The sequence below is a fragment of the Pseudomonas sp. TH04 genome (assembly GCF_016651355.1).
GTDB classification, from domain to species: domain Bacteria; phylum Pseudomonadota; class Gammaproteobacteria; order Pseudomonadales; family Pseudomonadaceae; genus Aquipseudomonas; species Aquipseudomonas fluorescens.
On sequence record NZ_JAEKEA010000001.1, the window covers coordinates 5,661,612 to 5,773,748 of the forward strand.

109 protein-coding genes, 8 tRNA genes, 1 pseudogene and 1 riboswitch (1 of these 119 cut by a window edge) are annotated in these 112,137 nt (G+C 60.3%); of the genes and pseudogenes, 77 read left to right on the forward strand and 41 right to left on the reverse strand.

Annotated elements, in window-relative coordinates; genetic code table 11:
• Positions 1–86: 86 nt before the first annotated feature.
• The 5 genes from JFT85_RS25520 to JFT85_RS25540 form a co-directional block, all read right to left on the reverse strand.
• A complete protein-coding gene (locus JFT85_RS25520; protein WP_169875123.1) occupies positions 87–1,034 on the reverse strand; it encodes a hypothetical protein in 948 nt (315 codons plus the stop codon).
• 435 nt (positions 1,035–1,469) lie between these two features.
• Complete coding sequence (locus JFT85_RS25525) at positions 1,470–1,802, reverse strand: DUF6124 family protein (protein WP_069550992.1); 333 nt, start codon at positions 1,800–1,802, stop codon at positions 1,470–1,472.
• Positions 1,803–2,128: 326 nt separating this feature from the next.
• On the reverse strand, positions 2,129–3,379 hold the full coding sequence (locus JFT85_RS25530) for a flavin-containing monooxygenase (RefSeq protein ID WP_073638963.1): 1,251 nt from the start codon (positions 3,377–3,379) through the stop codon (positions 2,129–2,131).
• 79 nt (positions 3,380–3,458) lie between these two features.
• Positions 3,459–3,899, reverse strand: a complete 441-nt coding sequence (locus tag JFT85_RS25535) for a type II 3-dehydroquinate dehydratase (RefSeq protein WP_069550990.1) — start codon at positions 3,897–3,899, stop codon at positions 3,459–3,461.
• Positions 3,900–4,019: 120 nt separating this feature from the next.
• Entirely contained in the window at positions 4,020–4,442 is a 423-nt protein-coding gene (locus tag JFT85_RS25540; RefSeq protein ID WP_053257146.1) for a RidA family protein, read from the reverse strand.
• A gap of 194 nt (positions 4,443–4,636) precedes the next feature.
• On the opposite strand from JFT85_RS25540, the gene JFT85_RS25545 reads away from it, so the two are divergent.
• The 7 genes from JFT85_RS25545 (at position 4,637) to argE (ending at position 11,830) form a co-directional block, all read left to right on the forward strand.
• Positions 4,637–5,611 (forward strand): LysR family transcriptional regulator, encoded by a 975-nt coding sequence (locus JFT85_RS25545; protein ID WP_169875125.1) that lies wholly within the window; start codon positions 4,637–4,639, stop codon positions 5,609–5,611.
• A 324-nt stretch (positions 5,612–5,935) separates the two neighbouring features.
• Positions 5,936–7,453: an amino acid ABC transporter permease/ATP-binding protein gene (locus tag JFT85_RS25550; protein WP_187602320.1), complete on the forward strand. Its 1,518-nt coding sequence runs from the start codon at positions 5,936–5,938 to the stop codon at positions 7,451–7,453.
• Between the two features lie 27 nt (positions 7,454–7,480).
• Complete coding sequence (locus JFT85_RS25555; protein WP_053257143.1) at positions 7,481–8,353, forward strand: phytanoyl-CoA dioxygenase family protein; 873 nt, start codon at positions 7,481–7,483, stop codon at positions 8,351–8,353.
• A 28-nt stretch (positions 8,354–8,381) separates the two neighbouring features.
• Entirely contained in the window at positions 8,382–9,212 is an 831-nt protein-coding gene (locus JFT85_RS25560; protein ID WP_053257142.1) for an ABC transporter substrate-binding protein, read from the forward strand.
• Positions 9,213–9,262: 50 nt separating this feature from the next.
• A complete protein-coding gene (locus JFT85_RS25565; protein WP_078827031.1) occupies positions 9,263–9,994 on the forward strand; it encodes a class II aldolase and adducin N-terminal domain-containing protein in 732 nt (243 codons plus the stop codon).
• A gap of 10 nt (positions 9,995–10,004) precedes the next feature.
• Complete coding sequence (locus JFT85_RS25570; protein ID WP_187602319.1) at positions 10,005–10,682, forward strand: DUF1028 domain-containing protein; 678 nt, start codon at positions 10,005–10,007, stop codon at positions 10,680–10,682.
• Positions 10,679–11,830 carry an acetylornithine deacetylase gene (argE, locus tag JFT85_RS25575; protein WP_187602318.1) on the forward strand — a complete coding sequence of 384 codons (1,152 nt, stop codon included), beginning with the start codon at positions 10,679–10,681 and terminating at the stop codon, positions 11,828–11,830. The genes JFT85_RS25570 and argE overlap by 4 nt, the downstream gene beginning before the upstream one ends.
• Positions 11,831–11,901: 71 nt before the next feature.
• On the opposite strand, the gene JFT85_RS25580 is transcribed toward argE, so the two are convergent.
• Entirely contained in the window at positions 11,902–13,140 is a 1,239-nt protein-coding gene (locus JFT85_RS25580; RefSeq protein ID WP_187602317.1) for an acyl-CoA dehydrogenase family protein, read from the reverse strand.
• Between the two features lie 272 nt (positions 13,141–13,412).
• Here JFT85_RS25580 and JFT85_RS25585 point away from each other — a divergent pair, with 272 nt between their 5' ends.
• The 4 genes from JFT85_RS25585 to JFT85_RS25600 all read left to right on the forward strand — a co-directional run bounded on the left by JFT85_RS25585 (position 13,413) and on the right by JFT85_RS25600 (position 16,236).
• Positions 13,413–14,336: an ABC transporter substrate-binding protein gene (locus JFT85_RS25585; RefSeq protein ID WP_201230650.1), complete on the forward strand. Its 924-nt coding sequence runs from the start codon at positions 13,413–13,415 to the stop codon at positions 14,334–14,336.
• Between the two features lie 137 nt (positions 14,337–14,473).
• Positions 14,474–14,776 carry a type II toxin-antitoxin system RelE/ParE family toxin gene (locus JFT85_RS25590; RefSeq protein ID WP_187602315.1) on the forward strand — a complete coding sequence of 101 codons (303 nt, stop codon included), beginning with the start codon at positions 14,474–14,476 and terminating at the stop codon, positions 14,774–14,776.
• Between the two features lies 1 nt (position 14,777).
• The gene (locus JFT85_RS25595) at positions 14,778–15,152 is read left to right on the forward strand and encodes an addiction module antidote protein (RefSeq protein WP_064453295.1); all 375 of its coding nucleotides are present in this window, start codon (positions 14,778–14,780) and stop codon (positions 15,150–15,152) included.
• 133 nt (positions 15,153–15,285) lie between these two features.
• Positions 15,286–16,236, forward strand: coding sequence for a DHH family phosphoesterase (locus JFT85_RS25600; RefSeq protein WP_053257135.1), 951 nt, complete (start codon positions 15,286–15,288; stop codon positions 16,234–16,236).
• Here the strand turns inward: JFT85_RS25600 and gudD are convergent.
• On the reverse strand, positions 16,205–17,539 hold the full coding sequence (gudD, locus tag JFT85_RS25605) for a glucarate dehydratase (RefSeq protein ID WP_201230656.1): 1,335 nt from the start codon (positions 17,537–17,539) through the stop codon (positions 16,205–16,207). The genes JFT85_RS25600 and gudD overlap by 32 nt on opposite strands.
• 19 nt (positions 17,540–17,558) lie before the next feature.
• Positions 17,559–18,920, reverse strand: coding sequence for an MFS transporter (locus JFT85_RS25610; RefSeq protein ID WP_187602313.1), 1,362 nt, complete (start codon positions 18,918–18,920; stop codon positions 17,559–17,561).
• Between the two features lie 338 nt (positions 18,921–19,258).
• On the opposite strand from JFT85_RS25610, the gene JFT85_RS25615 reads away from it, so the two are divergent.
• From JFT85_RS25615 to JFT85_RS25640, 6 genes are all read left to right on the forward strand, one after another.
• Positions 19,259–19,969 (forward strand): FadR/GntR family transcriptional regulator, encoded by a 711-nt coding sequence (locus tag JFT85_RS25615; RefSeq protein WP_053257132.1) that lies wholly within the window; start codon positions 19,259–19,261, stop codon positions 19,967–19,969.
• A 24-nt stretch (positions 19,970–19,993) separates the two neighbouring features.
• On the forward strand, positions 19,994–20,725 hold the full coding sequence (locus tag JFT85_RS25620) for a tRNA (adenine(22)-N(1))-methyltransferase (RefSeq protein WP_053257131.1): 732 nt from the start codon (positions 19,994–19,996) through the stop codon (positions 20,723–20,725).
• 219 nt (positions 20,726–20,944) lie between these two features.
• Positions 20,945–21,517 carry an ATP phosphoribosyltransferase regulatory subunit gene (locus JFT85_RS25625; RefSeq protein WP_073638954.1) on the forward strand — a complete coding sequence of 191 codons (573 nt, stop codon included), beginning with the start codon at positions 20,945–20,947 and terminating at the stop codon, positions 21,515–21,517.
• An 89-nt stretch (positions 21,518–21,606) separates the two neighbouring features.
• Positions 21,607–21,906 (forward strand): DUF3144 domain-containing protein, encoded by a 300-nt coding sequence (locus JFT85_RS25630; RefSeq protein WP_073638952.1) that lies wholly within the window; start codon positions 21,607–21,609, stop codon positions 21,904–21,906.
• Positions 21,907–23,501: 1,595 nt separating this feature from the next.
• The gene (locus tag JFT85_RS28825) at positions 23,502–24,194 is read left to right on the forward strand and encodes a methyl-accepting chemotaxis protein (protein ID WP_371850816.1); all 693 of its coding nucleotides are present in this window, start codon (positions 23,502–23,504) and stop codon (positions 24,192–24,194) included.
• Positions 24,195–24,356: 162 nt separating this feature from the next.
• Positions 24,357–24,983, forward strand: coding sequence for a glutathione S-transferase family protein (locus tag JFT85_RS25640; RefSeq protein WP_053257127.1), 627 nt, complete (start codon positions 24,357–24,359; stop codon positions 24,981–24,983).
• A 122-nt stretch (positions 24,984–25,105) separates the two neighbouring features.
• Here the strand turns inward: JFT85_RS25640 and JFT85_RS25645 are convergent, their stop codons facing one another.
• From JFT85_RS25645 to JFT85_RS25655, 3 genes are all read right to left on the reverse strand, one after another.
• The gene (locus tag JFT85_RS25645; RefSeq protein WP_078827027.1) at positions 25,106–26,059 is read right to left on the reverse strand and encodes a DUF6166 domain-containing protein; all 954 of its coding nucleotides are present in this window, start codon (positions 26,057–26,059) and stop codon (positions 25,106–25,108) included.
• A gap of 65 nt (positions 26,060–26,124) precedes the next feature.
• Positions 26,125–27,375, reverse strand: a complete 1,251-nt coding sequence (locus JFT85_RS25650; protein ID WP_187602311.1) for a hypothetical protein — start codon at positions 27,373–27,375, stop codon at positions 26,125–26,127.
• 118 nt (positions 27,376–27,493) lie between these two features.
• Positions 27,494–27,844, reverse strand: a complete 351-nt coding sequence (locus tag JFT85_RS25655; protein ID WP_053257124.1) for a hypothetical protein — start codon at positions 27,842–27,844, stop codon at positions 27,494–27,496.
• Between the two features lie 228 nt (positions 27,845–28,072).
• Between JFT85_RS25655 and JFT85_RS25660 the strand changes: the two genes are divergently transcribed.
• Positions 28,073–34,288, forward strand: a complete 6,216-nt coding sequence (locus tag JFT85_RS25660) for a membrane-targeted effector domain-containing toxin (protein ID WP_201230657.1) — start codon at positions 28,073–28,075, stop codon at positions 34,286–34,288.
• Between the two features lie 47 nt (positions 34,289–34,335).
• Here the strand turns inward: JFT85_RS25660 and JFT85_RS25665 are convergent, their stop codons facing one another.
• Complete coding sequence (locus JFT85_RS25665; RefSeq protein WP_053257122.1) at positions 34,336–34,791, reverse strand: VOC family protein; 456 nt, start codon at positions 34,789–34,791, stop codon at positions 34,336–34,338.
• A gap of 132 nt (positions 34,792–34,923) precedes the next feature.
• Here JFT85_RS25665 and JFT85_RS25670 point away from each other — a divergent pair, with 132 nt between their 5' ends.
• On the forward strand, positions 34,924–35,667 hold the full coding sequence (locus JFT85_RS25670; protein WP_201230658.1) for a BPL-N domain-containing protein: 744 nt from the start codon (positions 34,924–34,926) through the stop codon (positions 35,665–35,667).
• A gap of 60 nt (positions 35,668–35,727) precedes the next feature.
• Positions 35,728–36,186, forward strand: a complete 459-nt coding sequence (locus tag JFT85_RS25675) for a GNAT family N-acetyltransferase (RefSeq protein WP_053257120.1) — start codon at positions 35,728–35,730, stop codon at positions 36,184–36,186.
• A gap of 78 nt (positions 36,187–36,264) precedes the next feature.
• Here JFT85_RS25675 and JFT85_RS28525 read toward each other — a convergent pair whose 3' ends face one another.
• The 3 genes from JFT85_RS28525 to JFT85_RS25685 form a co-directional block, all read right to left on the reverse strand.
• Positions 36,265–36,483 (reverse strand): hypothetical protein, encoded by a 219-nt coding sequence (locus JFT85_RS28525; RefSeq protein WP_242486556.1) that lies wholly within the window; start codon positions 36,481–36,483, stop codon positions 36,265–36,267.
• Positions 36,484–36,578: 95 nt separating this feature from the next.
• Positions 36,579–37,448, reverse strand: a complete 870-nt coding sequence (locus JFT85_RS25680) for a GyrI-like domain-containing protein (RefSeq protein ID WP_201230659.1) — start codon at positions 37,446–37,448, stop codon at positions 36,579–36,581.
• Positions 37,449–37,571: 123 nt separating this feature from the next.
• Positions 37,572–38,117: a GNAT family N-acetyltransferase gene (locus tag JFT85_RS25685; protein WP_201230660.1), complete on the reverse strand. Its 546-nt coding sequence runs from the start codon at positions 38,115–38,117 to the stop codon at positions 37,572–37,574.
• 418 nt (positions 38,118–38,535) lie between these two features.
• Here JFT85_RS25685 and JFT85_RS25690 point away from each other — a divergent pair, with 418 nt between their 5' ends.
• Positions 38,536–39,750, forward strand: coding sequence for an aldose 1-epimerase family protein (locus JFT85_RS25690; protein ID WP_073638944.1), 1,215 nt, complete (start codon positions 38,536–38,538; stop codon positions 39,748–39,750).
• Between the two features lie 15 nt (positions 39,751–39,765).
• Here the strand turns inward: JFT85_RS25690 and JFT85_RS28830 are convergent.
• Positions 39,766–39,878 (reverse strand): annotated as a pseudogene (locus JFT85_RS28830) (magnesium chelatase subunit ChlI family protein); the annotation flags it as partial.
• Positions 39,879–40,093: 215 nt separating this feature from the next.
• Here JFT85_RS28830 and JFT85_RS25695 point away from each other — a divergent pair.
• The 3 genes from JFT85_RS25695 to JFT85_RS25705 all read left to right on the forward strand — a co-directional run bounded on the left by JFT85_RS25695 (position 40,094) and on the right by JFT85_RS25705 (position 41,777).
• Positions 40,094–40,813 (forward strand): SDR family NAD(P)-dependent oxidoreductase, encoded by a 720-nt coding sequence (locus JFT85_RS25695; RefSeq protein ID WP_053257117.1) that lies wholly within the window; start codon positions 40,094–40,096, stop codon positions 40,811–40,813.
• A gap of 342 nt (positions 40,814–41,155) precedes the next feature.
• Positions 41,156–41,389 (forward strand): hypothetical protein, encoded by a 234-nt coding sequence (locus JFT85_RS25700; protein ID WP_053257116.1) that lies wholly within the window; start codon positions 41,156–41,158, stop codon positions 41,387–41,389.
• Between the two features lie 88 nt (positions 41,390–41,477).
• Positions 41,478–41,777 carry a hypothetical protein gene (locus JFT85_RS25705; protein ID WP_053257115.1) on the forward strand — a complete coding sequence of 100 codons (300 nt, stop codon included), beginning with the start codon at positions 41,478–41,480 and terminating at the stop codon, positions 41,775–41,777.
• A gap of 39 nt (positions 41,778–41,816) precedes the next feature.
• Here JFT85_RS25705 and JFT85_RS25710 read toward each other — a convergent pair whose 3' ends face one another.
• Positions 41,817–42,056, reverse strand: a complete 240-nt coding sequence (locus JFT85_RS25710) for a DUF6124 family protein (RefSeq protein WP_053257114.1) — start codon at positions 42,054–42,056, stop codon at positions 41,817–41,819.
• 415 nt (positions 42,057–42,471) lie between these two features.
• Between JFT85_RS25710 and JFT85_RS25715 the strand changes: the two genes are divergently transcribed.
• Complete coding sequence (locus JFT85_RS25715) at positions 42,472–43,047, forward strand: nucleotidyltransferase family protein (protein WP_078827022.1); 576 nt, start codon at positions 42,472–42,474, stop codon at positions 43,045–43,047.
• Here JFT85_RS25715 and chrA read toward each other — a convergent pair.
• A complete protein-coding gene (gene chrA, locus JFT85_RS25720; RefSeq protein WP_201230662.1) occupies positions 43,034–44,245 on the reverse strand; it encodes a chromate efflux transporter in 1,212 nt (403 codons plus the stop codon). The genes JFT85_RS25715 and chrA overlap by 14 nt on opposite strands.
• Before the next feature lie 198 nt (positions 44,246–44,443).
• Here chrA and tspO point away from each other — a divergent pair, with 198 nt between their 5' ends.
• The 4 genes from tspO to JFT85_RS25740 are packed head-to-tail and all read left to right on the forward strand — an operon-like array spanning position 44,444 to position 46,598.
• Positions 44,444–44,884: a tryptophan-rich sensory protein TspO gene (gene tspO / locus JFT85_RS25725; RefSeq protein ID WP_053257111.1), complete on the forward strand. Its 441-nt coding sequence runs from the start codon at positions 44,444–44,446 to the stop codon at positions 44,882–44,884.
• Complete coding sequence (locus tag JFT85_RS25730; protein WP_201230664.1) at positions 44,884–45,822, forward strand: alpha/beta hydrolase; 939 nt, start codon at positions 44,884–44,886, stop codon at positions 45,820–45,822. Before tspO ends, JFT85_RS25730 begins: the two co-directional genes overlap by 1 nt.
• A 57-nt stretch (positions 45,823–45,879) precedes the next feature.
• The gene (locus JFT85_RS25735) at positions 45,880–46,104 is read left to right on the forward strand and encodes a hypothetical protein (RefSeq protein WP_053257109.1); all 225 of its coding nucleotides are present in this window, start codon (positions 45,880–45,882) and stop codon (positions 46,102–46,104) included.
• Positions 46,101–46,598, forward strand: a complete 498-nt coding sequence (locus tag JFT85_RS25740) for a GNAT family N-acetyltransferase (RefSeq protein WP_201230666.1) — start codon at positions 46,101–46,103, stop codon at positions 46,596–46,598. The genes JFT85_RS25735 and JFT85_RS25740 overlap by 4 nt, the downstream gene beginning before the upstream one ends.
• A 30-nt stretch (positions 46,599–46,628) precedes the next feature.
• Here the strand turns inward: JFT85_RS25740 and JFT85_RS25745 are convergent, their stop codons facing one another.
• The 4 genes from JFT85_RS25745 to JFT85_RS25760 all read right to left on the reverse strand — a co-directional run bounded on the left by JFT85_RS25745 (position 46,629) and on the right by JFT85_RS25760 (position 51,288).
• Positions 46,629–47,393 carry an ABC transporter ATP-binding protein gene (locus tag JFT85_RS25745; RefSeq protein WP_069550969.1) on the reverse strand — a complete coding sequence of 255 codons (765 nt, stop codon included), beginning with the start codon at positions 47,391–47,393 and terminating at the stop codon, positions 46,629–46,631.
• Entirely contained in the window at positions 47,390–48,394 is a 1,005-nt protein-coding gene (locus tag JFT85_RS25750) for a FecCD family ABC transporter permease (RefSeq protein ID WP_053257106.1), read from the reverse strand. The genes JFT85_RS25745 and JFT85_RS25750 overlap by 4 nt, the downstream gene beginning before the upstream one ends.
• The gene (locus JFT85_RS25755; RefSeq protein ID WP_069550968.1) at positions 48,391–49,401 is read right to left on the reverse strand and encodes an ABC transporter substrate-binding protein; all 1,011 of its coding nucleotides are present in this window, start codon (positions 49,399–49,401) and stop codon (positions 48,391–48,393) included. The genes JFT85_RS25750 and JFT85_RS25755 overlap by 4 nt, the downstream gene beginning before the upstream one ends.
• Positions 49,402–49,515: 114 nt before the next feature.
• Positions 49,516–49,709, reverse strand: a riboswitch (cobalamin riboswitch).
• Between the two features lie 187 nt (positions 49,710–49,896).
• Positions 49,897–51,288: an aldehyde dehydrogenase family protein gene (locus JFT85_RS25760; protein WP_201230668.1), complete on the reverse strand. Its 1,392-nt coding sequence runs from the start codon at positions 51,286–51,288 to the stop codon at positions 49,897–49,899.
• 103 nt (positions 51,289–51,391) lie between these two features.
• On the opposite strand from JFT85_RS25760, the gene ptrR reads away from it, so the two are divergent.
• Positions 51,392–52,264, forward strand: coding sequence for a putrescine utilization regulator PtrR (ptrR, locus tag JFT85_RS25765; protein WP_053257103.1), 873 nt, complete (start codon positions 51,392–51,394; stop codon positions 52,262–52,264).
• Positions 52,265–52,370: 106 nt separating this feature from the next.
• Here the strand turns inward: ptrR and JFT85_RS25770 are convergent, their stop codons facing one another.
• On the reverse strand, positions 52,371–52,580 hold the full coding sequence (locus JFT85_RS25770) for a hypothetical protein (RefSeq protein ID WP_053257102.1): 210 nt from the start codon (positions 52,578–52,580) through the stop codon (positions 52,371–52,373).
• Between the two features lie 112 nt (positions 52,581–52,692).
• Entirely contained in the window at positions 52,693–53,889 is a 1,197-nt protein-coding gene (locus JFT85_RS25775; RefSeq protein ID WP_053257101.1) for an amino acid aminotransferase, read from the reverse strand.
• A gap of 343 nt (positions 53,890–54,232) precedes the next feature.
• Between JFT85_RS25775 and uvrB the strand changes: the two genes are divergently transcribed.
• The 10 genes from uvrB to JFT85_RS25825 all read left to right on the forward strand — a co-directional run bounded on the left by uvrB (position 54,233) and on the right by JFT85_RS25825 (position 61,776).
• On the forward strand, positions 54,233–56,248 hold the full coding sequence (uvrB, locus tag JFT85_RS25780; protein ID WP_053257100.1) for an excinuclease ABC subunit UvrB: 2,016 nt from the start codon (positions 54,233–54,235) through the stop codon (positions 56,246–56,248).
• A gap of 217 nt (positions 56,249–56,465) precedes the next feature.
• Positions 56,466–57,947, forward strand: a complete 1,482-nt coding sequence (gene gltX / locus JFT85_RS25785; protein ID WP_053257099.1) for a glutamate--tRNA ligase — start codon at positions 56,466–56,468, stop codon at positions 57,945–57,947.
• Between the two features lie 147 nt (positions 57,948–58,094).
• Positions 58,095–58,170 (forward strand) — tRNA-Ala (locus tag JFT85_RS25790).
• A 78-nt stretch (positions 58,171–58,248) separates the two neighbouring features.
• Positions 58,249–58,324 (forward strand) — tRNA-Glu (locus tag JFT85_RS25795).
• A gap of 50 nt (positions 58,325–58,374) precedes the next feature.
• Positions 58,375–58,450 (forward strand) — tRNA-Ala (locus JFT85_RS25800).
• A gap of 79 nt (positions 58,451–58,529) precedes the next feature.
• Positions 58,530–58,605, forward strand: a tRNA-Glu gene (locus JFT85_RS25805).
• A gap of 292 nt (positions 58,606–58,897) precedes the next feature.
• Positions 58,898–59,437 carry a TetR/AcrR family transcriptional regulator gene (locus JFT85_RS25810; protein ID WP_053257098.1) on the forward strand — a complete coding sequence of 180 codons (540 nt, stop codon included), beginning with the start codon at positions 58,898–58,900 and terminating at the stop codon, positions 59,435–59,437.
• Between the two features lie 16 nt (positions 59,438–59,453).
• Positions 59,454–60,287 (forward strand): alpha/beta hydrolase, encoded by an 834-nt coding sequence (locus JFT85_RS25815; protein ID WP_201230937.1) that lies wholly within the window; start codon positions 59,454–59,456, stop codon positions 60,285–60,287.
• A 39-nt stretch (positions 60,288–60,326) separates the two neighbouring features.
• Positions 60,327–60,761, forward strand: a complete 435-nt coding sequence (locus JFT85_RS25820; RefSeq protein WP_053257097.1) for an acyl-CoA thioesterase — start codon at positions 60,327–60,329, stop codon at positions 60,759–60,761.
• Positions 60,762–60,816: 55 nt separating this feature from the next.
• Positions 60,817–61,776, forward strand: coding sequence for a tRNA dihydrouridine synthase (locus tag JFT85_RS25825; protein WP_053257096.1), 960 nt, complete (start codon positions 60,817–60,819; stop codon positions 61,774–61,776).
• Between the two features lie 50 nt (positions 61,777–61,826).
• Here JFT85_RS25825 and JFT85_RS25830 read toward each other — a convergent pair whose 3' ends face one another.
• Both JFT85_RS25830 and JFT85_RS25835 read right to left on the reverse strand, forming a co-directional pair.
• Positions 61,827–65,105 (reverse strand): EAL domain-containing protein, encoded by a 3,279-nt coding sequence (locus JFT85_RS25830; RefSeq protein WP_201230670.1) that lies wholly within the window; start codon positions 65,103–65,105, stop codon positions 61,827–61,829.
• 66 nt (positions 65,106–65,171) lie between these two features.
• The gene (locus tag JFT85_RS25835) at positions 65,172–66,062 is read right to left on the reverse strand and encodes a LysR family transcriptional regulator (protein ID WP_053257094.1); all 891 of its coding nucleotides are present in this window, start codon (positions 66,060–66,062) and stop codon (positions 65,172–65,174) included.
• 147 nt (positions 66,063–66,209) lie between these two features.
• Here JFT85_RS25835 and leuC point away from each other — a divergent pair, with 147 nt between their 5' ends.
• The 19 genes from leuC to JFT85_RS25930 all read left to right on the forward strand — a co-directional run bounded on the left by leuC (position 66,210) and on the right by JFT85_RS25930 (position 85,233).
• A complete protein-coding gene (gene leuC, locus JFT85_RS25840) occupies positions 66,210–67,628 on the forward strand; it encodes a 3-isopropylmalate dehydratase large subunit (protein ID WP_053257093.1) in 1,419 nt (472 codons plus the stop codon).
• A gap of 10 nt (positions 67,629–67,638) precedes the next feature.
• Positions 67,639–68,283 carry a 3-isopropylmalate dehydratase small subunit gene (gene leuD, locus JFT85_RS25845; protein WP_053257092.1) on the forward strand — a complete coding sequence of 215 codons (645 nt, stop codon included), beginning with the start codon at positions 67,639–67,641 and terminating at the stop codon, positions 68,281–68,283.
• Positions 68,284–68,430: 147 nt separating this feature from the next.
• Positions 68,431–69,195: a class I SAM-dependent methyltransferase gene (locus JFT85_RS25850; RefSeq protein WP_201230672.1), complete on the forward strand. Its 765-nt coding sequence runs from the start codon at positions 68,431–68,433 to the stop codon at positions 69,193–69,195.
• A 52-nt stretch (positions 69,196–69,247) separates the two neighbouring features.
• On the forward strand, positions 69,248–70,330 hold the full coding sequence (gene leuB / locus JFT85_RS25855) for a 3-isopropylmalate dehydrogenase (RefSeq protein WP_064453251.1): 1,083 nt from the start codon (positions 69,248–69,250) through the stop codon (positions 70,328–70,330).
• 64 nt (positions 70,331–70,394) lie between these two features.
• The gene (asd, locus tag JFT85_RS25860; protein WP_053257089.1) at positions 70,395–71,507 is read left to right on the forward strand and encodes an aspartate-semialdehyde dehydrogenase; all 1,113 of its coding nucleotides are present in this window, start codon (positions 70,395–70,397) and stop codon (positions 71,505–71,507) included.
• Between the two features lie 247 nt (positions 71,508–71,754).
• Entirely contained in the window at positions 71,755–72,765 is a 1,011-nt protein-coding gene (locus JFT85_RS25865) for an aspartate-semialdehyde dehydrogenase (protein WP_069550962.1), read from the forward strand.
• 161 nt (positions 72,766–72,926) lie between these two features.
• A complete protein-coding gene (locus tag JFT85_RS25870) occupies positions 72,927–75,542 on the forward strand; it encodes a FimV family protein (RefSeq protein WP_201230674.1) in 2,616 nt (871 codons plus the stop codon).
• A gap of 157 nt (positions 75,543–75,699) precedes the next feature.
• A complete protein-coding gene (truA, locus tag JFT85_RS25875) occupies positions 75,700–76,524 on the forward strand; it encodes a tRNA pseudouridine(38-40) synthase TruA (RefSeq protein WP_053257086.1) in 825 nt (274 codons plus the stop codon).
• A gap of 63 nt (positions 76,525–76,587) precedes the next feature.
• A complete protein-coding gene (locus JFT85_RS25880; RefSeq protein ID WP_053257085.1) occupies positions 76,588–77,220 on the forward strand; it encodes a phosphoribosylanthranilate isomerase in 633 nt (210 codons plus the stop codon).
• Positions 77,221–77,465: 245 nt separating this feature from the next.
• A complete protein-coding gene (gene accD / locus JFT85_RS25885) occupies positions 77,466–78,386 on the forward strand; it encodes an acetyl-CoA carboxylase, carboxyltransferase subunit beta (protein WP_053257084.1) in 921 nt (306 codons plus the stop codon).
• Positions 78,383–79,690, forward strand: a complete 1,308-nt coding sequence (folC, locus tag JFT85_RS25890; protein WP_201230675.1) for a bifunctional tetrahydrofolate synthase/dihydrofolate synthase — start codon at positions 78,383–78,385, stop codon at positions 79,688–79,690. Before accD ends, folC begins: the two co-directional genes overlap by 4 nt.
• A complete protein-coding gene (locus JFT85_RS25895; protein WP_053257082.1) occupies positions 79,674–80,330 on the forward strand; it encodes an SPOR domain-containing protein in 657 nt (218 codons plus the stop codon). The genes folC and JFT85_RS25895 overlap by 17 nt, the downstream gene beginning before the upstream one ends.
• A gap of 248 nt (positions 80,331–80,578) precedes the next feature.
• Positions 80,579–81,136 (forward strand): CvpA family protein, encoded by a 558-nt coding sequence (locus JFT85_RS25900; RefSeq protein WP_003212681.1) that lies wholly within the window; start codon positions 80,579–80,581, stop codon positions 81,134–81,136.
• A 41-nt stretch (positions 81,137–81,177) separates the two neighbouring features.
• Positions 81,178–82,683: an amidophosphoribosyltransferase gene (gene purF / locus JFT85_RS25905; protein WP_053257081.1), complete on the forward strand. Its 1,506-nt coding sequence runs from the start codon at positions 81,178–81,180 to the stop codon at positions 82,681–82,683.
• A gap of 65 nt (positions 82,684–82,748) precedes the next feature.
• Positions 82,749–83,960, forward strand: a complete 1,212-nt coding sequence (locus JFT85_RS25910) for an O-succinylhomoserine sulfhydrylase (RefSeq protein ID WP_053257080.1) — start codon at positions 82,749–82,751, stop codon at positions 83,958–83,960.
• A gap of 11 nt (positions 83,961–83,971) precedes the next feature.
• Positions 83,972–84,736, forward strand: coding sequence for an SDR family oxidoreductase (locus tag JFT85_RS25915; protein WP_069550959.1), 765 nt, complete (start codon positions 83,972–83,974; stop codon positions 84,734–84,736).
• A 107-nt stretch (positions 84,737–84,843) separates the two neighbouring features.
• Positions 84,844–84,919, forward strand: a tRNA-Val gene (locus tag JFT85_RS25920).
• Positions 84,920–84,974: 55 nt separating this feature from the next.
• Positions 84,975–85,051, forward strand: a tRNA-Asp gene (locus JFT85_RS25925).
• A 105-nt stretch (positions 85,052–85,156) separates the two neighbouring features.
• Positions 85,157–85,233, forward strand: a tRNA-Asp gene (locus JFT85_RS25930).
• A gap of 178 nt (positions 85,234–85,411) precedes the next feature.
• Here the strand turns inward: JFT85_RS25930 and JFT85_RS25935 are convergent.
• Entirely contained in the window at positions 85,412–86,695 is a 1,284-nt protein-coding gene (locus JFT85_RS25935) for an NAD(P)/FAD-dependent oxidoreductase (RefSeq protein ID WP_053257078.1), read from the reverse strand.
• 184 nt (positions 86,696–86,879) lie between these two features.
• On the opposite strand from JFT85_RS25935, the gene JFT85_RS25940 reads away from it, so the two are divergent.
• The 6 genes from JFT85_RS25940 to pcp all read left to right on the forward strand — a co-directional run bounded on the left by JFT85_RS25940 (position 86,880) and on the right by pcp (position 91,697).
• A tRNA-Val gene (locus tag JFT85_RS25940) sits at positions 86,880–86,956 on the forward strand.
• 469 nt (positions 86,957–87,425) lie between these two features.
• Positions 87,426–88,085 (forward strand): acyltransferase, encoded by a 660-nt coding sequence (locus JFT85_RS25945; RefSeq protein WP_081006390.1) that lies wholly within the window; start codon positions 87,426–87,428, stop codon positions 88,083–88,085.
• A gap of 632 nt (positions 88,086–88,717) precedes the next feature.
• Positions 88,718–89,143 carry a GNAT family N-acetyltransferase gene (locus JFT85_RS25950; RefSeq protein ID WP_053257077.1) on the forward strand — a complete coding sequence of 142 codons (426 nt, stop codon included), beginning with the start codon at positions 88,718–88,720 and terminating at the stop codon, positions 89,141–89,143.
• A 241-nt stretch (positions 89,144–89,384) separates the two neighbouring features.
• Complete coding sequence (locus JFT85_RS25955) at positions 89,385–90,101, forward strand: DUF969 domain-containing protein (protein WP_069551390.1); 717 nt, start codon at positions 89,385–89,387, stop codon at positions 90,099–90,101.
• Positions 90,098–91,048, forward strand: coding sequence for a DUF979 domain-containing protein (locus tag JFT85_RS25960; protein ID WP_053257076.1), 951 nt, complete (start codon positions 90,098–90,100; stop codon positions 91,046–91,048). The genes JFT85_RS25955 and JFT85_RS25960 overlap by 4 nt, the downstream gene beginning before the upstream one ends.
• Positions 91,049–91,055: 7 nt before the next feature.
• Positions 91,056–91,697: a pyroglutamyl-peptidase I gene (gene pcp / locus JFT85_RS25965; RefSeq protein ID WP_069551328.1), complete on the forward strand. Its 642-nt coding sequence runs from the start codon at positions 91,056–91,058 to the stop codon at positions 91,695–91,697.
• A gap of 6 nt (positions 91,698–91,703) precedes the next feature.
• On the opposite strand, the gene JFT85_RS25970 is transcribed toward pcp, so the two are convergent.
• From JFT85_RS25970 to JFT85_RS25990, 5 genes are all read right to left on the reverse strand, one after another.
• Entirely contained in the window at positions 91,704–91,928 is a 225-nt protein-coding gene (locus tag JFT85_RS25970) for a hypothetical protein (protein ID WP_187602465.1), read from the reverse strand.
• 213 nt (positions 91,929–92,141) lie between these two features.
• Positions 92,142–93,542, reverse strand: coding sequence for a heavy metal sensor histidine kinase (locus tag JFT85_RS25975; RefSeq protein ID WP_053257073.1), 1,401 nt, complete (start codon positions 93,540–93,542; stop codon positions 92,142–92,144).
• Positions 93,539–94,210: a heavy metal response regulator transcription factor gene (locus tag JFT85_RS25980; RefSeq protein ID WP_053257072.1), complete on the reverse strand. Its 672-nt coding sequence runs from the start codon at positions 94,208–94,210 to the stop codon at positions 93,539–93,541. Before JFT85_RS25980 ends, JFT85_RS25975 begins: the two co-directional genes overlap by 4 nt.
• Positions 94,211–94,252: 42 nt before the next feature.
• Entirely contained in the window at positions 94,253–94,513 is a 261-nt protein-coding gene (locus JFT85_RS25985; protein ID WP_053257071.1) for a DUF2790 domain-containing protein, read from the reverse strand.
• Between the two features lie 112 nt (positions 94,514–94,625).
• Positions 94,626–95,396: an alpha/beta fold hydrolase gene (locus JFT85_RS25990; RefSeq protein ID WP_078827008.1), complete on the reverse strand. Its 771-nt coding sequence runs from the start codon at positions 95,394–95,396 to the stop codon at positions 94,626–94,628.
• A 220-nt stretch (positions 95,397–95,616) separates the two neighbouring features.
• Between JFT85_RS25990 and JFT85_RS25995 the strand changes: the two genes are divergently transcribed.
• The gene (locus JFT85_RS25995; RefSeq protein WP_078827007.1) at positions 95,617–96,294 is read left to right on the forward strand and encodes an HAD family hydrolase; all 678 of its coding nucleotides are present in this window, start codon (positions 95,617–95,619) and stop codon (positions 96,292–96,294) included.
• 34 nt (positions 96,295–96,328) lie between these two features.
• On the opposite strand, the gene JFT85_RS26000 is transcribed toward JFT85_RS25995, so the two are convergent.
• From JFT85_RS26000 to csrA, 3 genes are all read right to left on the reverse strand, one after another.
• On the reverse strand, positions 96,329–96,610 hold the full coding sequence (locus tag JFT85_RS26000) for a hypothetical protein (RefSeq protein WP_053258008.1): 282 nt from the start codon (positions 96,608–96,610) through the stop codon (positions 96,329–96,331).
• 94 nt (positions 96,611–96,704) lie between these two features.
• On the reverse strand, positions 96,705–96,968 hold the full coding sequence (locus JFT85_RS26005; RefSeq protein WP_053257068.1) for a hypothetical protein: 264 nt from the start codon (positions 96,966–96,968) through the stop codon (positions 96,705–96,707).
• Positions 96,969–97,178: 210 nt separating this feature from the next.
• Entirely contained in the window at positions 97,179–97,373 is a 195-nt protein-coding gene (gene csrA, locus JFT85_RS26010) for a carbon storage regulator CsrA (RefSeq protein ID WP_003192511.1), read from the reverse strand.
• Between the two features lie 262 nt (positions 97,374–97,635).
• Between csrA and JFT85_RS26015 the strand changes: the two genes are divergently transcribed.
• On the forward strand, positions 97,636–98,001 hold the full coding sequence (locus JFT85_RS26015; RefSeq protein WP_053257067.1) for an SPOR domain-containing protein: 366 nt from the start codon (positions 97,636–97,638) through the stop codon (positions 97,999–98,001).
• A gap of 31 nt (positions 98,002–98,032) precedes the next feature.
• Here the strand turns inward: JFT85_RS26015 and JFT85_RS26020 are convergent, their stop codons facing one another.
• The 3 genes from JFT85_RS26020 to JFT85_RS26030 all read right to left on the reverse strand — a co-directional run bounded on the left by JFT85_RS26020 (position 98,033) and on the right by JFT85_RS26030 (position 100,255).
• Entirely contained in the window at positions 98,033–98,722 is a 690-nt protein-coding gene (locus tag JFT85_RS26020) for an endonuclease (protein WP_053257066.1), read from the reverse strand.
• 4 nt (positions 98,723–98,726) lie between these two features.
• A complete protein-coding gene (locus tag JFT85_RS26025; RefSeq protein WP_169875153.1) occupies positions 98,727–98,978 on the reverse strand; it encodes a DUF1654 domain-containing protein in 252 nt (83 codons plus the stop codon).
• Positions 98,979–99,166: 188 nt separating this feature from the next.
• Positions 99,167–100,255, reverse strand: coding sequence for an asparaginase (locus JFT85_RS26030; RefSeq protein ID WP_053257064.1), 1,089 nt, complete (start codon positions 100,253–100,255; stop codon positions 99,167–99,169).
• Between the two features lie 555 nt (positions 100,256–100,810).
• Here JFT85_RS26030 and JFT85_RS26035 point away from each other — a divergent pair.
• Genes JFT85_RS26035 through JFT85_RS26065 form a run of 7 tightly spaced genes read left to right on the forward strand, consistent with a single transcriptional unit; the run spans position 100,811 to position 107,779 of the window.
• Positions 100,811–101,770: a sugar ABC transporter substrate-binding protein gene (locus JFT85_RS26035; protein WP_053257063.1), complete on the forward strand. Its 960-nt coding sequence runs from the start codon at positions 100,811–100,813 to the stop codon at positions 101,768–101,770.
• Positions 101,771–101,828: 58 nt separating this feature from the next.
• A complete protein-coding gene (locus tag JFT85_RS26040) occupies positions 101,829–103,382 on the forward strand; it encodes a sugar ABC transporter ATP-binding protein (RefSeq protein ID WP_053257062.1) in 1,554 nt (517 codons plus the stop codon).
• The gene (locus tag JFT85_RS26045) at positions 103,379–104,356 is read left to right on the forward strand and encodes an ABC transporter permease (protein WP_053257061.1); all 978 of its coding nucleotides are present in this window, start codon (positions 103,379–103,381) and stop codon (positions 104,354–104,356) included. Before JFT85_RS26040 ends, JFT85_RS26045 begins: the two co-directional genes overlap by 4 nt.
• Before the next feature lie 3 nt (positions 104,357–104,359).
• Positions 104,360–105,382, forward strand: coding sequence for a LacI family DNA-binding transcriptional regulator (locus tag JFT85_RS26050; protein WP_201230677.1), 1,023 nt, complete (start codon positions 104,360–104,362; stop codon positions 105,380–105,382).
• A 23-nt stretch (positions 105,383–105,405) separates the two neighbouring features.
• Positions 105,406–106,323, forward strand: a complete 918-nt coding sequence (gene rbsK, locus JFT85_RS26055; protein ID WP_053257059.1) for a ribokinase — start codon at positions 105,406–105,408, stop codon at positions 106,321–106,323.
• A complete protein-coding gene (gene rbsD, locus JFT85_RS26060) occupies positions 106,320–106,724 on the forward strand; it encodes a D-ribose pyranase (protein ID WP_201230680.1) in 405 nt (134 codons plus the stop codon). The genes rbsK and rbsD overlap by 4 nt, the downstream gene beginning before the upstream one ends.
• A gap of 26 nt (positions 106,725–106,750) precedes the next feature.
• The gene (locus tag JFT85_RS26065; RefSeq protein ID WP_053257057.1) at positions 106,751–107,779 is read left to right on the forward strand and encodes a nucleoside hydrolase; all 1,029 of its coding nucleotides are present in this window, start codon (positions 106,751–106,753) and stop codon (positions 107,777–107,779) included.
• Between the two features lie 33 nt (positions 107,780–107,812).
• Here the strand turns inward: JFT85_RS26065 and JFT85_RS26070 are convergent, their stop codons facing one another.
• Complete coding sequence (locus JFT85_RS26070; RefSeq protein ID WP_053257056.1) at positions 107,813–108,025, reverse strand: hypothetical protein; 213 nt, start codon at positions 108,023–108,025, stop codon at positions 107,813–107,815.
• Positions 108,026–108,197: 172 nt separating this feature from the next.
• Between JFT85_RS26070 and JFT85_RS26075 the strand changes: the two genes are divergently transcribed.
• Positions 108,198–108,506 (forward strand): hypothetical protein, encoded by a 309-nt coding sequence (locus tag JFT85_RS26075; protein ID WP_053258007.1) that lies wholly within the window; start codon positions 108,198–108,200, stop codon positions 108,504–108,506.
• Between the two features lie 143 nt (positions 108,507–108,649).
• On the forward strand, positions 108,650–108,970 hold the full coding sequence (locus JFT85_RS26080) for an I78 family peptidase inhibitor (protein WP_053257055.1): 321 nt from the start codon (positions 108,650–108,652) through the stop codon (positions 108,968–108,970).
• 73 nt (positions 108,971–109,043) lie between these two features.
• Here JFT85_RS26080 and JFT85_RS26085 read toward each other — a convergent pair whose 3' ends face one another.
• Together JFT85_RS26085 and JFT85_RS26090 are read right to left on the reverse strand one after the other, a co-directional pair.
• Complete coding sequence (locus JFT85_RS26085; RefSeq protein ID WP_032631434.1) at positions 109,044–109,256, reverse strand: cold-shock protein; 213 nt, start codon at positions 109,254–109,256, stop codon at positions 109,044–109,046.
• A 289-nt stretch (positions 109,257–109,545) separates the two neighbouring features.
• Positions 109,546–109,860, reverse strand: coding sequence for a hypothetical protein (locus JFT85_RS26090; RefSeq protein ID WP_053257054.1), 315 nt, complete (start codon positions 109,858–109,860; stop codon positions 109,546–109,548).
• A gap of 371 nt (positions 109,861–110,231) precedes the next feature.
• Between JFT85_RS26090 and thrS the strand changes: the two genes are divergently transcribed.
• On the forward strand, positions 110,232–112,137 hold the 5' portion of the coding sequence (thrS, locus tag JFT85_RS26095; RefSeq protein WP_053257053.1) for a threonine--tRNA ligase. 17 nt of this gene lie beyond the right edge of the window; only the first 1,906 of its 1,923 coding nucleotides appear in the window; it begins with the start codon at positions 110,232–110,234; its stop codon lies off the right edge, out of view.

Sequence of the window (112,137 nt, forward strand, 5' to 3'; positions counted from 1 at the left end):
TTTCCTTAATCAAAAAGCGTGTCTCGTAAACGTATGCGGCTGCTGTTGGTAGGTTTGCTGGTAATGTTTTTTGTGTGATGGGTACGTTAATTACCAGCTCTAAAAAAATCCGCCACTGTGCCATCTAGCAAGCCAGTCAGCGTAGCCCTTGCCCGAATGAACTCTTGGTTAAGCTCTACGGAAGTTTGAAATCGCTGCTCGAAACTGTCGAATATCGCGTTGGCTTTTTTTGGGCAGGAGGGGATGGTAGGCGCAAAAAGTTTTAGAGTTGTAATCGCGTCGAAATATATGACCTCGGTGTCCGGCAGGAATTTAGTTGCCTTGGCCTCAATCAACCTCCCAAAAGATTGGTTCGCGCCCGATATTACGGGGGCTATCATTACCCATGCCTCAGGCAGTTTGTTTAACGATTTTCTATTTATTACGTGGTCGGCATCTAAGGTCTGATCCAACTGAAAAAGCAAGTGTGCGCTTTTGATTGCTGTCTGCTGGCTTTGTGCAGCATCCATGAAGTTAGAGGCTTGCTGATGAAACTCCTGTGACAGTCGTTTGCGCTTCGCGTCACTAATATTTTTTCGAATGTCTTTTGCTTCAAGTGCCCTCGCCAGCCCAGTACAGTACTCGGCCGCCAACTTATGGTGTTCCAGCAGGCTCGTTGAGCGATGAGTATTGATCCATGCAATGATGGCATTTCTGTACAGGTTTGATTTTGCTCGAACCCAAACGAATTGTTGGCCCCTTAAGAGCTCGCAACCCTCCTTGCTCCCAATCGTTATGAGCGCTTGAGTTTTTGACAGGCCCGGAATAGGGCAGATCTCTTGTTTTTTTGTATCCGCCCACGCCAGTAGTTCCTTCTGTGACTTGAACGCTGCTGGTAAGGCTCTAAATGTCTTGCTCATCTCAAACGCTACAAGTAAGGACATTTGAAATTGTAAGTAAATATAGTTTAGAAAGGACCATCTGGCGTTGTCCTTAGATACCGCGACTAGCTCTTCGTACTGCACCAAAGCGCTTCTGTTTAACTTGAAATTCATTGCCTTCCTTGTTTGCGGTTTTTAGGTTGGAGTGTTGTCGCGTTACATAATCTGTCGCTTTTCACGATAGGGGCCTTTTACTTTCCCCCTCAATAGTGGTCGAACAGTGAGCGTTGTACACGGCATGCGTCTTACACTGATAAGTCGGTAAAAGGTAGCTTAAGGCCATCATTGGCGTCTACCTCGGAGCAATCCTGTGCGCCAGCTTTTCTCTTCAGGCAGGTCCTGGGGAATGTTTGCTTTGGATTGTTTTCAGTGTTTCAACGCCAAAAAAAATGGTGGTCAAGCACAGTCCTGTTCTTTCATGCCTTCTTGCCCCGTGGCTTTCAGCACCAGGGCGCGCGTGAATACCCCAGCAAAACCAAAAAAATCGCCGATTCGCCATCAACCTCATCACAACAAATCGGCGATTTTTCCGGCCGTACTGTTGAGCCTTTAGCCGCCAGCGACAGCGGCCTCGCGCTCCATCAGTCTATCCATCAACAACACCCCCAACTCACTCAACTGGTGAATCGCCAGCGCCACATCGCGCTGTTTCCCGGTCAGGTCTTCTGACAGGTCGAGCAGCAAGGTGGTGACGGAGGAAAAGGTTTCATAGCTGTTGGTGATCAGGGTTTCGCTGCTGGCGTCGGCGGCAACGCTGAACAAACCCGGTGGTGATGACGGTGGAGCGGTTTCTGGATTCAGGTAGTGATCAATCGCACGATGCGCAGCCTGATTGAGTTTCAGGTCCGGTTCGTTCGGAGGGTTGGGCGTAACTTTGAACATACTTGGAATTTCCCACTTTAGGGCCGCCACCTCTGAGCTACTAAACAAAGGGGTGGCAGCTGTGCGCAGGTTAGTAGACCGGGGAATTCCAAGAAAGCCGGCGCGCCCGAGGACGCCCTGCACACAGCCACCATCAAGCACGGACTAGACCGTCCGAAAGATGATGCTTATGCACTGACTGGAATAACCCCAGGCTACTAAACCCGATCACTGAGTGTTCAGCGACCGAGCAACCTTAGAGACGCCCACTCAAGCGCACAAGCCGGCGGATTCTGACGCAAGCGTAGGCAAGGGAGCAAGGCGCTGTCGCCTCGGACCTTGCTGTTTCAGGGCTTGTTGTAGGACATGTACGCATTCTGCAAAACAATATGGTCGGCCACGTACTTCGCGTCGTGCCAAACCCCATAGATAAACGACGACGCGCGGTTCACCAGGTTCGGCAGGCCGAGGAAATAAATCCCGCTTTGTGCCGAGATCCCGCGCTTGTGAAACGGCTCGCCTTTTTCGTCGAACGCATCGACCTTCAACCAACTGAAATCGAACGTGAAGCCGGTGGCCCAGAGAATGCTGGTCACGCCGGCCTCGGCGAGGTCCAGGCTCAGGATCGGGTTAACCAGGCAGTCCGGGTCGGGCAGCAGCTGCCAGGCTTGCGGTTCGAGGGGGAACGCCAGACCGTTGGCTTCGATGTAGGCGTCGGCGTCGCGCAGTACATCAAAGTAGGCGCGGTCGCCTTCCGCCACGTTGTCGGCCAGGCCCGGTGCAAAGGTCATCACGCCGTCGTCCCAGCTGCGCGTCACGCCGACCAGGTTGATGCCTTGGTGCGCCAGGCGGCGGAAGTCGACGGTCTTACCGCCTTCGTAGCCGCTGACGGCAAAGGCCACGTGCTTTTTCTTGGGCTGTATTTTGACTTCGTCCCACAAGCCCAGGGCGCCAAGCCACCAGCAGTAGTCGCGGCTGCGGTAGGCGCGGGGCGGGCGGTAGTGTTCGCCCACGGAGAGGTACACGGTCCTGCCGGCCTTTTGCAGTTCTTCGGCGATTTGTGAGCCGGAGGCGCCGGCGCCTACCACCAGCACTGCGCCTTCGGGTAACTGAGCAGGATTTTTGTAGGCCGAGGAGTGCAGTTGGTGCACCGGCGCCGTGGCGGGAACGATAGCCGGCATCGACGGGCGCTGGAACGGGCCGGTGGCGGCCACGACATTATTGGCCTCGATCACGCCTGCGGAGGTGGTGACTTTGAAGCCGGGGCGGCCTACGTGGCGTTCCACGTGTTGGACTTCCACACCGGTGCGCACGGGGGCCTGCAATTTTTTAACATAGGCTTCGAAGTAGTCGGCCATGCGCTCTTTGGGCGGGAAGGCTTCGGGCGAGATGCCTTCAAATGTCAGCCCCGGAAAGCGGTCGTGCCAGGCCGGGCCGTTGGCGACCAGCGAATCCCAACGCTCCGAGCGCCAGCGTTCGGCGATGCGGTGGCGTTCCAGCACGATGTGGGGCACACCCATCAGGGACAGGTGTTCGCTCATGGCGACGCCGGCCTGGCCTGCGCCGACTACCAGCGTGTTGATTGTTTCGACGGACATAGGCGTTTCCTGAGAGTAAGGGGTTGTCTGTAACACCGAAGATCCCGTGTGGAAGCTGGCGGTGTTTTCGAGCCGGTATTTACGGTTTGAGCAACGCGGCCAGCGCCGTCAGTGCCAGTTCATAACCCAACGCCCCCAACCCGGCGATCACGCCGGTGGCGGCCTTGGACACGTAGGAGTAATGCCTGAAGTGCTCGCGCTGCCAGATGTTGCTCATGTGCGCTTCGATGATCGGGCCGTCGAACGTCAGCAGTGCGTCGAGGATCGGCACGGAGCTGTAGGTGAGCCCGGCGGCGTTGATCACGATGGCGTCGGCGTGCAGCCGGGCCTCTTGAATCCAGTCCACCAGCACGCCTTCGTGGTTGCTTTGGCGAAAGTCCAGGGCCAGGCCCAGCCCGGCGGCGTGGTGCTGGCAGCGCGCTTCGATGCTGGCGAAACTCTCGCTGCCGTAGGTGCCGTGTTTGTCCAGCCCGTAGAGGTTGGCGTTCGGCCCATTGAGGAAAAACACGCGGTGGGGCATGGGGCTCTCCCGATTAATGGGCGACGGTCAGCAGCACTGTGCCTGCCTGGGGCGTCGGCACCCGGCGCACTACCTGGTGCAGCACGTCAGGCCCGCCCGGCTCGCGGGCAATCATCGCTTTCATACGCTCCAGTCATCCGGCACAACGGCGATCACATCGATTTCCATCAGCCATTCCGGCTGGCCCAGGCCGGAAATCACCAGGCCGGTGGAAATCGGGAACACGCCTTTGAGCCATTTACCCACTTCCTGATACACCGGCTCGCGGTAACGCGGGTCGATCAGGTAGGTGGTGGTTTTGACGATATGCGACAGGTCGGAGCCTGCCTCTTCAAGCAGTTGCTTGACGTTTTTCATCGCCTGTTCGGCCTGGGCGCGTGGGTCGCCGAGGCCGACCAGGTTGCCGTCGAAATCGGTGCCGATCTGGCCGCGCACATAAACGGTGTTGCCGGCGCGCACGGCCTGGCACAGGTCGTTGTCCAGCGCCTGGTTAGGGTAGGTCTGGCGGGTGTTGAACATGCGGATGCGGGTGTGGGTGGGCATGGCGGGCAACTCATCGAACGCGGGATGAAACAAGCTTCACATCGCCCTCGTTCTCGCGAAACCAGCATTTGCGCGGGGTAGTGCTTAGGAAAAACCGAAGCCTGTGCCCCTCATCGGCACAGCGCAGGGCCGGCGATGACCCGGCACGAACCCTGCAACGCGACCCCTACAGTCATTGTTGAGGGGCAGGCGTAATGCTCAGTCGGATTACTCAGCGTCAACTGGAGTATTTTGTGGCGTCGGGAGAGGCCGGCAGCATCAGTGCTGCGGCTGAACGCATCCATGTGTCATCGCCTTCCATCTCGGCGGCCATCACCCATATGGAGGCCGAGCTGGGCATTCAGCTGTTTATTCGGCACCATGCGCAGGGTATTTCCCTCACGGCGGTGGGGCGCCAGGTGATGCAGGAGGCCAAGCTGATTCTGGAGCAGATGACCAACCTCTACACCATCGCCTCGGAGTCGTTGAACACCGTGCGCGGGCCGTTGCGGGTGGGCTGCCTGGAGTCGCTGGCACCGATGATCACGCCCGAGTTGGTGTTCGGCTTTGGCCGTGCGTTTCCTGGCGTGCGGCTGACCCAGGCCGAAGGCAACCATGAGGAACTGCTGGAAAAACTGCGCAGCGGCGAGCTGGACATCGCGCTGACCTACGACCTGGTGACCAGCCCGGACATCGACTTCCAACCCCTGGCGCACCTGCCGCCGTATGTGATGGTCGGCGAGTATCACCCGCTGGCGAACCTGCCGGCGGTGAGCATGCAGGACCTTGAGGCGTATCCGGTGGTGTTGCTCGACACGCCCTGGAGCCGCGACTATTTCCTCAGCCTGTTCATGCAGGCGGGCACCACGCCAAACATCATCATGCGCTCCACCAACCTCGAAACGGTGCGGGCGATGGTGGGCAATGGCATTGGTTATTCGTTTGCCAATGCACGGCCCAAATCGAACCTGTCCCAGGATGGCAAGCGCGTGATTCGCCTGCGCCTGGCCGGCGCCCATCGGCCGATGCGGCTGGGCTACGCCACGGCGAGCAACACGCAGCTGTCGCGCGTGGTGGCGGCGTTTGCCGAGCGCTGCCGGCTGTTTGTGTCCGACCAGTACATCCCCGGCATGGCCCCGCCGAGCTTTTTTGACCCGCATGCGGTGCGGGTGCTGGGTGGTGTGAGCTGAGTTTGCACCAAAAGGTGGCGGGCGCGGTGTGGCGCATCCAGGCGCGCACTGTTTCGGGCAGGGCGTAAACCTTCCAGCACCACCTGTTCAGTGTGGGCGCTGGCTTGCCTGCGATACAGGCACCGAGGTGTGGCAGGTCCACTCAGGTGATGCCATCGCAGGCAGGCAAGCCAGCGGCCACATGGGAATGTCGGTGTTTCCTGGCTGCATAGGTTCTGCCTACCCAGTGGGCCGGGTTTTACGAATTGACCCCAAGTGCCTCCCCCCACGACTCTCATCCCATCGATGCAGATCAACTTCTTTTGAGTTCAAGGCACCGCGACGATGACATTCGACTGGAACTACCTGTTTGGTTTGCTCGGCGACGCCGAGTTCTGGCGAGCCACATGGACGGTGATCAAGCTCAGCACCCTGACCTGGCTCTTAAGCATTGCCCTGGGCTTTCTGTTGGCGCTGGCCAAGCAATCCAAACAGCCGCTGCTCAGCCTGCCGGCCCGTGGCTATATCTGGTTGTTCCGCAGCTTGCCGTTGCTGGTGCTGCTGATCTTTATCTACAACTTGCCCCAGGCGCTGCCGGGTACGTCGGCGGTGCTCGCCGACCCGTTCTGGTCCGGCCTGTTGGCGCTGGTGATTTGCGAAACGGCGTATGTGGCCGAGATCCATCGCGGCGGTTTGCTGTCGATTCCCAAAGGGCAGGGCGAGGCGGCGCGGGCGCTCGGCTTGAAGTTCTTCGGCACCCAGTGGCGCGTGGTCATTCCCCAGGCCTTGCGGGTGGCGTTGCCGTCGCTGGCCAACGAATACATCTCGATCGTCAAGCTCACGTCGCTGGTGTCGGTGATCTCGCTGACCGAAATCCTGATGGTCGGCCAGCGCCTGTATTCGCAGAACTTCCTGGTCATCGAAACCATGGCGGCGGTGGCGTTCTTCTACGTGTTGATCGTCACTGTGTTCGATTTTTTGCTCAAGCGCCTGGAGCGCTTTCTCGACGTCAACCAACGCAACGTGTCCCGTGTGCCGGACGCGGCGGTGCTGGCCCTGGCCACGCAACAGGGCCCAGCGTTGCAGCGCCCGGCGAGCACCGGTGCATCGGCGTTGCAAGCCACGCGGTTGCACAAGGCTTACAACGATATTGAAGTGCTGGGCTCGGTCAATTTGCAGATTCAGCCGGGTGAAGTGGTGTCGGTGATCGGCCCGTCCGGCTCCGGCAAGACCACGTTGATCCGCCTGCTCAATGGCCTTGAACAGCTGGACAACGGCGAGATCACGATCAATGGCCAGCCGTTCATTCACCTCAACAAAGTCGGTGCGCAGAAACCCGAGTACTTCGAGCACGCCGAGCATCGCCTAAACATCGGCATGGTGTTCCAGAGCTTCAACCTGTTCCCGCATTTGAGTGTGCTCGACAACCTGCTGATGGCGCCCAAATACCATCGCCTGGGGCGTACCGACGCGCTCAAGCAACAGGCCTACGCGCTGTTGCACAAGGTGGGCATGCTCGACCACGCCTGGAAGTACCCGCACCAGTTATCCGGCGGCCAGCAACAGCGTGTGGCCATCGCCCGCGCCTTGATGATGCGCCCGCAAATCATGCTGTTCGACGAGCCCACCTCGGCGCTCGACCCCGAAAAAGTCAACGAAGTGCTGCAGGTCATCGAAGCCCTGGCCGGGGAGGGCATCACCATGGTGATCGTCACCCACGAGATGAACTTCGCCTTCAAGGTCTCCGACCGCATCGTGTTCATGGAGAAGGGCCGTGTGGTGTGCGACGACACCCCGCAGGCGTTGCGCAGCGGCCACAACCCACGCGTGGAGGCGTTCCTCAAGGACGTCTCGCTGGCGTGATCTCGTTAACGTTCAGGACACAACACTATGATCGAGCAAGCTCAAATCGAACAGTTCCAGCGCGACGGATTCCTGGTGGTAGAAGGCGTGCTGTCGCTAAACGACGTGGCCGCGTTGCAACATGACTTTGACCAGTGGGTGGAAGAGAGCCGCAGCCACGACCAGGGGTGGGGCGCCACGCTGGACGGTCGCGCCCGCTTTGACCTGGAAGGCGACCACCGCCCGGATCACCCGTCATTGCGCCGGGTGAGTTCGCCCACCGAGATTTCCCCGGTGTATGAGCGCGTGGCGTTGCACTCGCGGATGGCCGCGATTTCCGCGCAGTTGATCGGCGCGGGCGGCGCGCGTTTTCATCACAGCAAAATCAATTCGAAACTGCCGCACACCGCGACCCAGGTGAAGTGGCACCAGGACTTTCTGTTCACGCCCCACAGCAACGACGACATCGTGACGGCCCTGCTGATGGTCAGTGAAGTGACCCCGCAAAACGGTCCGCTGAATGTGATCCCCGGCAGCCACAAAGGCCCGCTCTGGTCGCACTGGCAGAACCAACGGTTCACCGGTTCGGTGGAGGATGCGGTGGTCGAAGAACACTGCCAGCAACCGGTCGCCTGTTACGGCCCGGCCGGCTCGGTGTGCTTCATGCACACGCGCCTTTTACATGCATCGAGCCCTAACGAGACCGAACTGCCGCGCACCCTGTTTATCAGCGTATACGCCGCTGAAGACGCGCTGCCATTTGGCGAAAACCCGCTGCCCAGTGCACACGCCGGCCGGTTGGTGGCCGGTGAAGAAAGTGGTTGGGTGCGCGCCACCAACAACCAGATGCGCTTGCCGCAAAAACCCCGTGGCGCGTCCTTTTTTGTGCAACAGGCCGGCCAAGATTCCGCGACTGCCTAACCCCCTGAAACCCTTGCAGGTAATGACCATGACAGCATCCAAACAAAGTGTTCGCCCTCTTGCCGTGTGCCTGCTGGGCGCTGCGGTTGCACTGACCTCCTTGGCGGCTTCGGCGTTCCAGCAGGAAGGCAAGCTTATCGCCGGTTCCGATGTGACGTTCTTTCCCTATGAGTACATGGACAACAACAAGCCCGCCGGCTTTGATATCGAGTTTATGGACGGCCTGGGCAAGGTCATGGGCCGCAAGGTCGAGACCCTCGACACGCGTTTTCCCAACCTGATCACTGGCCTGCAGGCCGGGCGGTTCGACCTGACCAACTCGTCGATGTACATCACGGCAGAGCGGGTCAAAGTCATCGACATGATCCCGTACCTGAAAAGCGGCGAGTCGATCCTCACCCTCAAGGACAGCGCCTTCCAGCCCAAGACCCCGGAAGAGTTCTGCGGCCACAAGATCGGCTCCATGGGCGCCACGTCATGGCTGGCGCAGATGAACAAGTTGTCGACTGACTATTGCGTGGCCAAGGGGTTGAAGCCGATTCAGATCAGCGAATACAGCACCGACCCGCAAACCACTCAGGCGTTGCTGGCCCACGCGGTGGAGGCGCAGATCACCGACGCCGCCGTGGCCCGTGGTGTGGTCGACAAGCTGGGCAGCCGCGTGGTGATTTCTTCCGACACCCTGATCTACCCGGTGCTGAACGGCTTTGGCGTGAAGAAGGGCAATGACACGGTGAAGAAAGCCCTGCTCGAGGGGCTGGAAAAATACCGCGCCACCCCGGAATACGCGGCCTTGCTCAAGAAGTACAACTTTGAGGCCCCAACCGACGCCGATATCGCGGCGCTGATGCCCCAGTAAGCCTGGCGCGCGGCCGCAGCCTTGCGGTCGCGCCTTGCGGAGACCGATTCATGGCGTTATCCCTTGAAGAACAGACGCGCATCGACCTGGCGGCGACCTTTCGCATCATTGCGCATGTGGGCATGCACGAAGCGGTGGCCAACCACTTCAGCGCCGCCGTGTCGGCCGATGGCAAACAGTTTTTGCTCAACCCGAAGTGGAAGCACTTTTCGCGTATGCGTGCCAGTGACCTGTTGCTGTTGAACGCCGACGATCCTGCCAGCGCCGAGCACCCGAATGTGGACGCCACCGCCTGGTCCATCCACGGGCAGATTCACCGCCTGCTGCCGCAAACCCGCGCGGTGTTGCACTTGCACCCGGTCTACACCACGGCAGTGGCGTGCCTGGCCAAGCCGCATGTGCCGCCGATTGACCAGAACACCGCGCGGTACTTCAACCGTGTGGCCGTGGACGAATTGTATGGCGGCATGGCGGACACCGAAGCCGAGGGCGCGCGCCTGGCCGGCTTGCTCGATGGCAAACGTCGTTTGTTGATGGGTAACCACGGTGTGATGGTGACGGCGGCGTCTATCGGTGAAGCCTTCGACGACATCTGGACCCTGGAGCGGGCCTGCCAGATTCTGGTGACGGCGTGGTCCACCGGCCAGCCGCTGCGGGTGCTGTCGGATGAAGTGGCGGAAAAAACCGCACGGGGCTGGGAAGGTATCGCGGATTTTTCCCGGCAGCACTTTGAAGAAATGAAGCAGTTGATGATCGACGCCGACCCTTCGGTGCTCGACTGAGGGCTTTTTTATGACGTTTTCCGTTGTGGCTCGCTGCGCCGAGACCGGCCAGTTGGGCATTGCGATCAGCTCTTCAAGCATTGCCGTGGGCGCGCGTTGCCCGTGGCTGCGCCCCGGTGTGGGCGCGGTGGCGTCGCAGAACATCACCTTGCCGAGCCTGGGCCCGCAGATTCTCGACGTGCTCGGGCAGGGCGTGGCACCGAGTGAGGCGCTGGCGCAGGTCATCGCCGGTCAGGCACATAGCCAATATCGCCAGGTCACGGTGATTGATCATCACGGCCGTACTGCGCATTTCAGCGGCGCACACACCCTCGGCCTTCATGCGGCGCAGAGCGGTGAGCAGTGCGTGGCGGCGGGCAATATGCTGGCTGATGCTGGCGTGATCGACGCCATGGTGCGTGCTTTCGAACGCGCCCCCGGGCAGCTTGCCGAACGCTTGCTGGCCGCACTGCACGCCGGGCAGGCCAGCGGCGGCGAGGCCGGCCCGGTGCATTCGGCCGCCCTGGTGGTGGTCGATGACCTGCTATGGCCGATCGTCAATTTGCGCGTGGACTGGGCCGATGAAGACCCGATCGGTGCCCTCGACCAACTCTGGCAGGCCTATCGCGGCCAACTGCAGGACTACGTCGACCGCGCCATCAACCCGCAACACGCACCGGGCTATGCGGTGCCGGGAGATGACCGATGAGCAACAGCCGTGAGCTGCTGGCGCACCTGGTGCGCTTTGATACCACCAGCCGTGAATCCAACCTGGCCTTGATCGACTTCGTGCGCACCTATTTGCAAGGCCACGGGGTGGCCTCTGAGCTGCTGTTCAATGAGCAAAAGAGCAAGGCCAACCTGCTGGCAACCATCGGCCCGGCCGGGCTGCCCGGCATTGTGTTGTCCGGCCACACGGATGGGGTGCCGGTGGATGGCCAGCATTGGACGGTCGCGCCGTTCGACCTCACGGAACAGGACGGCAAGTTGTATGGCCGTGGCACGGCCGATATGAAGGGCTTCATCGCGTGTGTACTGGCTCAGGTGCCGGCGCTGGTGCAGACGCCGTTGCGGATGCCGGTGCATATCGCGCTGTCCTATGACGAAGAGGTCGGCTGCCTGGGCGTACGCGCGTTAATCGAGAGGTTCCACGCGCAGCCGGTCAAGCCGCTGCTGTGCGTGATCGGTGAGCCGACCGAACTCAAGCCGGTGCTGGGTCACAAGGGCAAGCTGGCGTTGCGCTGCGAAGTGCATGGTGCGGCATGCCATTCGGCCTACGCGCCGTCCGGGGTCAACGCCATCGAATACGCCGCGCAGTTGATCAGTGAACTGGTGCGCCTCGGTGAAACGCTCAAGGCGCCGCAGCACCTTGACCCGCGATTTGACCCGCCGTTTTCCACGGTTCAAACCGGCCTGATAAACGGCGGCAAAGCGCTGAATATCGTCCCGCAAAATTGCACGTTTGAGTTTGAAGTGCGCGCGCTGCCAGCCCAGGACCCCTGGCACGTGGCGGATGCGTTACGTGGCTACGCCGAACACCGCGTGTTGCCGGCGATGCAGGCAGTGAGCGAGCGGTGCGCGATCAGCTTCAGCGAACTGTCGAGTTACCCGGGCCTGGCCACCTCGGCCGAAAGCCAGGCGGCGGCCTGGGTTGCCGAGTTTTGTGGTTCGGCGGCGTATGGCACGGTGGCCTTCGGCACTGAAGGCGGGTTGTTTGATCAGGCCGGTATCCCGACCGTGGTGTGCGGGCCGGGCAGTATGGCGCAGGGGCACAAGCCGGATGAATTCATCAGCCTGGAACAGTTGGCGGCGTGTGATCGGATGCTCGCGCGGGTGGTGGCATTTGTCAGCCGCTGACTTCAACGCCTGCCGAAGCCATGCACGGCTGAGCACCTTTGCCCGGTGGTGTGGCTGCAACCGAGCAAGGCTCAAGCCTTGGCCACACCCACCCGCCACTGCGCCGGCGGCAGCACGCCATTGACCAGGTAATGGCCGACAATCCGCGACTTGTACACCCGTGGATTGTGGTTCGCCAATGTGCGCGCATTGCGCCATAGCCGGTCCAGCGCCTTGTTGCTCGCCGTTGCACTGGCGCCCAGCGCGTCGAACAGCGCGGTGGTCGCGGCGAGCGTTGCGTCGACCACCGGGTTCACCGCCAGGCACACCTCCAATTCCGCCAGCGCCACCTGCGGGTCGTCGTCATGCAGCGGTTGCTCGTGGGCGATCACATATTGCGCAGTCGTCTCCAGGCGCTGCGCCGCTTGCTGGCTGATGGCTTGCGCGGCATACGCCTGGCTGGCGACTTCGCCGATCACTTGCAGCAGTTGCACGTCGTGCGCGGCGGTGTCGGCGTTGCCGGTGGTGAAGGTGCGGGCGCGCTGGCTGAGTTCTTGCGCACCGCTCAATGCCGCGCGGCGGGCGATGCCGGCGAGGGTGCTGAGGTGGTAGATCTGGAAGAAGGATTGGCCGTAGCCGAAGCGCTGGTCTGTGGGGCGCAGGTCGTCTTCTACCGGCACGTTGTCAAAGACGCACGTACCGCTGGCGGTGAGGCGTTGGCCGAAGCCGTTCCAGTCGTCGATGATCTGCACGCCAGGGGCGTTGAGGTCGACCACCACGCTGTACACCGTGCCGTCCTCGCCCGTGGCGATGGTGTTGATCAGGTCACTGTAGAGCGCGCCGGTGGTGTAGAACTTTTTGCCGCTGATGCGCAATCTGCCCTGTGCATCGCGGTGCAGGCGGGTCTCGAAATCGCCGCGGGCCTGGTTGCCGACTTCCGTGCTGCCTGGGGAGAGCAGCACGCCCTGGCCGAGTCGGTGCAGCCATTTGGCGCGCCAGTCGCGGTCCTTGGCGCAGAGTACGTCCTCGCAAAAACCAAAATGCCCGCGCAGGGCCTGGGTGATGTTGGAGTCGGCGGCGGACAACTCGGTGAGCAGCGCGAGCAGTTCAACCAGGGTCGCGTCCTGGCCACCCTCACTCACGGGTAAGCGCCAACGGGGCAACCCGAGTTTATTCAGTTGTTGGATGACGGTGGTCAGGCTGGCGCGGGTTTGATCAGCCTCGGCGGCTTGCGCAAGGATCTGCGCAAACAGTGGGCGAAACGGTGCGGCCAGTTGTTCGTAACGGGCGGAGGGCGCACAGCCCCAGATATTCAAAGCGGGAGTCGACATGCAATGGACCTTGCAGAAAGGGATTCAGGCGCGGGGTCCAGTGGTCTGGTGGCGTCACCCTAACTCAGAGCGGGCAAAGTTTTTAATACGGAAAAAACCTATCGAGCTGCGTGGCAGTTCTATCGATAGTGCTCAACAGTATTAATCACCGCGCCTTTATTGCGATAGCTTCTAGGGGCGCCACACTCGGCGACCGACCAAACCTTTCCCTCTTCACCAGACTGCATGCACACAGATGGTTGAGTCAGCCATTAACCGTGTGGATGCCTTTCATGATCAATCGTCAAACACTGCTCGCCCTGCTGGGCCTGGCTTCGCTAACGCTGCACGGCCCGTCAGCCTCGGCGGCAGAGCCCCAGACCCTGACGGTGGGCGATCAGTTTTTCTCCAATCGCATCGTCCTGGAACTGTCGGGCGAGCTCAAAGACCTGCCGTACACAATCGACTTCAAGCGCTTTAACACCGGCTCCCCGGTGGCCTCGGCGGTTGCCAGTGGTGCGCTCGATGTGGGTATTGTCGGCGACACCCCGGTGATCAGCCTCGCTGCTAATGGGGCGCCAGTGAAAGTGGTGGCCAGTACACAGACCAGCCTTGACGGTGTGGGCATCGTCGCGCGCAAAGGCATCCATTCGGTGGCCGACCTGAAAGGCAAGACTGTCGCGATCTGGAACGGCTCATGGAGCCAGCAACTGGCCTATAAAGCGCTGGATGAAGCCGGCGTACCGCGCAACAGCGTGACCTTCAAATTCCTGTTGCCGGCCGAAGCCAGCCTGGCACTGACCCAAGGCGACATTGATGCCTTCGGCACCTGGGAACCCTATGTGTCGTTGCAAGAGAAAGAAGGCAGCACGCTGATCCGCACTGCCAAGGGCTTGATGAGCGCACCGACCTACATCGTTGCGTATGAACCGGCGCTGGCGCAAAAAAGCGCGCTCATCAAAGACTTTGTCGCGCGCCTGACGCGTGCTCGGGTCTGGAGTAACACGCACGTTGATGAGTACGCCGAGGCATGGTCGAAGGCCAACCAGTCCGCACCGGAGATTGCCAAGGTGTGGTTCAAGCGTGACGCGATCAAGGTGCTGCCGATCTCGCCAAAGATTGTCAGCGAGGCTCAGGCCACGGCGGATTTCCTGGTGGATGCGCAGATGCTCAAACAGCGGTATGACGTGACGCCGTTGTTTGATCGGGCGCTTTAAACGCGAGGGAAACAAGCGCTAATAGTATTGACCGCCTGATGGCACGGGGGCTGGGCTAGGGTTTTTTATTCCGGTAAGCGCCGGAATAAAAAATCACTGGCATCAGCAAGGAGTAGCCAGTAGGCTACAGGTGAAGCGTGACTAATTTGATCGGCAGGACGCCGGAGTTTGATGCATGGCTCGACGGTATGAGGGATGTTTGGGGAAAAACTGCAATTCTGACCCGGCTGGATCGAGCCGAGGAAAACAATTTTGGCGATTGCGAACCCGTAGGCGATGGATTGAGTGAAATGCGTGTCTTCGTCGGGCCCGGCTACAGGGTGTACTTTGTGCGCACGGGAATCACCGCCTACCTGATGCTGTGGGGAAGCGATAAAACCGATCAGAGGCGAGGAATCAAGCGGGCAAAAGAGATACTCGATGCCCTGAGAGGTCAATGAAATGAGCAAATCGACATTCAAACCCGAGGACATGCCGATCCTCGATCTCGATACATCAGGCACCCATGTCTATGAGGCTTCGCGCTTCCTGGACAGCCCCGAAATCATCAGTGCTTACCTGGCGCAAAGCCTTAAGTCCCAAGACCCGCAGATACTCATGAAGGCGCTCGCCGAAGTGGCCAAGGCCCAAGGCGTTAACAAGGTTGCCGAGGCGGCAGGGGTTAATCGGGAGAGTCTGTATAAAACCCTCAAGGGCGGCTCAAAAACGCGCTTTGAAACCATCAAGAAGCTGATGCTGGCGTTGGGCGTGGAACTCACTGTGCAACCTGTTGCAACGAGCGCACTTAAAAAATTGCCACGGCAAAACGGGCAATAGCCAGCAAAAGGCAAGGGTCACCGTATCTTTCTGCCTGCCGTCATGTTCTTGTCACGCGCTCATGCGATTTTCCTCAGCCCCGAACCACCCCGCAACTGACTGCGCCTGAGCTGCACTTCAAGGAGATTCAATCATGAGGGTAGTGACCTCCGGCTCGGCCTATCTGGACATCGATGCGTACGCCTGCTGTATTGCGTACGCCGAACTGCTTAATCGCCAGGGCATTGAAGCGCGTGCCGTGAGCAGCGCACCGTTGAATTTCAGTATCTGCAAGAGCGTGCTCGACTGGAACGCGGCGCTGGACGATTACCGGCCCACGGCCGGCGATGAGTTCGTGTTGGTGGACGTCTCCGACTACCATCACTTCGACCCGAGCGTGGTGCTGGAACAGGTGCGGGAAGTCATCGACCATCATCCCGGCTTTGAGGTCCATTGGGCGCAAAAGCTGGGCGCGGGTGCCGATATTCGCGCAATCGGCGCAGCGGCGACGCTGGTCTTCCAGCGGTGGGAAAAATCCGGCCTGATGCCGCAGATCAGCCGACACAGCGCGGCATTGTTGGCCACGGCGATTCTGGACAATACCCTGAACTTCACCGGGAAAATGACCACCGCCCTGGATATCTGGGCATACGAGGTGCTCGCGCAGCGGGCGGGGTTGTCCGCTGATTGGCCGGTGCGCTATTTCAGCGAATGCCAGGTGGCGATCGAGGCCGACCTGGTGAACGCCCTGGCAGCCGATATGAAACAGATGAGTGCCACGCGTAACGTGCCGCGGCTTATCGCGCAGATGACGGTGTGGGATGCGCAGGCGTTGATCCAGCGGCATCGCGCAGCCATTGAACAATGGCTGGCGACGCAAAGTGAAGACTGGTTGTTGAACGCCATCAGCATTCGCGAGCGCAAAAGCTATTGGCTGGCAGGGCCGTTGCTCAGCCGGCAAAAGTTGAGCCTGCTGCTCTCGCTCGATTGGCAAGGAGCGCTGGCGGTGCTGGGGCTCGCCATGCAGCGCAAGGAGCTGGTGACGCTGGCCTTGGCTGCCATGGACGAAGGGCTCAGCGTACCAGGCAAGGCTGTTTGTTGTTGAAGACCCAGCCCGGAATCAGGTACTGCATCGCCACACTGTCATTCCGTGCCCCAAGGCCCATGCCTTTGTACAGCGCGTGGGCCTTGGCCACGGCGTCCATGTCAATCTCCACGCCCAGGCCTGGCTTGGCCGGCACCTTCACGTAACCGCCTTCGATTTTCAGCGGCTCGCGGGTCAGGCGCTGGCCGTCCTGCCAGATCCAGTGAGTGTCGATGGCGGTGATCTCGCCCGGCGCCGCTGCCGCCACCTGAGTGAACATCGCCAGGGAAATATCGAAGTGGTTGTTGGAGTGCGAACCCCAGGTCAGGCCCCAGTCATTGCACATCTGCGCCACGCGCACCGAGCCTTGCATCGTCCAGAAGTGCGGGTCGGCGAGCGGGATATCCACCGATTGCAGTTGGATGGCGTGGCCCATTTCGCGCCAATCGGTGGCGATCATGTTGGTCGCGGTTTTCAGCCCCGTGGCACGGCGAAATTCAGCCATGACTTCGCGGCCCGAGTAGCCATGTTCCGCACCGCAGGGGTCTTCGGCGTAGGCAAGCACGTGGTGTTGATCGCGGCACAGGCGGATGGCTTCTTGCAATGACCATGCGCCGTTCGGGTCGAGGGTGATACGGGCATCCGGGAACCGTTCGGCCAGCGCCGTCACCGCTTCGATTTCTTCATCGCCACTCAATACACCGCCCTTGAGCTTGAAGTCGTTGAAACCGTATTTTTCCTTGGCGGCTTCGGCCAGGCGCACCACCGCGTCGGCGGTCATGGCTTTTTCGTGACGCAACCGAAACCAGGCGTCATCCGCGTCGGCCTCGTTGCGGTAGGCCAGGTCGGTGGCGGTGCGATCGCCCACGTAAAACAGGTAGCCGAGCATTTTTACCGCGTCGCGCTGCTGGCCTTCGCCGAGCAAGGCGGCCAGCGGCACGTCGAGGAATTGACCCAGCAGGTCGAGCAACGCGGCTTCCATGGCGGTGACGGCATGAATGGTGATGCGCAGGTCAAAGGTTTGCAGGCCACGGCCGGCGGCGTCCCTTGAGGCGAAGGTGGTACGCATCTGGTTGAGGATGCGCTGGTACTGGCCGATGGGTTGGCCGACCACCAGGCTGCGCGCGTCTTCCAGGGTTTCGCGAATGCGCTCGCCACCGGGCACTTCACCGACGCCGGTGTTGCCCGAGCTGTCTTTGAGAATCACGATGTTGCGCGTGAAGAACGGCCCGTGTGCGCCGCTCAGGTTCAGCAGCATGCTGTCGTGGCCGGCCACCGGAATGACTTGGAAATGGGTGACGATGGGTGACTTGGACGTAGTCATGGCAAGTTCCTGAATAAGCTTAAAGAGGTTTGCTGAGCGGGGCGCCCGTGGGCCCGCCGCTGTGTGACGTCAACACCGCAGAGGGCGAGGTCTTGGCAAAGAACACCAGGATCGCGGCGAGCACCGAGGTGCCGGCCAGGCCGTAAAGGCCGCCCTGGATCGACCCCGTGGTCTGTTCCAGAAAGCCGAAGGTGGTTGGGGCCACGAAGCCGCCCAGGTTGCCGATGGAGTTGATCAGCGCAATCACGGCGGCGGCGATGCGCACGTCCAGGTAACCCTGGGGGATTGGCCAGAACAGCGACGAAGCGGATTTGAAACCGATGGCCGCAAAACAAATCGCGACAAAGGCGAAGATCGGCCCGCCGGTGGTGGACATGAACATACCCGCTGCGGCAATCAACAACGCGGCGGCGACCCAGGCTTGCTGGAACTTGAACTTGCCCGACAGCGCAGCGAAGGCGTACATGGCGATGATTGAGATCAGCCAGGGGATCGAGTTGAACAGGCCGACCTGCACGTCACTCAGGTCTCCCATCTTCTTGATGATGCTCGGCAGCCAGAAGGTCGCGGCGTAAATCGTCAGCTGGATGCAGAAATACAAGGCGCAGAACAGCAGGATCTGGCGGTCTTTGAGCAGCTTGCCCAGGGTCGGTTTGACGCTGGTCAGCGCTTCACGCGCGCGCTGTTCCTGGTCGATGGCGCCCACCAGTGCGTCCTGTTCTTCGCGGCTCAGCCATTTGGCGTCGTGGGGTTTGGAGTCCAGCCAGAACCACACGAAGAACCCCAGTGCGACGGACGCCAGGCCCTCAATCGCAAACATCCATTGCCAGCCGTGGAAGCCGAAGCCTTCGATTTGCAACAAGGCCCCCGACAATGGGCCGGAGATCAGCGACGCAACCGCCGAGCCGCTGAGGAAGATCGCAATCGCTTTGCCGCGTTCCACACCCGGCAACCAGCGGGTGAAGTAGTAGATCACCCCAGGGAAAAAGCCGGCCTCGGCCACGCCCAACAGAAAGCGCAGCACATAGAACTGGGTTTCGTTCTGGATGAACGCCATCAGTGTGGCGACGATGCCCCAGGTGAACATGATGCGGGTCAGCCAGATTCGCGCGCCGACCTTTTGCAGGAGCATGTTGGAGGGCACTTCAAACAGCGCATAACCAATGAAAAACAGCCCGGCGCCGAGGCCGTAGGCGGCTGCGCCGATGCCCAGGTCATGCTCCATGTGCGTACGCACGAAGCCGATATTGACTCGGTCGATGTAGTTGAGGATGAACATGATCACGAACAGCGGGAGCACGTGGCCCTTCACTTTACTCACGGCGCGCGTGAGGACCGAATCACGTTCTGAAGCGACAGATGCATGGCTTGAATTGTTCACAATTCAAAACTCCCCCTGATTTATTTTTATGCGGGTTTGCGTGTTTTGTTGATAGACATCATACAAGTTGATTTCGCGAATTCGCAATCCGCTCGGCAATGTATTTGTTCTTATAAGGCCGCTGGCTGACTGGGTTTATTGGTTATTAGCCAATAAATAAAGGGCTTTTATGCTTTTTTTGAGAGGGTTCAGGCGGGCGAGCACCTTCCGGTATAGAAAATGGCGTGTGCCCCATTAAGGTTGGTTGTCATACAAGTTGAGTGCTTTATCAATCAACCCAGCGGCGCCGCCAAACAGGGTGTTAAGCTCCCATCAGCCCAACCCCGTGGACGCCGATGATGCCCATTGAAAACCCAAGCCTTGTGCGTAAACGCCCCAATAACCTGGCCCAGGGCGTGGTCGACGCGCTGACCCAGCGCATCCTGCTCGGGCAGCTCAAACCGGGTGAAAAACTGCCGTCGGAATCCACCATCGTGCTTGAGCACGGCGTGAGCCGCACGGTGGTGCGCGAGGCGATTTCCAAGCTGCAGGCTTCCGGGCTGGTGGAGACGCGTCACGGCATCGGCACCTTCGTGCTGGAGCCGCATGCCCAGCAGGGTTTGCGCTTGCATGTGGACACCGTCGCCAGCGTGCGTAACATGCTCGAACTGCGCCTGGGCCTTGAGGTGCAGGCTGTGGCGCTGGCCGCCCTGCGCCGGAGTGACGAGCAACTGGCGCGCATGCGCGAGGCGCTGAACGACTACCAGGCCTCGCTCGCCAACCACGACAGTTGCGTGGAAGAGGACAAACGCTTTCATCAACTGATCGCCGAGGCCACCGGCAATACCTTCTTTACCGAGATCATGCTGCACCTGGGCAATGCGATGATCCCGCGCACTCAGGTCAAGGGCGTTGAACGCGGCGGGGCGGATTTCGCCAAGTTGGGGCAGTTGGCAAACCTGGAGCATGAGGCGATCTTCAATGCGATCAAGCGTCAGGACCCTGATGCGGCGCGGGCGGCCATGGTGTTGCACCTGACCAACAGCCGGGACCGGTTTTCGGGTGAGTAAATTTGTGGTGATAAGGAACAACCGTTGAACGAACACACATTGTCCATGCGCCTGGAGCGCGTGGCGGCGCAGGTGCCGCTGGGTGCGCGCCTGGCCGATATCGGCTCGGATCACGGCTACCTGCCGGTGGCGCTGATGCGCCGTGGTGTGATCACGGCGGCGGTGGCGGGAGAGGTCGCGACCACACCGTTTTACGCAGCCGAGCGCACGGTGCGCGACAACGGCCTGGCACAGCACATCCGCGTGCGCCTGGCCGATGGTCTGGCGGCCATCGAGCCAGGCGACGGCATCACCGCGATCAGCCTCTGCGGCATGGGCGGCGAGACCATTCGCGACATCCTCGCCAGCGGCGCGGCGCACTTGAGTGGCCGCGAACGCCTGATCCTGCAACCCAACGGTGGCGAGCAACCCTTGCGCAGGTGGCTGATGGACAACGGCTACCCGATCCTGCATGAGGAGCTGCTGCGGGAAAACCGGTTTTACTACGAGATCATCGTCGCCGAGCGTGCCGAGCCGGTCACCTACAGCGCCGAACAGCTGTACTTCGGCCCGCTGCACCTGCAGGCGCGTAGCCCGGTGTTCCTGGCCAAATGGCAGCGCACGCTGCGCCAAAAGCAGAAGACCCTGGCCGGCTTTGAGCAGGCGCGTCAGGCCGTGCCGGAGCACAAGCGCGAAGAGATCGCCCAGCACATACGCTGGATTACTGCGCTGTTGGCTTGTCATGGTTCCCAGGACTGTGCCAGGATCAGCCCATGACTGAATTTTCGCCAAGCAACCGCCATCATCATCACGGACCTTCCCTCAGGTGCCGCGGTTGCTTGTGCTCACGGATTGATCAGAACCTCTGATCACTCAATGAACCACCCCCAAGGCGCCCACGGCGCCTTTTTTATTGCCTTGAAAAAATGGAGATTCAACACATGACCATGCTGCGCGGAACGCGAATTGTGACGGGTAAAGAAGCGCAAATGATGCGTGAAATTGAGGGCCGCTTCCGGAGCTATCTTCATCGAAGCGGGCGCTGAAGAAGCCATCGTCCCCGCGTTGTGGGGCCAGGACACGTTTATCGAAAAAGCCGGCGGCAGTGAAATCATCGGGCAGATGTGGGCCTTCGCCGACAAGGCAGGCCGCCCGTGCTGCCTGATCCCGGAAGCCACCGCGCTGTTCCAGGAACGCAGCGCCGTTTTGCTGAATGGGCGAGCAGAGGCGATGTTTTTCTACGTGGCACGGTGTTACCGATATGAACGGCCGCAAGCCGGCCGCTATCGCGAATTCACCCAGCTGGGCCTGGAGATTCTCAGCCCCGACCCTGGGTTGGCGTTGCAGCGCAGCCAGGCCCTTTGCTGCGGGTTTTTGAATACGCTGGGGCTCGACTATGAGCTGAAGCTGGCGGTGAAGCGCGGGTTGAGTTACTACCTGCAAGGCAATGGCTTCGAAGTGCGCTGCCCGACGTTGGGCGCGCAACAGCAAGTCGTGGGCGGCGGCGCGTATCGAGAGGGCGCCGGTTTCGGCATCGGGCTTGAGCGGTTGGTGCTGGCCTTGATGTGAGGTTCAAAGACGCCTCCCCGGAGGCGTCTCCTCGGCGGCGGCCGGATATGCTCCAATAGCGGCCTCATTTGCCCTCCAGGAACCCGATCATGGCCGACGCCACCGACCAAGCCTTCTACGACCGTGCAGACGCCCATATCGAACTGTCGAACGAACAGCTTAAAACCTGCGAAAACCTCGGCGAGGTCAGCGCTTCAATGATGTTCGGCACCACGCGCTTCAACGCCTGGGCCAGCGCGCGCAATTTCAAATCCAGCGCTGAAATGGCCCAAGCACGGGAAGCGATGCTGAAGTATTTCTGTGATCAGTACCGGATGATGCTGGAGGATAACCTGGACGATCACATTAATAATTTCAGCCAGTACATGCTCGTTAAAGCAACGGACTGAAGCACGCGTATCGGGGCGTGCGTCAGGTGATGGCGGGGCGAGTTACCGTTTCACTCTGCCCATTGAGTGCTTTCGCCCCATTTTCGCGCACGCCTGTGCACCTGCGCCGCGCCGCATCGCCTATCTACGGCCTCTGCACCAACGGCCCGTATCTTGCTTGAGCCAACTTAATCAATGACATGGCATTTTGCTTCTAGTCATTTTCAGGTTGTTTTCGGGAGCGGTCAGCCATGCACACTCTTCTATCACCCGGTATCCGCTTGCTCGGCCGTTTCGGTTTCGCGCGCAAGTTCCAGGTGCTGTTCTTCCTGTTCATGCTGCCCCTGGCCGGGAGCCTGTGGATGATCGGCCACGATTACCGCGACAAACTCGCGGTGATTTCCAGCGAGCAGTCCGGCGTTCGCCAACTGTTGGCGCTCGACGCGCTGGATAGCCAATTGACCGCGCAACGCAACCAGGCCGCCCGCTGGAAAGCCCTGGACATCCAGCACACGCCGACGCCCGCCGCCCAGGCGGCGATGGACAAGGTGGATGCCGGCAACCCGGTCATTATGCAAAGCCTGCAAACCCTGGGGGATACGCTCAAGGCCCAGAACGCCAGTGTCGACACGCTGGCACGTTTTGCGGCGTTGCAGGCGACGGTCAAGGGGATGGACACGCAGTCCCTGCGCACCGTGGGCTGGTGGCCGGACGGTTATGACCGCTTCACCACTGCCCTGACCGCCATGCAAACCCTGCGCGAGCAGATCACCGTGGACGCCGGGCTGATCCTTGATCCCTGGCTGGAAACCTACCTGCTGATGCAGATTTCCAGCCAGCACACGCCGGACTTGATCGAGCGCATCGGGCGCACGGCAAGCGTTGGGCAGTCGTCCATTGCGTCCGGCCAGTTCACCCTGCAAAGCCGTTTGCAGATGCGTGACCTGCGTAGCCGTATCGGCGATGCACGCGACCAGTTGGTCAAAGCCGCCGCTTCGCTCAAAGCCAAGCCATACCCGGGGCTGGAGACGTGGACAGCGCAATACGACAGCAGCCTGCAGTTGCTGGACAGCGAACTGAAAACCCTGGACGACGGCGTGTTTGGCGGTACGATCAAGCTCGACAGCGCCGCCTTCGACCGTAGTGTCGACAGCATGCTGGGCACGTTGGGTGCGCTGCGCAGCCAGTCGCTGCACTCACTGGATGCGCGCTTGAGTTATTACCACGACCGCTCACTCAAGCAGTTTATTCCTGTGGCGGCCACGTTCAGCCTGCTGGCCTTGGCCGCGCTGTACTTGTTTAGCTGCCTGCAAGCCTCGATCCGGCGCAGCGCCAGTGGCATCACCCTGCTTGCCGAGTCGTTGCGCGACGGCAACTTGTGCGTGGAAGTGGCGGTAGAAGGGCGTGACGAACTGGCGGCGATCAGCACCGCGCTCAACGTTGCGGTGCTGCAACTGCGCACCAGCCTGTTGGGTGTCAACCACGAGACCCAGCAACTCGGCTCGGCCGTGCTTACGCTTAATTCGCAATCGGGCAGCACGCTCTCCGAGGTCGAAGACCAGCAGCACCAGATCAGCCAGATTGCAGCCGCCGCGACGCAGCTGGCGGCCACCTCGATGGGCGTCGCCAGGAGCTGCGAGCAGGCCTCGGGCAGCGCGCAGCAGACGCGGCGCATTGCCGAAGACAGCAGCCGTGACAGCCAACGCACCACGGCCAGCATCCAGCAACTCAACCAGCGCCTGACCGACACGGCTAACGCCCTGGAGCAAGTGAGCCAGCAGGGCCAGCAGATTCAATCGGTGGTCGATACCATCCGCGGGATTGCCGAACAGACCAACCTGCTGGCGCTCAACGCCGCGATTGAGGCTGCACGCGCCGGCGAGCAAGGCCGGGGTTTTGCCGTCGTCGCGGACGAGGTGCGCAGCCTGTCGCAACGCACCCAGGCCTCCACGGCGCAGATCGCCGGCACGGTGGACAGCCTGCGCGCGACCGTGAGCCAGGCCGTGAGCCTGATGAGCGCCGCCTGCGACCAGGCGCTGACTGACGCGGAGTCTGTCACCGGGCTGGGCACACGCCTGGGCGAGATCGCCAGCGCGGTGCAAAACGTCACCGACACCCTGGCGCAAATTGCGACAGCGGTAGAGGAACAAGCCGCGACGGCGGATGAAGTGAGCGGCAATATCCAGCAAGTCGACCAGGCCGCAGGGCGCTTGCTCGACGGTGCGCGGGCCGTCAACCAGGCAGCCGATACCCTGAGCAAAGGCAGTCAGGCGTTGAGTGAAAACACCGCGCGGTTCCGGCTGGACTGAGCGCCGATCCCCAGCGGGCCGCCTATTGATTGGGGGGAGCGGGGCAAACCCGCTCGCCACATCGGCAACATTGAGCGCGGTTCTGCATTCTCTTAAGGGCACTCCCTGCCGGCGGTGTAGTCTGCTCTTACACACCCTGGCGTTTGCCCAATGGAGCCGTTCATGATCACTGTCCACCATCTCAACAACTCACGCTCGCAACGTATCCTCTGGTTGCTCGAAGAACTCGGCCTGCCCTACGAGGTCAAGCGCTACCAGCGCGACCCGAAAACCAACCTCGCGCCGCCTGAGCTCAAGGCGATCAACCCGCTGGGCAAATCGCCGGTCATCGAAGACGGTGCCCTCGTCTTGATCGAATCCGCCGCGATCATCGACTACCTGATTCGCCGCCACGGCCAAGGCCGCCTGCAACCTGATCCTGCTACCGCCACCTACGACAAATACGTGCAATGGCTGCACTTCGCCGAAGGCTCGGCCATGCTGCCGCTGATGCTTAACCTCTACGTCGGCCGATTGGGTGAAGCGGGCGCACCCTTGCATCCGCGGATCGAATCGGAGTTGGCCAATTACCTCGGCTACCTGAACGACGTGCTGGCGGATACGCCGTACCTGGTCGGTGACGAACTGAGTGGCGCAGATGTCCAGATGAGCTTTATCGGCGAAATCGCCAAGGCGCAGGGCAAGTTGCAGGCCTACCCGAATCTGGCCGCCTGGGTGCAACGCTTCCAGGCACGCCCGGCTTATCAAAAGGCGGTGGAGCAAGGTGGGGAATACGCGTTCGCCAAATAGAGACGCCTAGGCAATAGGCACGGCAGGGGGAGAGCATGTTCACTGCGCGCGAGCTGCATCTCCCTTTCCTGGCCCTTTACGCTGATAACCTCAATACTTTGGTGTTGGGAAAGTTGTCAGGTTTAAACGTATTTTTTGTATCTGTTTTGCGCCTCGTTGTAGAGGCTTAGAAGCGTGGGGTGTGAATTCAGATCGACCGGCGAGTCGGGTACATAGGCGAGGGCTCTTAGAATTCTATCGGAGTCAATGATAATGTCTTCTTTGTTGAAGCGCTCAAGGTGTGAAATTAAATTGTATTTAAGCGCGTCGATGGAGTCGTTGTCGGGGATGTCCCCGCCAAAGAAGTGCGCGAGCAATGAAATGGCCAGAAAGTTGGGGCCAGTGCCGTTATAGCCCCATTCAAAAAAGCCGGAGTAAGGGAACAGGTCTTTTCTAGGATCAAGCGGCGACGCTTGCCCGTTGGGCGCTACGTAAATGGCGGTAGGGCAACCATGAGGGCGAGTGAGAATGTACTGCCCCGCGGGCGAACCCAGGCACCGGGTGTTTGAGTTCAGCGCAATAAAGTCCCGCCATATGAGGCTTTCCACTGAGTATTTCAAATCCTTTATTCCAGACTGTATCTGTTCTCTTATTGCTTTGGGTAACAGGTTTTTGAATTCGCTGTAATCTCTGTCTGCGGTCAGGGAAAAGCAGTAGTGGTCTTTTTTGTCGTTGAAATACCAGTGGGTTTGTATGTCTTGCGCGGTAAAAAAATAGTGCACGTGTCTCTCGTGCTCGTCATTAGTATGAATGAGTGCGAAATAGCCTTTCCTGAAAGGCGTTATGGGGTCGTCTACATAGTTTCTGTGTATTTTGACCTGGTTGTGCCCTTCAAAGTATTTTGATTGGACATAGCCCAGTGCCGGGGTGTGGGCTCTATTGTGGATTGCGTGTTCTTTTGATCGTTGTTTCTCTTGTACGATAATGTCTGCCGAGTCTGCATCGACAGACCTTGTAAGAATCCAGAAGTCGTTAGATAACAACGCCTTTGATCGCGCTTCACCGGTGTAACCATTTTCATTTTGTTTGTAGGACATTGTTCTGGTCTTAGGCGTGTGAAATATAAAGTGATTGCTGTGAGCTTAAGGAGATCGAGGGCAGGTCAGCGCTCCACTGTCAGCGCGATGAATTCGTTCACATAGTGCGTGTCGCTCGACGTCGACTCCAGCGTCAGGGCCACGCCCAGGTCCTCGATAAACACCCGCGAGGTCTTGTAGTCGCCCTGGTCGCATGCCAGCTTGATGGCATCCCCGTTCAACGATGCGAATACCTGGCGTGCCGGGATACGCTCGCCGACGGTGCAGGTCAACGAGGTGTCGTAGGGCTTATCGGTCGGCTGGGCAGGAACATTCACCATCTGCAGGCGGGCGCTCAGCGTTTGGCCGGGGGCCCAGCGGGTTGGCACGTTCAGCTCGATGTCGCGGGTTTGCAGCACGCGGCCATCGCCCACGCCGTTCATCTTCGACTTCAACTGAATCAGGTCGGCTTGCGTCAGGCGATCAACGTCGAAGGTATTGCCATAGGCCTCGTTCTTCACCAGCAAGCCACCCTGTGCCTTGAAGGTCACCGAGACGGGAAGGTCTTTGCTGCCATCGCCCCGCTTGGATACGTAGCGGTAGCTCAACGTCTTGAACTTGGGTTGCAGCAGGGGTGAGTCGAGGCGCTGGCGTACGTTGGCCGGTACGTCGACCTCAGTGAAACTGGGCTCGACCTGGGTGCGCGGGTAGTCGACCGGCGCGATGTCCGGACGCAGCTGCGCCAGCACCCCGGCATTCACGCCGCCCTGTACCGAACAGCTGACACGCGATTGGGTGCCTTGCGTGCCTTCCGGCTCCACGATCAGTACGCGCTCCACCTGCCGTGTTCCCGGTGCCTTGCCCGGCTGGGGCTTGATCGCACGCCAGGCGTTGCCGACCTTGAGCTCGCTGCGCGTGTATTCCTTGGCGCCTTTTTGCAGTGACTCCGGTTGCGCGAGCAGCGGTGCGAGGCGCAGGGCAACCTCGTCAACACCGCCGTCGACAATGAACCCCCAGTAATAGTAGAGCCCCAACGGGCCGAGGTTGGTGACCTCATCGGCATACGACAACAGCTTCAAGCCGGCGATGGGCGGCGCGCTGATCGGCACTTGGCTGGCCTGGCGGTCGGCGCGGTTTCTGACGGCGATCCAGGTGAAGGCCTTGTCCTGCTGGAGTGGGGCATAGGCCTGCCAGGCATCGCGGTGCGTGTTGAGGCTGGAGAAGAAGCTCGCGTCGCAGCGGGTGAAGGCCTTGAGCGTGTCGGTCAGGGCGGCGTCGTCGGCATGGGCGAGTGACGGCAATACGGCAGCAGCCAGGAGGAGGGCGGGCAACTTCATGGCAGGGGATGTCCTTATCGGCGAAAGGCGAGGTGGCATTATCCGGTAGATGGCGAGTGGCTTCCAGGCAAGCACGGCAAATCAACGGTGGCCGCCGGCTCGCCTTAGCCGAGGGGCATCACGCCAGGCGCCGACGCCAATCGCCGCCCTGCTGAGCGTGGCATTCCTCTTCGGAGTCGAAGCGCACACAGCGATCAATGTTCACCCCAGCCACCTCGGCGTCGTGCAGTGCGGCGGCGGTCAGCGCCCGCATACGTTGGTCGGTACCCTTGGCCAAGGCGTGGTCTTTGTTGGCGCGCGTGTCGAACACCCAAATCACCCGCAGGCTTTGCGGGAAGGCGGCGTAATCGACGGTGTGGGTCAGCCAGTCAAAGCCCGGGATTTCGGCTTTGGCGGTTTCACAGGCTTCGGTCAGCGTGGCGACCAGGCGGCGTTCGAGGCGGGCGTTGTCACGTTTTGGCGTAGGCATTAATGAGTTCCAGTGAGTCGGCGCTGAACGGTCGGGTCTTGGTGGGCGTTTTTAATAAACGCCATAGTAAAGCGCCCATGCGCCGCTGACGAGATTCTTCCAGAACATCAAGCGCCCGCTGTTGGGGGGTGAATGCAAAGCCATTGGGCCCCCTGAATAATTACCGCCGATACGCGCAGGCGCCGCCTCAAGCTGAAGGTTCATTTCATCAGCATAAGGACAGTGCCAATGAGCACGCAGTATTCCGTTTCAGCGGTACCGACGCTTCAAGAGGTGCGCACCCACTTACTGGAAATCGACCCTGAGCTGCGCACCCAAACCCGGCTTCCGGTGGTATTGCCGCCCGAACTGGTGGCGTTGGAGGCGCTGAACACCGCCTTGATCAGCGCCAACGAACAGTTCCTGAACCAGTCACGCAGCCTGTACCAGACAGTGGCTCAGGCCGATCTCACCGAGGCAGCCGGCAAGGCGCTACTGGCAACGCTCAAGCTCACTCTGCACACCCGCCTGCACAATCTTGATGAGACCAGCACGGTGGACGGGCAAGGTCGCAAAAGCTATCTCACCCAGGTCGCCGGCCTTGGTGCGTTGGAGCAGCAGGCCAGGCTGGACGTGCGTGATTACCTGCTGTCTCCCGACGAACAGCGCATGATCGAAGACTGCTCGCGTGGCCCGGCCTTCCGACCGGGGATGTACGCGCTGAATTTCGCTTACCAGGACAAGACCGTGGAGTTTGCGGGGGCCTTTGTGCTGACACGTAACGCCAGCCCGGTGGTGAACAACTTGACGTCCGGGCAGGACCTCGGCCGGGTCCTGCTGTTTACTCCGAACCGAGGCCTGGAGCGTTTCGATTCCTTGGCGGAACTCGACCAGCGCCTCAAGGCGTTGCTGACCCTGCCGGCGGGGCGCGCGGAGCTTTGCCGCCACTTGCCGGTACGCTACCAGGCGCTGGACGTTGCCGGTATCTGGCCCCTGCAATTGCAGCCGATTGAAGGCGAGCCCCTGTTTGAGCACACCTACAACGCGCTGCTCGACAAGCGCCGCCAGGACATCGACCTGGCGTTGAGCCTGGTCGACAATCCGTTGCACGCGGCGACGCTGCTGACGTCGGCGCTGGACGATGCGCTCAAGGCTGCGCTCCCGGACTTGTCGTTACGCCTGAAATTCAGGCAGCAACAGCTGCTGGAGCGAAGCGTATACAACAGCCTGCCTGACTGGTATCGCAGCGCTGCCCCGGCCAGCCAGCAGACCCTGAGTGGTTTCATGCAGGCTTACAATCAGGCCCGCGATACGTTCGTCGACCTGCACGGGCCGCTCGCTTCTCCCCAGGCCCTGGCCAGTTACCAACTGACCGAGTACCTCGATGAAGAGCTGGAGATCCATGACCTGGACCCGCACCACCTGCACATCACCACTCGCCGCAACGTCCCCAGCATCGGTGTGTACGAGCAGCAGCACAACCTGGTTGAGTTGAGCTATTCGGGGCTGCAGACCGGCGACGAGCTGCCCGGCTCGGACTTTCTGACCAACACCACCCTGACCTACGCAGGTGCCGCGCTGGCGGGCCAGCATGCCGAGCTGAATGTGCAACGTGTGCTGGACGTGCTGCGCGATCCGGAGCTGAAACCACGCCTGGACTTTGCCGCGCTGCAAAAAGAGCTGCAGGGCAAGCCTGAATTCAAACAGGCTGCCCGCGACCTGTTCGATCACCGTTTGGTGTTGCTCGCCTACGTCGCCCGTTTGCGAGGCGACTTGAGCCAGGCGGACTACCGGTTGTTTGAAGACCTGCGAGCCGGCAGCAACCCGAATGTGTGTGCACAGACCGTGCTGCTGCACGGTGCGCAACTCAAGGACTTATGGCTGTTGCGCGAAGTCGATGGCGAGGATCAAACCCGGCGCTTGCTGTTGTGCACACCCGGCTCGCCACGCGAGCAGCAGTTCATGGCGTTTACCTCTGAGCGTGAGTGCCAGCTGCATATCATGAGTTGGGCCGATAACAACACCCGCTTCAACAATCGCACCCTGAGCGACTACCTGCTCGAGCAATGCCCGCTGCGGTTTCGCCCGAAAATGGCGACGTTCCTCGCCGGGTTGGGTTTCAAACCCGACGCGCAGGAACACACGGCGGTGACATTCGGCCCTTTATGCACCCATACCGTCTGCCTGGACGCCATGGTCATCCACTTGCAAAGCACCGCGGTGGACGATTACGAATACACCACCCCGCCGTGGTATCGCTCGGCCTCGGCGGCGGACCGCACGCGGTTGACCAGCCTGGCCGAGGATGCTGCAGGTGGTGTGCGCGTCTATAACGCCCGGCCCGATTCAGAAGCGAACCTGGTGACCTTCGACGCGTTTGTGCACGAGAACGCCAAGCTCAGCCTGAACACGCTGCTGGGGCGTAGCCAAAATGATATTGACCCGGACACGGTGTACGTTTCGGCACCTTGGCCGTTGCTGGGCGGCATGCCCGCGCCCTTGTCCTATACCCGGCTTTACCGGGACGGCTACCAGGATAATGTCGGCTTCATCGACCCGAAATTTTCCACCTCGGCCACCTTCAGCGGGCCGGCTGGCATCGACCTGAGCCGCCTGACCCCGCTGAACGTCGCACGCTCGGTGACCGGTGTATGGGTCGGCCAGCGCTACATCGACGAGGTGCGCGCCAAGTTGCAAAGCGCGACCAGCCCCGGCTACACCGAGCGGCGCAACGCCACGCTGGCGATCAACCAACTGCAGATGAAATACACGGCGTTGGAGTGCTGCCTGCGCGGCCACATCGCCAGGGTCGACCTGGCCTGGCTGGAGCGCGCCATCGACAGCCTTGACGAGACGACGGTCGCGACCCGCAACACCTACAAGGTCCATCGCCTGATGATTGACGGCGAATGGATCATCGGCAACTACGTGTTCAGCCACGCGGACAACCCGGCTCTGCTGTACACGCCTGACGCACCCGATGGCATCGGTTTGCGTGAGGCGAAGTTGTTCAACTACTGGCTGAAAAAAGTCGACGGCGTATCGGACTATCTCCTCGGGCGCGTGACCGTCAAAGCCAAGGCCCGGATCGCGACGTTGCTGGAGGCCGCCCGCAAGGGGTTGCCCGAGACGATCGACCGTACGACCCCAAGTCCCGCGCGGCATGACCCGATCGCCACGGTTGTGCCGCTGACAGACCTGCGCCATGAACTCTACAACATGGTGTTGCAGCGCAAAATAGATGACGTGGCTGCCACCACGGTCAACCGCACTGAAATGATCACGGGCATTCTGTGGGCCTGTGTTGAGCTGGCCACCGCCATCGCCACCGTGCCGTTTCCGGTGTTGAGCCTGAGCCTGGGTGGCCTGTTGGCGTTCAAGGATGCCATGCTCGCCATCGACGCCTACCAGCAGGGTGACAAAGCGGGCGCGCTGAGTCACTTGATCGGTTATATGACCAACCTCGGCGGTGCCGTGTTGTTTGACTTCCGCCCGGCCTTCAAAGCCCCGTTCAACACCATTTCCATCAGGCCGGCGCTCAAAGCCGCCAAAGAAGCCCTGCTGGTGAGCAAGGTTGACCCACGCATTCCTGCCGGTATGAAGTCAGTGCTGTTCGACGCCAGGACTTTCTGGGTCAAGCACACACCGGACCCCCTGGGCCGTCATCTGCTGTATCGCTATGACGCGGCCACCGGGCAAATGCTGTCAACCTCGCGTATGGTCAACCAGAATGCCAACGGCCGTTGGGTGCGTTCCGGCTTTTCGGCAGGTGGGCGCAAGAAGTATCAGCTCCTTCAGGAGACGGTGGAGCCGCCGCTGGCCGCCTACGAGATTGCAGCTGGGCAAGGCCGCTACTTCAGAGCGGTACTCGACCCTGACTTCGCGCGAAACCTTGCCAGCTATCCGGACGACGCGATTGCGCAGGGTGTGCGCGTAACGACCCGCGACGAATTGCGTGCGCGGTTCGCTCGCTATCCCGCTCAGGTGAAACAGCTGACCGAGGATGCAGACGCGTTCTACACCGCTTCACCCGCGCGCCCGAGTCGCACCGACGTGCCCGTGCTGGCGGCGGATGCCAGCCCTGCCGGCGCGCTCGTCACCCTGTTCCAGCACAAGCAGAGACTGATCATCGGCGCCGCCAACGCCTGCGTCGCGAGTAAGCAATTGCTGATCGAACAAATGCCGGCGATGGCCACGCAGGGGCTCAGGCGCGTGTACGTTGAGAACCTGCCGGCGGATGTGTTTCGCAGCAAACTTAAAATTATCAACGGGGACGTCAAAGGCGATGTCGCTTACGCGTTGAAGCGTGTCGAGGACCATTTGGCCCGGGTCGACAGATCCTTGGGCTGGGGGCCGGATGCCCCATTCACCTACCGCAAGTTGCTGCTGGCAGCGCACAAGCACAAGGTTGCGATCGAAGGTGTGGATGCTTCGAGTTCCTATCATATGGAGCATGTGCTGGAACTCTCGGGCGGCGAACGGTTTATCCCGCGCAGCAGCAAGTACAGAAACTTTTATTCCCACAAAGCTATCGGCACGAACAGCACCGATGACGGCTGGATCGCCCTGGTTGATCACAATCGCATTGGCAGCATTGCCGAGGTGCCTGGCCTGGCTGATCTGCAAAACGTCATCGCCCTGCGGGTGGATGACGTTGCGCCAGGCCAGGCGGTGGGCATTCAGCGCGATACGTCCGCTGCCGCGCTGTCCAGGGGCGACTACAGGCTGACCATGGCCCCCGATGCACACACGTTGCCCGCCGCCGGGCCTTCAACGCCCGTGCAAGCACCTCGCTCACCGTCCCATTACACGGCGTTTGATCTGCCCGCGGCCCATAAAGAAAACCTCGACCTTATGGTGCATTCGCACCGCGCCTTGGACTCTCGCTACGGTCAACAAGGCGCAGGCCCTCAGGCAGAGGCGTTCGAAGCCTTCAGGATCACCCGTGATCGCCTGGAAAAAACCGCTCAAGAGGCCTTGGCCGCTTACACACCGTCGGCGCGCCCCAGCTTCACCGACTTGGCTACTGCGACGAGTGAAGAGGCGTTTATCGAGCGGCTGTATAAACGGAAATGGGGACTTATCTTCAGCGAAAGTCATGCTCACCGGGCGAGCAAGCGAGCGCTGATCAAACACATGAGGTGGTTGAAAACCCAGGGTGTCAAAACACTGTACGTGGAGCACCTGCTCACCGATCTGCATCAAGCCGAATTGGAGGCTTTTTATGAAACGGCGAAAATGCCCGAGAACCTGCGGCGCTATTTGCGTGCGCAAGATGTTGGCCATATGCCGGGTTATTCGGGCAACGACACTTACACCCACGTCATCGAGGCGGCGAATAAGGCCGGGCTGCGAATTCGAGCGCTCGATTGTACGGCCAGTTATCACGTCAAAGACATGTCCGCATTGAACGCCCGCCATACCCTGTTCAGCTATTTCGCCAATGAGGTGATCAAGGCGGACCAGGCGACATTTGGCGCGCATAAATGGGTCGCACTCATGGGGGACAGCCATGCCGATATGTTCCATGGCGTGCCAGGTATCGCGCAATTGCAGGATGCCGTCAGCTTGACGGTGCGCGACGTAGCCCCCAGCCACGCACGCGCGTTGCATCCGGGCGGATGGGAAATCCTCGACGGTGGGATACGCAGCCCCGGTCGCATAGCGTTACGCAGTGACTTCAAAATAGACGTCGGGATTGCCGGCAAAGCTGTACCTCGGCCCAGTGCCCAAATTGATCGCACCTGGCTGAGAAATATTGACGACTTCCTGATTGAGCAGCCGTCATCGACCCAGGCCAATGTGCTGCACCGTGCCAGCACTGGGGAGATTGTCGTCACGCCCATTCACATTGACGAAAAAGGCCAGTTCTTTGTTGAGCATTGGCCGCAATTGAAAGATCAGCGTTTCTTGCGCATTGACGAAGTGAGCGAAGCCCTTAAGGCCGATGTCCCTTTGACGGCCGCCTCCGACAAGACTCAGCCAAGCGAACGGCTGAAAAATGTCGGCGACTTCCTGATCGAGCGGCCTGCTGTGAGCCAGGCCACGTTGGTCCGTCGTGCCGAAAACGGCCAAATCCTTTCTCATCCGATCAAGATGGACAATGCGGGCCAGTTTTACATTGAGCAATGGCCATCGTTGCGAGACAGGCGTTACTTACTGGTAGAGGACTTGGTCGAAGCGCTTAAAACGGAACTGCACATGTCTGTTATTCCCACCAAGGCGCGGCAGCGTTCGCGGCTCAGAGAGAGCGGCGATTTTCTGATTGAGCGCATTTCATCGGGTCAATCCAACCTGCTGCACCGTTCCCGCAGTGGCGAAATTATTTCCACGCCGATTAAAGTTGACGCTGATGGGCAGTTGTTTATTGAGCGTTGGGACGATTTGAAAACTGCACGCTTCTCAAACCTTGGGCAATTGATCTTCGCCCTGAAGAGACAGAAGGGCATGTTGCCGGCCTTCTAATCCCACGAATCACGTTGGCCCTGCGCGCTGCAGGGCCAACGCGCCGCTCACGCAAACGCCGCCTCGATAAAGGCCTCCAACGCCTGCGCCTCCAGGATCTCGATAGAGAAATGCCCGAAGCGCTTGGGCAACCAGATAATGCGTTTGCCGGAGGGCGAACGCAGGTCCTCAAGTGTCAATGGCCGGCCGTTTTCATCCTCCGGCTGCACGCCGCAAGCGGCCAATTCGGTATAGGCCACCTCGATGTCCGGCGTCGTGTAGCAATGCCGATAAATCATCCCTTCGCCGTGGGCGTCCAACAGCTCGCGCAAGTTGCCTGCCAATGGCTGTACCAACATGAAACGCTCCTGGCCCATCAACGCAATCGCAAAACGCACATGCAGGCCGCCGCGCTCCCACACCTGGGTGCTGGAGATGTTGGCGTTGAGGATCTTCGCGTAATACGCGCATGTCTCCTCAAGGTTGTTGACCAGCACGTCGACGTGGCTGAATTTCAGGTCCATTGCTTGCCCTCTGGCGGATGTGGGTACACGCGACAGTAGCCGATTTACAACTGTTAACGTATTCAAAACGGCATTCGATATACGCTCTGCCGGGTACAACCTGGATCAACCCTGTTTAACGAGCCCACGCCCATGCGCCTGCCTGTCACCGCCGCTGTGCTGTTTGCGTTTGCCACCCTGCAAGCGTCGTTCGTCCACGCCGCTACGCCGATCACCCATGTCGCCATCTACCGTGGCCCAGCCGGCTGCGACGACTGTTCCGAGAGCGTGAAAAGCGCATTGCAGCGGTTCAGCCCGAACTATCAGATCGACTTCGTGGGCGCGGATGAACCCATCGACATCACGCCCCACACCCTGGCGCGCTATGACCTCTATGTGCAGCCGGGCGGCGGCCAGGATATCCCCGCGGCCCTCGACAGCCTGGGTAAGGCGCGCGCTGACGCCATTCGCGACTACGTCGCCAAGGGCGGGCGCTATTTGGGGCTGTGCATGGGCGCGTACCTGGCGGATAACAGCAACCTCGGCCTGATACCCCAGGACCTGGATTCCGAAGCCGGCAGGCCTGGGTTTGAAGTGGCGGGCATTGAGGATGCGGCGGTGCGGGTGGTGTGGGAAGGGAAGCCCGACCGTGTGTTTTATCAGGACGGGCCGTACTTTCCCAAAGCGCATGGGGCATCGCCTTACACAACCATTGCGACCTACCGCAACGGTGATGTGGCGGCGGCGCGGTATACGTATGAGAAGGGCGTGGTGGTGTTGAGCGGGCCGCATCCGGAGGCGGGGCAAAAGTGGTTTGAGGATGCTGGGATTGCGCTGAGTGAGAGGCCGCGTGGGGAGTTGTTTGGGGCGCTGATGCGTAGAGTGGGGCAGGAGTAGCGTTATCGCCGGCGCTGTCTCGGTGGTCGAAAGGTTAGATGATCCAAAGGAGCGTTACAGATGCTAAGGGTGGATTGGCTCGATAAACAAATGGACAAGTGCGACGTTATGGCCGAATGGCTTTATCGGGAATTCAGTTATGAATTTGCGCAGCAATCGCTGTCGAGTTGGCAACACGAGTTCTTTGATGGGCAGCGTGATGGCCGTTGGAAGTGTCTGATCGCAACGGAACAAGACCAGTTGCTGGGTGGCGCTACGCTTGCAGAAAACGACCTGCCCGAGCGGCCGGATCTAGGCCCGTGGCTTGCGTGTGTGTTCGTCACACCTGAAGCTCGAAAGAGAGGGCTCGCCGCGCAGTTGATCGAAGGCATCTGTGTTCATGCAAGGGACGCCGGGTTCACGGCCTTGTACTTGCACACCCACAGCCAGAGCGATTACTACACCAAGCTTGGCTGGAACGTCGTGGAGCGCTTTGAGGCGTGGGGGAAAGCGCAATACCTTATGTCACGGCGTTTATAGTCAACGCCGACTTCAAATTTCCGCGGTTTTTTTATGAGCGGCAAAACGCTGGTTTGACGTCAGCGTTTTCACAGCTTGTCAGCTGATCTGAAAGATTTCAGAAATTGCACTCAGGGCTTTGTTGCCGTGAGATTCATACAGACCGTTCAGCCTCGTCTGGTCACTGAGGCGATGCAGTCGGAAGTGGTTGTAGAACGCCTGACCCAACCGCTGGTTCTTGAATTCACCTCTGTCCCAAAGCGCCAGGAACTCATCGTAGGCAGCCCGCTCAATGTCCGGTCTTATTGCACTGTCCAATGTGGCCCCCATTGACGGTGGGTGTTAGCAGGATCCTACAAAGGCAAAACGTCCTGTGCAAGGCACTCGCCCCGGGTGGCGTGTTCTCCGCCCCCTTACTGCAACGGAACATACACATCGGTTTCCCATCGGTCTTGCGGTGTGGGCGGATACACGCTCAGGTAGTGGAAGAACAGTGGCTGATCACGCAGTTCTTCACCACTGGCAGGCAGCCAATCGCGGTAGATCGGATAGATCGATTCGCCGATGTGGTCCGGCGACCCCACGTGCCGCACGACGACGTAGCGTCCGCCAGCCATGAGCCGTTCGTGCACGCCGAACGCATTGGGTTCCACCGCCTCGTGAATCTCGCCGCAAATGGCGAAGCGGAATGCGTCTGCTGGCGTGGTGTCGGGGTTGCCGTAAGGGATGCCAAAGCTGCGACTCGATGCCACCGGCGACTGCCCGCTCTGCATGCGCCACTGGATGAACCTGCGCACGCTCTCACTGACAAGCCTGGGGGAGCCGCAATGTTCAAGCGCTGCGACGCGGACTTCGGGGACTTCGACGATTCGTACTTGCATGATGACAGTCCTGGAAAAGTGAGGGATGGTGAACACCGCATGCCAGACCTGCCAGTTCGGCGCCTTCCGGAACGCACTCGGCGTCATACCGACCGCTCGCTTGAACGCCCTGCAAAATGCCTCGGGACTGTCGAAACCGGCACCGAGTGCCGCCTCCAGTACCGAATGATCCGCAGCGGCAGCCAAGCGGTGGGCCGCGCGTCGTAGTCGCATGAGTTGCACATAACGTGAAACCGGCACGCCGACGAACGCGGTGAATTGGCGATGGAAGTGAAACGTCGAAAAATTCGCCACCTGGCTCAACGTCTTCAGCGACAGGTCACCTTCCAGATTCTCATCGATGTGGGTGAGTACGGCGTTGAAGCGCTTCGTGTAAGCGACGTTGATCGGCGTGTCGAACACTGGGACAAGCTCCTGGAAGTGGGGTCGGCAATAGAGTCGACGATCGCGACGGGAGCCTGCCTAGCCGGGTTTGCTCAACGTGGGTGTTGGGGTGGGCCTTGCATCGATAAGTGACCGCGCTTTTTACCCCGGCAACGTCTGCCAGTGAGCGCGCGTCAACCCGTAACACCTCGCCAAGGCCGGCGCGGCGGCTATTTTCAGTTCGGCGTCATACAAATGCACCGCGCCCAACTTCAGTATGGCTGTTTGCGAACGAATGTTCGTAGGCGCTATGTGGAAATAGACGCTGTCGTAAGCTCTGAATGCATGCGCCAGCATCAACTGCTTAAGCTCGCGGTTGGCATCGCCACCCCACTTCGCACGCACCAGAAAGGTAAAGCCGATGGCAATGCTGTTCGGTAGATCCGGCGGCGTGTAGTAGCTTGATGTGCCAACGATATCCCCTGAGGCAATATCAACGACCGCGAGCGCCTTCTTCGTGGCGAGTAGAGAGGCGAAGTACGCCTCGAACACATCGCGTTTATAGCGATCCCTGGCGGGATGGCCGGCCCAGATGTGTGGATCAGCCGCTGCCTTAAACATACCTTCAAGATCACTGTCTGCCAGAGGTTTAAGCCTCAGGCTGCTACCGCGCAGATCGGGTTGGCAGTCGAAGTCGTCGGCAGTCATGGGGAGCTTTCCGAGTGGCCAGGGGGGTTGGCGCCAGTCTAGAGCGGCTGTTAGATAAAGAAAGATCCAATGTGACGGGTAATGAGGGGGCCATCGTTGTAGAAAAAAGGATGCCTTTATTTTCCGGTTGGAAAGCGCCCTCTGTGGGTCGGACGACGTTTAGTAAGCGTGTTCTGATCCCTGATTCCCGGATTTGGCGTCTGCGGTTTCACACAGCCTCGGTTGAAAGCAGTCTGATGCGAGGGGTTGGTTTTGGCCGGTTGCTGCCTTTTCGCGAAGCGCAGCTTAGGGGCGATTTTAGCCGGTCACAGAATGCAGAAATGGGCGATCAGCGACATCACCGTGTCTATCTTTTTAGCTTGCTGAAACGTTTCATCTTGTTTATAAAAATGGCACAACTCCAAGAAAGGCTGCCGCCATGACCCCGCTCAAACTTTTTGTCGCCATCAGCGCACTGTCCGCTGCCTCCCACGCCATGGCCTGGGATTACGTTCTGCTCGACACTGACAAAGCCGCCCAGAGCTGGCAAATCACCAGTCAGCACCTCGGAATAAAAACCGACAAACCCTTCAGCGTTACCTTGCGCACCTTGCACGGCGGTCGGCAGGAGGGCGTCAGCATCGTCGACATCGATAACGGCACGATGAAACTCTCGGTAGTGCCGACTCGCGGAATGAACGTCTTGCAGGCCTCAGTTGGCAATGTACGCATGGGCTGGGATTCGCCGGTCAAGGAAGTGGTCAATCCGTCTTTTATCGAACTCAATGGCCGCGGTGGTCTGGGCTGGTTGGAAGGTTTCAATGAGCTGGTCACCCGCTGCGGATACGAATGGGTCGGCCACCCCGGCATCGACAACGGCGAACTGCTGACCCTGCACGGTCGAGCCGCCAACATTCCTGCGAATAAAGTCACGCTGCATATCGATGAAAAACCACCGTACGCCATTACCCTGCGCGGCGAGCTCAAGGAGCAGGCGTTCAAGAAGGTCGACTTCTCGGTCGCGACCGAACTGGTGACCGAACCCGGCAGCGTTGTGTTCGCCCTCAACGACACGCTGACCAACAACGGCGACTATCCGAAGGAATACCAGGCGCTGTATCACAGCAACTTCAGCACCCCGTTCCTGGAGCAGGGCGCTCGTTTCGTCGCGCCGGTGAAACAGGTGTCGCCGTTCAACGATAAGGCCAAGGACGATCTGCCCGACTGGCAAACCTACCGCGCACCGACCAGGGACTACGACGAAACGGTGTACAACGTGGTGCCGTATGCCGATGCCAAGGGCGATACGTTGACCGTGTTGCATAACAAGGTCGGCAGCCTGGGCGTTTCGGTCGGCTTCAATACCCAGACACTGCCCGTGTTTTCCCTGTGGAAAAACACCGACACCGAAGGCCAGGGCTATGTCACAGGGCTGGAGCCGGGGACGAGTTTTTCCTACAACCGCCGTTATCAGCGGCCACTGAATCTCGTCCCTACCATTGGGCCCAAGGAACACAAGCAGTTCCGCATCAGCTATAGCTTGTTGGCGGATAAGGCGGCGGTGGATCGAGCCTTGAAGCAGGTTAGCGAGATTCAGGATGGGCGGGAGACTGAGGTGCGGCAGACGCCGTTGGTTGATCTTACCAAGGGTTGAAACGGGGTGGCGCATTGTTGGCCGATATTGCAGCCCCTCGGCCAAGTGTTCGCGTCTGATCCCGTCGGTTTGTTCAAGGTCCACCAGCGAGCGCCCGACCTTGAGCGGCGATGGGCTGCTCTCAACGATTAGGTCACTGTCCGCAGTTGGCCGAAAGCAGCCAGTCACGATTCACAGCTTTCGGCCATTTAGCGCGCGGTCGCTCTCCATCCGCCGTCGCCCAACCAAAATAACCGTCAGCTTTTTCCTACGAACATCAGGTAATAGTCTCTTTGTTGCTAAGCCATGAATCGTCTGCTTGCATACACGCCGCGCGGTCAGCATTCAGGTCAAGGAGACAATAATGAAAACCATGGTAGTCGGGGCAAGCAAGGGGTTGGGCAGAGCCCTGATTGACGGGTTGGGCGAGCATGGGGACACGTTAATTGGTGTCTCTCGTACCCGCCCCCAAGACCTTACGCATAACCCCGGCGTCGTTGTGAATTGGGTGGAAGCAGACCTTGGTGAACCCGTAAAGGCTGCTCGGATAATCGAGCAGGCCGTGGTGGAGGGCGGGCTTGATACCCTGATCTACAACTTAGGAATATGGGAGGCGTTTGCCTTTGATCCCGCCTACAACTTCCTCGCCGACAGCGACGACCAAGTGGAGGCTATCGTCAGCTGCAATATCACTTCGACCATCGTGCTGATAAAGCGGCTGCTTCCCGTTCTGCTCAGAAGTGCTCGCCCAAGGATCATATTGACCGGCTCGACTTCTGGCTTGCCGCAAAGTGGACGCTCAGAAGTCACCTTTGGAGCCTCCAAGTTCGCCCTGCGGGGTATCGCCGATGCTCTACGCGAAGGGTACAGGCAGCAACGCCTGGGCGTGACCTGTTTAAACTTGGGCTATCTGAATACCGAAGATCCAATGAGCACCCCGAGGGGGCTTGCCGAGCAGCGCGGTGAAGGCAACTCAATTCCTGTGCATGACGTCGTACAGGTAGTACGCATGGCCTTGAGCCTGTCTTCAGCAAGCTTCGTCAAGGAGCTTACCTTGCCCGCAATATTCGATGAGCGCTTCTGATGCCTGGCCAGTACATAAGCCTTAAGGTGACCAAAACCTACGCTCGGCTTACGTCTTTAGTGATGCTTGCACTGTCACACCCATGCTTGAAAAAGCCGGTTGGCAGAAAGGTGTTTGGCTAAGTTCGAATAAGGGGGGGGCTGACCCCAATGTTTGCTATTGGTTTGAACGCCAGCGCTGATCATCTGCAGCGATTGGTCGAGCTCTGCCAAGCGTTAGAGGCAACAGGTCACGACCGTCTGCTTTTGACCGAAAGCCCCCCTTTCTGTGCCAACCGGTCTACCATGCCACCCCCGGCAGTGGTTCCACGCGCTACCGACCACTTTTCCTGAAGGTATCGCCATGTCCATCGACCAAATCTCCCTCCCCAAAGGCGTAGGCCCTCACGCCGCCAAGCTGCTCGACGCTATCACCGGCGCCTCTACCCACGAAGAGCTCAACCGCGCTGGCGGCAAGGCTGAAGGGTTTGTGTTGGGTCTGGAAGCCGCCAAAGCCATCAAAAGCCAAATCGCCGAGTCGCTGTATGTGGCTTATGACGATGCGGCGAGTAATCGGGCGGGTGAGTTGAAGGGCTGATCATTCGCTGGGCAGCGTGTTTCTCTGTGCGATTTTTTGCGCGCGGGTCGTTAGACTGGCGCCTCTGATTTCTCAGGATGAGGCTGTCATGTTTAAAGTTGCTCTGGCGTCAGTGTTGCTGACCTGTACCTTCTGCGCGTCGGCGGGTACGAGTGTTGATGTGTCGAAGATTTACGGCAATATCCAGTTCGTCGATAGCTACCCGGACTACAAGGTTCAGGTTGTCGATCACTACCCCGACCTCAAGGTGCAGAAGGTCGATCATTACCCGGACTCAGCGGGCAAATGGAAAACCGTCGATCACTACCCGGACTACAAAATCCAGATTGTCGATCACTACCCCGACTTCACTATTCAGTACGTGGATCACTACCCGGGCGCTAATTGAAGGCAGCGCCCTCGGCGGCGCTGCTTGAGGGGCGCCCACTCAGCCAGGGCAGGGCGCTTCGCGGTCGAGCAATTTGGCCGTGAGCAGCACGCCCAGTTCGCTCAGTTGGTGGATGGCCAGTGCGATGTCGCGGTGTTTGCCGCACAGGTCTTCGGACAGGTCGAGCAACAGCGTGCTGACGGAGGCGAAGGTTTCGTAGCTGTTGGTGATCAGGGTTTCGGTGCTGGCGTCGGGAACGACGCTGAAGAGGGCGGTTGAATCCGGTTTGACGTTAACCATTGTTAAGTTCCTAGCTTGGGCCACAACCTCATCGCTACTAAACGAAAAGGCGGTAGCTGTACGCAGGTTAGTAGACCGGTGGAACCTAACAAAACCGGCGCACCCAAGGGTGCCCTACGCACAGCCACCATCGAGCACAGACAGGAACGTCTGACAGATGAAGCTTGTGCACTTGTTAGGTTAAACCTTGGGCTACTAAACCCGATCACTGAACAATTCAGCGACCGAGCCACCTTAGAGACGGCCACCCCAGCGCACAAGCCGGCGGATTCTGACGTAAGCGTAGGCAATGGAGCAAGGCGGCGACGTATCGTTGCGCACGCCAGAGCATTTGCCTACGCTGCGATTCATCATTCGGACTCCGCGCTGTTGTAAAGTCGGCCGCTGCAACCGGCCCGTTTCTCAAGGATTCAACATGACATTGACCGTCAAAACCCTGCTCGAAATCGCCATGGCCAACCCCATCAACGCCGAAATCACCGCGCGCCTGCCGGCCCTCGGCGTGGATCAGTGCATGCTGACCGCGGGCTGCCTGTTCCAGGCGGTGTGGAACCATCAATCCAACCGTCCGGTCGCTCAAGACGTGAAGGACTACGACGTTTTTTACTTCGATACGGACCTGTCCTACGAAGCAGAGGACCGGGTCATTCGCGCGGCCGAGCGGCTGTTTGAGGACTTGGGCGTCAACGTCGAGGTCAAGAACCAGGCACGGGTTCATCTCTGGTATGGCGAGCGCTTTGGCCGGCCGTATTCGCAGTTGCACACAGCCAAACAAGGCGTTGATCGCTACTTGGTGGCAGGCACGTGCATCGGGCTGGAGATTGCCACGGGCGAGGTGTACGCGCCCCATGGGTTGGCGGATGTGGAGCAGGGTGTGTTGCGGATCAATCCCCGGCACCCCGAGCCCGAGTTGTTTGAACAGAAGGCACGCAGTTATCAGGCGCGCTGGCCGTGGCTCAAAATCGTCGCGCCGGGGCCTAGCCCAGCGTAACGCTCAATAGCCACCCCACGCCGCCACTGCCGATCACCACCAGCCACGGCGGCAACTTCCACACCATCAACGCCACCAGTGCGAGCAGGGCCAGGCCGAAATCCCGCGCGCTGAAGATCGCGCTGGTCCATACCGGTTGGTACAGCGCGGCCAGCAACAGGCCGACCACCGCCGCGTTGACGCCCGCCAACGCGGCCTGGGTGCGGGGGCTGCGGCGCAGGGTTTGCCAGAAGGGCAGTGCGCCCAGCACCAGTAAAAACGACGGGGCGAAGATCGCCACCAGGCACAGTAGGCCGCCGAGCCAGCCCGTCGGCGCCTGCTGCATGGACGCGCCGAGGAACGCCGCGAAGGTGAACAACGGGCCGGGCATGGCTTGGGCGGCGCCGTAGCCGGCGAGGAATACATCGTTGCTCACCCAGTGAGTCGGCACGACCTCGGCTTGCAACAGCGGCAGCACCACGTGGCCGCCGCCAAACACCAACGAACCGGTGCGGTAGAACGCGTCGATCAGCGCCAGGCCTTGGCTGGGCGCCAGCTCGGCCAGTAGCGGCAAGCCGGCCAGCAATAGCACGAACAACGCCAACCACATCGCCCCCACGCGGCGGCTTAGCGTGATAGGCAGGGCGTCATGGGCGGCGGACGGCGGGGTGTTTAGCCACAACAGGCCCGCCACCGCGGCGGCGCCGATCACGCCGACCTGGCCCCAGGCCGAGGTTTGCAGCAGGGCCACGCAGGCGGCGATCAGCATCAGGCTGATGCGCGGTGCATCGGTGCACAGGTTGCGCGCCATGCCCCACACGGCCTGGGCAACTACGGCCACGGCCACCACTTTTAGGCCATGCAGCACGCCGGGCGCGATGACGCTGCTGTGTTGCGCAAGGCCCAGCGCGAACAGAATCAGCAGCAGGGCCGACGGCAAGGTAAACCCGAGCCACGCCGCCAGCGCGCCGCCGTAGCCCGCGCGCGATAGCCCGAGGGCAATGCCCACCTGGCTGCTGGCCGGGCCGGGGAGGAATTGGCACAGCGCCACCAGGTCGGCGTAGCTGCGCTCGCTCAGCCAGCGTCGGCGGGTGACGAACTCGTCGCGAAAGTAACCCAGGTGCGCCACCGGGCCGCCGAACGAGGTGAGCCCCAGGCGCAGGAAGATCAGGAAGACCGACCAGGGGCTGGCGCGGTGATCAGTGGGTGAGGTGGCCAAGGCGGGCGGTCTCGATAAGGTCAAAACAGGCTAAGGTAGGCAGGCACCCTAGCGGATTTTGATGACGTGAAGAAGAGGCGCCGCTGTGCGCCAATTGCCACGTCGGATGGAATTTATGCGGGCGCGTTTGAGTCATTGAAAAGGGCAGGGAAAAACGCCCGCCCATCACACACAGCTGACTTCAGCTAAGGACAGACGATGACCTTCTTTATCTTCCTGCTGGCCTGCGCCGCCGCCGCCAGCACTGGCATTATTTTCAAACCGGGCGCGTGGTACGACGCGCTGGTCAAACCCAGCTTCACGCCGCCGAACTGGCTGTTCCCAGTGGCCTGGAGCCTGATTTACGTGCTGCTGGCCTGGGCGGGTTACCGCCTGACGCTGCTCCCCGGCAGCCAGGAAGTCCTGGCCTTATGGGCCGCGCAAATCGCCCTGAACACGCTGTGGACACCGGTGTTCTTCGGGGCACACCGGCTCTTCGCGGGCATGGTGATTATTGTGCTGCTGTGGCTCACGGTCGCCGCGATGCTGGTGTTGGCCATGCGCCTGGACGTGATCACCGGGTTGATCCTGTTGCCTTATCTGGCGTGGCTGTGTGTGGCGGCGGCGCTGAATTTCTCGATTTTGCGCAATAACCGCTGATGGCCTGCCAACGTTGGCCTGCCAGCGAGCCCGAGCTGGCCGAGATGCGGCGCTTCAACAAGAAGCTCGCTTGGCTGCCGCGCTTTAAAATCCGCAACCGCGTCACGCCACGTGTGATTCAGGCGCTGCTGCGCGTCGGTCAATCGCTCAAGACCGCGCCTGCCGCCGAGACCCGGCAGGTGAATGGCGTGCCCGTGCGCATCTTGCGCCCGGCGGGCAAGGCCAAGGGCGTGGTGCTGGATATCCACGGTGGCGGCTGGGTCATCGGCAACGCACAGATGGACGATGACCTGAACCTGGGCATGGTGCGCGCCTGTGACGTGGCGGTGGTGTCGGTGGACTATCGGCTGGCGGTCGACACGCCGGTCGAAGGGCTGATGGAGGACTGCCTGGCGGCCGCGCGCTGGCTGTTGGGCGACTGCCCGGAGTTTGCCGACGTGCCGGTGTTTGTGGTGGGTGAATCCGCCGGTGGGCACCTGGCAGTGGCCACGTTGCTGGCGCTCAAACCATGGCCGTACCTGCTCAAGCGCGTGAGCGGGGCAGTGTTGTATTACGGCGTGTATGACTTGAGCGGCACGCCGAGCGTGCACGCAGCCGGGCCGGACACGTTGTTGCTGGACGGTCCGGGCATGGTCGAGGCGTTGCGCCTGCTGACGCCGGGGCTGACTGATGACGAGCGCCGGCAGCCGCCGTTGTCACCGTTGTATGGCGATTTTAGCGGGTTGCCGCCGGCGTTGATGTTTGTCGGGGAATTGGACCCGCTCAAGGATGACACGCTGTTGATCGCCGAGCGGTGGGGCGCGCAGACGCCGGTTGAAGCGCACCTGTTAGCGGAATCTGCCCATGGGTTTATTCATTTTCCGGTGGCGATGGCGGGCCATGTGCTGATGCACACCCAGGCTTGGATAACCCAGCGATTGGCAGCAGTAGGAACTTAAAAGCTGATCACTTGGTCAGGATAAGCAGTCACTCCTCTGCCCTCACAGGACCCCACCATGCGCGAATACACCCTCAACTACCTGTTCAACGACGAGCCCCGCACCCATGTGTTTGAACTGAAGCAGTCCGAGTTGCCCCTGCATGAAGCGGCAATGCACTTGCTGGCGTTGCATTTTGGCGATGCCGAAAACGGGTTGATCATGCCCCCTGCGGACGCGGGCCCCGAGGAGATTCTGGACCAGGCACGGGTGGTCGGGATCCGCCAGATCAAGGTCACATGAACCAGACTCCCCTCCTTCAGTTCGTCACCGGCGCCGACGTTCCAGCAGCACGGGCCTTCGTCCTGCAGGCCCGCGCCGAGCTGTTTCCCACGCACAGCGCCAGCGGCGTGCCGGACGACCTGGCGCGGTTCGAGGCGGTCTACCTTCACGGCGACGGCCAGTTCCTGATCGCTCGCGCCGAGGGCCGAATCGTCGCCGCCATCGGCTACTTGCCCTACGACGGCCGTTTCCCCCAGCTGAATTATCAAGGCCTTAAAACAGTGGAAGTGGTGCGCCTGTTCGTACTGCCAGCCTTTCGCCGTTTTGGCTTGGCCGGTCAGTTGTATCGTGCCCTGGAAGCGCAGGCGCGGGCGGATCGGGTGGCGGTGGTTTACCTGCACACCCATCCGTTTCTACCGGGGGCGATTGATTTCTGGGCGCGCCAGGGGTTTGAGGTGGTGGACGTCGAGGCGGACCCGGTGTGGCGCACGACGCATATGCAGCGGCACCTGTAACCCCAGCACCTTTTCAAGCTGACTCACCTGTCAGTGTGAGCGCAGCCGTAGAATCTGCGCGCCATCAAACGGGTCAGTCAGGTAATGCGCCTGTACGCCAAACGTGTCCTGCAAGCGCTGCGGCGTGAGCACCTCCAGCGGTTTGCCCAGCGCCACCAACTGCCCGCGATCCAGCACTGCCAAACGATCGCAGGTCAGCGCCTGATTCAGGTCGTGCAGCGCAATCAAGGTGGTCACCGGCAGCGCCTGCACGCCTTTTAAAATCGCCAACTGATGCTGGATATCCAGGTGATTGGTCGGCTCGTCCAGCAATAAAATCTGCGGCCGTTGCGCCAGGGCGCGGGCGATGTGCACGCGTTGGCGCTCACCACCGGAAAGGCTGCGCCAGGCGCGCGTGCTCAGGTGGGTGGCGTCGACGTCATGCAAGGCCTGGTTGACGATGGTGTGGTCGTCTGCGGACCACGGGCTCAATGCCGACAGCCACGGTGTGCGGCCCAGCGCCACGGCATCGAACACGCGGATCGCGTCGTCGGTGTCGGCTTGTTGCTCCACCACGGCCAATTGCTGGGCGATGGCGCGGCGCGACAGGTCGCGCAAGCGTTGGCCGCTCAAGCGCACTTCGCCGCTGGCGGGCACCCGCAAACCGGCGAGCAGTTTGAGCAGGGTGGATTTGCCGGAGCCGTTGGGGCCGACGATGCCTAAGGTTTCGCCCAGCTGAACCTCCAGGTGAATATCGCGCAGTAACTCGGCCTCGCGCACCTTGAAGCCCAGCCCGGTGCAACTGAGCACGCTCATCGCGCATTTCTCCGGCCGATCAGAATCAGCGCAAACACCGGAGCGCCGACCAACGCCGTCACCACGCCAACCGGAATCACCTGACCCTTGATCAGCGTGCGCGACAGCACATCCGCCGCAATCAAAAACAGCGCGCCGCCCAAGGCACTAACCGGCAGCAACCGCGAATGCCCGGTGCCGACCAGCAGGCGCACGGCGTGGGGAATCACCAGCCCGACAAAGCCGATCGAGCCGACAATCGACACCATCACCGCCGTGACCAGCGCGGCGCAGCCCACCAGCACAAACTGCACGCGCCGCACCGGGATGCCCAGGGACGCGGCGGAGTCCGTGCCAAAGGTAAACGCATCCAGCGCGCGGCGGTGCCACAGGCACACCGCCAGGCCTGCGACCGCCACCGGCACCACCAGCCACACCGACGGCCAGCGCACGCCGCTGAGGTTACCCAGCAGCCAGAACAGGATGCCGCGGGCCTGCTCGGAACTCGCCGATTTGGTGATCAGGAACGCGGTAAGGGCATTGAACAGCTGCGAGCCGGCGATGCCAGCGAGGATGATCTGCCCGGTGCCGGTGGACGAGCCGCTGGCGCGCGCCAGCAAGGTCACCAGTGCAAAGGCCGCCATGGCCCCGACAAATGCGCCCGCCGACAACGAAACCAGCCCGCCGCCCACGCCGATCAGGGCAACCAGCACCGCGCCGGTCGATGCGCCGGCGCTGATGCCCAGCAGGTACGGGTCAGCCAACGGGTTACGCAACAACGACTGCAAAATCACCCCGCACGTGGCCAGCCCGGCCCCGCACGCCGCCGCCACCAGGGCGCGGGTCAGGCGGTAGTTCCACACCACCCCTTCGTCGATCGGGTCCAGTACGTAACCCGCCGCCCACAGTTTGTTGGCGAGCACCTGGAGCACGACCTGTGGGGAAATGGCGGTTTCGCCGATGGCCACGCCGGCAAGCACGGCGAGCAGTAACAGGGCGAGGGCGAGCAGGCTACGTATCATTTGCGCAGGTCGTAGCCGTCGATGGCGTGGGCCAGTTGTTCCAGGCCATCGAACGTGCGGATGCTGGCCTGCAAGGCCAGGGCGTCGAGGATGATGATGCGGTTGTGTTTGACCGCGTCCATATTGCGGGTCACCGGGTCGCTGCGCAGGAAGGCGAGTTTCTTTTCATGGTCGTCGGCCGGGTAGCGGCGGCGGTCCATGCGGGCGATCACCAGGAAGGTCGGGTTGGCCTTGGCGAGGGTTTCCCAGCCGACGGCGGGCCACTCTTCATCGGACTGCACAACGTTGTGCAGGCCCAGGGTTTCCAGGATGAATTCGGGCACACCTTTGTGGCCGGCGACGTACGGGTCGCTGGCCATCTCGGCGCTGGAGAACCAGACCAGTGCGCTGGCCTGCTTGAGGCCTTTGCTCTGCGCGGTGGCGACAGCGTTGGCCAGGCGCGCCTTGAGTTCGTCGTTCAGTTGCTGGCCGCGATCCTGTACATCGAAGATCTCGGCCAGTTGACGGATGCTTTTATAAATTGTGTCGATGCGAAACGGCTCCAGCCGCGTGCCGTCGGCACCCACCAGGTTGTCCTTGCCTTCGCAGTCGGAGGGCAGCAGGTAGGTGGGAATCTTCAGCTCGTGGAATTGCTCGCGGGTGCCAACCACGCCCTGTGGGCCGACCACCCATTCCAGCTCGGCGGCCACCAGTTGCGGGCGCTTGGCGATCACCGCTTCGAAGCTTGGCTCGTTATCGGCCAGGCGCTCGATGGTGTCGTTCTGCGCCTTGAACGTCGGCAGTACGCTGTTGAACCACAGCGAGGTGCCGACCACCGTGTTCGCCACGCCCAGGGCATAGAGCATTTCAGTGGCCGCCTGGCCGATGGTTACGCTGCGTGCGGGGGCTTGCGCGAAGGTCAGCGTGCTGCCGCAGTTCTGCACCGTCAGCGGGTAATGAGTGGGGGCCGCGTGGGCCAGGGCGCAGAAGCCCAGGCCGGTGAGCAGGGCGGTAATGCGAGGCAGCATGGGGCAATCTCCGTATGGACCGTACGTGGAACTGGAGCGGTACGGTTCGGAAACACCCCCTCGAAGGCTGCGGTTCAGGCAGGCGAGGACGTCCTTCCCGGACACCCCGCCGGTTAGTGAGTTACTGGGCCGGCAGGTCTCCTGACTGATGCGTCATCGCCTCGCTCCGGCCTTCCCGGGCAATGCCCAGTGGCGATGTGGAGCAGGCTCGGCACCTACAGTTGCGGGGGCAGTTTCGATTGGCGCGATGGGCTGCGCGTCGAATTCCCTATTAGTCCCATTTGGGAACCGGCGCGGTATGGTAGTCGATCGTGACCGGCAGGGGGAGCTTGATCTGCGTACCCCATACCCGTCGATCAGCGGGGCCGCCGGGCGTGTGGTGGCAAGGCCAGCGCCAAACGCCAGGGCAAGGGCCGTAAGTTGCTGGCGAGCAGGGCACGCCCGCTCGCCACCGGTAGTTGGCTTGCGCCAACTATCACGGCCAGCCTCAGAGACTTACTTGCGATCCAGCCACACCGTCTGCGCGTTGCAGAATTCGCGCACGCCAAAGTGCGACAACTCCCGCCCAAACCCGCTTTTCTTGATGCCGCCGAACGCGACCCGAGGGTCCGAGACGCTGAAGGCGTTGACGAAGATCCCGCCGGTTTCCAGTTGGTTGGCGATGTCGCGTGCCTTGGCCGAGTCGGTGGTGAAGACGCTCGCCGTCAGGCCAAACTCGCTGTCGTTGGCCAGGGCCACGGCGTGGTCGGCATCGCGGGCGGTGATGATCGAGGCCACGGGGCCAAACAGTTCCTGTTTGAACGAGGTCATCTGGTCGGTGACGTTGGCCAGTACGGTGGGCGCATAGTAGTTGCCGGCGCCGGGTACTTTGTGGCCGCCCAGCAGCAGGGTCGCGCCTTCGTCCAGGGTGGCCTGGACCTGGCCGTGCAACTCGTCGCGCAGGTCGAAGCGCGCCATCGGGCCGACGTAGGTGCTGGAAGCTGTCGGGTCGCCCATGACCAGGGCGCGGCTGGCTTCGAGGAATTTAGCGGTGAAGGCTTCTACCACGCCGTCTTCGATGATCAGGCGCTTGGCGGCGGCGCAGACCTGGCCGCTGTTCTGGAAACGCCCGATCACGGCGGCCTGGACGGCGGCATCGAGGTCGGCGTCGTTGAGCACGATAAACGGGTCGGAGCCGCCCAGTTCGAGCACGCATTTTTTCAGCGCGGCACCGGCCTGGGAGCCGATGGCCATGCCGGCGCGGACGCTGCCGGTTAACGTGACGGCGGCGATGCGTGGGTCGGCGATGGCGGTGGAGACGCCGTCCTGGGTCACGTTGATCACTTCGAACAGGCCTTCAGCGAACCCGGCTTTCTGGAACGCCGCTTTCATCAGGTAGGCGCTGCCCATGACATTCGGCGCGTGTTTGAGCACGTAGGTGTTGCCGGCGAGCATCGTAGGCACGGCGCCGCGCAGCACTTGCCAGACCGGGAAGTTCCACGGCATCACCGCGAGGATCGGGCCCAGCGGGCGGTATTCGATCTGGGCACTGCCGTTGTCCACCTGCGTTGGCTCCGGCGCGAGCATGGCCGGGCCGTGGGCGGCATACCATTCGCTGAGGTGTGCGCATTTTTCGATTTCGGCGCGAGCCTGGGCGATGGGTTTGCCCATTTCCAGGGTGATCATCTGCGCCATGTCTTCGGCTTGGTCACGCAGCGCACTGGCCAGGGCCAGCAGCCGCTCGGCGCGCTGGCTGACCGGCTGGCGGCGCCAGGTGCGGAAGGCGTCGGTGGCGCGGTTGAGCGCGGCGTCCAGTTGCGCCTCGGTTTCGTAAGGGTAGCTGCCGACCGTTTCGCCGTTGGCGGGGTTGATCGACAAGGCGTGGGTCTGTTGAGTCATCGCGTTCATGGCACCGTCCGGCTGAATGAGTGGAATGGGTTTAGCCTACGGGGCTGCATATTTTCTGGAAACTGAATAATATTAAGCAATACGTTCACGATTGGAGAATGACTTGGATCTGGTGCAGCTGGAAATCTTCAAGGCGGTTGCCGAGCAAGGCAGCATCAGCGCCGCCGCGCAGTTGATTCATCGCGTGCCGTCGAACCTGACCACGCGGATCAAGCAACTGGAACAAGACTTGGGCGTGGAATTGTTTATCCGCGAGAAAAGCCGCCTGCGTCTGTCACCGGCCGGGTGGAATTTCCTCGGCTATGCGCGGCGTATTCTCGACCTGGTGCAAGAAGCCCGCGCGACGGTGGCGGGTGAGGAGCCCCAGGGCGCGTTTGCCCTCGGCTCGCTGGAGAGCACCGCCGCCGTGCGTATCCCGGCGTTGCTCGCGGCGTATAACCAGAAGTACGCCAAGGTCGAGTTGGACCTGAGCACCGGGCCGTCGGGCACGATGATCGAAGGCGTGTTGTCGGGGCGCCTGGCGGCGGCATTTGTCGACGGCCCGGTGCTGCATGCCACGCTGGAGGGCGTGGCGGTGTTTGAAGAGGAAATGGTGGTGATTGCGCCGCTGCATCACGCGCCGATCACCCGCGGCCAGGATGTGGCGGGGGAGAGCATCTACACCTTTCGCGCGAACTGCTCGTATCGCCATCACTTCGAACGGTGGTTCTCACAGGATGGTGCGGTGCCGGGCAAGATTTTCGAGATGGAGTCCTACCACGGCATGCTCGCCTGCGTCAGCGCCGGCGCCGGCCTGGCGCTGATGCCGCGCAGCATGCTGGAAAGCATGCCGGGGTTTACGGCGGTGAGTGTGTGGCCGTTGAGCGACGCGTTCCGCATTCTGCACACCTGGCTGATCTGGCGGCGGGGCACGGTGTCGCAGAGTTTGAACAGCTTTGTGAAGTTGTTGGAAGCGCGCGCTCTGCAAGCCAAGTAGCGCCAGTGTGGGCGCTGGCTTGCCTGCGATAACGGTGTATCAGCGATAGAGGTATCGGCAGGCCTGGCGTAATCGCAGGCAAGCCGGCTCCCACAGGGGATCGCTGTCAGCCGCCGAACTGGAAGGTGCCCATCGCCAATTTGGCCATGATCGCCGTCGCGCCCAGTTGCACCAGCCACAAGGCCAGGCCGCCAAGGAACACGCCGAGGGCGACTTGCAGCACCAGGCTTTTCTGGCGCTTGGCTTGCGGCGCGCGCGGGGTGAAATCATCCAGTTCGTCGCGGTCGGCGCGCAGGTCCAAGTCGTCGTTTCTCATAGGGCTCTCACAGCAAAGGGGCAGTCGAGGTTCAGTCTAGGGGAGCGGGGTGTTTTGCGACAGGCATTAAAAAAGGGAAGCCGCGGCTTCCCTTCGTTTAGCACCGTCAGGTTTATAGAACCTGAACAATCGCCTTTGTTACCGCGCCAATGTTCGACTGGTTCAGCGCCGCCACACAGATGCGGCCAGTGTCCAGTGCATAGATACCAAACTCGGTGCGCAAGCGGGTGACTTGCTCAACCGTCAGGCCGGAGTAGGAGAACATCCCGCGCTGGCGGCCGACGAAGCTGAAGTCGTGGCCTGGCGCTGCTTTGGCCAGTTCGGCGACCATCTGCTCACGCATGCCACGGATGCGCAGGCGCATTTCAGCCAGTTCGGCTTCCCACTGGGCGCGCAGCTCAGGGTTGTTCAGCACTGCCGCTACGATGGCCGCGCCGTGGGTTGGCGGGTTGGAGTAGTTGGTGCGGATTACACGCTTGACCTGGGACAGGATGCGCGCGCTTTCTTCCTTGGATTCGCTGACGATCGACAGCGCGCCCACACGTTCGCCGTACAGCGAGAACGACTTGGAGAACGAGCTGGACACAAAGAAGGTCAGGCCCGATTCAGCGAACAGGCGCACCGCTGCGGCGTCTTCGTGGATGCCGTCGCCGAAGCCCTGGTAGGCCATGTCGAGGAACGGCACCAGGTTCTTGGCCTTGACCACGTCCAGCACGTTTTGCCAGTCGGCCGGGCTCAGGTCGACGCCGGTCGGGTTGTGGCAGCACGCGTGCAGCACCACGATGGACTGTGGCGGCAGGGCGTTGAGGTCTTCGAGCAGACCGGCACGGTTCACGTCGTGGGTGGCGGCGTCGTAGTAGCGATAGGTTTGCACCGGGAAGCCGGCTTTTTCGAACAGCGCCTGGTGGTTTTCCCAGCTCGGGTCGCTGATGGCGACGACGGCGTTGGGCAGCAGTTGCTTGAGGAAGTCGGCGCCGATTTTCAGCGCGCCGGTGCCGCCGACCGCTTGTGCGGTGATGACACGGCCGGCGCTCAGCAGCGGCGAGTCAGCGCCGAACAGCAGCGTTTGCACGGCCTGGTCGTACGCCACGATGCCGTCGATTGGCAAGTAGCCACGGGCGGCGTGTTGCGCCACGCGAATGGCTTCCGCTTCGGCAACGGCACGCAAGAGTGGAATCTTCCCCTCCTCGTTGCAGTAAACGCCCACGCCAAGGTTGACCTTGGTGGTTCGGGTGTCGGCGTTGAATGCTTCGTTGAGGCCCAGGATTGGATCGCGTGGTGCCATTTCGACAGCGGAGAACAGGCTCATTTTTGCGGCAGCTCTATGGGGGAATGGAGGGACGTGTCGCGCTCCAGCCGAATGCACTAGAGCGGTGCACAAACGGGGAGCTAGTATAGAGGCCATCCAGGCTGAGGGCGACAGCCGAAATGGCTTTTCGGCCAAGTTTTTCGGTTTATTTGCCGACCGTTAGTCTTATTGCAACATTGGTCAACCACGGCAGGTAGGACGATTGCCTTGAAACCCGTCACATTCGTCACCACTTCTACAGCTATCATGGTTTTTTCCTGCAGCCTGCGATAACTATTCGCGGGTTGCTGAGCTATTTCGTCCCTGGCGGTATTGAGTCTGGGGTGACTTCACGAGGTACGTTATGTCGGATTTCCAGCTCGTCACCCGTTTTGAACCCGCCGGCGACCAACCCGAAGCCATTCGCCTGATGGTTGAAGGCATCGAAGCCGGCCTGGCGCACCAGACGCTGCTCGGGGTGACCGGTTCAGGCAAGACCTTCAGCATCGCCAACGTGATTGCGCAGACCAATCGGCCGACCTTGGTGCTGGCGCCGAACAAGACCCTGGCCGCGCAGCTCTACGGCGAGTTCAAGGCGTTTTTCCCGAACAACGCAGTGGAATACTTCGTTTCCTATTACGACTACTACCAGCCCGAAGCGTATGTGCCGTCCTCCGATACCTTTATCGAGAAGGATGCGTCGATCAACGACCACATCGAGCAGATGCGGCTGTCGGCGACCAAGGCGCTGCTGGAGCGCAAGGACGCGATCATCGTCACCACGGTGTCGTGCATCTACGGCCTGGGCAGCCCGGAAACCTATTTGAAGATGGTGTTGCACGTCGACCGTGGCGACAAACTCGACCAGCGCGAGCTGCTGCGGCGCCTGACGAGCTTGCAATACACCCGCAACGACATGGACTTTGCCCGCGCCACCTTCCGCGTACGCGGCGATGTGATCGACATCTACCCGGCCGAATCCGACCTGGAAGCGATCCGCATCGAGCTGTTCGACGATGAAGTCGAGAGCCTGTCGGCCTTCGACCCGCTGACCGGCGAGGTGATCCGCAAGCTGCCGCGCTTCACCTTCTACCCGAAAAGCCACTACGTGACCCCGCGTGAAACCCTGATGGGCGCCATCGAGGGCATCAAGGTCGAGTTGGCCGAGCGCCTGGAATACCTGCGTGCCAACAACAAACTGGTGGAAGCCCAGCGCCTGGAGCAGCGTACTCGCTTCGACCTGGAGATGATCCTGGAGCTGGGTTACTGCAACGGCATCGAAAACTACTCGCGCTACCTCTCGGGGCGCGACTCCGGGCAGGCGCCGCCGACCCTGTTTGATTACCTGCCGGACGACGCCTTGCTGGTGATCGACGAGTCCCACGTCAGCGTGCCGCAGGTGGGCGCGATGTACAAAGGTGACCGGTCGCGTAAAGAAACCCTGGTGGAATATGGCTTCCGCCTGCCTTCGGCGCTGGATAACCGGCCGATGCGCTTCGACGAGTTTGAAAGCATCAGCCCGCAGACGATCTTTGTTTCGGCCACCCCGGGTAACTACGAAGCGGAGCATGCGGGGCGCGTGATTGAGCAACTGGTGCGCCCGACCGGCCTGGTGGACCCGCAAATCGAGATCCGCCCGGCGCTGACTCAGGTCGATGACCTGCTCTCGGAAATCACCAAGCGCGTGGCCCTGGAAGAGCGGGTGTTGGTCACCACGCTGACCAAGCGCATGTCCGAAGACTTGACTGACTACCTGGCCGACCACGGCGTGCGCGTGCGCTATTTGCACTCCGACATCGACACCGTGGAGCGCGTCGAGATTATCCGCGACCTGCGCCTGGGTACTTTTGATGTGCTGGTGGGGATCAACCTGTTGCGCGAAGGCCTGGACATGCCGGAGGTGTCGCTGGTGGCGATCCTCGATGCCGACAAGGAAGGCTTCCTGCGTTCCGAGCGCTCGCTGATCCAGACCATCGGGCGTGCGGCGCGTAACCTCAATGGCCGGGCGATTCTCTACGCGGATCGCATCACCGGCTCCATGGAGCGGGCAATTGGCGAGACCGAGCGCCGCCGTGACAAGCAGATTGCCTTCAACCTGGAGAATGGCATTACGCCCAAGGGCGTGTTCAAGGACGTTGCCGACATCATGGAAGGCGCCACTGTGCCCGGCTCGCGCAGCAAGAAGCGCAAGGGCATGGCCAAGGCGGCGGAAGAGAGCGCCAAGTACGAGAACGAATTGCGCTCGCCGAGTGAGATCACCAAGCGTATCCGGCAGTTGGAAGAGAAGATGTACCAGCTGGCGCGGGATCTTGAGTTCGAAGCCGCCGCGCAGACACGGGACGAGATCGGCAAGTTGCGGGAGCGGTTGTTGGCTGTTTGATTGGCAGCGGCGGTGATGGCCTCTTCGCGAGCAAGCCCGCTCCCACGGTTGACCGATTGCCAGCATGAGAATGTGGTCGAATGTGGGAGCGGGCTTGCTCGCTAAGGGCGGCACCGCGGTCCACCAGAATCACCCACGCTGGAGCCCAAGCACCCCAGGCTGTTACCATTCGCCCCTTGTTTGAATTTTCAGTTTTATCGCCCATTCGAGACCTGCCATGACCACCGTCCGCACGCGCATTGCGCCATCGCCTACTGGGGATCCCCACGTCGGCACTGCTTACATCGCCCTGTTCAACTACTGCTTTGCCAAGCAGCACGGCGGTGAATTCATCCTGCGGATCGAAGACACCGATCAACTGCGTTCGACCCGTGAGTCGGAGCAGCAGATTTTTGATGCACTGCGCTGGCTGGGCATTACCTGGGCGGAAGGCCCGGACGTCGGTGGCCCGCACGGCCCGTATCGCCAGAGCGAGCGCAGCGAGATCTACAAGCAGTACACCCAGCAATTGGTCGACATGGGCCATGCTTTCCCGTGCTTCTGCACCGCCGAAGAGCTGGACCAGATGCGCGCCGAGCAACAGGCGCGTGGCGAAACCCCACGCTATGACGGCCGCGCGCTGCTGCTCTCGAAAGAAGAAGTGGCCCAGCGCCTGGCTGCCGGCGAGCCTCACGTTATCCGCATGAAAGTGCCGAGCGAAGGCGTGTGCGTGGTGCCGGACATGCTGCGCGGTGACGTCGAGATCCCGTGGGACCGCATGGACATGCAGGTGCTGATGAAGACCGACGGCCTGCCGACGTACTTCCTGGCCAACGTGGTCGACGACCACCTGATGGGCATCACCCACGTGCTGCGCGGCGAAGAATGGCTGCCGTCGGCGCCCAAACTGATTCTGCTGTACGAGTACTTTGGCTGGGAACAACCGCAGTTGTGCTACATGCCGCTGCTGCGTAACCCGGACAAGAGCAAGCTCTCCAAGCGCAAGAACCCGACGTCGGTGACGTTCTACGAGCGCATGGGCTTCATGCCTGAGGCGATGCTCAACTACCTGGGCCGCATGGGCTGGTCGATGCCGGACGAGCGCGAGAAGTTCTCGCTGCAGGAAATGGTCGATAACTTCGACCTGTCCCGTGTCTCTTTGGGCGGGCCGATTTTCGATATCGAGAAGCTGTCGTGGCTCAATGGCCAGTGGCTGCGTGACCTGCCGGTGGAAGAGTTCGCCAGCCGCGTGCAGCAGTGGGCGTTGAACCCCGAGTACATGATGAAGATCGCACCGCTGGTGCAGGGCAGGGTGGAGACGTTCAGCCAGGTCGCACCGTTGGCCAGTTTCTTCTTTGCTGGTGGCGTGAACCCGGATCCCAAGCTGTTTGAATCCAAGAAGCTCTCGGGTGACCAGGTTCGCCAGTTGATGCAGTTGATCCTGTGGAAGCTCGAAAGCCTGCGTCAGTGGGAGAAAGAGGCGATTACTGCGACGATCCAGGCGGTGGTCGAGTCCCTTGAGCTGAAGTTGCGCGATGCCATGCCGCTGATGTTTGCCGCTATTACCGGGCAGGCCAGTTCGGTATCGGTACTCGATGCGATGGAAATTCTCGGCCCGGACCTCACGCGTTTCCGTCTGCGCCAAGCCCTTGATTTGCTTGGTGGTGTGTCGAAGAAAGAAAACAAAGAGTGGGAAAAGTTGCTGGGCGCTATCGGCTAAGCAACCGGTTGTAACGGCCAAACCCCGGTTTTCCGGGGTTTGGGCGGTAAGTGATTGTTATCCCGGCAAAAAATTTTGGAAATTGTTGAAAATAAATTTGACACACTTCCAAACCGCCATTAAGATTCGCCCCGTCCTCACCGATGAGGGGCTATAGCTCAGCTGGGAGAGCGCTTGCATGGCATGCAAGAGGTCAACGGTTCGATCCCGTTTAGCTCCACCAATTTACAGGTTCAAGGTCTGGCCACACCGGCCTTGAATTGATCAGTTCTCAGCGCTGATCGGTTGTACAGAAGGTTTTGTCCCCTTCGTCTAGTGGCCTAGGACACCGCCCTTTCACGGCGGTAACAGGGGTTCGAGTCCCCTAGGGGACGCCAGTTTCAACAAGCAGCTCGCAAGGTCTGCTGCGCCGCGAGGCGAAAAATCCGGGGCTATAGCTCAGCTGGGAGAGCGCTTGCATGGCATGCAAGAGGTCAACGGTTCGATCCCGTTTAGCTCCACCAATTTACACGTTCAAGGTTCCGGCCACACCGTCCTTGAGCTGATCAGACTCAGCCTGATCACGTTGTATAGAAGGTTTGTGTCCCCTTCGTCTAGTGGCCTAGGACACCGCCCTTTCACGGCGGTAACAGGGGTTCGAGTCCCCTAGGGGACGCCACGATTACCCGCTCTGCGGGATTTTTAAGGGTCATTCAATTATTGAATGGCCCTTTTGTTTGTCTGGCGTTTGGGTTTTTTACACCCACCCCCAAATCTCCCCATCGAACCCGCACATATTGGCGCACAAGGCTTCCAGTCAGTTGGCCTCGGCTCGCCGCATCGCAAACGGTGGCGGCAGGCGCTTTATTCCATGCGTTCTCATCGGTGCTGCTCGGACGAGCGGTTAAGTGGGTGGCTTGCGAAATATTATTATGGTAATAATATTTAACCCATGACAGACGGAGGCAACGATGAGCGATAAAAAAGCGCAAACCCGCGAACGCATTTTGCAGGCTGCCAGCGCGGCGTTGATCCAGCGCGGCCCTGCCGAGCCGAGCGTCGGTGAAGTCATGGGTGCAGCCGGGCTCACGGTCGGCGGGTTCTACGCGCACTTTGAAAGCAAAGACGCGTTGATGCTGGAGGCCTTCACGCAGTTGCTGGCCCGGCGTCGTGCCTCCATTGACGATATGGACGCAAGCCTCACCGGCGAGGAACGCAGAAGCCTGGTGGCGGCGTTCTACCTGTCGCGCAAACACCGCGACTCGACGGACCAGGCCTGCCCGATCCCGGCAACGGTGGGCGAGATGAGCCGCCTGCCGGATGAGTTTCGCCTGGCGCTCAACGAACATACGGAGTTGATGGCCGCCCAGTTGGCCGCCAGCCCGGAGGACACCGACAAAGCTCTGGCGGATATGGCCCTGATGATCGGCGGCCTGGCCTTGGCGCGGGCCCTCGGCCCGGGCGAATTGTCGGACCGCGTGTTACGCGCTGCCAAGTCGGCGGTACGTTAAAAAGGGGAGTCGCATGATGGGCGCATTAACCTGGATTCGTGGTTTCAATGGCACCGTCGGCCGCTTGGCGCCGCGCACGGTGGCGAGTAAGTTGCGCCGCACGTTCATGACGCCTCGCAACCTGCCGCCGCGTGATTGGGAGTTACCGCTGCTGGCGCAATCGGAGCGCATCACCCTGCGTTTTGGTCTGTCGGCGTTGCGCTGGGGGCAAGGGCCCGCCGTGTTGCTGATGCACGGTTGGGAAGGGCGTCCCACGCAGTTCGCCAGTCTGATCACCGCGCTGGTGGATAACGGTTATTCGGTGATTGCCCTGGATGGGCCGGCCCATGGCCGTTCGCCTGGGCGTGAAGCGCATGTGCTGCTGTTTGCTCGCGCGATGCTCGAAGCCGCCGCGGAGTTACCACCGCTGCAGGCGGTCGTGGGGCATTCCATGGGCGGCGCCAGTGCGCTGCTGGCGGTGCAGTTGGGGTTGCGTACCGAGGCGTTGGTCAGCATTGCGGCACCGTCGCGGTTCCTCGATGTGCTGCGGGGGTTTGCCGGTATGGTGGGCTTGCCGGCCCGTGCGCGCGCCGCGTTTATCCGCGAAGTCGAATTGACTTTCGGCATGCCGCTCAAGCACTTGGACGTCGCTCACTACCAGATGAACCTTCCGGGCCTGATCGTGCACGCCGAAGACGACACCTTTGTTCCGGTCAAAGCTTCGCAAGCCATTCATGACGCCTGGTTCGACAGCCGTCTGCTGCGCCTGGAGCAGGGCGGCCATAAGAAGGTGCTGGCCGACCCGCGGGTGATCGACGGCGTACTGACGCTCCTGGCCGGCTGCCGTTTACAGGCGCGGCAAACCGCCTGATACACTGCTCCCGCCGACATTAATCGACTGGAGCAAGGCATGGGCTGGGATTTGGCAACGCCGTTTATCATTGATCTGCAGGTCGCCGCTGAAGACATCGACGGCCTGGGGCACGCCAATAACGCGGTGTACGTGTCCTGGTTGGAGCGTTGCGCCTGGCGCCATTCCCAGCGGCTGGGGCTGGACCTCACCGAGTACCGCCGCCTGGACCGCGCGATGGCCGTGGTGCGTCATGAGATCGACTACCTGGCGGCGGGCTATGAGGGCGACGAGCTGCAACTGGCCACCTGGATCGTCGACTGGGACCAGCGCCTGAAAATGACTCGCCGCTTCCAACTGGTTCGCCCCCGTGACGGCGCGACCTTGCTACGCGCGCACACCACCTTTGTCTGCATCGAGCTGTCCAGCGGCAAGCCCAAGCGCATGCCGGCTGAATTTCTCGACGGCTATGGTCCCGCCCTGACAGGGGGTTAACGGTTACGCTGGGAAACCCAGTAAACTGCGCCACGATTTTTGTTGAGTGTTTTCCATGCAAATTGCTTTGGCGCCCATGGAGGGGTTGGTCGACAACATCCTGCGGGACGTGTTGACCCGCGTGGGCGGTATTGACTGGTGCGTGACCGAATTTATTCGCGTCAATGACCGCCTGCTCACGCCGGCCTATTTCCACAAGCTCGCCCCGGAACTGCTGGACGGTGCCCACACCGCAGCGGGCGTGCCGCTGCGCGTGCAGTTGCTGGGTTCCGACCCGGTCTGCCTGGCGGAAAACGCGGCGTTGGCCTGTGAGCTGGGTTCGCAGGTGATCGACCTGAACTTCGGTTGCCCGGCCAAGACCGTTAACAAATCCCGTGGCGGTGCGGTATTGCTCAAGGAGCCGGAGCTGCTTAACCAGATTGTCGAGCATGTACGCCGCGCAGTGCCTGCGCATATTCCGGTCACCGCCAAGATGCGCCTGGGCTTCGACAGCCCGGACGGTGCGCTGGTGTGTGCCACGGCCCTGGCTGAAGGCGGTGCGGCACATATTGTGGTGCATGCACGGACCAAGGCCGATGGCTACAAGCCGCCCGCTCACTGGGAGTGGATCCCGCGCGTGCAGGACGTGGTCAAGGTGCCGGTGTTCGCCAATGGCGATATCTGGAGCGTCGAAGACTGGAAGCGTTGCCGCGAAATCAGCGGCGCCGACGACATCATGCTCGGCCGTGGCCTGGTGGCACGTCCCGACCTGGCGCGGCAGATTGTGGCGGCGAAGGCGGGTGAAGAGGTGGTGGAAATGACCTGGGCCGAAATGCAGCCGATGCTCCAGGAGTTCTGGCGCCAATCGGTGGCGCAGTTGACCGAAAAGCAGGCGCCGGGTCGTTTGAAGCAATGGCTGGCGATGCTCACACGCAATTATCCCGAGGCGGTGGAGCTGTTCACCGTGATGCGTCGGGAAACCGACTTGCAACAGGTCGGTCGTTTGTTGGGCATGCCCCCTCCGGCTGCTGCTTGATCGTTTGATGGCCGCGGATTGACCGAGACAGGCAATGAGGCGGATGCGCCTCAGATCAGCAACCGCCTGAAGTCCTCGATCGGTAATGGGCGGCTGTGCAAATACCCTTGGAACAAATGGCAGCCCAGCTTTTGCAGGAACGCCAGTTGTTCCGGGGTTTCCACGCCCTCGGCGATCACCTCCAGGTTCAGGCTGCGGGCCATGGCCACAATGGCGCGGATGATTTCTGCGTCGTTGGGGTCATGGGTCGCGTCGCGTACAAAGGACTGGTCGATCTTCAGCGCATCGACCGGCAGGCGCTTGAGGTAGGTCAGCGACGAATAGCCGGTGCCGAAGTCGTCCATCGCAAAGCTGACGCCGAGTTTTTTCAGGCGGCGCATCTTGGCCACGGTATCGTCGAGGTTCTGGATCACGATGCCTTCGGTGATTTCCAGTTTGAGCAGGCTGTGGGGCAACTGGTACTGCTTGAGGCTGTGCTCCACCCGCTCCACGAAGTCGTTCTGGCGAAACTGCCGGGGACTGATGTTCACGCACAGGCTGAAATTCAGTGGGTCGACCAGTCCGTCGGCAATCAGTTGCGCAAACGCGCCGCAGGCTTGATCGAGAATCCAGGTGCCGACTTCCAGGATCAGACCGCTGTCTTCCAGGACCTTGATGAATTCGGACGGTGACTGCGCACCCAGCTGCGGATGCTGCCAGCGTACCAGCGCCTCGGCGCCGACGATTTTGTTACCGCGCGCATCCACTTGCGGCTGGTAATGCACGCTGAATTCGCCGCGTGACAAGGCCAGGCGCAGGTCGGTCTCCATGCGCAGGCGCTCGCTGGCGGTTTTTTGCATGCTGTTGTGGAACATTTGTATGGTGTTACGCCCCGAGTCCTTGGCGCGATACAGGGCAATGTCGGCGCGTTTGAGCAGGTCGGCCGGCGTGGAGCCGTGGTCGGGAATCAGCGCCACGCCAATACTGGGCGTGACCTGCAAGCGGTGGCCATCGAGGAACATCGGCTCCGAGAGCAATTCGCGCAAGGTGTCGGCCAGCTCCTGCACTTGGGCGCTGACTTGCGCCCGCGTACCTTCCAGGCCACTGAGCAATACCACAAATTCATCCCCACCCAGGCGCGCAACGGTGTCCTCCATGCGCACGCTGGCTTCCAGGCGCGCGGTGACGATTTTCAGCACGGTGTCGCCCACCGGGTGGCCGAGGGAATCGTTGATGTGTTTGAAGTGGTCGAGGTCGAGGAACAGCAACGCGCCGCGCAGGTTATGGCGCTTGAGCAGGGCGATCTGCTGGCTCAGGCGATCCATCAGCAAGGCGCGATTGGGCAGGTTGGTCAGCGGGTCGTGGTAGGCCAGGTGACGAATCTGCGCCTGGGCGTTTTTCAGCAGGCTTACGTCCCGCGCGGTCAGCAGCAGGCACGGCGTTTCATTCAGGGTGATCGGTTCTACCGAGACTTCTACGGCCAACACCTCGCCACGTTTGTTGTGCCAGAGCATTTCCAGGTGATGGATACGGCCTTTGATCTGCAGTTCGGCCAACAGCGCAGCGCGCTGGTTTTCATCGGCCCAGATGCCAATCTGGTGCAGCGTGAGGCCAATGGCTTCTTCGGCGCGATACCCGGTCAGGCGGCAAAAGCCGTCGTTGACTTCGACATAGCGGCCGGTGTCACGTTCGGTAATCGAAATAGCGTCGGGGCTGGAATGGAAGGCCTTGGCAAATTTTTCTTCACTGGCCTTCAGCGCGGCCTCCGAGCGTTGTTGCTGGGTGATGTCGCGCAGGGTGGTGACGATACACGATTGGGTTCCAACCGTGATCAGCCGGCTGGCGATCATGCAGGTCAGGCATTGGCCATTCTTGTGGTGCACCACGATCGCCACATTGCTCAGCGCCTGCTCGCGAATCACCTGTTCGATGCGCTGCAGGCGCTTGCTCGATTCATCCCATAGGCCGATTTGATCAGCGCTTTTGTCGATGACCTCGGCGACCGTCCAGCCAAAGGTCTGGGTGAAGGCGGGGTTGATTTCAATAAAGGCGCCACTGTCCAGGCACGTGACGCAGATCGGGTCGGGGCTGGCCTGGAACAGGCTGGCGAATTTCTCTTCGGACGCGGTGAGGCGTTGTTCGCGCTCCACCTGGTCAGTGATATCCAGCAACGTGCCGGCCATGCGCAGCGGTTTGCCGGAGTCGTCGCGATACAGACGGGCGCGACTTTCCAGGTAACGAGGAATGCCGTCCTCTGTGAGTACGCGGTAGGTCAACTGGTAGTTACCGTCCTGGCCTTCACGCAAACTGCGGTAGGCATTGCGCATGCCTTCGCGGTCGGCATCGGACATGCCCTCAAAAAATGCATCGAAGGACTCGTGGAAGGGTTCCGGTGGGAGCCCGTGCAGTTGGGCGGCACGGGCCGAGCCGTAGAGCATGCCCGTGGGAATGTGCCAGTCCCAGGTGCCCAGTTGCGCCGAATCCAGGGCGAGGTCGAGGCGCTCCTGGCTGTCCTTGAGGGCTTGTTCGGCGTTTTTGCGTTCGGTGGTGTCGAGAAAGGTGCTGATCAAGTAAGCCTCGCCCTCCAGCTCGACTTTCTGCGCGCTGAGGGTGCCATCATGGATCTGGCCGTGGCTGTCGCAGAACTGCACCTCCATGGTGATGGGTTCGCCTTTGCGCTGCGTGGCCTTGACCAGCAGCGCACGTTCTTCAGGGTGTCGCCACAAACCCAGCTCCAAGGTGGTGCGGCCGATGGCGTGAGCCAGGGGCCAGCCGAAGTGCATCTCGAAATACTGGTTGGCTTCGCTGATCAGCCCGTCGGATTGACGGGTCAGCAGGACCATGTTGGGGCACAGGTGAAACAGCGTGGCGAAGCGTTTTTCCGACTGCATGAGGGCACGTTCGCGCTCGTGCTGGCGGGTGGTCTCGCGGATCACGCCGATCATGCGGCGCCGACCGCTCTTGTCCAGTGTCAGGCTGCCACTGATTTCCAGCCAGTGATCGCTGCCATCCGGCCACCGTATCTGGTGGTGCATGGCCTGCTCGAATGGCTCTCCCGCCAGCACCGCATGAAAAGCGCGCACAACCCGCTCACGGTCCTGCGGGGCGAGCAGGTCGAGGTATTCCAGGTCCTTGGGTAACGGTTGCCGGGGGTCGTAGCCGAACAGCGCCTGAGTGCCCCTTGACCAACTGATTCTGCCGGTGTCGATTTCCCAGTACCACGCGCCCAGCCGGGCGGCGTTGAGGGCCGCCAGCAATTGCGGGGCGTTGTCCCAGCTTTTTTCCGCCTCCTGAGGGTCCAGGGCGTAAATGCGGGGCAGGGGTGGCACGGAGTCGACGGGGTTGCGCATTATCACGGGGCCTTGGCTCAATGGGCGGTCAGCGCGAGTTGTTTCAGACCTTGAGGGCGCACAGTTTCATGCCGGTAGCCCTGGCAGATCGACCTGTGCATCCAATAGGCTCATGAACGCCCGCGCAGCGTTCGACAGCGTCCTTTCGGTGTGCACGATATAGCCTAGCTGGCGACTGAGCTGTATGCCCGGCAAAGCGATACTTGCCACTTGATCATCGAGCATGGTGCGCGGCAGCACGCTCCAGGCCAGGCCGATAGACACCATCATCTTGATCGTTTCCAGGTAGTTGGTGCTCATCGCGATGTTCGGCGTCAGGCCCTGGGCCTCGAATAGGCGGCTGACGATATGGTGGGTAAAGGTGTTGCCGCCCGGGAACACCGCCGGGTGCCTGGCAATATCGGCCAGATTGACGGTGCCGTTGCCGGTCAAGCTGTGCTCCGGTGCCACGACGAAATCCAGTGGGTCATCCCACACCGGCGTGGCGCGGACCAAATTGTGCGGGTCAGGCGCCAGGGTAATGACCGCCACTTCGGCGCGACCATGGAGGATTTCTTCGTAGGCCACTTCCGAATCGAGGAACTGAATATCCAGCGCCACGTTGGGGTACTGGCGGGTGAAGGTACGCAGGATCGGGGGCAGGCGGTGCAGGCCGATATGGTGGCTGGTGGCCAGAGTCAGCCGGCCGCTGACTTCGCCGGTCAGGTTAGTGAGGGCGCGGCGCGTATCGTCCAGCACGTTGAGGATCTGATAGGCGCGCGGCAGCAAAGCCCGCCCGGCTTCGGTCAGGCCGACTTCACGGCCCAGGCGATCGAACAGGCGCACCTTTAATTGTTGCTCCAGGCCGGCGATGCGCTTGCTGATGGCCGGTTGGGTCAGGTGCAGGCGTTCACCGGCGCCGGAGAAGCTGCCGGTCTCGGCGATGGCGATAAAAGCGTTGAGGTTGGCCAGGTCCATGGTGGTATTCCAGTTGGTAATCCAAAGCATAAAAAATATGAATTTGAGTTATTTAATGTAGCGCCATACCATCAGCCTCACAAGCCAAAGGGTTATTGAATGTCTCAAGGCCCGGGGCATAGAAAGACCGATGATGAGGACCGACTGATGGCCGGCAAAACGCTTTACGACAAGCTTTGGGATTCCCATGAAGTGAAACGGCGCGACGATGGCTCGTCGCTGATTTATATCGACCGTCACATCATCCATGAAGTGACCTCGCCACAAGCGTTCGAAGGCCTGCGGCTGGCCGGGCGCAAGCCTTGGCGCGTCGACTCGATCATCGCCACCCCTGACCACAACGTACCGACCACGCCTGAACGCAAGGGCGGCATCGACGCAATCGTTGACACCGTGTCGCGCCTGCAAGTGCAGACCCTCGACGATTACTGCGACGAATATGGCATCACCGAATTCAAAATGAATGACGTGCGTCAAGGCATCGTTCACGTGATCGGTCCGGAGCAGGGCGCGACCTTGCCCGGCATGACCGTCGTCTGCGGCGACTCCCACACCTCCACCCACGGTGCGTTCGGCGCGTTGGCCCATGGCATCGGCACGTCCGAGGTGGAACATGTGTTCGCCACCCAGTGCCTGGTCGCCAAAAAAATGAAGAACATGTTGGTCTTGGTTGAAGGCACGCTGCCGTTCGGCGTGACCGCCAAGGACATCGTGCTCGCCGTGATCGGCAAGATCGGCACCGCCGGTGGTAACGGCCATGCCATCGAGTTCGCCGGCAGCGCGATTCGCGACCTCTCCATCGAAGGCCGCATGACCATCTGCAACATGTCCATCGAAGCCGGTGCCCGCGTGGGCATGGTGGCGGCGGACGAGAAGACCGTTGAATACGTCAAGGGCCGCCCATTCGCGCCGAAAGGCGCCGATTGGGACGCCGCCGTCGAAGCCTGGAAAGACCTGGTCTCCGACGCCGATGCGGTGTTCGACACCGTGGTCGAGCTCGACGCTGCGCAGATCAAGCCGCAAGTCAGCTGGGGCACCTCGCCGGAGATGGTCCTGGCCGTCGACCAGAACGTGCCGGACCCGGCTAAAGAGGCCGACCTGGTCAAGCGCGGTTCGATCGAACGCGCCTTGAAATACATGGGCTTGAAAGCCAATCAGGCGATTACCGACATCCAGCTGGACCGCGTGTTTATCGGTTCCTGCACCAACTCGCGGATCGAAGACCTGCGTGCCGCGGCGGTGATCGCCAAAGGCCGTAAAGTCGCCTCGACCATCAAGCAAGCCATCGTGGTGCCAGGCTCGGGCCTGGTCAAAGCCCAGGCCGAAGCCGAAGGCCTGGACAAGATCTTCCTCGAGGCCGGTTTTGAGTGGCGTGAGCCGGGCTGCTCGATGTGCCTGGCGATGAACCCGGACCGTTTGGAGTCGGGCGAGCATTGCGCGTCGACCTCCAACCGTAACTTCGAAGGGCGTCAGGGCGCCGGTGGGCGTACCCACCTGGTCAGCCCGGCCATGGCCGCCGCGGCTGCCGTCAACGGTCGTTTCATCGACGTTCGCGAATTGATCTGAGGAAAACCCGATGAGAGCTTTTACCCAACACACAGGTCTTGTAGCGCCGTTGGACCGTGCCAACGTTGACACCGACCAGATCATTCCCAAGCAGTTCTTGAAGTCGATCAAGCGCACCGGCTTTGGCCCCAACCTGTTCGACGAGTGGCGCTACCTGGACGTGGGCTACGCCTACCAGGACAACTCCAAGCGCCCGCTGAACAAGGACTTTGTGCTCAACGCCGAGCGCTATCAGGGCGCCAGCGTGTTGCTCGCCCGGGAAAACTTCGGTTGCGGCTCCAGCCGTGAACACGCGCCGTGGGCCCTGGAAGAATATGGCTTTCGCAGCATCATCGCGCCGAGCTACGCGGACATCTTCTTCAACAACAGCTTCAAGAATGGTTTGCTGCCGATCATCTTGAGCGACGCTGAAGTGGATGAACTGTTCAAGCAAGTGGAAGCCGATGTGGGCTACCAGTTGACCGTCGACCTGGCTGCGCAGACCGTTACGCGCCCGGACGGCAAGGTCTATCACTTTGAAGTGGACGCCTTCCGCAAGCACTGCCTGCTCAATGGCCTGGATGATATCGGCCTGACCCTGCAGGACGGCGATGCGATTGCCGCGTTTGAAACCAAACACCGGGCCAGCCAGCCCTGGTTGTTTCGCGACGCGTGATTCTATGTAGACCGGACTGGCCCCTTCGCGAGCAAGCCCGCTCCCACATTTGATCGCATTTCAACGGAAGGAACTCGGTTGAATGTGGGAGCGGGCTTGCCCGCGAAGACGGCAGTACAAACAACACAAGTCTCAAGGAAGCTCACCATGACCCGCACCGCCCACACCCAAGTCGTGCAAAAACAATTCGGCGAGCAAGCCTCGGCGTACCTGAGCAGTGCGGTGCACGCCCAAGGCACCGAATTCGCGCTGCTCCAGGCCGAACTGGCCGGGCAGGGCGCAGCACGACTGCTGGACTTGGGCTGCGGTGCCGGTCATGTGAGTTTCCAGGTAGCGCCGCTGGTCAAAGAAGTGGTTGCCTACGATCTGTCCCAGCAGATGCTCGACGTGGTCAGTGCCGCCGCTGTGGATCGCGGCCTGAATAACATCCGCACCGTATGCGGCGGCGCCGAACGCTTGCCATTCGCCGACGGCGAGTTCGACTTCGTGTTCAGCCGTTACTCGGCGCACCACTGGAGTGACTTGGGCCTGGCCCTGCGTGAAGTGCGCCGCGTACTCAAGCCAGGCGGCGTGGCGGCCTTTGTCGACGTCTTGTCACCGGGCAGCCCGCTGTTGGACACTTACCTGCAAACCGTCGAAGTGCTGCGCGACACCAGCCACGTGCGCGATTACGACGCCGCCGAGTGGATGCGTCAACTCAGCGAGGCCGGCCTGCATGTGCGCACCAGCAGTCGCCAACGCCTGCGCCTGGAATACACCTCCTGGGTCGAGCGCATGCGCACTCCGCAGGCCTTGCGCACCGCGATCCTTGAGCTGCAGCAGGCGATGGGGCAGGAAGTGCGCGATTACTACGAGATTCAGGCCGACGGCACCTTCAGCACCGACGTGCTGGTGGTTTTTGCCGAACGTTGATTAATTTTCCCGACCTGCCTGCGGGCAGGTCGCTTGATGAAATGAGGAACGCATGAGCAAGCAGATTCTGATTCTTCCTGGCGACGGTATTGGTCCGGAAATCATGGCCGAAGCGGTCAAAGTCCTGGAGTTGGCCAACACCAAGTACAGCCTGGGCTTCGAACTGAGCCACGATGTGATCGGTGGTGCGGCTATCGACAAGCATGGCGTGCCGCTGGCCGACGAGACGCTGGACCGCGCCCGTGCTGCTGATGCGGTGTTGCTGGGGGCTGTGGGTGGCCCGAAGTGGGACAAGATCGAGCGTGATATCCGCCCTGAGCGCGGCCTGCTGAAAATTCGCGCGCAACTGGGCCTGTTCGGCAACCTGCGTCCGGCCATCCTCTATCCGCAACTGGCCGACGCGTCGAGCCTCAAGCCGGAAGTGGTGGCGGGCCTGGATATCCTTATCGTGCGCGAGCTGACCGGTGGTATCTATTTCGGCTCGCCACGTGGCGTGCGCGAGTTGGAGAATGGTGAGCGTCAGGCCTACGACACCCTGCCGTACAGCGAGAGTGAAATCCGCCGTATCGCCCGGGTCGGTTTCGACATGGCCCGCGTGCGCGGTAAAAAGGTCTGCTCCGTCGACAAAGCCAACGTATTGGCTTCCAGCCAGCTGTGGCGCGAAATTGTCGAAGAAGTGGCCAAGGACTACCCGGACGTCGAACTGAGCCACATGTACGTCGATAACGCCGCCATGCAACTGGTGCGCGCACCCAAGCAGTTTGACGTGATCGTCACCGATAACCTGTTCGGCGACATCCTGTCCGACCAGGCCTCGATGCTCACCGGTTCCATCGGCATGCTGCCGTCGGCGTCCCTGGACACCAACAACAAAGGCATGTACGAGCCTTGCCACGGTTCGGCGCCGGATATCGCAGGGCAAGGCATTGCCAACCCATTGGCGACCATTTTGTCGGTGTCGATGATGCTGCGTTACAGCTTCAACCTGAGCGACGCGGCTGATGCTATCGAGAAGGCCGTAAGCCTGGTGTTGGATCAGGGTTTGCGCACCGGTGACATTTGGTCACAGGGTTGCACCAAAGTCGGCACGCAAGAAATGGGCGACGCAGTAGTCGCCGCGCTGCGGAATCTGTAATCTCTCGGGCCCGCTTGCAGTTGTTGCTGCAAGGCGGCCCACTTTTTAACAAGGTGTAGTTGCGATGAAACGTGTAGGTCTGATCGGTTGGCGCGGTATGGTCGGTTCCGTGCTCATGCAGCGGATGCTGGAAGAGCAGGATTTCGATCTTATTGAGCCGGTGTTTTTCACCACTTCGAACGTAGGTGGCCAAGGGCCGTCCGTGGGCAAGGATATTGCCCCGCTCAAGGACGCCTACAGCATTGAAGAGCTGAAAACCCTCGATGTGATTCTGACCTGCCAGGGTGGCGACTACACCAGCGAAGTCTTCCCCAAGCTGCGCGAAGCCGGCTGGCAGGGTTACTGGATCGACGCCGCCTCCAGCCTGCGCATGCAGGACGACGCGGTGATCATCCTCGACCCGGTCAACCGCAAGGTCATCGACCAGCAGCTGGATGCGGGCACCAAGAACTACGTCGGCGGCAACTGCACCGTCAGCCTGATGCTGATGGGCCTGGGCGGCTTGTTCGAAGCGGGCCTGGTCGAGTGGATGAGCGCCATGACCTATCAGGCGGCGTCCGGTGCGGGTGCGCAGAACATGCGCGAACTGATCAAGCAAATGGGCGCGACCCACGCGGCCGTTGCCGATCAACTGGCCGACCCGGCCAGCGCGATCCTCGACATCGACCGCCGTGTGGCCGAAGCCATGCGCAGCGAAGCCTACCCGACCGAGAACTTCGGTGTGCCATTGGCCGGTAGCCTGATCCCGTGGATCGACAAGGAACTGCCGAACGGCCAAAGCCGCGAAGAGTGGAAAGCCCAGGCCGAAACCAACAAGATTCTGGGCCGCTTCAAGAGCCCGATCCCGGTGGACGGTATCTGCGTGCGTATCGGCGCCATGCGCTGCCACAGCCAGGCGCTGACCATCAAACTGAACAAAGACGTGCCGATCGCCGATATCGAAGGGCTGATCAGCCAGCACAACCCGTGGGTCAAGCTGGTGCCGAACAACCGCGAAATCAGCATGCAGGAGCTCAGCCCGACCAAGGTTACCGGCACCCTGAATGTACCGGTTGGCCGTCTGCGCAAGCTGAACATGGGCACCCAGTACCTGGGCGCGTTCACCGTTGGCGACCAGTTGCTGTGGGGCGCGGCTGAACCGCTGCGCCGCATGCTGCGGATTTTGCTGGAGCGCTAATCGCTGCTGGTAAACAAGAAACCCGCGTTCTGGTGACAGGCGCGGGTTTTTTGTTGTTCGTTACAGCCCCATTGCGGGCAAGCCCGCGCCGACAGTCGAGCGCATTTGAGCGTTGGAACTCGGTCAAGTGTGGGAGCGGGCTTGCTCGCGAAGGGGTCATCAGCCACGCCGCAAACCCCCGGTTAATTGCCTCACCCCCAGCCACCCGGTAAAGTGCCGCTCCCCCGCAATGCCCGAGGCAGCCCCCATGACCCAGACTTTTGAAATTGCAGTGATCGGCGCCACCGGCACCGTGGGCGAAACCCTGGTGCAGATTCTTGAAGAGCTGGATTTCCCGGTGGGCACCTTGTACCTGCTGGCGGGCAGCAACTCGGCCGGTGCGTCAGTTCCGTTTCGTGGCAAAAACGTGCGGGTCAAGGAAGTCGATGAATTCGATTTCAGCAAAGCGCAATTGGCGTTCTTCGCAGCCGGTCCGGCGGTAACCTTGAGTTTCGCCCCGCGTGCCACGGCCGCCGGCTGCTCGGTGATCGATCTCTCCGGCGCCTTGCCGGCCGAGCAGGCGCCCCAAGTGGTGCCGGAAGCCAATGCCCATGTGCTGGACGGTCTGAAAAGGCCGTTCCAACTGGGCAGCCCAAGCCCGTCCGCCACCAACCTGGCGGTAGTCCTGGCGCCGCTGCGCGGTTTGCTGGAGATCCAGCGCGTCAGCGTCACCGCCAACCTGGCTGTCTCTGCCCAAGGCCGTGAGGCTGTCAGCGAGCTGGCCCGGCAGACCGCAGAGCTGCTGAACGTACGCCCGCTGGAGCCCAAGTTCTTTGATCGGCAAATGGCCTTCAACTTGCTGGCACAAGTCGGCACGCCCGACGCCCAGGGCCATACCGCCCTGGAGCGACGCCTGGTCCACGAATTGCGTGCGGTGCTGGAAACTCCTTTACTGAAGATTTCCGCAACCTGCGTTCAAGCACCGGTGTTTTTTGGCGATAGCCTGACTGTGTCGTTGCAATTGGGCGCGCCGGTCGATCTGGCGGCGGTCAACCGCGCACTCGAGGCGGCACCGGGCATTGAGCTGGTCGAAGAGGGCGATTACCCGACCGCCGTGGGCGATGCGGTCGGCCAGGACGTGGTCTACGTGGGCCGAGTGCGTGCGGGCGTGGATGACCCGGCGGAACTAAATCTATGGCTGACGTCAGATAACGTACGCAAAGGCGCCGCATTGAATGCCGTGCAACTGGCGCAGTTGTTGATAAAAGGCCTTGCGTAAAAGATACTTGGCGGCAATTTGTAGATTGATTCTAGCCAAGCGCTATGCTTGGTCCCTAGCAGAACAGAAGCGCGTCGGTAACCTATCGGCTCGCCATGCCTTATGGCAGCGGTTACCAACCTTCTCGCAGGCCGGGGAGTGTTCAGACAAAGGATGAGGCTATGGTTCAAGTTCGCAAACTGGTGTTAGCAATAGCGGCCGCCTCGGCGCTGTCCTCCGGTATGGCGCAAGCGCTGCAGCTTGGGGAGATGACCCTCAAGTCGAAGTTGAACCAGCCGTTGTCGGTGGAAATCGAATTGCTTGATGTCGGTGGCCTCACCGCTGCCGAGATTACGCCCAGCCTGGCCTCCGACCAGGCATTTGTAGACGCAGGCGTTGATCGCCAGGCGTTCCTCAATGACCTGACGTTTACCCCGGTGGTCAACCCTAGCGGGCGCAGCGTGGTGCGTGTCACGTCGAGCAAGCCGCTGCCGGATTCCTATGTGCGTTTCCTGCTGCAGGTGCAATGGCCCAATGGCCGCCTGATGCGCGACTACAGTGTGCTGCTCGACCCGGCCAAGTTCGAACAGCCAGCACCGACTCCGACCGCGAGCGCACCCGCGCCGCGTTTGAGCGCGCCGACCGGCGCTGCGCCGACTGTCAGCAAATCCGCTCAGCACACCACGACTTCTCGCGACACCCTGTGGGAAATTGCTGAGAAGAACCGTAATGGTGCCTCGATCCAACAGACCATGCTGGCTATCCAGGCGCTCAACCCTGACGCCTTTGTCGACGGCAATATCAACCGCCTGAAAACCGGCCATGTCCTGCGCCTGCCGGACCGCCAGCAAGCCACCGCCTTGGCGCAACCCAAGGCGATTGCCGAAGTGAGCGCGCAAAATGCGGCCTGGCGCCAGGGGCGCCGCGCGGCCAACAATCAGGCGGCGGGCAAGCAGCAACTGGACGCGACCAAGCGCGCGCAGGCGGGCAATGCGCCCTCAAGCACCACCGCCACGGACAACTTGAGCCTGGTTTCTGCTGAATCTGCCAAGAAAGGCGCGAAGGGCAAGGCCGGTGACGGTCGCGCGCTGAACGACAAGCTTGCGATGACCCAGGAACAACTGGATACCACTCGCCGCGACAATGCCGAACTGAAAAGCCGCGCGGCGGATCTGCAAAGTCAGTTGGACAAGCTGCAAAAGCTGATTCAACTGAAAAACGATCAACTTGCCAGGTTGCAGGCAGCAAACGGCGCCCCGGCGGCGCCGGCAACGGCGGCAACTGCGGCGATGCCCGCTCAATTGGCCGGCGAGCCAGTCACTGCGCCAGCCGCTGTTCCAGCAACGCCCGAGGTGGCGCCGGCTGCTGCTGCTGCTGCTGCGGCTCCGACACCGGCACCTGCCGCACCCGAGCCAATCAAGCCGGAGGCCACGCCTGATACCACCGAAGGTAAATTCAACGAGCTGCTGACCAATCCGATCGTCCTGGGTGTGATCGGCGGTGCGGCGGGTTTGTTGGTGTTGTTGCTGCTGTTGTTGTGGGCACGTCATCGCAATGCGCGCCTTGAAGAAGAAAAGCACCTGCGTATGGCGCGGGCCCTGGCTGAAGAGCCGGTATTTACGCCGAACATTGATCACGACCTGCCACCGGACAGCTTCGAAGGCCTGGAAGTCACGCCACCGAACGTCAAGTTGGCAGCTGCGCCCGCACCCGCGGCGGCGGTTGAGCCGGTCGTGGTGGCGCCGACGGTTGCCTCGGTACTCTCGCCGTTGGCGGTTGCTGTCGCTCCTGAGAATTCCAGTGATGCGCTGGCACAAGCTCAATCTCATATCGACCGTGGTCACCTGAACCAGGCGGCTGATGTGCTGGAGCAGGCGATCAAGCGCGAGCCCAAGCGCAGCGATCTGCGTTTGAAGTTGATGGAAGTTTATGGCCTGCAGAGCGACAAGGACGGCTTCGTTACCCAGGAGCGTCAACTGGTGGCCAATGGTGAGAACCATGCCCAGGTCGAGCAGCTCAAAAGCCGCTTTCCGGCCATGGCTGTGTTGGCGGCGGGCGTTAGTGCTGCGGTGGCTGCTGCGGCCCTGGACGCGCAATACGTCAAGAACCTGATGGAAGACAAACCCGCCGCGCCAGCCCCGGAGCCAGAGGCGTTCGACACCGATTTCGACCTGAGCCTGGATGACCTGGAAGCCGCTTCACCGGCCGTGGTCAGCCCGAAAGACGCGCTGAGCTTCGAGTCGGTGCTGCAACAGCAGACGGAAGCCAAAGCCAGCCCGGACGATTTGTCGGACTTCGATCTGGACCTGCAACTGGAGGATCCGGCTTCCACGCAGTCGGATGATGACTTCCTTTCGGGTCTTGAAGACCAGATGAAGGATGTCCCGGCCGTTGAGCCGCCGACCCTGACGCCTGCCGCGCTGGACGACTTTGACCTGCCGGAAGATTTCGACCTGTCCCTGGCGGACGAGCCCCAAGCGCCCGCCGCCGGCAAGCCCGAGGTCTTCGCCTCGGAGCTCAATGATGTCAACGCTGAGCTGGATCGCCTGTCCCAAAGCCTGGAACATCCGCCGATCGAACCTTCCTTCACCGCTGAAGAGGCGGCGTTGGGTGGTGATGAGCCGGAATTCGACTTCCTGTCCGGTACCAATGAGGTCGCCACCAAGCTGGACCTGGCCCAGGCCTACATCGACATGGGCGATGCCGATGGCGCGCGGGACATCCTTTCCGAAGTGCTGACTGAGGGCGATGAAGCCCAGCGCGGTGAAGCCAAGGAAATGCTTGGCCGGCTGGCGTGATCGTCAGCTGTTAACGCAACGGCGGCCCTTGGGCCGCCGTTTTGCTTTCCAGCCTTACAAACCATGGCGTCTGCGGCTCAGCGCCTTATAATGGGCGCCTTTGCGCAACTCATCGAGCTCTCAGTTCTTGGCAAATATAGATAACGCGGCCGCCGAAATGGCGGCCGCAGGCTTTTACCGCATCGCCCTCGGCGTGGAATACAAAGGTTCGCGCTATCGCGGCTGGCAGCGCCAGGCCTCCGGTGTGTTGACGGTGCAGGAAACCCTGGAAAACGCTTTATCGAAAGTCGCCGACTCGCCGGTGTCGCTGATGTGCGCCGGGCGTACTGACGCGGGCGTGCACGCTTGTGGTCAGGTGGTGCACTTCGATACCCAGGCCGAACGCACGATGAAAGCGTGGGTAATGGGCGCCAATATCAATTTGCCCCACGACGTCAGCGTCACCTGGGCCAAGGTCATGCCTGCGCATTTTCATGCGCGATTCAAGGCGATTGCCCGGCGCTACCGCTATGTGATCTATAACGATCAGATCCGCCCGGCGCACCTTAATCAGGAAATTACCTGGAACCACCGTCCCCTGGATGCCGAGCGCATGGCCGAGGCGGCACAGCATTTGGTGGGTGTGCATGACTTCAGCGCCTTCCGTGCCGGCCAGTGCCAGGCCAAGTCGCCGATCAAGGAAGTCCATCACCTGCGGGTGACCCGCCACGGCAAAATGATCGTGCTGGACATCCGTGCCGGCGCCTTCCTTCATCATATGGTGCGTAACATTGCAGGCGTGCTGATGACCATCGGCACCGGCGAGCGTCCGGTGGAGTGGGCCAGAGAAGTGCTGGAAAGCCGCATCCGCCGCACGGGCGGGGTGACGGCGCATCCGTTCGGCTTGTACCTGGTGGATGTGGAGTACCGCGATGAGTTCGAGTTGCCGGATCGCTTCATCGGGCCACACTTCCTCACAGGTTTCAGCGAACTTGGCGGCTGACGCCCGGAAAAGCTTTTGTTACCATCCGGGACTTTCTCGGTTCAACCCTGAGGTTTCTACGACATGTCAGCCGTTCGCAGCAAGATTTGCGGGATTACCCGCATAGAAGACGCGCTGGCGGCAGTCGAGGCGGGGGCGGATGCCATTGGTTTGGTGTTTTACGCCAAAAGCCCGCGGGCGGTGAATGTGTTGCAGGCGCGGGCAATCATCGCCGCGCTGCCACCGTTCGTGACCACCGTGGGGCTGTTCGTCAACGCCAGTCGCTGCGAACTCAACGAAACCCTGGATGCCGTGCAGCTGGACATGCTGCAGTTCCATGGCGATGAAAGCCCCGCCGAGTGTGAAAGCTACCAGCGCCCGTATATCAAGGCGCTGCGCGTCAAGGCGGGGGATGACATCGCTGCCGCCTGTGCGGCCTATACTGGCGCTCGCGGGATTCTGTTGGACACCTATGTCGAAGGTGTGCCCGGCGGAACGGGTGAGGCCTTCGACTGGACGCTGATTCCCGAAGGCTTGAAGACGCCGATCATCCTCGCAGGCGGGCTCACCCCGGCCAATGTCGGGGCGGCCATCGAGCAGGTCCGGCCGTACGCGGTGGACGTGAGCGGTGGGGTGGAGCAGGGCAAGGGCATCAAGGACCACCACAAGATTCGCGCATTCATGCAGGCCGTGCGCAACAGCAGTGGCGTGATGTGACGGCTGGCAGTCTGCCGCCGTCCATAACTACCACTGTGTAAAACAGCACCGGCGCCGCCTGCGGGAGGCCCGGAAATGAAGTGGCAACCCTGCGCTGGCAGGTTGTCTGGAAGGCTGAGGAGGCATGCGGGAAATGGCCGGTCGAACGTCTGACCCCGTCCAGCATGTGTCATCGCCACATATGAATTTAGCTCAAGGGCATACGCGGGGCTGTGTTCAAGCCACCGGTACTGGAGAAAGAAAGCATGAGCAACTGGTTAGTAGACAAACTGATCCCTTCGATCATGCGTTCCGAGGTGAAGAAAAGCTCGGTTCCTGAAGGTCTGTGGCACAAGTGCCCATCCTGCGACGCGGTGCTGTACCGCCCGGAGCTGGAAAAGACCCTGGATGTTTGCCCCAAGTGCAACCACCACATGCGTATCGGCGCCCGCGCCCGCATCGACATTTTCCTCGACGCCGATGGCCGTAACGAGCTGGGCGCCGACCTGGAGCCGGTTGACCGCCTCAAGTTCCGCGACGGCAAGAAGTACAAGGACCGCCTGACCGCTGCGCAGAAGCAGACCGGTGAGAAGGACGCGCTGATCTCTGTCAGCGGCAAACTGCTGGGCATGCCGGTTGTCGTGTCCGCGTTTGAGTTCTCCTTCATGGGGGGGTCGATGGGTGCCATCGTGGGTGAGCGTTTCGTACGTGCCGCCAACTACGCCCTGGAAAACCGTTGCCCGATGATCTGCTTCTCCGCCTCAGGTGGCGCGCGTATGCAGGAAGCGCTGATCTCCCTGATGCAAATGGCCAAGACCTCCGCGGTACTGGCGCGTCTGCGCGAAGAAGGCATCCCGTTCATCTCCGTGCTGACCGACCCGGTCTACGGCGGCGTTTCCGCCAGCCTGGCGATGCTGGGTGATGTGATCGTCGGTGAGCCCAAGGCCTTGATCGGCTTTGCCGGCCCGCGCGTGATTGAACAAACCGTTCGCGAAAAACTGCCGGAAGGTTTCCAGCGCAGCGAGTTCCTGCTTGAGCACGGCGCTATCGACATGATCATCGCCCGTGGCGAGCTGCGTCCACGCCTGGGTAACCTGCTGGCGCAAATGATGGGCCTGCCGACGCCGGTGTACATCGCGCCTAAAGTCGAGCCAATCGTCGTGCCGCCGGTGCCTGCAAACCTATGACCCAACGTACCCTGGGCGAATGGCTCGCCTACCTTGAGCAGTTGCATCCGTCCGCCATCGACATGGGCCTGGAGCGCTCGCAACAGGTAGCGGCCCGCCTTGGGTTGGGCCGGCCGGCACCGCGCGTGGTCACGGTGACCGGCACCAACGGCAAAGGCTCTACCTGCGCCTTTGTCGCGGCGCTGCTGCAAGCCCAAGGGCTGAAGGTCGGCGTGTACAACTCTCCGCACCTGCTGCGTTATAACGAGCGGGTGCAGCTCAATGGCGTCGAAGCCACTGACGAGCAGCTCTGCGAAGCCTTCGCCGCACTGGATGTCGGGCGTGGCGAGATATCCCTGACGTACTTCGAGATGGGCACCTTGGCGGCGTTTTGGCTGTTCGAGCGTGCGCAATTGGATGTGGTTGTCCTGGAAGTTGGCCTGGGTGGGCGTCTGGACACGGTCAACGTGGTGGATGCCGACCTCGCGCTGGTCACCAGCATTGGTGTTGACCATGCCGATTATCTCGGCAATACCCGTGAGTCGGTGGCCTATGAAAAGGCGGGCATCTTCCGTCAGGGCAAGCCTGCGCTGTGTGGCGACCTGAACCCGCCGCAGCCCTTGCTCGACAAGGTGCGCGAGCTGGATTGCCCGCTTTACCTGCGCGGGCGCGAATTCACACTCGAGATTGGCAACCAGCATTGGCAATGGCGCGGGTGTGATGCACGTGGGCAGGTTGTAGCGTTGCGTGACTTGCCGTTGCTGAACCTGCCGATGGAAAACGCTGCGCTCGCGCTGCAAGCCTACCTGTTGATGGATTTGCCGTGGAATGCCGAGCAGATTGCTGCGACATTGCTGGCGACCCGGGTGGTTGGGCGGCTGGATCGCCGCGCGTTTGAATGGGCGGGCAAGCGTCTGAACCTGCTGCTGGATGTGGGGCATAACCCGCATGCCGCCGAGTACCTGGCGCAGCGCCTGGCGCGTACGCCACCGGCTGGCCGCCGCCTGGCGGTGTTCGGGCTGTTGGCCGATAAGGACCTGGACGGCGTGGTTGCGCCGTTGCTGAGCAATGTTCAGGCGTGGGCAGTTGCGCCGCTGGATACGCCGCGCAGTCGTCCGGCCGCCGAGCTGGAAGTCGCCTTGCAGAACCTTGGTGCATCGGTGGCGTCGTATACAAGCGTCACCGCCGCGCTTGAAGCGCAATGTGCGGTGGCCACGGCCGAGGACGAGATTCTGTTGTTCGGATCATTTTATTGTGTTGCCGAGGCGCTAGAGTGGTTGGCCCGGCGCTCCACGGAGGAAGCTGCACATGGCATTACTGGATAGCGCATACAAGCAGCGAATGGTTGGGGCCCTCGTGTTGGTGGCGTTGGCGGTGATTTTTCTGCCGATGCTGTTTTCCCGCCAGGACGAACAGCGCCAGGTCGTCGTCGAGGCGCCGGCCGCGCCCCAGGCGCCGACGATCCCTCAGGTTCAGGTTGAGCCGGTGGTGGTGCCCGAGCCGCAGGCGTTGCCGCAAGAGCCGGTGCCGACTGACGAGGAAGTCGCTGCACAGCAGGCGCCAACTCAGCCGATACAGCCGAGTGTGCCGGTGGTCAAGCCTGCTCCGGCCCCGGTCGTTGCCGCCAAGCCTGTTGCGCCTGCGCCTGCGCCCAAGCCAGTGGCGCCGCAGCCGGCCGCACCGGGTAAGCCTGATGTGGGCCAGAGCCGTATCGATCCCAACGGCTTGCCGATCAGTTGGTCGATCCAGCTCGCCAGCCTGGCCAACCGCGAAAGCGCCGAAGCCTTGCAGAAAAAGCTGCGTACCCAGGGCTACAATGCCTATATCCGTAGCGCCGACGGCAAGAACCGGGTGTTTATCGGGCCACTGATCGAGCGTGCCGAGGCGGATCGCCTGCGGGACTTGTTGGGCCGTCAGCAGAATCTGAATGGATTTGTGGTGCGTTTCCAGCCTGAGCGCGGCTGATTTTAAGCGGATAATACGGTTCAAATGTGGGAGCGGGCTTGCTCGCGAATACGCAGTGTCAGTCACTGAATGTGTATCTGGCACTCTGTATTCGCGAGCAAGCCCGCTCCCACATTGGTTTTGTGCTGGTCTTGGCAGGGCGTTATCTATGGGCAACCCATTGATTTGCAAAGCACCCGCAATCACAGCTTACCGATAGCCGAGCGCTCTGCTAAAATGCGCCGCCTTATCCGTCCGTAGGCTGCACTGTGCCATTTACCTGGGTTGATTGGGCGATCGTTGCAATCGTCGCCATCTCCGCTTTGATCAGTCTAAGCCGCGGCTTCGTAAAAGAAGCACTGTCGTTGCTGACCTGGATCATCGCAGGAGTCGTAGCCTGGATGTTCGGTGGTTCACTGTCGGTTTACCTGGCCGGGTATATCGAAACACCTTCGGCTCGCGTTATCGCGGGCTGCGCCATCATGTTCATCGCCACGCTGCTGGTGGGGGCAATGGTCAATTATCTTATTGGCGAGTTGATACGTGTCACCGGCCTCTCCGGGACCGATCGATTCCTCGGCATGGCCTTCGGCGCCGCGCGTGGCGGGCTGCTGGTGGTGGTGGCGGTCGGGCTATTGAGCCTGGGGCCGGTACAGCAGGATTCGTGGTGGCAGGAGTCGGTACTCGTGCCAAAATTTCTATTGGTTGCAGACTGGTCCAAGAACCTCATTCTGGGGTGGAGCAGTCAGTGGCTGGCCAGCGGAATCAGCGTACCCGCTGATCTTCCGTTCAAGGAACACCTTTTACCGGCCAAAACGCCTCAGTAAGCTGTGTTCAGTCAAGATTCATTAAGTAGGGGTTGCGTCGCATGTGTGGCATCGTCGGTATCGTCGGTAAGTCGAACGTCAATCAGGCGCTGTATGACGCGCTAACCGTCCTCCAGCACCGCGGCCAGGACGCTGCCGGTATTGTGACCAGCCACGACGGCCGGTTATTCCTGCGCAAGGACAATGGTCTGGTGCGTGACGTGTTCCATCAGCGTCACATGCAGCGCCTCGTCGGGCACATGGGCATTGGCCATGTGCGTTACCCGACTGCCGGTAGCTCGACCTCGGCCGAAGCTCAACCGTTTTACGTCAACTCGCCTTACGGCATCACCCTGGCGCACAACGGTAACCTGACCAACGTTGAACAGCTGGCCAAGGAGATTTACGAATCTGACCTGCGCCACGTCAACACCAACTCCGACTCGGAAGTGCTGCTTAACGTGTTCGCTCACGAGCTGGCCCAGCGTGGCAAGCTGCAGCCGACCGAAGAAGATGTGTTCGCGGCCGTCACTGACGTGCACAACCGTTGCGTCGGTGGCTACGCGGTAGTGGCCATGATCACCGGTTATGGCATTGTCGGTTTCCGCGACCCGCACGGCATCCGCCCGATCGTGTTCGGCCAGCGTCACACCGACGAAGGCGTCGAGTACATGATCGCTTCCGAAAGCGTGTCCCTGGACGTGCTGGGTTTCACCCTGATCCGTGACCTGGCGCCGGGCGAAGCGGTGTACATCACCGAAGATGGCAAGCTGCACACCCGCCAGTGCGCAGTGGCCCCGAAACTCACCCCGTGCATCTTCGAACACGTCTACCTGGCGCGTCCGGATTCGATCATCGACGGCGTTTCGGTGTACAAGGCGCGTCTGCGCATGGGTGAGAAGCTGGCCGAGAAGATCCTGCGCGAGCGTCCAGAGCACGATATCGATGTGGTGATCCCGATTCCGGACACCAGCCGTACCGCTGCACTGGAACTGGCCAACCATCTGGGCGTCAAGTTCCGCGAGGGTTTCGTCAAGAACCGCTACATCGGCCGTACCTTCATCATGCCGGGCCAGGCAGCGCGCAAGAAGTCGGTCCGCCAGAAGCTCAACGCCATTGAGCTGGAATTTCGTGGCAAGAACGTCATGCTGGTGGACGACTCCATCGTCCGCGGCACCACGTGCAAGCAGATTATCCAGATGGCCCGCGAAGCCGGTGCGAAGAACGTGTACTTCTGTTCCGCCGCACCTGCTGTGCGTTACCCGAACGTCTACGGTATCGACATGCCGAGCGCCCACGAGCTGATCGCCCACAACCGTTCGACCCAGGATGTGGCCGACCTGATCGGCGCTGACTGGTTGATCTATCAGGACCTGCCGGACCTGATCGAGGCGGTCGGTGGTGGCAAGATCAAAATCGCCGAGTTCGACTGCGCCGTGTTCGACGGCAAGTACGTGACCGGTGATGTCGACGAGGCTTACCTGAACAAAATCGAGCAGGCGCGTAACGACTCGTCGAAGATCAAGACCCAGGCGGTCAGCGCGATCATCGATCTGTACAACAACTGAGTAAACACCGGCCCTGAGGGGCCGGTTTTGTATCTTAAATAAAGCATTGAGTAAGGAGTCGCAGCATGAGTCAGGAATGGGATGCCGGTCGGTTGGACAGCGACCTCGATGGCGTAGCGTTCGATACCCTGGCTGTGCGCGCCGGGCAGCACCGCACCCCCGAAGGTGAGCACGGTGACCCGATGTTCTTCACCTCCAGCTATGTGTTCCGTACTGCCGCCGACGCTGCCGCGCGTTTCGCCGGTGAAGTGCCGGGCAACGTTTACTCGCGCTACACCAACCCGACCGTGCGTGCGTTCGAAGAGCGTATCGCGGCGCTGGAAGGTGCCGAGCAGGCGGTGGCGACCGCGACCGGCATGGCAGCCATCCTGGCGGTGGTGATGAGCTTGTGCAGCGCTGGCGATCATGTGCTGGTGTCGCGCAGTGTGTTCGGCTCCACCATCAGCCTGTTCGAGAAGTACTTCAAGCGCTTCGGCATCGAAGTGGACTATGTGCCCCTGGCGGATCTGTCCGGCTGGGATGCTGCGATCAAGGCCAACACCAAGTTGCTGTTCGTCGAGTCGCCTTCCAACCCGCTGGCTGAGTTGGTGGATATCGCTGCATTGGCCGAAGTGGCCCACGCCAAGGGCGCGATGCTGGTGGTCGACAACTGCTTCTGCACCCCGGCGCTGCAACAGCCGTTGAAGCTGGGCGCGGACATTGTTGTGCACTCGGCCACCAAGTTCATCGACGGCCAGGGCCGTTGCATGGGTGGCGTGGTTGCCGGGCGCAGCGAGCAGATGAAGGAAGTGGTGGGCTTCTTGCGCACCGCCGGTCCGACCCTGAGCCCGTTTAACGCGTGGATCTTCCTCAAGGGCCTGGAGACCCTCAGCCTGCGTATGAAGGCCCACTGTGCCAATGCCCAGGCCCTGGCCGAGTGGCTGGAGCAGCAGGACGGGATTGAGAAAGTTCATTACGCCGGCCTCGAGAGCCACCCGCAACACGCGTTGGCCCAGCGTCAGCAGCGTGGTTTCGGTGCCGTGGTGAGCTTTGAAGTAAAGGGCGGCAAAGACGGCGCCTGGCGCTTTATCGACGCGACGCGCCTGATCTCCATCACGGCCAACCTGGGTGACAGCAAGACCACCATCACCCACCCGAGCACCACCTCCCACGGGCGCCTCGCGCCACAGGAACGTGAAGCTGCCGGCATTCGCGATAGCTTGATCCGTATCGCGGTCGGCCTCGAAGACGTCGCCGATTTGCAAGCTGACCTGGCTCGCGGGCTGGCGGCCTTGTGATCGAGTGGTCCATGGAGGCTGCGGCGGTCAGTAACGGCCGCGTCGCACTGGTGACGGGCGCGGCCCGAGGCATTGGCCTTGGGATCGCGGCGTGGCTGATCAGCGAAGGCTGGCAGGTGGTGTTGACCGACCTGGACCGCGAGCGCGGTTCCAAGGTGTCCAAGGTGTTGGGTGACAATGCCTGGTTTATTACCATGGACGTGGCCGACGAGAAACAGGTCGCCCAGGGTGTTGCCGAAGTGCTGGGGCAGTTCGGGCGCCTGGATGCGTTGGTGTGCAATGCGGCGGTGGCCGACCCGCGCAATATCACCCTGGAGAGCCTTGACCTGGCTTACTGGAACCGGGTGCTGGCGGTGAACCTCAGTGGGCCGATGTTGTTGGCCAAGCACTGTGCGCCGTATCTGCGTGCCCACGGCGGTGCCATCGTCAACCTGGCGTCGACCCGGGCCCGCCAGTCAGAGCCCGACACCGAAGCGTACGCGGCGAGTAAGGGCGGCCTGCTGGCCCTGACGCACGCCTTGGCCATGAGTCTGGGGCCAGAGGTGCGGGTCAACGCTGTCAGCCCTGGCTGGATCGATGCGCGTGATCCTGCTGCTCGGCGTGCCGAGCCTTTGACCGATGCCGATCACGCCCAGCATCCGGCGGGCAGGGTGGGTACGGTTGAGGACGTGGCGGCGATGGTGGCGTGGTTGCTGTCGCGTCAGGCGGGGTTTGTCACCGGGCAGGAGTTTGTGGTGGACGGTGGCATGAGCAAGAAGATGATTTACAGCGAGTAGGGCCGATCGCCGTCTTGAAGCAATTTTGTCTTTTTCAGAAAAACTTCAAGCGGGCTATTGACTTAGGTCCGCTACCTGCGTAAATTTCGCGGCCTCAACGAAGCAAAGGGTGATTAGCTCAGCTGGGAGAGCATCTGCCTTACAAGCAGAGGGTCGGCGGTTCGATCCCGTCATCACCCACCACTTCTTGAGAGTTTTGCTTCAGGGCAAGACGCAACGTTAAAGGTTGCACCGACGCGCAGCGGTAGTTCAGTCGGTTAGAATACCGGCCTGTCACGCCGGGGGTCGCGGGTTCGAGTCCCGTCCGCTGCGCCATATTTTCCGGGTTCGACTTGTCGGGCTTGAGATCGAACAGCCAAGGCTGATTGATCAGATGTTTAAAGACGGTTGAGCGTTTACGCGCAGCCGGTCAAGCGATACGCAGCGGTAGTTCAGTCGGTTAGAATACCGGCCTGTCACGCCGGGGGTCGCGGGTTCGAGTCCCGTCCGCTGCGCCATATCTGCCTCAAGGCCCACTGAACGCCTTGAAGCACAAAGCAAGCGTTAAGCTTCTTTGATCCGATAGCAAAGACCCTGGTCGAAAGACCGGGGTTTTTTGTGTCTGCAATTTGGCTCCGGCTGTTCCTCGGTCAGAAATGTGGGAGCGGGCAAGCCCGCTCCCACAATCAGGTCGGCTCAGAACCCCAGCTTATCCCGCAGCCCGTAGTACCACGCGCCCAGCGCAGCAAACGGTGTGCGCAACAGTTGCCCACCCGGGAACGGGTAGTGCGGCAGATCGGCAAACGCATCAAAACGCTCAGCCTGGCCTCTCAACGCCTCCGCCAGTACCTTGCCAGCCAAGTGCGTGTACGTCACGCCATGGCCGCTGCAGCCCTGGGAGTAATAGATGTTGTCCCCCAGACGACCGACCTGCGGCAGGCGCGACAGGGTCAGCAGGAAATTGCCGGTCCAGGCGTAGTCGATTTTCACATCTTTGAGCTGCGGGAACGCTTTGAGCATCTTCGGGCGGATGATTGCTTCGATGTTGGCCGGGTCGCGTGCGCCATACACCACGCCGCCGCCGAAGATCAGGCGCTTGTCGCTGGTGAGGCGATAATAGTCCAGCAGGTAGTTGCAGTCCTCGACGCAGTAATCCTGCGGCAGTAACGTCTTGGCCAGTTCGTCGCCCAGTGGTGCGGTGGTGATGACCTGAGTGCCGCATGGCATCGACTTGGCCGCCAGCTCCGGCACCAGGTTCCCGAGGTAGGCGTTGCCCGCGACGATGATGAACTTGGCCCTGACCTTGCCCTCGGCGGTATGCACCACCGGGTTGGCGCCGCGCTCGATACGCACCGCTGCCGATTGCTCGTAGATCGTACCGCCCAGGGATTCCACAGCCGCCGCCTCACCCAGCGCCAGGTTAAGCGGATGAATGTGTCCGCCGCTCATGTCCAGCAGGCCGCCGACATAGTTGTCACAGGCCACCACTTCGCGGATACGGCGCTCGTCCAGTAACTCCAGTTGCGTATGGCCATAGCGCTCCCACAGGCGCTTCTGTGACTCCAGGTGGCCCATATGCTTGCTATTAAGCGCGGCGAACACGCCACCGTCCTTCAGGTCGCACTGGATCTGATATTTGGCCACGCGCTCGCGAATAATCTTGCCGCCTTCAAATGCCATCTGCCCAAGCAACTGTGCCTGCTTGGGGCCGACGCTACGCTCGATCACATCGATATCGCGGCTGTAGCTGTTGACGATCTGCCCACCATTGCGGCCCGAGGCGCCGAACCCCACTTTGGCGGCTTCCAGTACGGTGACGCGAAAACCGTTCTCCAGCAGAAACAGCGCGCTTGAAAGGCCGGTGTAGCCGGCGCCGATCACGCACACATCGGTTTCGACTTCACCTTGGAGTACCGGGCGAGGCGGAACCGCATTCGCGGATGCGGCGTAATAGGACTGGGGGTAGGGGGTGTTCGCCATCCTGGAACCTCTGTTTTATATTTTTTACGAGTGCGCCGATCCTACCTGAGTTGAAAATTGCCTGCCAGCCACCCGAAAACCTCGGGTGTGCCCAGCGCCAATAAATAATTCGCATATTCATAGGGTTAGCTGCAAAAAAGATGTTGACACCCCTCCGGAATTCCGTAGAATGCCGCCTCACAGCAGGCACGTAGCTCAGTTGGTTAGAGCACCACCTTGACATGGTGGGGGTCGTTGGTTCGAGTCCAATCGCGCCTACCAAACAAAATCCGCTCTGCTGGGCGGTCTAGAAGGGCTCACCGAAAGGTGGGCCCTTTTTTGTTGCCTGCGATTTGAGTCGGCCTCCCGTTTGGGCTCTGGCGTGCAGTGTTGAACAGCATTGCTTCAAGCTGGCGTGAGGGCAATCAACGCAGGAGTTGAAAGGGGTCGACACACTATAGCCTATACCCGTACGGGCGCTTTTCACGCTACTGTTATAACGAATGTTTTGGTGATGTCAGCCTTAAGGATAAGGCTGCCAGATAAAATAAAATCAAATGTCGCGTGATAGGCGCTCGAAGGGAGCAATGAGAAAAGACCTAAGTGTTGGATTGGATTTCACGCGAATCGTCGCGTGCTTAATGGTCGTTGTTCTTCATGTGTCCGCCACGGGCGTTGCCGAATTCAGTCATGACTGGGTTTATTTTAATGCGTACGACTCACTGGTTCGGGCGTGTGTCCCACTTTTTTGATGTTGTCAGGTGCACTGTTGCTGGGCAGGGAAGAAGGCGTAAGGCAGTTTTACACCAAACGATTTTTACGCATCTTCCCTCCGTTGATATTTTGGTCGGTGTTCTACGTGCTGTGGAAGGCCAGGTTGAGTGGCGATTACAGTGGGTTAAGTGCCTCACTGTTTTCCGTGGTCAAGGGGCCGGCCTATTGTCACCTGTGGTACCTGTATGCCTTGGTAGGGATTTATCTGTTTATTCCATTTATGTCGAAGATTTATCGACATTCCACAGAGGCGGAAAAGATTACCTATCTCGCTCTCTGGTTCGTTGTAGCCTGCATTATTCCATTAGTGTCTTATTTTTATCCGGCTGGGGGTGACCTCGCCACGGTGTACGGGCTTTCATCGATTGTCGGTTTAAGTGGGTTTGTGTTTCTTGGGGCTTACGTGTTTGACCGGATCAACACGCAGGCGAAGCCATCGCTTGTGGCGGATGCTGCAGGTTTATCACGCGCGCGGCGTGCACCGCGCTGGCGACCTATTGGTTATCACTGCGAGACGGCACGCCCAATCAGCTGTTTTTTTCTTATCTTTCGCCATTTGTTGTGGTCGGCGCGGTTTTCGGGTTTCGGCTGTTTATTAGTCTGGGGTCGCGGCTGTCCAGGTACGCTAAAACATTAAATGTGCTGGCAGGCTGTACCCTGGGTGTGTACTGCTTGCATATTTTTATAATGAACAGGCTGAGTATTATTTACGGCCCCTTCATTGAAGGCCATTCGATGCTCTGGGTTATTCCTGCGCTGGTGTTCGCTGTCTTCAGCATTACGCTGGCGCCTATAGTTATTGCCCGCAGTTCAAGCCCTTCAGGCATGTTATTTAAGTGTCGAGCGCTAAGGGGCGGGCCGCATGGGGGTCAGCGACAGATATTGAAGGCCGGTGTGACTGATTGATCAGCAGAACAGCGTAGCAACCGATAACAGGCAGATGATTTGAACCACCAACTGGCAGCGTATTTCACCATTCGTTGTTGGCATACCCATTTGTCCTGCGTACATAGTGGCTACCCTCTTTGGTGGCAACAGTATCGTGTGCGGTGCGCAATACGCTCCACCGCATTATTGAGTATAGGCCTGTAACAGGATTTCGCTGTGGAGCTGATCTGGGTGGATCAATACCGCGCTTTCAAATGGGCGGGCGCAGGGCTGGGCGTGTTGGTTTGGGGCCTCAGACATTTGCCCCGGTTATGAGGCGCTGCGTAAGCCGCAGTGACCCGGCATACTGGCGGATGATTGATTCAGCCCTGGGAGCAAACGATGAAATTGGCAATGGAAGTGTCGTTCGATGTAACAGCGCAGGAGCGTGAGGCCATCCTCAAACCGCTGAGGGCCTATAACCTCAGCCATACCGGCGAAATGGCATTTGAAACCGTCGGCATATTGCTACGTGATCCCACTTCTCAGGAGGTGGTGGGCGGCCTATATGGGAAGATTTCCTACGGATGGTTGTTCGTTGAACTCTTGAGTGTTCCGCACTCGATGCGTACTCAGGGAACCGGCACGCGTTTGATGGGCGCCGCTGAAGAGTTGGCGCGTGAACGCGGCTGCGCCGGGATCTGGCTGGACACCTTCAGCTTCCAGGCGCCGGATTTTTATCGCAAGCTGGGCTTCAGTGAGTTTGGCCATATCGCTGATTATCCGCCGGGCCATCAACGGCACTTTTTTCAAAAACACCTGGGCTGAATCCTTGCACGGCGCCGGATCATCTGGCGCCAATCACCCACAAAATTTATTGGTTTGCAGCAACAATTTTTCTTGTTGGACACCCCCCGCCCCCAAGCAGCACAGTTGCCGCCACTGACGCTCGACCTTCCAGGTCAACAATAAAAACCGCGCCGGGCTGCACGCTACTTTCATGCTGTGAACCCTTTGTTCACATCCTGCTGTAATGGCGCCGCAGCGCGCATTCAAGGACCTCATCGTCATGCAAACTGTTGTGAACCTATGGCCGTTGATCGGCGTACTTGTCATCGTGGTTGGCTTCGTCTTGCGTTTCAATCCGCTGTTGGTGGTCACCGCCGCCTCTATCGCGACCGGGCTTGCCGCCCACTTTCCGTTGGAAAGAATTCTCGCCAGCATGGGCGAAGGATTCCTTCAAACCCGTGCCCTGCAACTGATCTTGTTATTGCCCCTGGCCGTTATTGGTCTATTGGAGCGCCATGGTTTACGCCTGCACGCGCAAAACTGGATCGCTCGTTTTGAGCGCGCCACCGTCGGGCGCTTGTTGATCATCTATCTGTTTGTGCGCGAGTCAACGGCAGCGATGGGGCTTACCAGCTTGGGTGGGCATCCGCAAATGGTGCGACCGCTGCTGGCGCCGATGGCCGAGGGCGCCGCCGAAAAACGTTATGGCAAGCTGCCGGACAAGCTGCGCCACAAGGTGCTGGCCATGTGTGCGGCAACCGATAACGTCGGGCTGTTTTTCGGTGAAGACATCTTTGTCGCCTTTGGTGCGATTGCGCTGATGCATACTTTCCTGCTCGGTTCGGGCATCGATGTGGAGCCGCTGCACATTGCCGTGTGGGGCATCCCGACAGCGATTTGTGCCTTTATCATTCATGCGATTCGCCTGCACCGGTTTGACCGCAGACTCACCCGCGAGATGACGCCCGTCGCCACACCTGTGGAGGCTGCGCAATGATCATCTCGATTGAATACCTGTACTGGCTTGCCGGCATTTTGTTGCTGATTACCGCAGGCATGATCCTGTTGGATCGAAGCCATCCCAAGCGCTGGTCCAGCGCCGTATTCTGGTTGCTGTTCGCCATGCCGTTCCTGGTCGGGGAGCGCTTGCCGCCGGTGCTCATTGGCGTTGGCGTGGTAGTGATGGCGTTGATCGCAGGTTTCGGTGGCGTCGGTCGAGGCACACATACCGAGTTGCATGACAAGTCTGCCCGTGCCAGTGCCGGTCGACTGGGCCACAAGCTGTTTATCCCGGCGTTGGCCATTCCCCTGACGACCGTGATTGGTTCGGTATTGCTCAAGCACACCGAAATCGGTGGCGTGCCACTGCTGGACCCGAAAAACACCACCTTTGTATCCCTCGGTGTCGGTTGCCTGATCGCCCTCGGTCTGGCCTGTTGGTTGACTCGCGATACGCCGGTGCAAGCCTTGCGCGAATCCCGGCGCCTGACCGAAGCCTTGGGCTGGGCCATGGTGCTCCCGCAGATGCTGGCGATGCTTGGGCTCTTATTCAATGAAGCCGGGGTCGGCACGGCGGTTGCGCATGTGACTACCACCTACATCAACCTGGATTTCAAGCTGGTGGCGGTGATGGTGTATGTACTGGGCATGGCCCTGTTCACCGTTATCATGGGCAATGGCTTTGCGGCTTTCCCGGTCATGACCGGCGGTGTTGGCGTGCCGGTACTGGTGGGTATTTATGGCGGTAACCCGGCGGTGATGGCGGCGATCGGTATGTTCTCCGGCTATTGCGGTACGCTGATGACCCCCATGGCGGCCAACTTCAATATTGTGCCGGCAGCGTTACTGGAGTTGCCGGACAAGAACGCGGTGATCAAGGCGCAACTGCCGACCGCATTAATGATGCTGGTCGTCAATATTGTCCTGCTCTACCTGTTGATGTGAGGCCAAGATGCAAACTGTACTGCTGATGGGCTTCGAGCCCTTTGATCAAGACCCGGTCAACCCGTCCTGGGAGGCCGTGCGGCAGTTGGATGGCGTGCAATTGGCCGAGGGTGTGCAGATTGCTGCGCGCCGCCTGCCCTGTGCGTTTTCCACAGTAGGGAAGTGCCTGACGGGGCTGATCGCCGAGCTGCGCCCGGCGATGGTGATTGCCACGGGTCTTGGGCCTGGGCGTAGTGATATCTCCATCGAGCGGGTGGCGATCAACGTCAACGATGCACGCATCCCCGATAATCTGGGCGAGCAACCTATCGATACGGCGGTGGTGGTTGGCGGGCCGGCCGCCTACTTCAGCACGCTGCCGATCAAGGCTATGGTCAAGGCATTGCGCGACGCTGGGGTTGCGGCGTCGGTTTCGCAGACTGCGGGCACGTTTGTGTGTAATCAGGTGTTTTACCTGTTGCAGCACGCGCTGGTCGGTACGGACGTTCGCAGCGGATTTATCCATGTACCCAACCTGCCGGAGCAGGTCGCTGATACTGGGCAGGCGTCAATGCCGCTGGTGACGACAGTCGAGGGGCTGCGCGAAGCGGTACGTGTGGCGTGGAGCACTGAGGTTGATACGGTACAAAGCGGTGGGCAGATCAGTTGATCTGCCTTAGCCGTTCAACAGTCGGGTCAGGCCGAAGGTAATGGCGCACGCGAGCCCGGTCATTGCGAACGCGGTGGCCACGTACCATTTGATGAGATTCAGCTCCGTGGTCGCCAGGTCCGCCTTGGTGGCGAAGTGCTTTTCCATGGAGTCTGCCCTGCTCGAAACGGCGAATAGCTTCACTTTCATTTCAGCCAGCCCTTTTTCCAGTAAACCCAAGCGTTTTTCCATACCCGAACCTCCGTCATTACCCCCACCGGCTCGACCTTGAACCGGGATGTTCAGCGTGTTCGCCCAACCAAGCCGATACTGTTTTTTCTCCAACGCGTGACCCCTTTTTTAGTTGAAATGAGAGAGCGCCTGGGAACGAAGATTAGTGCGAGTTTGGGCCGGCCGTGAGCGACAAATTTTTGCAAAATACCACCAGGGTTCTGGCCTGGGGTATCAGGCTTCCCGCTTTGGAAAGAACAGCTCAAAACACGTCAGCCCTGCATCACTGGTAACGCTGTAGCGACCGTTATGCAGGAGCATGATCGTCGCCACAATCGACAGCCCCAACCCATTGGACTGGGCCGAGCGTTCCCGCGACTCATCCACTCGGTAAAACCGTTCGAACAGGCGCGGCAAATGCTCGGCAGGGATGGTTTCGCCCCGGTTGCTGACCCGCAGGTTGATGCCATCGGTATTCGGAACCGCCTGAATCAGCAGGTCCGAACGCGGGGCGCCGTACTTGATAGCGTTTGCACACAGATTGGCCAGTGCACGACGCAGTAGCATCGGTTCAGCCCAGATCACACCGTCACCCTCGGCGAGAATGCTGATACCCACGTCGCTCGCCAACCCTTCGAAGTAGTCAGCCATACGCTCCACTTCATCCGCTGCACTCAGCGCCTGGCGCTGGCGCAGGGCGCTGGCCGGGTCGGTGCGGGCGAGGAACAGCATGTTGTCGAGCATCCGCGCCAGGCGTTCGAGTTCTTCGACATTGGAGGCCAGCAGTTGCTGGTAGCTTTCGATGCTGCGGCTCTGTTGCAGCGCGACTTGCGTTTCGCCCAGCAGGTTGTTGATCGGCGTACGCAGTTCGTGGGCCATGTCGGTGGACACCTGGCCCAGTTGCACGAAGCCTTTGGCCAGTCGCTCCAGCATGGTGTTGAAGGCGTCGATCATCGGCAGCAGCTCTTTCGGTGCGCCGTGGCTGTCGAGTCGCTCGGCCAGGTTGCCCACGCCGATGCCTTGGGTGTGCGTGGCCAGGCGCCGCAACGGCAAAAGCCCGCGGTACACCAGCAGGTAACCCACCAAGGCGAGAATGATCGCTGCAATGGTTGCCAGGACAAACACGCTCAGGCGATAGCTGGCGAGCATGGCGGTGCGTTCAGTCATCAGGCGCCCGGTGGTGACTTGCAGGCTGCCGAGGTCTCCGGAGTCGATGGATGCAGCTACGGTGGCGAAAGGCACGCCATTCACACCGGGCAAATGGTGCACGTCGGAAAAGCCCAGCTCGTGGTCTTTGGGGACGGGAACTACGGACGGCATTTCAATGTTGCCCGGGTTAACCAACAACAACGGCTTTTGCCCCGGCGCCGCGATGCTCAGCACCGACTCGCTGTTGCCCAGCATGTTCTTGAACAGCTCTGGCTTGGTCTTGATCAGGTCCAGGGTATTGCTGTCGTTGAGCAGGTTGCGTAACTGGTCGGCGCGATAGATCAGGGCGGCATCGTCGCGCTTGACCAGTTCACGCTCAAGTTCGCGATACAGCGCAACGCCCAGGGTGGCCAGCAGGGCGAAGGCGAGCAAAGCGAAGATCAGCGCCAGGCGCAGAGTCAGCGAGTAGTGGCGGCGGTGGTTCATGGCTGTATGTCGAAGCGGTAGCCAATGCCCCGCACGCTGTGAATTAACTTGAGCTGGAACGGGTCATCGATTTTCAGGCGCAAGCGTCGTACGGCGACATCGACCACATTGGTGTCGCTGTCGAAGTTCATGTCCCAGACCCGCGAGGCGATCATCGAACGTGACAGCACCTGATCCTGGTGGGTGGCGAACAGGTGCAGCAGGGCGAACTCCTTATTGGTCAGGGTAATGCGTGTACCGGCCCGCGTGACCCGGCGTTTCAGTACATCGATTTGCAGGTCGGCAATGTGCAGGTGCTCTTCTTCGCGACTGGGGCCGCGGCGGGTCAGGGTGCGTAACCGGGCGACCAGCTCGGCGAAGGAAAACGGCTTGATCAGGTAATCATCAGCACCCAGTTCCAGGCCTTTGATACGGTCGGCAATATCATCGCGGGCGGTCAGGAACAGGACCGGTGTGTCAGCCTCCTTGCGCAGGCGGCGCAGCACTTCCCAGCCGTCCATTTTTGGCATCATCACATCCAGCACGATTACGTCGAACGGCGTTTCCAGCGCCTGGTGCAAGCCGTCCACGCCGTCCCGGGCGAGGCTTACCGAGTAACCCAGTTCCTGCAGGCCGTTGAGCAGGTAATTGCCGGCCTTGGGTTCGTCTTCGACTACGAGGATGTTCATGGGAAGTGCCCTGATTCTAAGCGTTGCGCAAGTGTAGCCCGATCAATTATCACTGGCGCAGCCAATGCCTTGAACCTGATAGTCCAGCACGTGTTCGCGACCCTGATGGTCCAGGTAATCGAGGCGGGCGGGGACGATACCGCACTGGCCGTAGGTGTCGGTGCTCGACAGCACTTTGTCGACATCCAGGTGCACGAAGAAGCCGGTCTTGTCGTGGATCACGTTGGTGGCGGGGGTTGTGTCGGCCGCGAACACTGAGCCGGTGGCAAGTAGGGCGCTGAAGCCGAGGATAAACAGTTTCATGGTGGTCTCTCTCTTTAAAGGGTTGGCTGCCCGCTGCTGGCAGTGAGTTCACAGTAACCAGGCAGCTCAAACAGCCAACCAACAGGATCATGACAAGTTCGTAATGAACGGTTTAAGGCTGGCGGCCGGACGCTTCGAGGATCAGGTCAGTGATTTCCCTGGCGTGGGACACCAGCGACAAGTGGCTCGACGGCAGCTCGATGGTGGTGGCGTTCATGCGCTTGGCGAGGAATCGCTCAAGGTCCGGGTTGATGGTCTGGTCATTGCTCGACACGGCGTACCAGGACGGCTTGGTGTGCCAGGCCGCATTGACGGTGCGGCCGCTGAACAGGCTCTTGGCAATCGGTTGTTGTACGGCGTACAGCTCAAGCGCTTTGGCGCGTGGCACATCGGCGGCGAAGTATTTCAGGAAGGCATCCTGGTTCAGGGTCAGGTAGCCGTCGTGCTCAACCACACCGGCGCGGACGGGCATGCTCGGGTAGTTGGCGGAAAGGGCGACGAAGTCTTCGTTGGCGTCCGGTGCACGGGCTGCCACATACACCAGGGCGCTGACGTGCGGGTTCGCACCGGCGTCGCTGATCACACTACCGGCGTAAGAATGGCCGACCAGCACGGTAGGGCCGTTCTGTTGGTCGAGTACGCGATTGGTCGCGGCGACGTCATCGGCAACCGATGTCAGCGGGTTCTGTACGGCGGTCACGTGCAGGCCGGCGGCCTGGAGGCGGGTAATGACGTCTGACCAGCTCGAGCCGTCAGCCCAGGAACCGTGCACCAGCACCACGTTGTCGGCTTTGACCGGTGCGACGGTGCCGGCCATGGCGGTGCCGGTACCCAGTATCAACAAGCTGGCGGCAATCAGGCAGAGTTTGCGTGCAGGTTTCATCGTGCGGCCCTTCATCTTCAGTGGGAAGTTGTGCCACCCGATGTGGGTGACTGACGACGCCACTGTAGGAAGTGAGGGTGCTGATAAGACTTACGGGTTGATGACAAACCTGTCATGCAATCGCTTGGTTAGCGGCGCGGCGCTGGCGTTTACAAGCGAGGAGGTGACCCGTAGATTGCATCGGGTCGATTATTTGTTAAATCCAAGAGGAATCCGCGTCGTGTCCATCCGAGGTTCTGCCGTATTTGCCCAACGTTACCGCGCGTTCCTGTTCGATATGGACGGCACGCTGCTCAACTCTATCGCGGCCGCCGAGCGTGTATGGAGCACTTGGGCTGAGCGCCACGGGCTGGATGTGTCGGCCTTCCTGACCACCATCCATGGCGCACGCGCCATTGACACCATCACCCGTCAAGCATTGCCAGGTGTGGACCCCAAAGTTGAAGCGCAGTGGATCACTGAGGCGGAAATCAACGATGTCGAGGGGGTCGTGGCGATTGGCGGCGCGGTCGAGTTTTTGAACGGCCTGCCTGGCGATCAATGGGCGCTGGTCACCTCTGCACCCAGGGAACTGGCGTTACGCCGCTTGGCTGCTGCGGGTATTGAACCGCCGGCAGTCTTGGTAACGGCTGAGGACGTTGCCAGCGGTAAGCCTGACCCCGCCTGTTATGTACTGGGGGCGCAGCGTTTGGGCGTACCGGTGCGCGAGTGCCTGGTGTTCGAGGATGCAACCGTGGGTATTCGAGCCGGGGTGGCGGCCGGCGCGGATGTCATGGTGGTTACCGCGACGCACCTGAAGCCCATGGCCACTGCGCATGCCACCATCCAGGACTATGAGCAGTTGCGGGTCCAGCGCGACACTGACGGCCTGCTGAGCTTGCAGGGCCTGGCGGACTGAAATGAAAAAAGCCGAGCCGTTTCCGGTCTCGGCCTTATTTGCGAGAGGTTTGATCAGGGGGTGCCTGTAGTCGGCTGTTTCTCATTCCCTGGCGTGAGATCACCATCTCTCTGAGGATCTCATTGGCGAGCTGAGCAATCGCTTCGGCACCGCGATAATTCGCGCGCACGATTCCGGTAATCGCGAAATGGTCGGTTTCCGGGCCACTGAGGATGGCAGACAGGGTGCCGTCAGCGTGCAAGGTACACGTAATCTTGTAGCTGGGCAGGCGCGCCGCCAGTGCCGACTCGATTTGGTATTTGTTGAGGCTGTCCATCTGCTTTAACGCCTTTGACTGACCGTGCAAGACCAAGCATAGATCCTGCTGCAAGGCTGTAAATACCAGCGATCAGATAGCGGACAAGCGAGCCTCAGCGGGCGGTTTTCTGCGTGGGACGTTGCGCGGCTCGTTGGCACAATTTGCGCAGAACAGCTTTTTGGATGGGCTGGAGGCAGAACGCAAACAGGTAGCCAGACAAGAAGAGCGCCAGGTCCAGCCACGAACGCTTGCTGGGGTCGCTGATCGCTTCAATTTCAAACCTCACGCCATATCCCAGCGCCACGAAGACCAACCCTATCAGCAGGGCTATTCCCCAGGACTTGGAAACCAGTGGCTGCTTTGCGTTTGGCCTCATCGACGTGCTCCTGAACGCACTCGGATGGCAGGATAATAATCAGGAGATTCGGCTGCGAATTACGCAACAAGTTCCAGGCGCCAAGACAGTTTCATCTTGCAGCGAAGCTGAACGCGTCTAGCGCGCGGATCGCGCAAGAAAGCGCGAACAGGCTGGAGGGATTTCGCCAGCCGTTACAGTGAACGAAAAGGCTGGCTACTGAGCAGGGCGTCAAGGAGTCTGGTTTTTGTCCGGAGCCGTGAGGCCGGCCTGGATGCGCTGGTAAATCTCCTCGCGATGCACGGCAACGTCCTTGGGGGCGTTGATGCCGATTCGTACTTGCTGGCCGCTGACGCCCAGAATGGTGATCGTAATGTCATCACCGATGTTTATGCTTTCACCAACTTTGCGGGTGAGTATCAGCATGGACTTCTCCTTGATTACTTTTAAGGGCACATGTTTCAGACAGGGCACGTGTCGGATGTGTGTAGCTTACTGCTAAGCGCTTCCCTGTGACTGCCTCTTTTAGGACGCATAGAGGCGACATTAATTCCCATGGCGGCATCATACAGGTCTGCGGTACATCATTCGCATTGTTTAAGCCAACGTTTATGACGGCCAGAATAGACAGTGAATGATAAAGTTGCCTCTTTATCCTTAAAGGAGCAGGGCAGTGCGTAAAGTAGCGATGGCAATTGTGGTGTTGGCATTGGCCGGTTGCGGTGAAGGTAAACCGGTCGATGCCCCCAAGGCCAAGCCTGCCGTGACCGAGAACCAGCCTCAAACCGGGGTGATTGCCGCTCAGGAGTGGGACGTGTGGGTGGGCCCGCCAGACCACAAACTGCAGGCGATCACCGACTTGACCGCCTGGCTGCTGGAACATGGTTTCAATTTTTATATCGTGAAGACCGACGGCAAGGACGAGGTTTTGCTGGGCCCGTTCGCGAGCAAGGCCGAAGCTGAAGCCAAGCAGGCCCTGTTGACCGAAAAACTGGCACGCGCCAAGAAAAATGATACCGAGTCGCAGGTTATCGAGCACAAGACTGCGCAGTAACCGGCAGGTTGGGCGGCAGTCCCGCCCATTTTCAGCCGCAGGCTTTCAGGTTCACCGGGCCGACAAACTCGTTACCGCGGCCCATCACACACGCCACGGTCTGGTTGCGCTGACGCTCCCAAGGTTGCACGGGGTAGGTCTTGTTCCAGGCTTCATACAGTTGGCGGTCCTGTTTGGAGAGGCGCAAGCCGTATTGTTTGCTCATATAGAAATAGGTCCGGGCGATCATCCCGCGAATGGATGGGCGGGGCATGACCTTCTTGGCCTTGAAGTCCACCTGGGTCAGGCATGACCCGTACTGCCCACGTTGCACCGGCAGCCATCCAAAACTGAAGTTGTTACGGTCGCCATTGACCTCACCGATGCTCGGCACCAGGTTGTGCAGGTCCGCCTCGGCGCGCTTGAACACGTCGTCGTAGCGCGTACAGTTTTTGCGCCCACCGGCTTGCCAGCACTGGCGCTGATGCCCGATCTGCCAGGCCGGGACGATGTGTTCCCATTCGATGCGTGCAGCGCGGTTGGCATTTTTGCGTGGGACGTAACCGCAGGCTTTCAAATCCACACGGTTGCCATTGTATTTGCAGCCGCAGTAGAACTCCGTGGACTGTGGTGCGTAGAGCTTCCAGGCGACTTTCTTGGCTTCACTGAAGGTTCGGGGCGCCTGAGCATGAGCGGTAACGGTAAAAAACAAGCAAAAAACAGCAATAAAACGGGCACTCATTGAATCAATCTTCCTTCGGCACAACCCAGAATATCTGCACGCCGCCATCATCCCGATAGGCGAGGGTGACGTTGTCGTTCTCGGCTATTTCTTCCAGCAAGCGCCCCCATTCCTCCTCTGGCTCGTCCGGCAAACGGAAGATCAGGGCGGCCTTGGCTTTCTGGGCGTTGGTCGAATTGATGATTTTTTGCACACGAACGGCGAGTCGCGTATAGGCGTCAGGCGAGGTTTGCGCTGCGGAAGAAGACGTTGCCACGGAATATTCCTTACTGTGCTGTACGTGCATACAGTATTTAACTGTTACGAATTTCGCAACTTATTAAAATCAAGCCAGTTGGTTTTGACGGTCCATTCAGACAGCGGGTGTCGCGCGGGGAATGTGTAGCGAGGGGCGAGCGGGGAAGTAGAGGCAAGCAAGCCCGCCTCTACCGGTGTCACCAACAATCAATATTCCCAGAACATCCGTTGCAATTCTTTGCTGTCCTGGGTCTTGGTCAGGGCAACCATTGCCAGAATGCGGGCTTTCTGTGGGTTAAGGTCGTGTGCGACAACCCAGTCGTACTTGTCGTCAGGCTGTTCAGCATTACGCAGAACGAAACCGCCGGCATTCACGTGGGAAGAGCGAATGATTTGCACGCCTTGCTTGCGCAGTTCCTGCAGGGCAGGGACGACTTTGGAAGACACCGAACCATTGCCGGTGCCGGCATGGATGATGGCTTTGGCACCGGCCTGGGCCAGGGCCTTGACGGCGGTGTCGCTCACGTTGCCGTAGCCGTAGGCGATTTCCACGTCTGGCAGGCTTTTGATGGTCTTGATGTCGAACTCGGAATCCATGGTGTGCCGCTTGGCAGGCAAGCGGAACCAATAGGATTTGCCTTCAACGACCATGCCCAACGGGCCCCACGGGCTTTTGAATGCTTCGGTCTTGATGTTAATCATTTTGCTGACGTCGCGACCCGATTGGATCTCATCGTTCATGGTGACCAGTACACCCTTGCCGCGAGCGTCTTTGCTGCCGGCGACAGCCACGGCGTTGTACAGGTTGAGCATGCCGTCAGCCGACATGGCGGTACCAGGACGCATTGAACCGACGACGATGATTGGCTTGTCGGTCTTTTCCACAAGGTTCAGGAAGTAAGCGGTTTCTTCGAGGGTGTCGGTACCGTGGGTGATAACGATGCCGTCCACGTCCTTGCTGTCAGCCAGTTCGGCTACTCGGCGACCCAACTGCAGAAGGTTTTCGTTGTTGATGCTCTCGGACGCAATTTGCATCACTTGCTCGCCGCGGACATTGGCGATCTGGCTAAGCTCAGGAACACCGGCGATCAATTGCTCGATACCGACCTTGGCCGCCTGGTAGGTGGCGCTGTTGGCGGCGCTGGCGCCGGCGCCGGCAATGGTCCCGCCGGTGGCGAGAATCACCACGTTGGCCAGCTTGGTCTTGGTTTCGACTTCCTTTGCCTGGGCAGCAACGGGGAACAGCAGCAGTAGGGCTAGGGCGCCCGGAACGAAGGTTTTCAGTGCAGATTTCATTATTTTTCTCTCTGGTTTTTGATGAGTGCGGTAGCAGGTTCATCTAGAACACCCGGGCGATTCTGAATGCCGCGAGGTGCTGAGAAAGAGCAGGATTTGTACCAGGCTGATGGTGGCCGAACATATAAATTAACGTGTTGATTTAAAACAACTTATATTGGTTTTGCAGGTGGGGCTGAGGGGCGTTTGTCCGGCTTTCCGAACAGTGAGGGGCTATTGCGTTCGGTTGTCCGAAAACCATGATGGAATATTCATGCAGGCGTGTATGACGGTGGGGCAGCTGCCTGTCGTTTCAGCGAGCGGTCGGGCGAAGGCCATGTTTAGTCACATCAGCTGTGCGGTGAAAGGCCTGGGTCAGATGAAAGGCAGATTTCCGTCGTTGACAAATCTCGACAAGGTTCTCATAGTTTGACTAACGCAAACGTTTGCGAGATGTTTCACGCAGCGCTCCCTGAGTATCGTGAAAACTCGTATCAGCCACCCGGGTGGGAGGGCTGCCGGAGCATTCTTCGGTGCAAGCGTTGCTTACAATAATCATAAGATCGGAGTGAACCCATGAAGCTGCCATTTGCTGGACGTCTTCTTGCTGTCGCTGTGCTTGCTGCCGCATCCGCTGCTCTACCTCTCTCCTCTGTATTCGCTGAAGACGCCGCCGCCAAACCCAAGGTCGGCCTGGTGATGAAGTCCCTTGCCAACGAATTTTTCGTGACCATGCAGGACGGCGCCAAGGACTATCAGAAAACCCACGCCGCTGATTTCGACATGATCACCAACGGTATCAAGAACGAAACCGATACCAGTGCGCAGATCGATATCGTCAACCAGATGATCCTCGCCAAAGTTAACGCCATCGTGATCGCCCCGGCCGACTCCAAGGCATTGGTCACCGTGCTTAAGAAAGCCTCGGATGCCGGCATCAAGGTCGTCAACATCGACAACCGCCTTGATCCGGACGTACTGAAAAGCAAAAACCTCAACATCCCGTTTGTGGGGCCGGACAACCGCAAAGGCTCCAAGCTGGTCGGTGACTACCTGGCCAAGCACCTGACCTCGGGTGACAAGGTCGGCATCATCGAAGGCGTGCCGACCACCACCAACGCCCAGCAGCGCACCGCAGGCTACAAGGATGCGATGGACGCTGCCGGCATGAAGATCGTTTCCACCCAATCGGGTAACTGGGAAATCGATCAGGGCCAGAAAGTCGCTTCCGCCATGCTGAGCGAATACCCGGACCTCAAGGCGTTGCTGGCGGGTAACGACAACATGGCACTGGGCGCAGTCTCCGCAGTACGTGCCGCAGGCAAGGCCGGCAAAGTGCTGGTGGTGGGCTACGACAATATCGAAGCCATCAAACCGATGCTGCAGGACGGCCGCGTCCTGGCGACTGCCGACCAAGCCGCTGCTCAGCAAGCTGTGTTCGGTATCCAGAATGCGCTCAAGCTGGTCAAGGGTGAACAAGTCGATGCCAAGGACGGCGTGATCGAAACCCCGGTCGAACTCGTCCTCAAGAAGTAATCCTGGCAGCACCCAACAGCGCCCGCTCGTCCTGAGCGGGCGCCTGGAGATTTTTCTTATGTCATCTTCCGCCCCGAACGCTGTCCTCTCGGTCAGCGGTATCGGCAAGACCTATGCCCAACCGGTTCTGTCCGACATCACCCTGACGCTCAATCGCGGGGAAGTGCTGGCGCTGACCGGTGAGAACGGCGCTGGTAAAAGCACGTTGTCGAAAATCATCGGCGGGCTGGTCACGCCGACCACCGGGCACATGCAGTTCAATGGCCAGGATTACCGCCCCGGTAGCCGCACCCAGGCTGAAGAGCTGGGCGTGCGCATGGTTATGCAGGAACTCAACCTGTTGCCAACGCTGACCGTGGCCGAAAACCTGTTCCTGGACAACCTGCCCAGAAACTGTGGCTGGATCAACCGCACCCAACTGCGCAAGGCCGCGATCGAGGCGATGGCCCACGTCGGGCTGGACGCGATCGACCCGGACACCCTGGTCGGGAGCCTGGGCATCGGCCATCAACAAATGGTCGAAATCGCCCGTAACCTGATCGGCGACTGCCATGTACTGATCCTCGACGAACCCACGGCCATGCTCACTGCCCGTGAAGTCGAGATGCTGTTCGAGCAAATCACCCGCCTGCAGGCCCGGGGCGTGGCGATCATTTATATTTCACACCGGCTCGAAGAACTGGCCCGCGTCGCGCAGCGTATTGCGGTGTTGCGCGACGGCAAGTTGGTCTGCGTCGAGCCGATGGCCAATTACAACAGTGAGCAGCTGGTCACCTTGATGGTCGGTCGCGAACTGGGTGAGCAGATCGACCTGGGGCCACGCACCATTGGTGGCCCCGCCCTGACGGTGAAAGGGCTGACCCGCTCGGACAAGGTCCGCGATGTGTCGTTTGAAGTGCGTGCCGGGGAAATCTATGGCATCTCCGGCCTGATCGGTGCGGGCCGGACTGAATTGCTACGCCTGATTTTCGGTGCCGACCTGGCCGACAGTGGCACGGTGGCCTTGGGGTCGCCAGCGCAGGTGGTGAGTATCCGTTCGCCGGTGGACGCGGTGGCTCATGGCATTGCTCTGATTACCGAAGACCGCAAGGGTGAAGGCCTGCTGCTGAGCCAATCCATCAGCGCCAATATCGCGCTGGGCAACATGCCGGAAATTTCCGGCGGCGGCGTGGTTAACCGCCGCGACGAAACGGCCCTGGCCAAGCGCCAGATTGATGCCATGCGCATCCGCAGCTCTAGCCCTGCACAGCTGGTGTCCGAGCTGTCGGGCGGCAACCAGCAGAAGGTCGTGATCGGCCGTTGGCTGGAGCGCGATTGCGCGGTGATGCTCTTTGACGAGCCAACCCGCGGTATCGATGTCGGCGCCAAGTTCGACATTTATGCGTTACTCGGCGAATTGACGCGCCAGGGCAAAGCGCTGGTCGTGGTGTCCAGCGACCTGCGGGAGCTGATGCTGATCTGCGACCGCATCGGCGTGCTGTCCGCCGGACGCCTGATCGAGACCTTCGAACGCGACAGTTGGACCCAGGACGAATTGCTCGCCGCCGCCTTTGCCGGCTATCAAAAACGTGACGCGCTGCTGAACGACGCAGTGCTTAGGGATACCCCATGAAAACAACAAACTCCCCGGGTAAAACCGGCGGCAACTTCTACGGCCTGGGTACTTATCTGGGGCTGGCCGGTGCCTTGCTCGCCATGATTGCGCTGTTCTCGGTACTCAGCGATCACTTCCTGTCCTATGACACCTTCAGCACCCTGGCCAACCAGATTCCGGACCTGATGGTGCTGGCGGTGGGCATGACGTTCATCCTGATCATCGGCGGTATCGACCTGTCGGTGGGCTCGGTGCTGGCCTTGGCGGCATCGGCGGTCAGCGTGGCAATTCTCAGCTGGGGTTGGGGCGTATTGCCGGCGGCTGTGCTGGGCATGGGCTGCGCGGCGTTGGCGGGTACCATCACCGGTTCGATTACTGTGGCCTGGCGCATTCCGTCATTTATCGTGTCCCTCGGTGTGCTGGAAATGGCGCGTGGCGTGGCTTACCAGATGACCGGTTCGCGCACCGCTTATATTGGTGATTCGTTTGCCTGGTTGTCCAACCCGGTTGCGTTCGGAATTTCGCCATCGTTTATCATTGCTTTGCTGGTCATCGTCGCTGCTCAGTTGGTGTTGACCCGTACTGTGTTCGGCCGTTACCTGATCGGTATCGGCACCAACGAAGAGGCGGTGCGTCTGGCCGGGATCAATCCCAAGCCCTACAAGATCCTGGTATTCAGCCTGATGGGGCTGTTGGCCGGTGTGGCGGCACTGTTCCAGATTTCACGCCTGGAAGCGGCGGACCCGAATGCCGGCTCCGGCCTTGAGTTGCAAGTGATCGCGGCAGTGGTGATCGGCGGCACCAGCCTGATGGGCGGGCGCGGCTCGGTTATCAGTACGTTCTTCGGTGTGTTGATTATTTCGGTGCTGGCGGCCGGCCTTGCGCAGATCGGTGCCACGGAGCCCACCAAACGCATCATCACCGGTGCCGTGATCGTGATTGCCGTGGTCCTCGACACCTACCGCAGCCAGCGCGCCAGTCGGCGGGGCTGAACCATGGCAACGATCAAGGATGTGGCAGCGCTCGCAGGTATTTCCTACACCACCGTTTCCCATGTGGTGAACAAGACGCGGCCGGTCAGCGAGCCTGTGCGGATCAAGGTTGAAGCGGCGATCAAGCAGTTGGACTATGTGCCGAGTGCCGTCGCCCGCTCACTCAAAGCCAAGACCACCGCCACCATCGGCCTGCTGGTGCCCAATAGCCTTAACCCGTATTTTGCCGAACTGGCGCGGGGCATCGAGGATTACTGTGAGCGTAATGGGTATTGCGTGATCCTCTGCAACTCCGACGATAACGCCGAGAAGCAGCGCAGCTACCTGCGCGTATTGCTGGAGAAGCGCATTGACGGCTTGATCGTGACCTCGGTAGGTGGCGATGACAGCGGCCTTGCTGCGGGATTGAGCGCGGTGCGCACGCCCATGGTGATTGTCGACCGGGCATTGGACGGCATTGATGTCGACCTGGTGCGTATCGACCACGAGGAAGGCGCTTACCTGGCGACCCGGCACTTGCTTGAACTGGGGCACCGGGACATCGCCTGCATTGGTGGCCCCGGCCACACCCGTGTGGCGCAAATGCGGCTTGCGGGCTACCACCGTGCGTTGCATGAGGCGGGCGTGGAAGTAACGGCCAGTCGCACCCTGGAAAGCGACTTCACCAGCACCGGAGGGTATGCCGCTGCGGTACAGTTGCTGTCGGAAAACCCGCCGAGTGCGATTTTCGCCAGTAACGACATGATCGGTTTCGGTGTATTACGTGCGGCAGCCGAGCGCAATATTCGTGTGCCTGGCGAGCTGTCGGTGATCGGTTTTGACGATATTCAAATGGGCCGCTACGTGTACCCGGCGCTGACCACGGTCGGACAGTCAATCCTGCAATTGGGCGAGACGGCCGCCGAACTCTTATTGCGACGAATTGCGACACCCCAACTGCCGATCGATCAGCGCATCGTGACGCCAAGCATTGTGTTGCGTGAGTCAACGGCGCCGTTTGCCGGTGTGTTCGCCCAATACCGCTGAACCGAATTGATGAGTACTGATGTATGCCAGCAAAAGTAGTGGTAATAGGCAGCTTGAACATGGATTTGGTCACCCGCGCCAGTCGCTTGCCGCGCGCCGGTGAAACCCTGATTGGCCAAACGTTTTCCACCGTACCGGGCGGCAAGGGCGCCAATCAGGCAGTGGCTTCGGCGCGCCTGGGCGCTGATGTGGCGATGATTGGCTGCGTCGGCACGGACGCCTACGGCACTCAATTGCGCGACGCGTTGCTGGTGGAGGGCATTGATTGCCAGGCCGTCAGCTCGGTAGACGGTTCGAGCGGCGTGGCATTGATTGTGGTGGATGACAGCAGCCAGAACGCGATTGTGATCGTTGCGGGAAGCAACGGTGAGCTGACGCCGGCTTCGTTGCAGTTGGCCGATGCGGTGTTGCAGGCGGCCGATGTGATCGTCTGCCAATTGGAAGTCCCTATGGACACCGTGGGCCATGCGCTTAAGCGCGGTCGTGAACTGGGCAAGACGGTGATCCTCAATCCGGCACCGGCCAGCGGCCCGTTGCCGAAGGAATGGTACGCCTCGATCGACTATCTGATTCCGAACGAAAGCGAAGCCGGTGAATTAACTGGCGTGACCGTCGACTCCCTCGACAGCGCCAAGGTCGCCGCGACGCAGTTGATCAAAGCGGGCGCCGGAAAAGTGATCATCACTCTGGGTGCACAGGGCGCGCTGTTTGCCGATGGCAACGGCTTTGAGCACCTGGTGGCGCCCAAAGTAAAGGCGGTGGACACCACCGCGGCCGGTGACACCTTCGTGGGTGGTTTTGCCGCCGCGCTTGCCAACGGTAAAAGCGAAGCCGAGGCCATTCGCTTTGGTCAAGTCGCCGCTGCGCTGTCGGTCACCCGCGCCGGTGCACAACCCTCTATCCCTGCATTGCAGGACGTTCAAGGTTTTATACCCTCATGAAAAAGACACCTCTGCTCAATATCGCCCTGTCGCGCGTGATCGCGTCTCTCGGTCATGGTGACATCCTGGTGATTGGCGACGCCGGCCTGCCGGTGCCGCCGGGCGTCGAGTTGATTGACCTGGCGCTGACTCAGGGCATTCCTGATTTCATCAGCACCCTGCGTATTGTGTTGAGTGAAATGCAGGTCGAAAGCCATGTATTGGCGGAAGAAATCCTGCTCAAGCAGCCTCCTGCGCTCACCTCGCTCAACGCGCTGACAGAACAAGCTGCCCTCGGCGAGCGTCGCCTGGTCAGCCACGAAGAATTCAAGCAGCTCAGCCGCAAGGCCCGCGCCGTGGTGCGCACTGGCGAGTGCCAGCCTTATTGCAATATCGCGCTGGTGTCCGGCGTAACCTTCTAGAGTTTTCTTACGACAAGGAGTGTGTCATGCAACGTGGTCTTCCAACCCTGAAAAACCTGTTTCGGAGTGTCCTGCTTTTGTCCGCGCTCACAGCCGCCAGCGCCCAAGCGGCGGAAAAAATCGACCTGATCATCGATACCGACCCAGGTGCTGATGACGTAGTGGCCTTGCTGTTTGCCATGGCCTCTCCGGAGGAACTGAGCATTCGTGCGCTGACCACCGTCGCCGGTAACGTGCGCCTGGACAAGACTTCCCGCAACGCTCGCCTGGCTCGTGAGTGGGCAGGGCGTGAGGAAATTCCTGTGTACGCAGGCGCGCCAAAACCGATGCTGCGCACGCCGATTTACGCTGAGAATATTCACGGCAAGGAAGGTATCTCCGGTGTCACCGTGCATGAGCCCAAAAAAGGCCTGGCTGACGGCAACGCGGTCGACTACCTGATCAAAACGCTCAGCACTGCCAAGCCGCACAGCATCACCATCGCCATGCTCGGCCCACAGACCAACCTGGCGCTGGCGTTGACCCAGGCTCCGGAAATCACCCAAGGCATCAAGGAAGTGGTGGTGATGGGCGGTGCGCACTTCAATGGTGGCAATATCACTCCGGTGGCTGAGTTCAACTTGTTCGCGGACCCTATCGCCGCTGAAATCGTGCTCAAAAGTGGCGTCAAGCTGACCTATCTGCCGTTGGACGTGACCCACAAGGTGCTGACCAGCGAAGCGCGCCTGAAGAAAATCGCAGCGATTAACAACAATGCGAGCAAAGTGGTTGGCGACATTCTCAATGAATACGTCAAAGGCGACATGGAGCACTACGGCATCCCGGGCGGCCCGGTACACGACGCTACCGTCATTGCTTATCTGCTCAAGCCGGCACTGTTCAGTGGGCGTGAGGTTAACGTGGTGGTGGACAGTCGCGAAGGTCCGACCTTCGGCCAGACCATCGTCGATTGGTATGACGGCTTGAAACAGCCGAAGAACGCGTTCTGGGTTGAGAACGGCGACGCCCAAGGCTTCTTCGATCTGCTGACCGAGCGCTTGGCGCGCCTGAAGTAATCTGTGTAGCGGTCGGCGCTCGCCGGCCGGTTCTTATTCGCGCTCGGGCTTGTGTGCGCCCATGTGATCGGCCGGGTACTTCTCGAATACCTGGCCGATGAAGGCCTGCGCGGCCTGAGTGCCGAGTTCCTTGACCAACAGGTCGATTCCGATGATTGCCAACTCCTCCGGGCTTCCGGGGCTGTAGGAGCTCTGTCCTTGAGGCCACTTGGCTTTGATGTCGGCTTGGAGGGTTACAGTGGTCATGGGGGGCTCGCGGGGTTGGAAGTGCTGGGCAGTGCGCTGTTACGCGGTTTTAATCGCGGCAGTTAACCATTTTTGCGTGGTCTTTGGCACTGCTACTTAGGCATGAGGTACTTCGGGTTGAGGCCGGCGCTGTGCGACACTGTTGTTCAATTCAATTGCCGGGGAACCCCAGGTGCAGATCGATTTGAACAACCCCGATAACCTCACGTTGGAGGCGGTTCGTCAACTGCTCGCCAGTGCCAGTGACGACGAGCATACCCAGTTACGAGTGACCAAGGCCGGTATCGCGTATATCTCCTCCGGGAAGGCCGTAGGCGGTGTCGAGATTGACGGCCTGCTGTTTCGCCTGGAAACCTGGGCGAAGGGTTCGGGTTATGTCGGTAAAGTCGCGGCCAGCGATGAGGTCTGGGTCATGCAGATTTTCAATGCGCTCGCGCAGAATTGGCCAACCCCACCGTTTGATTACATCGACATCTACTGAGTGCGTTCATATCTGGTGACGATTGACCGGGCGAATGCTCGCCTTGAGTCAGGCAGACTTGCCGTCAGCCGATTTACGTCTTGAAACCAAACGGCCAGATCGCGGTCGCACGATCTCTGTCCATTTTTATCATAGGAGGCTTCATGCCTTGGAAGCTCGCATCATTCGGCACTTTGTTGGCAGCACTCGCGTTGGCGGGTTGCAGCACCCCGGGTGCCCCAGAGCCAGGCAAAGGCGTCGCCGCTGCTGACGCAGGCCATAGCCGTTGTGAGTCGAAAGCTGCCGAATTCGCCATCGGCCAGAAAGCCTCGCCTCAGTTGCTGGATCAGGCGCGTACCCGTGCCGGCGCGCAGAACGCGCGGATCCTCAAGCCTAACGACATGATCACTCTGGAATACCGCTCCGACCGCTTGAACCTGAACACCGACGACAACCTGGTGATCACGCGGGTCAACTGCGGCTGATAGCGCTCCGGCTTTTGCAGCGCCCATAAAAAACCCCGTCACATGGACGGGGTTTTTTTAGCTCAGCACAGAATTACTCTGGGCGAACCTGTGCAGCTTGCATACCCTTTTGGCCTTTCTCAGCCACGAAGGAAACGGTTTGGCCTTCTTTCAGGCTTTTGAAACCGTCGCTTTCGATAGCTTTGAAGTGTACGAACAGGTCGTCACCGCCACCTTGAGGAGTGATGAAGCCGAAGCCTTTTTCATCGTTGAACCATTTAACGGTGCCGGATTGGCGATTAGACATGGTGTATCTCCAAGAAACATATATTTTCAGTAGTGCTGTGCTGCTCAGGCCAACTGGGCACACTTGGCTATCATAGTCGAAATGTTCGGCTTGGGAGCCCCCCCAAGGCATTGTTTGCTAATCAATGACGTAGCGTTTAGTGCCTTGATCGGCTGAAAGCCCCGATCTACGGGGTTTTGCTGCGAAATATCAGCTGTTAAAAAAAGCCGTAAAAGCTGCGTAATTTGTGAGAAATGGCAGTTTTAAGGCTTTTTTTTCAGCGAAATGGCTGCCTGATCAGTGGTCGTTCTTACTTTTTCTTCACGACTTTGCAAGACGAAATAGCCGTGACCGCTTTGTTTTTAAGCTCCTGCTTGGCGTTCTGGTTGGTCATGAGCTCCTTGATTTCAGCGGTGCTCAATTCCGCATTGATCTTGTCGGCGCCACATTCGCAATGGTCTTTGGCGGTTTTGGCGTCAACGCTCTGCTGAGCGGCCGACGTGCAGTCTTTGACGAAGTTTTCCCGTTCAGCGGCCGAAGGCCAGTTCGATGGGGCTGCAGCCTGCGCACCGAAGGAGAGGAAGGCCAGCGATGCAGCAAGCGCGAAGGTCGAGGAAAAACGCATAGTTAAAGGCTCCTGAAGTCTTGAGGACGAACGGCGATTCTCGGTGTGTTTGAGGCCTGTCGTACAGCTCAAGTTCACTTTTGCAGCTATAAACGCTGGAATTTGTATTTCGTAAGGCCGTGTCGGCGCGATGACCGTTCATCTGTGCTAGCATCCTGCGCTTGGCTATTTACAGGCGTGCCAATTGCCGCCTTGCCATGTTCTTTTTTGAGTTCACTCCAGTCACTCTGGTTCGATTATCGGTTGGCCGAAAGGCTCCTGCCGCTGTAAGGCAGGCGTTCATCACTGAACGGCCTGGTGTTGGATCTTGTACTGGCTCATCCCAACCCACGTGACCTTTGGTAGGGGTCACCACTAGGAGAGGAGGCGCCATGCCAACTATTACTCTTCCCGATGGCAGTCAACGTTCATTCGATCATTCGGTTTCCGTAGCCGAGGTCGCCGCATCCATTGGTGCTGGCCTGGCCAAGGCCACCGTGGCCGGCAAGGTCGACGGCAAGCTGGTTGACGCCAGTGACCTGATCACCGCCGATGCCAGCCTGCAAATCATTACGCCGAAGGATCAAGAGGGGCTGGAGATCATTCGCCACTCTTGTGCCCACCTGATTGGCCATGCGGTCAAGCAGCTGTACCCGACCGCGAAGATGGTCATCGGCCCGGTCATTGACGAAGGCTTCTATTACGATATCGCCTACGAGCGTCCTTTCACTCCGGACGACCTGGCGGCGATCGAGGCGCGCATGCACGCGCTGATCGAAAAAGATTACGACGTCATCAAGAAAGTCACGCCGCGCGCCGAAGTGATCGACGTGTTCACCGCGCGTGGTGAGGACTACAAGCTGCGTCTGGTGGAGGATATGCCGGACGAACAGGCCATGGGCCTGTATTACCACGAAGAATACGTCGACATGTGCCGTGGCCCGCACGTGCCGAACACACGCTTCCTCAAGTCGTTCAAGTTGACCAAGCTGTCCGGTGCCTACTGGCGCGGGGATGCGAAGAACGAGCAATTGCAGCGGATCTACGGCACTGCCTGGGCTGACAAGAAGCAGCTGGCCGCCTACATCCAGCGCATCGAAGAAGCCGAAAAACGCGACCACCGCAAGATCGGCAAGCGCCTGAACCTGTTCCACCTTCAGGAAGAGGCGCCGGGCATGGTGTTCTGGCACCCGAACGGCTGGACCCTGTACCAGGTACTCGAGCAGTACATGCGCAAGGTTCAGCGCGATAACGGCTACCTGGAGATCAAGACTCCGCAAGTCGTTGATCGCGGCCTGTGGGAGAAATCCGGGCACTGGGCCAACTACGCCGACAACATGTTCACCACCCAGTCGGAAAACCGCGACTACGCCATCAAGCCGATGAACTGCCCGTGCCACGTGCAGGTGTTCAACCAAGGCCTGAAGAGCTACCGCGAGTTGCCGATGCGTCTGGCCGAATTCGGTGCCTGCCACCGTAACGAGCCGTCGGGTGCGCTGCACGGCATCATGCGTGTGCGTGGCTTCACTCAGGATGACGCCCACATCTTCTGCACCGAAGAGCAGATGCAGTCCGAATCCGCAGCGTTCATCAAGCTGACCATGGACGTTTATCGCGATTTCGGCTTCACCGAAGTCGAAATGAAGCTGTCCACTCGTCCGGAAAAACGCGTCGGCTCCGACGAACTGTGGGATCGCGCCGAAGCTGCATTGGCCGCAGCGCTAGACAATGCGGGCCTTGCGTACGATCTGCAGCCGGGTGAGGGCGCCTTCTACGGTCCGAAAATTGAGTTCTCGCTGAAAGATTGTCTTGGTCGTGTCTGGCAATGTGGTACTTTGCAGCTCGATTTTAACCTGCCGATCCGTTTGGGAGCCGAATACGTCTCCGAAGACAACAGCCGTAAGCACCCGGTTATGCTGCACCGGGCGATCCTCGGCTCGTTCGAACGTTTCGTCGGTATCCTGATCGAGCACTACGAGGGTGCATTCCCTGCGTGGCTGGCTCCGACCCAGGCAGTGATCATGAATATCACTGATAAACAGGCCGATTTTGCTGCTGAAGTTGAAAAAACTCTCAACGAAAGCGGATTTCGTGCCAAGTCCGACTTGAGAAATGAAAAGATCGGCTTTAAAATCCGCGAGCATACTTTGCTCAAGGTTCCCTATCTTTTGGTTATCGGAGATCGGGAAGTCGAGATGCAGACTGTCGCTGTGCGTACTCGTGAAGGTGCTGACCTGGGCTCGATGCCCGTCGCCCAGTTCGCTGAGTTCCTCGCGCAAGCGGTTTCCCGGCGTGGTC

Excerpts from the sequence above, each read along its gene's own strand:
- JFT85_RS25990 (WP_078827008.1), bottom strand. The coding sequence starts at position 95,396 with ATGAAACCTGCACGCAAACTCTGCCTGATTGCCGCCAGCTTGTTGATA.
- JFT85_RS25545 (WP_169875125.1), top strand. The coding sequence starts at position 4,637 with ATGCTCAGTCGGATTACTCAGCGTCAACTGGAGTATTTTGTGGCGTCG.
- purF (WP_053257081.1), top strand. The coding sequence starts at position 81,178 with ATGTGTGGCATCGTCGGTATCGTCGGTAAGTCGAACGTCAATCAGGCG.
- JFT85_RS26030 (WP_053257064.1), bottom strand. The coding sequence starts at position 100,255 with ATGAAATCTGCACTGAAAACCTTCGTTCCGGGCGCCCTAGCCCTACTG.
- JFT85_RS25560 (WP_053257142.1), top strand. The coding sequence starts at position 8,382 with ATGACAGCATCCAAACAAAGTGTTCGCCCTCTTGCCGTGTGCCTGCTG.
- JFT85_RS25570 (WP_187602319.1), top strand. The coding sequence starts at position 10,005 with ATGACGTTTTCCGTTGTGGCTCGCTGCGCCGAGACCGGCCAGTTGGGC.
- JFT85_RS25700 (WP_053257116.1), top strand. The coding sequence starts at position 41,156 with ATGTCCATCGACCAAATCTCCCTCCCCAAAGGCGTAGGCCCTCACGCC.
- JFT85_RS25825 (WP_053257096.1), top strand. The coding sequence starts at position 60,817 with ATGCAAATTGCTTTGGCGCCCATGGAGGGGTTGGTCGACAACATCCTG.
- JFT85_RS25640 (WP_053257127.1), top strand. The coding sequence starts at position 24,357 with ATGATCACTGTCCACCATCTCAACAACTCACGCTCGCAACGTATCCTC.
- uvrB (WP_053257100.1), top strand. The coding sequence starts at position 54,233 with ATGTCGGATTTCCAGCTCGTCACCCGTTTTGAACCCGCCGGCGACCAA.
- JFT85_RS26005 (WP_053257068.1), bottom strand. The coding sequence starts at position 96,968 with ATGAGGCCAAACGCAAAGCAGCCACTGGTTTCCAAGTCCTGGGGAATA.
- JFT85_RS25760 (WP_201230668.1), bottom strand. The coding sequence starts at position 51,288 with ATGAACGCGATGACTCAACAGACCCACGCCTTGTCGATCAACCCCGCC.
- JFT85_RS25665 (WP_053257122.1), bottom strand. The coding sequence starts at position 34,791 with ATGGACCTGAAATTCAGCCACGTCGACGTGCTGGTCAACAACCTTGAG.
- JFT85_RS25880 (WP_053257085.1), top strand. The coding sequence starts at position 76,588 with ATGTCAGCCGTTCGCAGCAAGATTTGCGGGATTACCCGCATAGAAGAC.
- JFT85_RS26040 (WP_053257062.1), top strand. The coding sequence starts at position 101,829 with ATGTCATCTTCCGCCCCGAACGCTGTCCTCTCGGTCAGCGGTATCGGC.
- JFT85_RS25950 (WP_053257077.1), top strand. The coding sequence starts at position 88,718 with ATGAAATTGGCAATGGAAGTGTCGTTCGATGTAACAGCGCAGGAGCGT.
- JFT85_RS26045 (WP_053257061.1), top strand. The coding sequence starts at position 103,379 with ATGAAAACAACAAACTCCCCGGGTAAAACCGGCGGCAACTTCTACGGC.
- JFT85_RS25870 (WP_201230674.1), top strand. The coding sequence starts at position 72,927 with ATGGTTCAAGTTCGCAAACTGGTGTTAGCAATAGCGGCCGCCTCGGCG.
- JFT85_RS25645 (WP_078827027.1), bottom strand. The coding sequence starts at position 26,059 with ATGTCCTACAAACAAAATGAAAATGGTTACACCGGTGAAGCGCGATCA.
- JFT85_RS25565 (WP_078827031.1), top strand. The coding sequence starts at position 9,263 with ATGGCGTTATCCCTTGAAGAACAGACGCGCATCGACCTGGCGGCGACC.
- JFT85_RS25630 (WP_073638952.1), top strand. The coding sequence starts at position 21,607 with ATGGCCGACGCCACCGACCAAGCCTTCTACGACCGTGCAGACGCCCAT.
- JFT85_RS25770 (WP_053257102.1), bottom strand. The coding sequence starts at position 52,580 with ATGAGAAACGACGACTTGGACCTGCGCGCCGACCGCGACGAACTGGAT.
- JFT85_RS26035 (WP_053257063.1), top strand. The coding sequence starts at position 100,811 with ATGAAGCTGCCATTTGCTGGACGTCTTCTTGCTGTCGCTGTGCTTGCT.
- asd (WP_053257089.1), top strand. The coding sequence starts at position 70,395 with ATGAAACGTGTAGGTCTGATCGGTTGGCGCGGTATGGTCGGTTCCGTG.
- rbsK (WP_053257059.1), top strand. The coding sequence starts at position 105,406 with ATGCCAGCAAAAGTAGTGGTAATAGGCAGCTTGAACATGGATTTGGTC.
- JFT85_RS26090 (WP_053257054.1), bottom strand. The coding sequence starts at position 109,860 with ATGCGTTTTTCCTCGACCTTCGCGCTTGCTGCATCGCTGGCCTTCCTC.
- JFT85_RS25520 (WP_169875123.1), bottom strand. The coding sequence starts at position 1,034 with ATGAATTTCAAGTTAAACAGAAGCGCTTTGGTGCAGTACGAAGAGCTA.
- JFT85_RS26085 (WP_032631434.1), bottom strand. The coding sequence starts at position 109,256 with ATGTCTAATCGCCAATCCGGCACCGTTAAATGGTTCAACGATGAAAAA.
- JFT85_RS25850 (WP_201230672.1), top strand. The coding sequence starts at position 68,431 with ATGACCCGCACCGCCCACACCCAAGTCGTGCAAAAACAATTCGGCGAG.
- JFT85_RS25745 (WP_069550969.1), bottom strand. The coding sequence starts at position 47,393 with ATGAGCGTGCTCAGTTGCACCGGGCTGGGCTTCAAGGTGCGCGAGGCC.
- JFT85_RS25530 (WP_073638963.1), bottom strand. The coding sequence starts at position 3,379 with ATGTCCGTCGAAACAATCAACACGCTGGTAGTCGGCGCAGGCCAGGCC.
- JFT85_RS26020 (WP_053257066.1), bottom strand. The coding sequence starts at position 98,722 with ATGAGTGCCCGTTTTATTGCTGTTTTTTGCTTGTTTTTTACCGTTACC.
- JFT85_RS25660 (WP_201230657.1), top strand. The coding sequence starts at position 28,073 with ATGAGCACGCAGTATTCCGTTTCAGCGGTACCGACGCTTCAAGAGGTG.
- JFT85_RS25550 (WP_187602320.1), top strand. The coding sequence starts at position 5,936 with ATGACATTCGACTGGAACTACCTGTTTGGTTTGCTCGGCGACGCCGAG.
- JFT85_RS25740 (WP_201230666.1), top strand. The coding sequence starts at position 46,101 with ATGAACCAGACTCCCCTCCTTCAGTTCGTCACCGGCGCCGACGTTCCA.
- truA (WP_053257086.1), top strand. The coding sequence starts at position 75,700 with ATGGCGGCCGCAGGCTTTTACCGCATCGCCCTCGGCGTGGAATACAAA.
- JFT85_RS25970 (WP_187602465.1), bottom strand. The coding sequence starts at position 91,928 with ATGGAAAAACGCTTGGGTTTACTGGAAAAAGGGCTGGCTGAAATGAAA.
- JFT85_RS25535 (WP_069550990.1), bottom strand. The coding sequence starts at position 3,899 with ATGCCCCACCGCGTGTTTTTCCTCAATGGGCCGAACGCCAACCTCTAC.
- JFT85_RS25935 (WP_053257078.1), bottom strand. The coding sequence starts at position 86,695 with ATGGCGAACACCCCCTACCCCCAGTCCTATTACGCCGCATCCGCGAAT.
- JFT85_RS25820 (WP_053257097.1), top strand. The coding sequence starts at position 60,327 with ATGGGCTGGGATTTGGCAACGCCGTTTATCATTGATCTGCAGGTCGCC.
- JFT85_RS25655 (WP_053257124.1), bottom strand. The coding sequence starts at position 27,844 with ATGCCTACGCCAAAACGTGACAACGCCCGCCTCGAACGCCGCCTGGTC.
- JFT85_RS25975 (WP_053257073.1), bottom strand. The coding sequence starts at position 93,542 with ATGAACCACCGCCGCCACTACTCGCTGACTCTGCGCCTGGCGCTGATC.
- JFT85_RS25615 (WP_053257132.1), top strand. The coding sequence starts at position 19,259 with ATGCCCATTGAAAACCCAAGCCTTGTGCGTAAACGCCCCAATAACCTG.
- JFT85_RS25980 (WP_053257072.1), bottom strand. The coding sequence starts at position 94,210 with ATGAACATCCTCGTAGTCGAAGACGAACCCAAGGCCGGCAATTACCTG.
- JFT85_RS25960 (WP_053257076.1), top strand. The coding sequence starts at position 90,098 with ATGATCATCTCGATTGAATACCTGTACTGGCTTGCCGGCATTTTGTTG.
- JFT85_RS25915 (WP_069550959.1), top strand. The coding sequence starts at position 83,972 with ATGGAGGCTGCGGCGGTCAGTAACGGCCGCGTCGCACTGGTGACGGGC.
- leuB (WP_064453251.1), top strand. The coding sequence starts at position 69,248 with ATGAGCAAGCAGATTCTGATTCTTCCTGGCGACGGTATTGGTCCGGAA.
- gltX (WP_053257099.1), top strand. The coding sequence starts at position 56,466 with ATGACCACCGTCCGCACGCGCATTGCGCCATCGCCTACTGGGGATCCC.
- JFT85_RS25555 (WP_053257143.1), top strand. The coding sequence starts at position 7,481 with ATGATCGAGCAAGCTCAAATCGAACAGTTCCAGCGCGACGGATTCCTG.
- JFT85_RS26015 (WP_053257067.1), top strand. The coding sequence starts at position 97,636 with ATGGCAATTGTGGTGTTGGCATTGGCCGGTTGCGGTGAAGGTAAACCG.
- JFT85_RS28825 (WP_371850816.1), top strand. The coding sequence starts at position 23,502 with ATGGGCGTCGCCAGGAGCTGCGAGCAGGCCTCGGGCAGCGCGCAGCAG.
- folC (WP_201230675.1), top strand. The coding sequence starts at position 78,383 with ATGACCCAACGTACCCTGGGCGAATGGCTCGCCTACCTTGAGCAGTTG.
- JFT85_RS26050 (WP_201230677.1), top strand. The coding sequence starts at position 104,360 with ATGGCAACGATCAAGGATGTGGCAGCGCTCGCAGGTATTTCCTACACC.
- JFT85_RS25750 (WP_053257106.1), bottom strand. The coding sequence starts at position 48,394 with ATGATACGTAGCCTGCTCGCCCTCGCCCTGTTACTGCTCGCCGTGCTT.
- accD (WP_053257084.1), top strand. The coding sequence starts at position 77,466 with ATGAGCAACTGGTTAGTAGACAAACTGATCCCTTCGATCATGCGTTCC.
- JFT85_RS25955 (WP_069551390.1), top strand. The coding sequence starts at position 89,385 with ATGCAAACTGTTGTGAACCTATGGCCGTTGATCGGCGTACTTGTCATC.
- JFT85_RS26070 (WP_053257056.1), bottom strand. The coding sequence starts at position 108,025 with ATGACCACTGTAACCCTCCAAGCCGACATCAAAGCCAAGTGGCCTCAA.
- JFT85_RS25685 (WP_201230660.1), bottom strand. The coding sequence starts at position 38,117 with ATGACTGCCGACGACTTCGACTGCCAACCCGATCTGCGCGGTAGCAGC.
- leuD (WP_053257092.1), top strand. The coding sequence starts at position 67,639 with ATGAGAGCTTTTACCCAACACACAGGTCTTGTAGCGCCGTTGGACCGT.
- JFT85_RS25775 (WP_053257101.1), bottom strand. The coding sequence starts at position 53,889 with ATGAGCCTGTTCTCCGCTGTCGAAATGGCACCACGCGATCCAATCCTG.
- JFT85_RS26080 (WP_053257055.1), top strand. The coding sequence starts at position 108,650 with ATGCCTTGGAAGCTCGCATCATTCGGCACTTTGTTGGCAGCACTCGCG.
- JFT85_RS25715 (WP_078827022.1), top strand. The coding sequence starts at position 42,472 with ATGACATTGACCGTCAAAACCCTGCTCGAAATCGCCATGGCCAACCCC.
- csrA (WP_003192511.1), bottom strand. The coding sequence starts at position 97,373 with ATGCTGATACTCACCCGCAAAGTTGGTGAAAGCATAAACATCGGTGAT.
- gudD (WP_201230656.1), bottom strand. The coding sequence starts at position 17,539 with ATGACTACGTCCAAGTCACCCATCGTCACCCATTTCCAAGTCATTCCG.
- JFT85_RS25650 (WP_187602311.1), bottom strand. The coding sequence starts at position 27,375 with ATGAAGTTGCCCGCCCTCCTCCTGGCTGCTGCCGTATTGCCGTCACTC.
- JFT85_RS25815 (WP_201230937.1), top strand. The coding sequence starts at position 59,454 with ATGGGCGCATTAACCTGGATTCGTGGTTTCAATGGCACCGTCGGCCGC.
- JFT85_RS25585 (WP_201230650.1), top strand. The coding sequence starts at position 13,413 with ATGATCAATCGTCAAACACTGCTCGCCCTGCTGGGCCTGGCTTCGCTA.
- JFT85_RS25710 (WP_053257114.1), bottom strand. The coding sequence starts at position 42,056 with ATGGTTAACGTCAAACCGGATTCAACCGCCCTCTTCAGCGTCGTTCCC.
- JFT85_RS25695 (WP_053257117.1), top strand. The coding sequence starts at position 40,094 with ATGAAAACCATGGTAGTCGGGGCAAGCAAGGGGTTGGGCAGAGCCCTG.
- JFT85_RS25985 (WP_053257071.1), bottom strand. The coding sequence starts at position 94,513 with ATGAAACTGTTTATCCTCGGCTTCAGCGCCCTACTTGCCACCGGCTCA.
- JFT85_RS25730 (WP_201230664.1), top strand. The coding sequence starts at position 44,884 with ATGGCCTGCCAACGTTGGCCTGCCAGCGAGCCCGAGCTGGCCGAGATG.
- JFT85_RS26000 (WP_053258008.1), bottom strand. The coding sequence starts at position 96,610 with ATGGACAGCCTCAACAAATACCAAATCGAGTCGGCACTGGCGGCGCGC.
- JFT85_RS26065 (WP_053257057.1), top strand. The coding sequence starts at position 106,751 with ATGCAACGTGGTCTTCCAACCCTGAAAAACCTGTTTCGGAGTGTCCTG.
- JFT85_RS25910 (WP_053257080.1), top strand. The coding sequence starts at position 82,749 with ATGAGTCAGGAATGGGATGCCGGTCGGTTGGACAGCGACCTCGATGGC.
- JFT85_RS25690 (WP_073638944.1), top strand. The coding sequence starts at position 38,536 with ATGACCCCGCTCAAACTTTTTGTCGCCATCAGCGCACTGTCCGCTGCC.
- JFT85_RS25525 (WP_069550992.1), bottom strand. The coding sequence starts at position 1,802 with ATGTTCAAAGTTACGCCCAACCCTCCGAACGAACCGGACCTGAAACTC.
- JFT85_RS25580 (WP_187602317.1), bottom strand. The coding sequence starts at position 13,140 with ATGTCGACTCCCGCTTTGAATATCTGGGGCTGTGCGCCCTCCGCCCGT.
- JFT85_RS25945 (WP_081006390.1), top strand. The coding sequence starts at position 87,426 with ATGTTGTCAGGTGCACTGTTGCTGGGCAGGGAAGAAGGCGTAAGGCAG.
- argE (WP_187602318.1), top strand. The coding sequence starts at position 10,679 with ATGAGCAACAGCCGTGAGCTGCTGGCGCACCTGGTGCGCTTTGATACC.
- JFT85_RS25895 (WP_053257082.1), top strand. The coding sequence starts at position 79,674 with ATGGCATTACTGGATAGCGCATACAAGCAGCGAATGGTTGGGGCCCTC.
- JFT85_RS25595 (WP_064453295.1), top strand. The coding sequence starts at position 14,778 with ATGAGCAAATCGACATTCAAACCCGAGGACATGCCGATCCTCGATCTC.
- leuC (WP_053257093.1), top strand. The coding sequence starts at position 66,210 with ATGGCCGGCAAAACGCTTTACGACAAGCTTTGGGATTCCCATGAAGTG.
- JFT85_RS25675 (WP_053257120.1), top strand. The coding sequence starts at position 35,728 with ATGCTAAGGGTGGATTGGCTCGATAAACAAATGGACAAGTGCGACGTT.
- JFT85_RS25540 (WP_053257146.1), bottom strand. The coding sequence starts at position 4,442 with ATGCCCACCCACACCCGCATCCGCATGTTCAACACCCGCCAGACCTAC.
- JFT85_RS25830 (WP_201230670.1), bottom strand. The coding sequence starts at position 65,105 with ATGCGCAACCCCGTCGACTCCGTGCCACCCCTGCCCCGCATTTACGCC.
- JFT85_RS25600 (WP_053257135.1), top strand. The coding sequence starts at position 15,286 with ATGAGGGTAGTGACCTCCGGCTCGGCCTATCTGGACATCGATGCGTAC.
- rbsD (WP_201230680.1), top strand. The coding sequence starts at position 106,320 with ATGAAAAAGACACCTCTGCTCAATATCGCCCTGTCGCGCGTGATCGCG.
- pcp (WP_069551328.1), top strand. The coding sequence starts at position 91,056 with ATGCAAACTGTACTGCTGATGGGCTTCGAGCCCTTTGATCAAGACCCG.
- JFT85_RS25810 (WP_053257098.1), top strand. The coding sequence starts at position 58,898 with ATGAGCGATAAAAAAGCGCAAACCCGCGAACGCATTTTGCAGGCTGCC.
- JFT85_RS25735 (WP_053257109.1), top strand. The coding sequence starts at position 45,880 with ATGCGCGAATACACCCTCAACTACCTGTTCAACGACGAGCCCCGCACC.
- JFT85_RS25865 (WP_069550962.1), top strand. The coding sequence starts at position 71,755 with ATGACCCAGACTTTTGAAATTGCAGTGATCGGCGCCACCGGCACCGTG.
- JFT85_RS25705 (WP_053257115.1), top strand. The coding sequence starts at position 41,478 with ATGTTTAAAGTTGCTCTGGCGTCAGTGTTGCTGACCTGTACCTTCTGC.
- tspO (WP_053257111.1), top strand. The coding sequence starts at position 44,444 with ATGACCTTCTTTATCTTCCTGCTGGCCTGCGCCGCCGCCGCCAGCACT.
- JFT85_RS25670 (WP_201230658.1), top strand. The coding sequence starts at position 34,924 with ATGCGCCTGCCTGTCACCGCCGCTGTGCTGTTTGCGTTTGCCACCCTG.
- JFT85_RS25835 (WP_053257094.1), bottom strand. The coding sequence starts at position 66,062 with ATGGACCTGGCCAACCTCAACGCTTTTATCGCCATCGCCGAGACCGGC.
- JFT85_RS25755 (WP_069550968.1), bottom strand. The coding sequence starts at position 49,401 with ATGCTGCCTCGCATTACCGCCCTGCTCACCGGCCTGGGCTTCTGCGCC.